Below are 113152 nucleotides of genomic sequence, written 5' to 3'. Positions count from 1 at the left end.
GGCTTGGCGGCGGTCGATGCGGCCGAGTTCGGGCATGAGGGCGATGAGAGCGGCCGCGGTTGTGGCGCCGATGCCCGGGATGGCGCGCAGGACGCGCTCGGCGCGCCTCAGATCAGTGGTGCCGGCCACGAGTTCGGCGATGGCGGCCTCGAGCGCCTGGATCTGGGCGACCAGACAGGCGCGCAGGGCGTCCAGGCAGGCGCGGACCGGCTCGGCGCCGGGGGCGGCCAGCCGGTTGGTGCAGGCGGTCCGCTGGGCGATGAGATCGGCGCGGGTGAGCACCAGGGTCTGCAGGCGCTCGCGTCGCGGGTCGGGGGCCTGCCAGCGGGCGAGGCGGGCGTGGCGCTCCTGTGCGTAGCGGGCCAGCGCCCGGGCATCGAGGCTGTCGCTTTTGCCCAGGGTCCCGAACGAGCGGATGAAGGCTTTGACCTTGCGCGCGTCGGCGCGGTGAGCGGGGCATCCGGCGGCCAGCAGGGCGGCCAGGAGCGCGTCCTCGAAGCCACCGGTGGCCTCGCAGACGACGAGGCAGGTGGTGTCCAGGCGGGCGGCGAAGCCGGCGAGGGCTTCGGGTGTGTTGGCCAGGGTGCGGGTGCTGCCGTCGCGGCTATCGCAGACGACGATGAGGGTTTTGCCGACATCGCAGCCGATGAAGCGGGTCGGGGTGGGCGGGGTGACGGGCTCGGCCATGGGGGCTATCCTGGTGCGGCTTGCGATTGTCTGCGGGCGTCATGCCGGCTGGCAGAGGGGCCCAGGCAACTCATCAAGCGTGGCAAGGGAAGCGCAGCGTCGACCAGGATGACGACGGGCGTATCAGCCCTATTCCGGGACGGCCGGCGCCGCGCGCCTGGTCCGGGCGGCCACCCGGACCAGGCATCCCGCTCGCGCGGAACAGCCCCACACTAGCACCCGTGCAACAGACAATTCCGGGGCGCCGCAGGCGAGCCCGGACCCGCAGGGGCACGCCGGAGGCGGGCAATCCAGACACGCCGACGCGCCCAGATCTTGCTTCGACAGCGGATCTGGATTCCGGGCTCCGCTGCGCAGCCCCGGAATGACTTTGGGGGATCGGCCGCGCGCGCCTGTCATACCCGAAGCTCTCACGGGAGAGGGGACTTGCGCCTCATCCCGGACGATGCGCGGCTGTCGCGTGCCGACGCGACGCGCCTCAGGCGGCCCCGGCGGTGAGCTGCGCGAAGGTCGCGAGATCGACGTTGCCGCCGCTGATCACCACCCCGACCCGCTTGCCCCGGACATCCACCAGCCCGTTGAGCACCGCCGCCGCCGCGAGGCAGCCGGTCGGCTCGACCACGATCTTCATCCGGCTCGCGAAGAACCGCATCGTCTCGACGAGCTGGGCGTCCGAGACCGTGACGATGTCGGCGACGTGCCGGCGGATGATCGCGAAGGTGAGGTCGCCCAGCGCCGTCGACTGCGCGCCGTCGGCGATGGTGCGGGGCACCGGGATCGTCACCACCTGTCCCTCCCGGAACGAGCGCTGCCCGTCGTTGCCGGCCTCCGGCTCGACGCCGATCACCCGGCAGCCCGGGGACAGGTCCGCGGCGGCGAGGGCGCAGCCCGCGAGCTGGCCGCCGCCGCCGAGGCAGGCCACCAGCACGTCGAGCTCGCCCACGGTCTCGATCAGCTCCTGTGCCAGGGTCCCCTGCCCGGCGATGACGTCGGGGTGGTTGAAGGGCGGGATCAGCGTCAGGCCGCGGGGCCCCGCGATCGACCGGCCGAGCGCCTCGCGGTCCTGGCTGTAGCGGTCGTACAGGATCACCTCGGCGCCGTAGCCGCGGGTGCCATCGATCTTCGCCGCCGGCGCATCCTCCGGCATGATGATCGTGGCCGGGGCGCCGAGCAGGCGGCAGGCCAGGGCGACCGCCTGGGCGTGGTTGCCCGACGAGAAGGTGATCACCCCGCGGGCGCGCTCCGCCTCCGGCAGCGCGCTGATGGCGTTGTAGGCCCCGCGGAACTTGAAGGCCCCGGCCCGCTGCAGGTTCTCGGCCTTGAAGAACAGCTTTGCGCCGGTCATCGCGTCGGCGGTGCGGGAGGTGAGCACCGGCGTGCGATGCGCGGCCCCCGCGATGCGCTCGGCCGCGCGCGCCACGTCGGCATAGGTGGGCAGGCCGGTGGCCGCCGCGCCGTGTTCGCCCTGCATCGGATCCCGCCTCGTTCCCGCTGTGCGTGAGCGCGACTCATACGGGCGATTGGGCCCGCGCGCATCCCAGGCTCATGCACAGCCGGAAGCGGAGCCATTCGCCGGCTCACGGCTTATCTCGGCAGGGCCAGCTTGGCCGGAACGCTGGGGGGCGTCACCATGTCGACGGAAGTCGGGGACAGGATTTCGTTTGGCCCGTCAGCCTGCGAGAGAGTCTCGTGAGCGCCTGGGCCCGCGAGCGGCCTTCGGACGACGGGGCAACCGCAGTCACGTTCCGGGGCCGCGGGCTGGCACTGAGGTCTGGTACGCGGCTGATCCTGCTCGTCTGCCCGCTCTGCTCGCAGCGCAATGCGCAGCGAGGCGCCGAGCAGGGCATCTGCGAATGGTGTGCCTACGTGCCGTCACCGGAGCAGGCGGAGCCGGTAGAAGCTGTCGCTGGCTGAGGACGGCGCTGCGGCCGGGTACGGCCGCAGACGCACAGATCCCGACTACGTATGGATCACCTTCCCATACGCATCCAACACGCTCTCGTGCATCATCTCGCTGAGGGTCGGGTGCGGGAACACCGTGTGCATCAGCTCTTCCTCGGTGCTCTCCAGGTTCATCGCCACCACGTAGCCCTGGATCAGCTCGGTCACCTCGGCGCCGACCATGTGGGCGCCGAGCAGCTGGCCGGTCTTGGCGTCGAACACGGTCTTGATCAGCCCGTCCGGCTCGCCCAGCGCGATCGCCTTGCCGTTGCCCGCGAAGGGGAAGCGGCCGACCTTCACGGCAAAGCCCTGCTCCTTGGCTTTCGCCTCGGTCAGCCCGACGCTGGCGATCTGCGGCTGGCAGTAGGTGCAGCCCGGGATCTTGGCCTTGTCCATCGGGTGGGTGTGCAGGCCCTTGATGGTCTCGATGCAGATGACGCCCTCGTGCTCGGCCTTGTGGGCGAGCATTGGCGGGCCGGCGACGTCGCCGATCGCGTAGAGGCCGGGCACGTTGGTGCGGCCGAGCCCGTCGGTCACCACGATGCCGCGGTCGATCTTCACCCCGAGCTTCTCCAGCCCGATATTCTCGATGTTGCCGACGACGCCCACCGCCGAGATCAGCTTCTCGGCCGTGATCTGCTGGGTCTTGCCGTCGCCGCCCTCGATGGTCGCCGTGATGGAGTTCGCGCCCTTCTCGACCTTCGTGACCTTGGCGCCGGTGAGGATCTTGATGCCCTGCTTCTCGAAGCGCTTGCGGGCGAGGCCTGCGATCTCGGCATCCTCCACGGGCAGGATCTGCGGCAGCAGCTCCACCACGGTCACCTCGGCGCCCATGGTGCGGTAGAACGAGGCGAACTCGATGCCGATGGCGCCCGAGCCCATCACCAGCAGGCTCTTGGGCATCGTCTCGGGGACCATGGCCTCGTAGTAGGTCCAGATCAGCTTCTTGTCGGGCTCGATCCCGGGGATCGCCCGGGGGCGCGCGCCGGTCGCCACGATGATGTGCTTGGCCTGGTAGGTGCCCGCGCCCTTGGCGCCCTTCGGCGGCTCGGCGCGCTTGGACTCCTTCACGGTGACCTGGCCGGGCTGGTTGCCCTTCGCGACGCTGTCGACCGCGGCCTCGCCCCAGATCACGTCGACCTTGTTCTTCTTGAGCAGCATGCCGACGCCGCCGTTGAGCCGGGCCGAGACGCCGCGGGAGCGCTTCACGATGGCGGCCGTGTCGAACCCGACCTTGTCGGCCGTCAGCCCGTAATCGCCGGGGTGCTGGAAGTAGTGGAAGATCTCGGCGGAGCGGAGCAGCGCCTTGGTGGGGATGCAGCCCCAGTTCAGGCAGATGCCGCCCAGGTGCTCGCGGTCGACCACGGCGGTCTTGAACCCGAGCTGCGCCGCGCGGATCGCCGTGACGTAGCCGCCGGGCCCGGCGCCGATGATGAGGACGTCGTAGGTGTCGGACATTTACCGCTCCGCGAACGCCCCTCTCCCTTGCGGGGAGGGAGCTGGGGGTGGGGGTGGCTCCGCCTGGCCGGCTGAATCCGGAAGAGGCGCTTCGGATGCGGCGAGCGCCGCGTGGATCGTGTCGAGGACGGTGTCGATCTCCCGCAGGACCATGCGGTTCGGGAAACGCAGGACGCGGAAGCCTTCGGAGCCAAGATAGGTATCCCGGCGGGCATCGTAGGCCGTGCTGGCCTCGAAGCCGTGCTGCTCACCGTCGACCTCGACGATGAGCCGGGCCGTCAGGCAGCAGAAATCCGCCACGTAGGGGCCGAGGGCGACCTGCCTCCGGAAATGCGAGCCGTCCACCGGCAGGTGGTGACGCAGGTGCCACCAGAGCCGCTTCTCTGCCTCGGTGTGCGAGCGCCGCAGCGTCTTCGCGTTCGCGGCCGCTCTGGGCGAGGCTGCTCTCCGGGGCTGCTGGTTCCAGGGCATCGGGCGGCAGGTCAAGCGAACGTGGCTGATGGGCGCATGCTCATCGTGAGCATGGAGTACGGCTCATCGCAGGAGGATTGCGTGTTCTGACCGATGCCTGCCACCTTCCCCACCTCGACATTCCAGAACGCGCTCTCCCCTCCCCCTTGTGGCGAGGGGTCATGGGTGGGGGTGGTGCAGAAGGCACCGCACCGCTCGATCCTGAACCACCCCCACCTCCAACTCCTCCCCACAAGGGGGAGGAGCGTGCCCGCCTCACACCAGCATGCCCATCGGGTTCTCGATCAGCCCCTTGAAGGCCGAGATCAGCTCCGCGCCGAGCGCCCCGTCGAGCACCCGGTGGTCGCACGAGAGGGTGCAGGTCATCACCTGGACCACGGCCGGCGCTCCGTCCTTCACGACGACGCGCTTCTCGCCCGCGCCCACCGCCAGGATGCTCGATTGCGGCGGGTTGATCACCGCGGTGAAATGCTTGATCCCGAACATGCCGAGGTTCGACACCGAGGTGACGCCGCCCTGATACTCCTCAGGCTTCAGCTTCTTGGCACGCGCCCGGGCGGCGAAGTCCTTCATCTCGTTGGAGATCGTCGAGAGCGTCTTCTCGTCCGCCCGGCGGATCACCGGGGTGAACAGACCGCCGTCGATCGCCACCGCGACGCCGACCTCGGCGTGCTTGAAGCGCAGGATCCGGTCCTCGGCCCAGACCGCATTGGCGGCCGGCACGCGGGTCAGCGCGAGGCCCATCGCCTTGATGACGAAGTCGTTCACCGAGAGCTTGAAGGCGGGCTTGCCGTCCTTGTCCTTGCCGGCGGAGCCGTTGAGCGTCTCGCGCAGCTTCATCAGCGCGTCGAGCTCGCAATCCACCGTCAGGTAGAAGTGCGGGGCGACCTGCATCGCCTCGGTGAGGCGCTTGGCGATGGTCTTGCGCATGCCGTCGAGGGGAGCTTCCTCGTAGGCATCCTTGGCGAAGAAGCCCTTGACCTGATCGGTCGTGAGCCCGGCCGGCGCGCCGCCCGCGGGGGCGGCCTTCGGGGCGGGGGGCGCCGCCTTCGGCGCCTCGGCGGCTTGCTGCGCGGCGGCGGGCGCCTTGGTGGCGCCGGAGGTTTTCGCGGCCTGGACGTCGCGGGCGATGATGCGGCCATGCGGCCCGCTGCCCTGGACGGCGCCGAGATCCACGCCCTCCTGCTTGGCGATCCGCCGGGCGAGCGGCGAAGCGAAGACCCGGCCGCCGGAGCCGGCCTGCGCGCCACCCTGCGGAGTCCCGCTCGGCTGCGCGCCCTCCGGCGCGGCGTTCACCCGCTCGTACGACATGTGGCCGCCGCCGGGCGTGGTGTTCTGGTCGGCCGCCGAAGCCCCGGCCGCGGGTTCGGGCTTGGATTCGGCCTTGGCCTCGCCGTTCGAGGCCGCCTTCGGCGCGCCGCCGGCCTGCACACTCGACGGGTCCTCGCCCTCGGCGGCGATGATGGCGATCAGGTCGTTGACCGGCACGTCCGCGGTGCCCTCGGGCACCAGGATCTTGGCGAGGACGCCCTCGTCGATGGCCTCCACCTCCATGGTGGCCTTGTCGGTCTCGATCTCCGCCAGCACGTCGCCGGACTTGATCGCGTCGCCCTCCTTCTTGAGCCACTTGGCGAGGTTGCCCTTCTCCATGGTCGGGGAGAGCGCGGGCATCAGCACGTTGATCGGCATGGCATCAGGTCTCGGGCAAGGCCGGGGCGGCCGGATCGTCGAAGGGGAAGAGGTCGTTGGAGGGGAACGGGACGGCGTCGAAGGGCGGCAGCGCCACGGTCTCGCCGCGCTGGATCGTGGCGGGGAGCACCCAGCGCCCGTCTGCGAGGGCGAAGCCTTCGAGTACGCCGGCCGCCGGGTCGAGCAGCCAGAGGTGGTCAACGCCGGACCCGGCATAGATCCGGCGCTTCGGCCCGCGATCGAGGCGGGTCGTTGACGGCGAGAGGATCTCGCAGACCCAATCCGGAGCCGTCTCTATGAAGGCATCCTCGGGTTCGGTCGGCATCCGCTCGCGGCGCCAGCCCGCAAGATCGGGTACGACCACCTGGGATCCAAGGTGAAGCTCAGGCTCGATGATGAAGACCCATCCGCCGGGACCACCACGGCCGCGTGCGAACGGCCGATCCAGCTCTCCCGACAGCCGGGCCGCGGCAATGCCGTGCCGGGGCCGCGGCCGGGGATGCGTCTCCAGCACGCCGTCGATGATCTCGGCGACGAAATGCTCCGGAACCGCCTCCAGATCCGCGTAGGTCGCCTGCCGGACAGCCGCCTCAGCCATGGTTGGCCGCCATCGTCAGTTGAGGCCGCCGGGGTCGAGCCCCTCGGCCTCCCAGCCGGCGCGGATGCGCTCCAGGGCCTCCTCCTCCGACATGTCGGTCTCCAGCGCGTAGGCGCGGGCCGCCTGCCGGGCGAGGTCGATCAGGAGCCGGCCCCAGGTCGCCGGATCGTCGAAGGAGCGGCGCAGCGCGACGCTGACCGCGCCATCCACCACGGCGGCGCGCAGCACCTCGATGCCGCCCTGTTCGAGGGCGTCGGGCGGGATGGCGAGTTCGGCGAAGTCGTTGCTCATGGCGCGCCGGCTTGTCCTTGACCCCTGCCGGGACGAGGGCGGAGCCTGTGTCCCGCCCGCGCGCCCGTCACTTGTAGCAGACGCTCTTGGCGGCCTCGACGACCTCCGCCACCGTCGGCAGCGCCAGCTTCTCGAGGTTGGCCGCGTAGGGCATCGGCACGTCCTTGCCGGTGATGCGCAGGACCGGGGCGTCCAGGAAGTCGAAGGCGTCGACCATCAGGCGGGCCACGATCTCGGCGCCGACGCCGGATTGCGGGAACCCCTCCTCCACGGTGATGCAGCGGCCGGTCTTCTTGACGGATTCCACCACCGTCTCGGTGTCCATCGGGCGGATCGTGCGCAGGTCGATCACCTCGGCCTCGATGCCCTGCTCGGCGAGCGCCTGCGCGGCCTTGAGGGCGTAGGTCATGCCGATCGCGAAGGACACGATCGTCACGTCGCTGCCGGTGCGGTGGATCTTGGCCTTGCCGATCGGCAGCACGAAGTCGTCGAGCTTCGGCACCGGGAAGGACTGCCCGTACAGGATCTCGTTCTCGAGGAAGATGATCGGGTTCGGGTCGCGAATCGCGGCCTTGAGCAGGCCCTTGGCGTCGGAGGCCGTGTAGGGCGCGATCACCTTGAGGCCCGGCACGTTGGAGTACCACGCGGAATAATCGTGGCTGTGCTGGGCGGCGACGCGGGCGGCGGCGCCGTTGGGTCCGCGGAACACGATCGGGCAGCCGAGCTGGCCGCCGGACATGTACAGGGTCTTTGCCGCCGAGTTGATGATGTGGTCGATCGCCTGCATGGCGAAGTTGAAGGTCATGAACTCGACGATCGGCTTCAGGCCGGCGAGCGCCGCGCCGACGCCGATGCCCGCGAAGCCGTGCTCGGTGATCGGGGTGTCGACCACGCGCTTCGGCCCGAATTCCTGCAGCAGGTTCTGGGTGACCTTGTAGGCGCCCTGATACTCGGCGACCTCCTCGCCCATGACGAAGACGTCGCCGTCGCGGCGCATCTCCTCCGCCATGGCGTCCCGCAGGGCCTCGCGGACGGTCTGGGTGACCATCGGCGTGTCGGCCGGGAACTCCTCCATCACCGGCTCTTGCGCCTTGTTGGTGATGACCGCTGGCCCGGCTGGCGCCTTGGGGGCGTCGTCGCCGGTCTTCGCGGCGGGGGCTGCCTTGTCGGCCATGCCCTCGGCCTGCATGTCGGGGGTCGGGGCCGGATGGCCGCCGGCGCCGTTGGGCTTGGCGCCGCCGCCCGACTGGACGCTCGACGGATCCTCGCCTTCGCCGGCGATCACGGCGATCGGCGTGTTGACCGCGACGCCCTCGGTGCCCTCCGCGATCAGGATCTTGGCGAGGACGCCCTCGTCGATCGCCTCCACCTCCATGGTGGCCTTGTCGGTCTCGATCTCCGCCAGCACGTCGCCGGACTTGATCGGATCGCCCTCCTTCTTCAGCCACTTGGCGAGCTTGCCCTCCTCCATGGTGGGCGAGAGGGCGGGCATCAGGATGTCGGTCGCCATGCTCAGCTCTGCGGTCGTCTTTTCGTTAGGGGGCGGCCAGCTTTGTCGTCCGCGCTCAGGCGTGCGCGTCCAGGAGGATGTCGGTCCAGAGCTCGGAGGGATCCGGCTCGGGATCGTTGGTGGCGAACTCGGCCGAGGCGTTGACCGTCTCGCGGACCTTGGCGTCGGTGGCCTTCAGATCGGCCTCCGGCACGCCGTGCAGCTCGAGCAGGCGCTTGCGCACCATCTCGATCGGGTCGTGCTCGTCGCGCATCTTGGAGACCTCGTCCTTGGTCCGGTACTTGGCCGGATCGGACATGGAGTGGCCGCGATAGCGGTAGGTCTGCATCTCCAGGATGTACGGACCCTGGCCGGTTCGGGCGTGCTCGATCGCCCGGGTCGCGGCCTCGCGGACGGTGCGGACGTCCATGCCGTCGACCTGCTCGCCCGGGATGCCGAAGGAGAGGCCGCGCTTCGAGAAGTCGGTCTGCGCCGAGGCCCGGGCCACCGAGGTGCCCATGGCGTAGCGGTTGTTCTCGATCACGTAGACGACCGGCAGCTTCCAGAGCGCGGCCATGTTGAAGCTCTCGTAGACCTGGCCCTGGTTGGCGGCGCCGTCGCCCATGTAGGTCAGGCTGACCTTGCCGTTCTCCCGGTAATGGTCGGCGAAGGCGAGGCCGGTGCCGAGCGAGACCTGCGCGCCGACGATGCCGTGGCCGCCGAAGAACTGCTTCTCGCGGCTGAACATGTGCATCGAGCCGCCCTTGCCGCGGCTGTAGCCGCCGCGGCGGCCGGTCAGCTCGGCCATGACGCCCTTCGGGTCCATGCCGCAGGCGAGCATGTGGCCGTGGTCGCGGTAGCCGGTGATGACCTGGTCGCCCTCGACCGAGGCCATCTGCATGCCGATCACCACGGCCTCCTGGCCGATATAGAGGTGGCAGAAGCCGCCGATCAGGCCCATGCCGTAGAGCTGGCCGGCCTTCTCCTCGAAGCGCCGGATCAGCAGCATCTCGTGATAGGCGTGGAGATCTTCGTCCCGCGTGAATTGCGGCATGTTCGGTGCCGGCTTGTGCGCCTCGGCGGCCTGAGGATTACCGGCCTGAGGGCTCGCGGCCTGCGAAGCCGAGGACGCGGCGTCCTTGGCGGGCTCCTTGGCGGCATCCATCGGCGCACTCCCCATGATTCCACGCGACTTCGTGGGGGTGTAGGACAGCGACGGTTGGAAAGCGAGGGCTGCCGCTCTGACAGGACGCCGCTCTTGTCAGAGACACTTTGGGACTAAGGAAATACTGCGCGGCGACGCTCAGGGCGTGATGATGACCACGTCGTTGGCGTGGACCCGGCCGAGGACGATCCGGGCGCGCTCCTCGAGGAGGTCGCGGTCGATCTGATCGCTCTTCAGGAGCGAGACCCGGTGCTCCCAGATCGCGCGCTCGGCTTTCACGGCGGCGAGTTCCTGGGACAGGCCGTAGGCGCGGATCTTGAGCGCCTTCTTGGCTTCCAGGCCGCGGTTGCCACTCTCCGCCTGCCACACGAAATAGCCGACGACGAGGGCCGACAGGGTCCAGAGACCCAGCGGCAACACGACCATTCTGACTCGGCGGCGCACGACCATGGCACGACCCTCGCGCGGACAGGTTAATGGATCGTTGCGATCACGCGCCACGGCCGGCACGAGCAGAGGACGAGCCTGAGGGATGGACCTGACGCATCTGGGTCGCTGGATCGCCGCGCACGCCACGGCGTCCGACGATCACGACATCCTGCTGACCGGCTTCTGCGAGGCCCTGGTCGAGGCCGATATCCCCGTCTGGCGAGTCAGCGTCATGGCCCCGGCCCTCGACCCGACGCTCCGCGGCGTCAGCCTGAACTGGCATGCGGGCGAGGGTATCTCCTTCGTGGCCAATGCTCATGGCGCCGACGAGGAGAGCGACTGGCTCCTGAGCCCCGTCTACGCGCTGGTTGAGAGCGGCGAGAGCTTCGGCCGCTGGCGCCTCGATGCGCCCGGGCTGGCGGTCGACTTCCCGGTTCTGAAGGCCCTCGGGGCCCAGGGCGGCAGCGACTACGTGCTCCACATCGTCCCGTTCGCCCCTGGTACCGCCCTGCGCGGCATCGCGGTCTCGTTCTGCACCCGCGCGGCCGCCGGCTTCACCGACGCGCATCTGTCCGCCATCGCCGGCGTCCTGCCGTTCCTGACCCTGGCGATCGCCAAGATGGGGCTGGCCCACACGTTCCGCGAAGTCTCGGCGACCTATCTCGGCCGCTCCACCGCCGAGCGCGTCCTCGACGGCCAGATCCGGCGGGGCGAGGGACGGGCTGTACCGGCAGCCATCCTGCTGACGGATCTGCGCGGCTTCACGGCTCTGGCCGACCGGGTTGACCCGGCCGACATGGTCGCATGGCTCAACGAGCATTTCGACGCCCTCGGCGACCCGGTGGCGCGGCACGGCGGCGAGATCCTGAAATTCCTCGGGGACGGGTTCCTGGCGATCTTCCCGATTCCCGAGGCCGACGCCCTCCCCTGCTCGATCTGCGGCGATGCCCTGGAGGCCGCAACCGAAGGGCTCGCCGCCAACGCGGCGCTCAATGCTCGCCGCCGCGCGGAGGGTCTGCCCGAACTCGCGGCCGAATGCGTCGTGCATTTCGGGACGGTGATCTACGGCAATGTCGGGACTGAGCGGCGGCTCGACTTCACCATTATCGGGCGGGCGGTGAACGAGGCGAGCCGGATCGAGAGCCAGTGCGCGGTGCTCGGCCACGAACTGCTGGTCTCGGAGGCCTTCGCCAAGCGTTGCGCGCGGCCGCTGGAGCCGGTCGGGACGATCGAGTTGCGCGGCCTGTCGCGACCGATGCGGGTCTGGACCGTTCCCGGGGAGCCGTCCGGTGCGGCGAGGACCTGAGGCGCGTCGTCATTCCAGGGCCGTGCAGCGGAGCCCGGAATGACGGGGCAAAGCGCCGCCACCCTCAGAACAGCGCGCAGCTCCGCTGCAGCACCAGTCCGACCGCGCCCTGCGCGAAGCGGCGCCGATAGGCCTCCTGGATCTCACGCAGGGCCGCCACGGCCTCGGGCGTCGGTGCTGTGATGATCAGGACGATCCGGGCGGCCGCGTGGACGATCCGTCCGCTCGGTCCGCGCCACTGGCCCCGGCCGGCGAAGACCGTCAGCCCGTCCGGGAAGCTGGGGGTGATCCGCTCGGCCAGGAACCGGTCGAAGGCCCTCTCCGAGACGCGGCCGCCATCCGGCCGCGATAGGCCGAACAGCAGCTGCGCGCTGAGCGTCGGACGGGCGCCGTCGCAGAGCGGGTCCGCGCGGACGGGGCCGGCCGCTCCGACACCGAGCAGGCCGGCCAGCAGGATCCGCCGGATCAGCGGCGGGCGAGCTGCTTGAGCGCCGACGGGCCGGCGTAGAGCGCCTGCGGGCCCAGGCCCTCCTCGATGCGGATCAGCTGGTTGTACTTGGCCAGTCTGTCCGAGCGGGCGAGCGAGCCGGTCTTGATCTGCCCGCAATTGGTGGCGACCGCGAGATCCGCGATGGTCGAGTCCTCGGTCTCACCCGAGCGGTGCGACATCACAGCGGTGTATCCGGCGCGCTGGGCCATATCGACCGCCGCCAGGGTCTCGGTGAGCGAGCCGATCTGGTTGACCTTGATCAGGATCGAGTTGGCCGTGCCCTCCGCGATGCCGCGGGACAGGCGCTCGACGTTGGTGACGAACAGGTCGTCGCCGACGAGCTGGCAGCGGTCGCCGATCTTGTCGGTCAGGAGCTTCCAGCCGGCCCAGTCATCCTCCGACATGCCGTCCTCGATGGAGACGATCGGGTAGGTGGCGACGAGCTGCGCGAGGTAGTCGACCTGCGCCTCGATGGTGCGGGTCTTCCCCTCGCCCTCGTACGCGTAGGCGCCGTCCTTGAAGAACTCGGTGGCGGCGCAGTCGAGGGCGAGCGCCATGTCCTGGCCCGGTTTGAAGCCGGCGGCGCTGATCGCGTCCATCACGAAATCGAGGGCGGCCTCGGCCGACGGCAGGTTCGGGGCGAAGCCGCCCTCGTCGCCGACATTGGTGTTGTGGCCGGCCTTCTTGAGCTTGCTCTTGAGGGTGTGGAACACCTCGGAGCCCATGCGCACGGCCTCGGCGATCGAGTCGGCGCCCACCGGCATGATCATGAATTCCTGGAAGTCGATCGGGTTGTCGGCATGGGCGCCGCCGTTGATGATGTTCATCATCGGCACCGGCAGCACCCGGCCCTGCACGCCGCCGACATAGCGGTAGAGCGGCAGGCCGGAGGCCTCGGCCGCGGCCTTGGCCACCGCCAGCGATACGCCCAGGATCGCGTTGGCGCCGAGCCGCGCCTTGTTGGGCGTGCCGTCGAGCTCGATCATCGCCTCGTCGACCCCGACCTGATCCTCGGCCTCCATGCCGCCGATCGCGTCGAGGATCTCGGTCTGGGCCGCCTCGACCGCCTTCAGGACGCCCTTGCCGAGGAAGCGGTTCTTGTCGCCGTCGCGCAGCTCCACCGCCTCGTGGGCGCCCGTGGACGCGCCCGAGGGGACCGCGGCGCGGCCGAAGGAGCCGTCCTCCAGGATGACGTCGACCTCGACCGTGGGGTTGCCGCGGCTGTCGAGGATCTCGCGGGCGCTGATATTGGTGATCGCGGTCATGGAACGTCCTCTCGCGGGGGCCGCGGGTCGGCGGCCGCACCCAAATCAGAGGGTGCGGCGCATCGCGGCGGCTTATCCGTCAAGCCGCGGCCGGCGGCAAGCGCCGGGGCGCCCCGCGCGGCGACCGATCCGCCGGAGAAAGCGCCGCGGATCAGACGGATGCGCGCGGCCGCGACGCGCTTTATATGCGCCTCATGACGACCTCCAGCGATCTCCAGCTCGGCCAGCCGACGCCCTTCCCGACCTCTCCCGAGGAGGCGCGGCTCGACCGGGTCCCGAACCCGCACGCGGATACCGACTACGTCGCCCGCTTCACCGCGCCCGAATTCACCTCGATCTGCCCGGTCACCGGCCAGCCGGATTTCGCGATCCTGGTGATCGACTACGTGCCGGGTGACTGGCTCGTGGAATCGAAGTCGCTGAAGCTCTACCTCGGGTCGTTCCGCAACCACGGCGCGTTCCACGAGGATTGCACGGTGGCGATCGGCAAGCGGCTCCGCGACCTCCTGGAGCCGCGCTACCTGCGGATCGGCGGGTTCTGGTACCCCCGCGGCGGCATCCCGATCGACGTGTTCTGGCAGACGGGCGAGTTGCCGAAGAACGCCTGGCTGTCGGATCCGGGCGTCCCGCCTTATCGCGGGCGGTAAACGACCCCTGGCTCGTTCAGGCCGGATGCACCGTCATCCGATCCTGGCGCGCTGCGACAGGATGGTTGCGGAGCGGCCACGAAAAAGGGCGACCGGCTCGCGCCGGTCGCCCCTGATCCGTCCGGATCTCAGATCTTAGTAGCCGTAGCCGTAGTAGCCGTAGCCCGGGGCCGCGTAGCCGTAGCCGCCGCCGTAGACCGGGGCGTAGCCGTAGCCGTAGGACGGGGCGTAGCCGTACCCACCGCCGTAGTAGCTGTCGCGCGCAGCGCCAGCGGCGATCGCACCAGCCGCAAGGCCAGCGATACCGAGGCCGATCGCGGCGCCGGTGCCGATGCCGCGACGGCCGCGGTAGTAGCCACCGTGATAGCCGCCATACCCGCCGTGGTAGCCGTAGGGACGCGCCTCGGCGCCCGTGGTGGCGGCGACGCTGCCGATGGCGAGGGCGGCAGCAGTGGCGATGATACCGATCTTGCGCATAATGTTCCTTCTCGATCCTCGATCGAACATGCCCAATAACGTGGCCGCACCGGGACAGTTCCAAGTTTCGGCAGGTCTTGCCGTGCGCGCGCACACACATGTCGGATTATGAACAGTGGTTCATTATCCTGGCCGAGACGGCCCTTTGGGTAGAGCTTGACCGTTCGGCCTCTTGGACGGCTGGAAAGCTTGTGGCCCCTTTTTCCTATTCCGGCTGCATCATCCCGGCCGTCAGGGCACCAGTCCTGCCTCGGGACGTCCAGCCGGTCCTGGGCGTCGAAATCTCCGGCCGCCCTACTGTGGCTATGCTACGCCTGATCGGAAGGAGCGACCGATGGATGCCTTGAGTCTGATCCGGGACACACTCGCGCCGCTGCTGGGCAAGCGCATCCTCGATATCGGGTGCGGCGCGGGAACCTTGGCGAAGCGGCTGGCCGAGGATGGGGGGGCGGTCACCGGGATCGACCCCGGCGAGGCGGCGCTCGCCAAGGCCCGGGCCGCCGTGCCGGCCGCGCGGTTTGAGGCGGCCTCGGGCGAGGCCCTGCCGTTTCCGGACGGAAGCTTCGACGGGGCCGTGATGTTCAACGCCCTGCATCATGTCCCGAACCCCGCCGGCGCGCTGTCCGAAGCCGCGCGCGTGCTGGTGCCGGGCGGCGTCCTCGTGGTGGTGGAACCGCTGGCGGAGGGCAGCTTCTACGAGGCTCTGCGGCCGATCGAGGACGAGAGTGCCGTCCGCGCGGGCGCTCAGGCCGCGATCGCACGTGCCTTGAGCCAAAACACCTTCGCGTGCCGCCGCGAGGTGACCGTCGCACGCCGGGAGAGCTTCGCGTCTTTCGACGCCTTCCTGGCCCGGGTCAGCACGGTGGATCCCGCCCGCGAGGCGACGATCCGGGCGCGGCGCGCTATCGTGGAGGACGCGTTCCTGCAGGCGGCCGAGCGCGGGGCCGACGGGTCCTACGGCCTCGTCCAGCCCCTGCGCATCCACGTTCTGGAGCCCGTCGGCGCCTGACCCGTCACCCTGCCCGGCGCTTGGCGATCCGGTCGAAGGCGAGAAGGTCCTCGAGCAGGGCCGGCATGTCCTTCAGGGCGACCATGTTCGGGCCGTCGGAGGGCGCCCGGTCCGGGTCGGGGTGGGTCTCGATGAAGACGCCCGCGACGCCGACGGCCACGGCGGCCCGGGCCAGGACGGACACGAATTCCCGCTGGCCGCCGGAACTCGCCCCCTGCCCGCCGGGCTGCTGCACGGAGTGGGTGGCGTCGAACACCACCGGTGCGCCCCGCGTCACCTGCGCCATGATCGGCAGGCTGCGCATGTCCGAGACCAGGGTGTTGTAGCCGAAGGAGGCCCCCCGCTCGGTTACGATGACGTTGGGGTTGCCCGCCTCTGTCACCTTGGCGGCGACGTGCTTCATGTCCCAGGGCGCCAGGAACTGGCCCTTCTTGATATTGACCGCCCGGCCGGTGGCGGCCGCGGCCAGGAGCAGGTCGGTCTGGCGGCACAGGAAGGCCGGGATCTGGAGCACGTCCACGGCCTCGGCGGCGCGGGCGCATTGCTCGGCGGCGTGCACGTCGGTCAGCACCGGCAGACCCAGGCTCTCGCGGATCTCCGCGAAGACTGGCAGCGCCTCGTCGAGGCCGACGCCTCTGGCCGCGCTGCCGGAGGTGCGGTTGGCCTTGTCGAACGAGGCCTTGAACACGAGGCCGAGCCCCAGACCTGCGGCCATCTCCTTGAGGGCGGCAGCGATCTCCAGGGCGTGGCTCCGCCCTTCGAGCTGGCAGGGGCCGGCGATCAACGCCAGCGGCAGATGGTTGGCGAAGCGCGTGCCGCCGACCTGGACGACGGCGCCGTGTGTCTCGAGATTCGACATGCGCGCGGTCTAGCCCGCGCGGCGGATCCGCGAAAGCCCGGCGCGGGGCGCAATCCGGCAGACCGTGAGATCCTCCCGGAGCGCGTCGGTGCGCGGGCCGGTCTCGCACAGCATCAGAGCGCGGCCGGTGCCGCCGCGCTGCGGCGCGCTCGCGAGCAGGCTGGCCTGGTGGAGGTTGAGCGCCAGCACCTCGGCGACGGCGGGATCCGCCCCGGCGAGCGCCCGGGCCGCGCGGCCGATCAGCACGAAGTAGGCGGGCGGCGGCTCCCGGTCGAGGGAGGCCACGGTGATCCGCGCCGGGGCGCGGCAATCGAGGCTCATCCGCTCGGCGTCCTGCGCCCGGAACACCGCGACCGGCCCGGCCCGTCCGGCCAGCGACGCCCCGGTGGTGCGGATCACCCGCGCGGTGAGCGCGTCGCAGGCATCGGCTGCGTGGGCCTGAGCCGGACTGAGGACGAGGGCGCCGGCAAGGACGGTCAAGACGGAGTGGCGCAGCATCGGGACATCCGCGGCAGGACAGGTCGGGAGGCCCGAGATAGCGCGGGCGCGCCGAACCGCGAAGCCGCACCGCGGCGGATGCCGGCTTCGCATGGTGGTGGCACATGGCGGTGGCGCATGGACAGGGCGACCCGGATGCCCGATCTGGGCAGGCGGCGCGGCACTGCGCGCCGCGCGCAGAACAGGCTCCGATGAAGCCCATGCTCCGAACCGCCCTCCCCGCCCTCCTGCTGGCGCTGGCCCTGACCGGCCCCGGCGCGGCCGAGCCGCTGCCGCAGCCGGCCTACGGGCCGGAACTCGAAGGCTTCGCCTATCCGTTCCCGGTGGAGCGCTACACCTTCACGTCGCAGCGCCAGCCACTGCAGATGGCCTATCTCGACGTGCCGGCCGCGACGCCGAACGGGCGCACCGCGGTGCTGCTTCACGGCAAGAACTTCTGCGCCGCGACTTGGGAGAGCCAGATCCGCGCGCTCAGCGCGGCCGGATACCGGGTGATCGCGCCGGACCAGATCGGCTTCTGCAAGTCGAGCAAGCCGGCCGCCTACCAGTTCAGCTTCCGGCAGCTCGCCGAGAACACCCACGCGCTCCTCGGCAAGCTCGGGATCGAGCGCCCAGTCCTGGTCGGCCATTCCACGGGCGGCATGCTCGCCGCGCACTACGCCCTGCTCTACCCGAAGGCGGTCGAGCAGCTCGTGCTGGTCAATCCGGTCGGTCTGGAGGACTGGAGCGCCAAGGGCCTGCCGCCGATCTCCCTGGCGCAATGGTACCAGCGCGAGCTGAAGACCTCGGCCGAATCGATCCGCGCCTACGAGACCGCGACCTACTACGCGGGCCGATGGGAGCCTCGCTACGAGCCTTGGGTGACGATGCTCGCTGGCCTCAACAACGGGCCCGGCAAGGAGGCGGTCGCCTGGGATTCGGCGCTCGTCTACGACATGATCGTCACCGAGCCGGTGGTCTACCGCTTCCCGCAGATCGCGGTGCCGACCCTGCTGCTGATCGGCCAGAAGGACAACACGGCGATCGGCAAGGATCTCGCCCCGGCGGAGCTGCGGCCGAAGCTCGGAAACTATCCCGAACTCGGCAAGGAAGCCGCCAAGGCGATCCCGGGGGCGCGGCTCGTGGAGTTCCCCGAACTCGGCCACGCGCCGCAGATGTCCGATCCGGACGGGTTCAACCGGGCGCTGATCGAGGGGATCGCGGCGCGCTGAGCGTCCCGTCCCGTCTGTCCGGGGTGCCGCAGGCGAGCCGGTCGCCGTTACCGCCGGCGGCGCACGGTCTCGCGCCACCGGTGCTTTTTGGATTCCGGGCTCCGCTCCGCGGCCCCGGAATGACGGTCGACTCCTAGAAGTACGACTTCAGCACGCCCCGGCGCCGCACGTCGAGGGTCGCGCAGTGGAACGAGCCGCCGAACGGGCCGTAGCTGAGGAACGGCGCCGGGATCGGGTCGAAGCCCCAGTCCTTGAGCGCCTTGATCAGCGTCGGCTGGCTCTGGTCGACGACGATCTTCTTCTCGGTGATCGCCAGGACGTTGATCGAGGTCCAGGGCGAGCACATCGAGATCTTGCTCATGAAGCCCTCGACCGGGTCGGGGCGCGGGGCGATCAGCACGTCCCACTTCTTGAGCACGGCCGGCAGCTTCTCGACGTCGACGTAGTCCGGGTTCACCAGCACCTTGCCGGGAGCCAGCGGCATGAACGACGAGTCGATGTGCATCGGTTGCGGGCAGCGGCTCTCGATCTCGTGGATGCGGAAGCCCGGGCCGAGGTGGCGGCGCAGCCACTCGATGCCCATCAGGTTGGTCACGTTGGAGCGGGTGACGAACAGGTCGCGGCCGCAGCGGACGAAGTCGGCGGCGTCGAAGACCGGCTCGAACTCGTTGACGGTGAACTGCATGGGCTCGCCGGCCTTCAGGTTCGGCACCCGGTAATCGTAGTTGTAGAGATCGTCGGTCAGCTGCGGACGCGGCGCCGAGGTCCAGCGGGCGCCGGCGCGGAAATATTCCTTGAACAGCGACCGGTAGGCATCGCCCTCGAAGTAGCGCGAGCGCCAGCACATCGGGCTCTCGATGATCTCGTCGCCGATGACGAGGTACGGGTCGCGCGGGCACGCGACGCAGAAGCCCCGGGAGGTCCAGCGCGGCGCCTTGAACTTCTTGGAGAAGTCCACCGCGTCGGGGCGGCGGACCTTCACGCCCTCGCCGGCCAGGATGGTGATGAAGTTGTCGAGCTCGGCCTGGGCGAGCTTCTTCATGAACGTCGGGTATTTCCAGCCGCTCGCCAGCCGGTAGAACGGCTGCGCGGCGCGCGGCAGGTTGAAGATCACCGTGAGATGGTGGGTCGGGATCGTGGCGCCGTCGAGCGAGCCCACGATCACCTCCTCCAGCGGATCCCACTCGTTCCAGGCCATCACCGGAGATTGCGGAGCCGGCACGCCCGGTCCTGTTCCACCCGGGAGGCCGCCGGCATGCGTGTCGTCGGTCACGGCCTCCAGGGCCGTGATCGGTGATTCGCGCTCCATGACGTGTGCCCCTTCTGCGACGAGCCGCGGCCTTCTGCGTAGGCTCCTCAGCCCCGCCGCCGCTTTGGCCCCCGGTGTGTCAAACGGGTGATAGACACCGCTAATCCGTGCTGCAACGTGACAGAAACGTTCCCGGCCCGGCGGACCTATTTCTGCCGCGACCGTGACCGATTTCCCGCATCAAGCCTTTTGCGAGCTTGAAAGACGACAATGAAGCGCCTGACGACCCTGGCCTCGATCGCCGGTCTCTGCACGGTCGTCGGCCTGTTCATGTCCTCCGGCCTTGAGGACGTGTCGGCCGCCGTCGTGAGTGCCGGCTGGGGCGCCGCCCTGGTGGTGGCGGCCCGCCTCGTGGCCGTCGCCTGGGCGGGCCTCGGCTGGTACGTGGTGTTTCCGGCCGGGGCGGCCAAGCTCGCCGACTGCGTCTCGCTCCGGTTCGTGCGCGAGGGCATCAACACCCTCCTGCCCGTCGCCACCGTCGGCGGCGACTTCGTGGGCGCGCGCCTCCTCGCCAAGCGCGGCGTCACCGGCGCGCTCGCCGGTGCAAGCATGTTCGTCGACCTGATGACGCAGGCCCTGACGCAGCTTCTGTTCACGGTCCTCGGCCTGGCCCTGCTGGTCATGATCTGCGGCGACGGGCCGATCGCCCGGACCGTCGAGGGCGGTCTGGCCCTGGCGGTGCCGGCGCTCGGCGCCTTCTACCTAATCCAGCGCCGGGCCGGGCACCGGCTCATCCAGGGCCTGCTCAGCCGCTTCGCCTCCGGGCGCGAGTGGCGGGCCTTCGGCGCCATCGACCAGCTCTACGACAGCCTGCGTCGGCTCTACGGCAATCGCGGCCGCTTCGCGTTCGCGCTGGCGGTTCACTTCGTCGGCTGGGTGATCGGAACTCTCGAAGTCTACGTCTGTCTGCGCTTCATGGGCTATCCCATCGATTTCGCCCAGGCGCTGATGATCGAGAGCCTCGCTCAGGCGGTGCGCGGCGCGGCCTTCGCGGTGCCCGGCGCCCTCGGCGCCCAGGAAGGCGGCCTGATCGCCCTATGCGGCCTGTTCGACATCCCGGCGGAAGCGGCGCTCGCCCTGTCGTTGGTCAAGCGCTTCGCCGATCTCGGCGTCGGGCTCCCGAGCCTGCTGCTCTGGCATCGGATCGAGGCCAGGATCCGGGCCGAGGCGCCGGACGAGGAGGATGCGCCGGAGGCGGAAGCCGGGCGCAAGGCCAAGAGAGTCGCGCAGCCGGTCACGCTTGGGCCGTTCTACAGCTACGCGCCGCCCCGGATGGGCGCGCGGCTCGGTGACGGCGAGGAGTTGAAGAAGTGCGCCTGACCCGTCGCCTCGCGGCCGCTCTCATCGCCGCGCCCCTGCTCGTCCCGGTCCCGTCATGGGCTGCGGACGATCCGGCCGTTCAGACTGTGCGCGACCTCTACGCTGCCTTCACGGCCGCGCTGAAGGACGGCCCCGGTCCCCTGCCCGCGCGGGTCGACGCGGTCGGGCCGGCCCTCGACAAGGCGTTCGACTTCCCCGCCATGACCCGCATCGCCGTGGGCGCGAAGTGGTCGAGCTTCACGCCGGAGCAGCAGGCGGCGGTCATCGAGGCGTTCAAGCGCAGCCTGACCGTGACCTACGCCAACCGGCTGGCCCGCGCGGCCGGCGGCAAGTTCGACGTGACCCCCAAGGTCGAGGAGCGCGGTGCCCAGCGCGTGGTCGCGACCCGTGTCACCGCGTCGGACGGCGACGATTCCGAGGTCGACTTCGTCGTCAACGCCAGCAACCGCATCCAGGACGTCCTGCTCAACGGTGACGTGAGCGAGGTCGCCGCCCAGCGCAACGCGCTCTCCGCGCCGCTGAAATCCGGCGGGGCCGACGGGGTCGTCAAGTTTCTCCGCCAGCGGGCCGACGGCATGCTGGCCGCCAAGCCAACGCCGTAACCAGCGCCGTCCAAGGTGCCGAACCAAGCCGGCCGTTCGCGGCCACCGCCGCCTGATGCGGCCGACGATCGCACGGACCCGACCGGATGGATCTCTCCTCGCTGGCGCTGAACGGGCTCTCGTGGCTGTCGCTGATCTGCCTGATCCTGGCGGCGGCCGGCTGCCTCTACAGTCTGGCCGCTGCCTTTTGCGCCGGCCGCTACGCGGCCCAGGCCGTGCCGCAACTCGCCCCCGGTGCGCCCCGGCCCTCGGTGACCGTGCTCAAGCCGCTCTGCGGCCTGGAGCCGTATCTCTACGAGAATCTCGAGACCGTGCTGCGCCAGGATTACGCCGGCCCGGTCCAGGTGATCTTCGGTGTCCAGAAGACCAACGATCCTGCGATCGGCGTGGTCGATCGGCTGCGGCAGGCCTATCCCGCCGCCCGCATCGACCTGGTGATCGACGGCCGCCAGCACGGCTCGAACCGCAAGGTCTCCAACCTGATCAACATGGCCGAGCGGATCGCGCACGACGTGGTGGTGCTGGCCGACAGCGACATGCTGGTCCGGCCCGACTACCTGGAGCGCCTCGTCGCGGAGCTGTCGCAGGACGGGGTCTCGGGCGTGACCTGCCTCTATCACGGCGTACCCGCCTATCGCGGCCTCTACGACCAGCTCTCGACGCTGGCGATCGACACCCACTTCCTGCCCAACGTCGTGATGGGCCTGAGCCTCGGTCTGGCGAAGCCCTGCTTCGGCTCCACCATCGCGTTCACCCGGGCGAGCCTCGACGCGGTGGGCGGCTTCCGCAGCTTCCGCGACGACCTGGCGGACGATTACGCGATCGGGGCGGCCCTGCGCGGGCTTGGCGGCCGGGTGGTGATCCCGAGCTTCTCCATCGGCCACACCAGCGTCGACACGGACCTGTCCGGCCTTTGGCAGCACGAGTTGCGCTGGAACCGCACGATCCGCAACGTCGATCCGGCCGGCTATGCCGGATCCATCGTCACGCACGCCTTCCCGCTGGCCCTGCTCGGGGCCGTGCTGCCGGGCGCCGGCTCGGGCGCGCTCTGGGTCGCCGCGGCGGCGCTGGCGAGCCGGATCCTGCTGTGCCGGCAGGTGGAGCGCGCCTTCAGCCTGGCCCCGCACCCCTACGGACTGTTGCCGATTCGCGACATCCTGTCCTTCCTGAACTTCGCCTGGGCCTTCATGTCGGGGGCGGTGACATGGAAAGGTCACGATTATCACGTGGTTGCGGATGGCACCCTGATCCCGGACGCCGAGCTCGGCCCTGACGCCGGCGCGCCGCTCCGCTGAACCCGGCTTCCACTTCCTCCGCCCTCCCCCGGCATTGCCCTGAGGCCTTGAACCCCATGCGCACGCTCTTCCTCCAGGCCCCCACCTTCGACGGTTTCGACGGCGGTGCCGGCTCCCGCTACCAGGCCAAGCGCGAGATCAAGTCGTTCTGGTACCCGACCTGGCTGGCCCAGCCGGCCGCCCTGGTGCCGAACTCGAAGCTGATCGACGCGCCGCCGCACAACATCAAGCTCCCCGAGATCGTGGCTCAGGCCAACGATTTCGACCTCGTCGTGCTCCACACCTCGGTGCCGTCGTTCAAGTCCGACGTGAAGACGATCGAGGCGCTGAAAGCCGCCAACCCGAAGCTCATCGCCGGCCTGATCGGCGCCAAGGTCGCGGTCGACGCCGCTGGCGCGATGGCCCAGGCCCCGGTGGTCGATTTCTGCGCCCGCAACGAGTTCGACTTCACCGTCAAGGAAGTCGCCGAAGGCGTCCCGATGTCCCAGATCAAGGGTCTGTCCTATCGCGACGCCAACGGTGTCGTGGTCCACAACGAGGACCGCGAGATCATGACCGACATGGACCAGCTGCCCTTCGTCACCAGCGTCTACAAGCGCGACCTGGAGATGGAGAAGTACTTCATCGGCTACCTGAAGCACCCCTACATCTCGTTCTACTCGGGCCGGGGCTGCAAGAGCCGCTGCACCTTCTGCCTCTGGCCGCAGACGGTCGGCGGTCACACCTACCGCACCCGCTCGGTCGCCCACGTGATCGAGGAGATCAAGTACTGCCTGAAGGAGTTCCCGCAGACCAAGGAGTTCTTCTTCGACGACGACACCTTCACCGATAACCTCCCGCGCGCGGAGGAGATCGCCCGCGAGCTCGGCAAGCTCGGCGTCACGTGGTCGTGCAACGCCAAGGCGAACGTGCCGCGCGAGACCCTGAAGGTGCTCAAGGAGAACGGCCTGCGCCTGCTGCTGGTCGGCTACGAGTCCGGCAACCAGACCATCCTGCACAACATCAAGAAGGGCATGCGGGTCGAGGTCGCCGAGAAGTTCACCAAGGATTGCCACGATCTCGGCATCGCCATCCACGGCACCTTCATCCTCGGCCTGCCGGGCGAGACCAAGGAGACGATCCAGGAGACGATCGCCTTCGCGAAGCGGATCAACCCGCACACGATCCAGGTCTCGCTGGCGGCGCCCTACCCGGGCACCTTCCTGTACAAGCAGGCGGTGGAGAACGGCTGGCTCGACATCGAGAACGCCGAGCTGGTCGACGAGAACGGCGTGCAGGTCGCGCCGCTGCACTACCCGCACCTCTCGCACACCGAGATCTTCACCTCGGTCGAGGAGTTCTACAAGAAGTTCTACTTCCGGGCGCCGAAGATCGCCTCGATCGTCAGCGAGATGGTGCGCTCGCCCGACATGATGAAGCGCCGCCTGCGCGAGGGCGTCGAGTTCTACCGCTTCCTCAAGGAGCGTCAGGGCACCGCCAAGGCGGCGTAAGTCAGGGGTCCGGGGCCCACGGCCCCGGCAAGGAGCGCGGGGCAGAGCCCCGCGCCTCTTCCAGGGCTCCGCCCTGGACCCGCGAGAGGGCACGCCCTCTCGACACCCGTTACGAGGTTACCGTGAAGCGTCTGGTCGTTACCGCGGATGATTTCGGGCTGAGCCCCGAGGTCAACGAGGCCGTCGAGCAGGCCCATCGCGACGGGATCCTCACGGCGGCGAGCCTGATGGTCTCGGCGCCGGCCGCCGCCGACGCCGTGGCGCGGGCTCGACGGATGCCGTCCCTTCGGGTCGGGCTTCACCTCGTCCTCGTGGAGGCGTGGCCCACCCTTCCCGCCGCGGACCTGCCCGACCTGACCGACGCGGCCGGCCTGATGCGCGCCGACATGGGTCGCCTGGGCCTCGACTTCGCCCGCAAGCCCGTCGCCCGCCGTCAGCTCGCCGCCGAGATCCGGGCGCAGTTCGAGGCCTACCGGGCGACCGGCCTGCAGCTGGACCACGTCAACGCCCACAAGCACTTCCACGTCCACCCGCTGATCGCCGGGGCCGTGCTGCGCATCGGCCGGGACTTCGGGATGCGCGCCCTGCGCGTGCCCCGGGAGCCGCGGGAGATCCTGCGCCGCGCCGAGCCCGGCACCCGCCCCCGACCCGCCCTCGACATTGCTCCTTGGGCGGCCTTGCTCGCGGTACGCGCGCGGCAGGCCGGGCTGCTGATCCCGGATCGCACCCTCGGCCTCGCCTGGTCCGGCGCCATGACGCCCGCCCGCGTGGCGGCGCTGCTGGCCGAACTTCCAGACGGGCTGACCGAACTCTACACCCACCCGGCCACCGCCGGCGGCTTTCCCGGCGAGGCGCCGGGCTACCGTTACGCCGACGAGCGGGACGCGCTGATCGCTTCCGCATCCCGGTCGGCTGCCGACGCGTCCGGCGCGGTCCGCGGCGGGTTCTCCGACTTCCTCGGTTGACCACAGCCGATATCTGACTTTAGTCAGATAAAATGACGTCTCCCGATATCGCCCGCGTCCGCCGGTTCGCGCGTGCCGTCACCGCCGAGGTCGGCGCGCTCGACAGCTCGTTCCTGGGCCGAGGCCGCCCGCTCGGGGTCGCGCGCGTCTTGAACGTCATCGGCGCCGGGCGGAGCGAGATCGGCGAGATCCGCGCCTATCTGGGCCTCGATTCCGGTCTGATGAGCCGCCTCCTGCGGAGCTTGGAGGTCGAGGGCTTGGTTGTGACGGCGCCGCATCCCACCGATGCCCGTCGCCGGATCGCGTCGCTGACGGCAGCGGGGGAGCGGGAATTCGAGGCCTACGAGGCTCTGTCGAACGCCCGCGCGGCCCTCCTGCTCGAGCGCACGCCGCACACCGACGAACTCCTGCGCGCCATGGATCGCGTCGCCCTCGCGCTTGGCCAGCACGCCATCACCGTTGCGGAAGCTGATCCGCGCGGTGCGGCGGCCGGCGCCTGCCTCGACGCCTACTATGCCGAACTGGGCCGTCGCTTCGCCGCGGGGTTCGACGTCGCCCTGTCCTGCGACCCGGAGGCGGCGGACATGGTCCGACCGCGCGGCACCTTCCTGCTCGCCGTCGCGGATGGCCTCCCGGTCGGGTGCGTCGGCCTCAAGGGCAGCGGCGGCCCGGTGGCGGAGATCAAGCGGCTCTGGATCGATCCCGCCGCGCGAGGCCTCGGCCTCGCCAAGCGACTGATGCACGACGTCGAGAACGCGGCCCGCGATCTCGGCATCCGGACGCTGCGGCTCGATACCAACAGCGCCCTTCCCGAGGCCTTGGCGCTCTACAGGCGGTCGGGCTGGGTGGAGATCGACCGCTTCAACGACGACCCCTACCCGGACCACTTCTTCGAGAAGGTCCTTTGACCGGCGCCTATTTGGCCGGCACCGGATCCTTCCGCGTCACGCTCTTCCGCAGGGCCGCGCCGGCGGCCTTCTCGGCCTCGGGACGGTCTTCGTCGGGCTGCACCGGCGGCTCGCCGAGCGTTGCCGGGACCACGAAGAATGCCGCCACCAGGGTGAAGAACAGCGAGAGCGCGAGCAGCTTGCCCATGCTCGCCGTGCCCGGATGGCTGGACAGGACCAGCGACCCGAAGGCGCTGCCGGTGGTGAGCGCCGAGAAGAAGATCGCGCGCGTCAGGCTGGAGGCGAGCATGTCGTTCACGCCCGCCCGCCACGCGATCACGTAGTAGATGTGGAACGCCACGCCGACCGCGAGCATCAGCGGCAGCGCGATGATGTTGGCGAAGTTGAGTGGCATGCCGACGATGCGCAGGGCCATCAGCGTCCAGAGGGTCGCGATCACCAGCGGGCCGAGCGTCATCGCCACGTCCCAGGGCTTGCGCAGGGCCACCGACAGGATGACGAAGATCAGCACGAAGGCCGTCACCGCCGCCTGCACGAAGGCGCCCAGGATCGTGTAGCTCGACTGCGTGGTCGCGACAGGCGCGCCGGTGGCATGGGGCGCAACCTTCAGGACCTCGTCCGAGAACGTCCGGAGCACCTGGTCGTCGTTCGAATCACCCTTCGGATGGACCTCGATCCGCGCTCGGCCGTCGGCGGCGACCCAGTCGGCCTTGAGCTGCGGCGGCAGGTTGTCCAGCGTGATCTTGTCGGGGTGCAGCAGGTCGCGCAGGCGTGCCAGCAGCGGACCCAGATCCTTCGTCAGGGCGAAGGACGCAGCCTCGCGCTGCGGGACCGGACCGGCGGCGAGCTTGTCCAGGGTGCCGGCGAGCTGCTTGGCCGCCTGGGCCCCTTTCGCGTCGCCCTTGGCATCGCTTGCGACGCCGTTGAGGGCGGTCGCCGTATCCTTCAGCGCCTTCACGTTGTCGGCGTCGGTCGGCGGCGGCGGCCGGCGGCCGGGGTTCAGGACCGGATCGAGCAGCTGGGCCGTGTCGGCAATCTGCGCGAGCTTCTTATCCTGGTCCCGCGGCACGAACGTATCGATGCTGTTGACCGAAGCCGTCACGGGCAGCGCCGCCAGAGTCTTCGTCAGCGCCGGGACCGCCTCGACGTTCGGGGCCAGCACGTCGATGAGGTTCGGGCTGGTCTCCGGATTCTTGATCAGGTCGAGATAGGTCGCGATCGATTGCGTCTTCGGGCTGCGCAGATGCATCGGGTTGGAGTCGAACGGCAGGTTCCAGAGCAGCGGCGCGCCCGCCAACGTCACGAGCCCGACGGCCATGAGGATCGGCTTGCGGTTGCGGATGATCCACGGATCGACGCCCACGAGCCACTCGGTCTGAACCGCCGCCTTCTCGCCCTCCGGCTTGAACACCGCGATCAGCGCCGGCAGCAGCGTCAGGGAGAACAGGAAGGCCACGACCATGCCGACGCCGGCGATCAGGCCGAGCTCGGACACGCCCCGGAAGGCGGTCGGCAGGAACGCGAAGAAGCCCGCCACCAGGGACACCGCGGCGAGGGTCAGCGACCAGCCGACCCCGCGGGCGGCGGCGCGGATCGCGCTCTCCAGGGTTGGCTGCTCGTAGCGGTCGGCCCGGTAGCGCACCGAGAACTGGATGCCGAAATCGATGCCGAGCCCGACGAACAGCGCCGCGAAGGCCACCGAGATCGGGTTCAGCTCCTTGACCATCACGAGGCCCAGCGCCGCCGTCACGATGAGGCCCGCGAAGGTCGTGATGATCACGGCGCCGACGAGCTTGCCCGATCGCAGGGCCAGCCACAGGAACAGGACGATCGCGCCGACGATGATGCTGTTGTTGAGGCCGGCATCCTCCGACAGGGTCGCGAATTCCTCGTCCGCCACCGCCACCGTGCCGGTCAGGCGCATCCGCAGGCCGTGCTGCGCGTCGATCTTCAGATCCTGGGCGACGTTGCGGATCAGCTTGGTCGCCTGATAGCCGGGCTCCAGCGCGTTGAAATCCAGCACCGGCTGGATGATCACGAACTTCATCTTGTCGGTGACGCTGGTCTGGCCGTTCGCCAGCAGTTCCTGCCACGACATCCGCGCCGGCTGGCCCGCCAGAACCTTCTGGAGCGTGCCGTCGATCTGCCCCATGGGCTTCTCGAGATCCTCGAGCTTGGCATCGCCGGTCTTCACGCCGCGGGCGCCCAGCGTCAGCACCCGCATGATGCCGCGCAGCGACGGATCGGCTGCCAGCGGCCCGAGCAGACCCTGCTGCTGCGTCAGTGCCTCCAGCGTCTTGTCGAGCTCGGCCTGGGACATCAGCAGCAGGCCGTTCTTGTCGAAGAACGGGCCGCCGTCGGGGCGATAGACGGTCTCGATCAGGTTCTTATGCGCGGTGAGCGCCTTCGCGAGGTTGGCGGCCGCCTCCTCGGTCTCTTCGGGCGTCTCGCCGTTGATGACCGCCACGATCGTGTTGCTTCGCTGCGGGAAAGCCTTCTCGAAATTGATCTCGTCCTGGCGCCAGGGCTCCTTCGGATCGATCAACCGCTCGACATCGGTATTGATTCGGAACAGGTGCGCCGCGATCCCGGCACTTGCGACCGTCACGAACGCCACCAGGGCGATGACGATCCACCGATACCGCACCGATAACGCAACGAGACTTTCGATCACGAGCACCCTGCCTGTTCGCCTCGGACCCGCACCCAGCGCGCCCGGCTCCTGCCATCCGGTTCATCGGAACCCCGGCGACCGGCCCAGAGGGGTTCAGTGCCCGGTGCCGACCGTCCGGCAATCCGTTCGGGCGCGCATCGTGTTCGAGGAACACCGCGCCGCCCAGTCCGGCCGTGCGAAACGCATGCGCAAGCCGATCGTGCCCGATATGGGCCGCAGCGCAGCCATTCGCCACGGGCCCGACCTTGCATCGCAGCCACGGGGCTCAGTAAAGAGAGCGATGCCAGATTGCAACGCGGCTGCCCCGGCGCAGCCCTTGCGGGATCGATGTGCGCTAGCGCACGGCACTTGCGGCGCGGGGACTAAACCTGGGCTTGCGGTCGTATTGCCGACGCAATGCACAGGCTGTCCTCGGCGACCGGGTTTCACCGCCAACACGTTCTGCCCGTTCGATCCATGTGGCGCGGTTGCGTCAGGCGCGAAATAAGGCGTCGCGGCGCGGCTGGAATGGGGTCGTTTGAGATCAGTTCCAAGCTAGATCGCTGGAATTCGAGATTTTTTCGCGTTAAGCACCCCGATCACCCCGGGGCCGACGAAGTGAAGGAGCCGCAATCTTGGGTATCCCCCTCCGGTACGTCGCGAAGATCGGCGGCTACATCCTGAAACAGCACCTCACGGGTCGCAAGCGCTACCCGCTCGTGATGATGATGGAGCCCCTGTTCCGCTGCAATCTCGCCTGCGCGGGCTGCGGCAAGATCGACTATCCGGACGAGATCCTGAACAAGCGGCTGCCGGTCGCCGACGCGCTCGAATCAGTGCGCGAGTGCGGCGCCCCCGTGGTGGTGATCGCCGGCGGCGAGCCGCTCCTGCACAAGGATCTGCCGCAGATCGTCGAGGGCATCATCGCCCAGAAGAAGTTCGCCATCGTCTGCACGAACGCGCTGCTCCTCGAGAAGAAGATCAAGGAGTACAAGCCGAGCCCGTACTTCACGTGGTCGATCCATCTGGACGGCGACAAGGAGATGCACGACCAGTCGGTGTGCCAGCGCGGCGTCTACGACAAGGCCGTGGCGGCGATCGCGAAGGCCAAGGAGATGGGCTTCCGCGTCACCATCAACTGCACCTTCTTCAACAATTCCCAGCCGGAGAAGATCGCCGACTTCTTCGACAGCGTGACCCGGATGGGCATCGACGGCATCACCGTCTCCCCCGGTTACGCCTACGAGCGCGCTCCCGACCAGAAGCACTTCCTGAACCGCAAGGCGACGAAGGATCTGTTCCGCGGCGTGTTCCGGCACGGCAAGGAGAAGGGCCGCGAGAAGTGGACCTTCCAGCAGTCGGGCCTGTTCCTCGACTTCCTGGCCGGCAACCAGACCTACCACTGTACCCCGTGGGGCAACCCGACCCGCACCGTGTTCGGCTGGCAGAAGCCCTGCTACCTGCTCGGCGAGGGCTACGCGGCGACCTTCAAGGAGCTGATGGAGACCACCGACTGGGACGCCTACGGCACCGGCAACTACGAGAAATGCGCCGACTGCATGGTCCACTCGGGCTACGAGGCCTCCTCGGTGGTCGATTCGGTCCGCAAGCCCTGGAAGCCGCTGGTTCACGCGATCCGCGGCATCAAGACCGACGGCGCGATGGCGCCCGAGGTCAGCCTGGAGAACCAGCGCCCGGCCGAGTTCGTGTTCTCGCGCAACGTCGCGCAGAAGCTGTCCGAGATCAAAGCGGCCGGCGTGGACACCAAGCAGGAAGCCCGCAAGCGCAGCGCCGCCTGACCGGCGCGCGACGCTGAAAACACAGACCCGCGGCCGCGAGGCCGCGGGTTTTTTCGTTTGCCGGGTTCGCGTGTCGTGTCAGCCGAGCAGCGGCACGTGCGAGGCGCAGTCCCGCGGCAGGGTCCCGTCAAGTCGCGGATCCGGTGCGATCTCGACATGGACGGCGAAGGGGTCGAAGCCCGAGCGCCGGTAGAAGGCGAGAGCGCCGGGATGGTCGAGGGTGCAGGTATGCACCCAGAACCGCGTGATCGGCCGCGCCCAGGCCCGGCTGATCGCCGTATTCATCAGCGTGCGGTCGATCCCGGTCCCGACCAGGGACCCAATCAATCCGAGGAAGGCGAGTTCGCAGGCGCCGAACTGTCGGAAATCTAGTTCCAGCATGCCGAGATTCCGCCCCTCCTGGCGCAGCGCGAAGATCTCGACATCCCGGTCGGCGAGGATCGTGGCGAGCGTGCCGTCCGCCAGGGTGAGCCGCGAGAACCAGAGCCAGTCGGCGCCGACTTCGCGGAACAGGGTCCGGTAGGTCTCCGGTTCGGGGCGGCCCAGGGGCTCGAGGCGGAGGCCGGGGGGAAACAGCCGTCCGGGACGCGGGGGCGGCGGGCGGAGCATCTCCAGGCTGGTGACGATGGTGGCGAGGTGGCCCGGCGGTACCGTGGCGTAGCCTGGGGCGAGCGTCGGAACCTCGGTCTCCGGCAGCATCATCACCTCCGCGGTCGCGTCGGCATGCCGCGATCACGCCGACCGGGGGCGCCGTCGCGCGAGCAGCCAGGGCAGCACGCAGGCGGCCGACGTCGCGATCGACACGGCATAGGCGGTCGCCGGATCGATCCGCCCGAGCAGCAGGTGCACGCAGACATAGAAGGCCAGCACGCCGAAGGCGCCCTGGGCGCTGCCGCGCACCACGTCGAGCGCGGCCCCGACCCCGTCCTGCGCCCGGGCGAAGGCGATGAGCGGCCAGGAGATGATCGGGACCGGCGCCAGGACGCCGCTCAGGCCGGGGCCGAGGCGCGGAGCGAGCGTCGAGACCAGCAGGACCAGGATCGTGGCGGCCGCGAGCCGCGCCGGCATGTCCCAGCGCGGTGGCTGGGACCGGCGGGCCGGCGACTCGGCGGTCGTCCGACACAGGGCGACCGCCAGCGCCATCGCCGGCAGGTCGATCGCCGTGGCCAGCCACAGGCCGGGCTGGATCACGCCGTGCAGCAGGGCACCCCCGAGGACGAAGGCCTCGAGGGCCAGAAGGATCGCCGCGACGATGCCCATCCGCGGCGCGCAGAAGGCGTAGGCGAGATAGCTGGCCGTGACCGCGCCCAGCCCCTCGACCGAGCCGACGGCGGCGTCCGCGGCGAAGCGCTCGCCCTGCTCGGCGGCGAGGTAGATCGAGATCGGCGCCGAGGTGAGCGGCAATCCCGAGAGCAGGCCGCCCACGAGGCTGCCCCACCGACGCGCGGCCGACGAGACGGCCCACATCAGCGTCGGCGTGACGATGATCTTGGCGGCGATCAGGCTCATGGCGATCCGGACGGTCAGGCCGCCTCGGGCGGCCCGTCATCCTCCGGCTCGGCGGGCGAGTTGAGGATATCCTCCAACTCGTCGACCAGCCTGTCGATCTGGTCCTCGGTGGCGAGCACCTTCAGGACCTCGCCCGATTCCGACTCGACGGCGAGTTCGATATGCGGCCCGACCCGGGCCGTGAGGATCCGGGCCAGGATCTTGATGGCGCTCATCCGACTGTCTCCTCCGCGGCGATGAGGCCGACCGCAACCGCCGGCCCACAGGTCGAGATTCCGTCGCGGGCGCCGGCGATCCGGTCCCCCAGCAGCGACACCAGCAGGCTGGACGGCCGCCCGAGCCGCTCCGCCAGGCGCGGGCCCAGGAAGGCGCCGGCCCCGCAGAGGACCAGGGGCGCCTCCGGCGGCAGGTCGGGTCGGGTGAGCAGAAGCGCGGCGGCGTCGTGCAGCAGACGCAGCTGCGCCTCGGCGAAATGCGCGGCCAGCGCCGGCCAGGCCGCGGCCTGGGCCTCCGCCCGGTCACGGCCGACGATGCGCGCCAGCCGGGTCTCGCTCTCCGCCACCGACTTGCCCTTCCGGTCGCCGCTCGTCTGCTGGTCGGCCCCCTCGGGCAGCAGGCCGAGGATGCGGTAGACGTCCGCCATGTGGGCGAAGGTCTCGGTCATCAGCCGGGTGCGTCGGCCCGCGAAGTGGGCGTGGTCGGAGAGCGCGATCACCGGCGTGCGCACGACCCCGGTGTAGACGAGTTCGCTGCTCTCCAGGCGCTCCGCGTCGCTGTACCCGGAGGCCACCGGGCGGCCGCCAACGATCGGGATCAGGTCGGCGGTGGTGGAGCCGATATCGATCAGGAGCGCGTCCGGGACGATTCGCCCGGTGAGCGCCGCGGTGGCGTGCCAATTGGCCGAGGCGATGTCGGCCGCCACCTCCGCGGCCGCCTCCGGGGCGACGAAGCCGGAGCGGCCGGCATAGATCCGCACGGCGCCGGTCAGGTGCGCCGCAGCCCAGCCAGAGAGCGCCGCGACGCCGTCCCGCCGGTCGGCGAAGCAATCCGTCAGCTCGCCGGTCATGGTGACCGCGTGCGCGGCCTCGCCGCGCGCCCAGTCCGGCAGGGCCGCGAGCGCCGGGTCGAGGGCCGGCACCCCCTGCCAGAGCGGGCATGGGACCTGCGCGGCAGCCAGGACCCGGCCGTCCTCGACCAGCGCGGCCTTGACGTGGACCCCGCCGAGGTCCCACCCGATCGTCTTTGGGAATGGTGAGCGCATATGAACGCGACGAGCGCCTCGACGGACCACAGGATCGGGCGCCCCGGCTTCGCGGTGATCCCGGTGCTCGATCTCCGGGGCGGCCGCGTGGTGCGGGCGCGCCGCGGCGAGCGCTCCTCCTATGCCCCGATCGAGACGCCCTTGGCAAAGGGATCCGCGCCCGACGCGGTGGCGCGCGGGCTCCTCGACGCCTGGCCCGGCGCCCTCCTCTACGTCGCCGATCTCGACGCCATCATCGACGGGGCCGCGCCCGATCTCCGGGCGCTTGAGGCCATCGCCCGCGCCTGCCCGGGCATCGGCCTGTGGGTGGATGCCGGCTTCGCCGCGGCTGCGGGGGTGGAGGCCTTCCTGGCCGCCGGCCTGGGCCGGCCGGTGATCGGCAGCGAGAGCCAGTCAGATCCCGGCCTGGTAACGCGGCTGGGTGACCGGGCGGTGTTCTCCCTCGACACGCGCGGCGCGGAGCGGCTCGGCCCGGCGGTGCTCCATGACGACCCGTCGCTCTGGCCGACGGAGGTGATCGCCATGACCCTCGCCCAGGTCGGGGCCGGGGCCGGACCGGACGTCGTGGCGCTCGGCGCTCTCCGGGCCCGGGCGCCGGATCGCCGCCTCTACGCGGCCGGCGGCGTGCGCGGCCCGGACGACCTGCGGGCTCTGCGCGATGCGGGGCTGGCGGGGGCGCTGGTCGCCTCCGCGCTCCACGACGGCACCCTGTCCCGGGCCGCGGCCCGGGACCTGGCGTGACGCTTCCGGCCGGCGCCGGCGGCTGCTAAACCGGCGCCACGAAGAGCCACCGTCACGGGCCGTCAAACGATGGAAAAGTTCACGATCCTGGAGGGCGTCGCGGCGCCCATGCGGACGATCAACGTCGACACCGACCGGATCATCCCGGCCAAGTACCTCAAGACGATCAAGCGGACGGGCCTCGGCAAGAGCCTGTTCGCCGAGATGCGCTACCGCGAGGACGGCTCGGAGAACCCGGATTTCGTGCTGAACCAGCCCGCCTACCGGAACGCCAAGATCCTGGTCGTCGGCGACAATTTCGGCTGCGGCTCGTCGCGGGAGCACGCCCCCTGGGCGCTCGCTGATTTCGGCATCCGCTGCGTGATCTCCACGAGCTTCGCCGACATCTTCTTCAACAACTGCGCCAAGAACGGCATCCTGGCGATCGTCGTGTCGCCCGAGGACCTGGAGAAGCTGTTCGAGGACGCCGAGCGCGGCGCGAACGCGACTTTGACGGTCGACCTGGAGTCCCAGACCATCAAGGGGCCGGACGGCGGCAAGCTGCATTTCGATATCGATGCCGGCCGACGGCACAACCTGCTGAACGGGCTTGACGAGATCGGCCTGACGCTGGAGCGCGCCTCGGCGATCGACGCCTACGAGCAGAAGCTCGCCCAGCGGGAATGGGCCTGATCGGCCCGAACTCTCCAGGACACCGGACGGCGGCCGCCGCGTGCCGAGGCGGCCGTCCATCAGCCCCCGGGGGGGCGTGGCGTTCAGCCGAGCCGCATCGACAGCTCGACATCCTCGGCGAACGGGACGGACAGGTAGCCGCTGGTCGGTGCGCGCACCCGGGCCAAGTAGTCGGGACTGTCATCTGCGTTGTCGGCGACGACGAGGCCGCCCGGCCGGAGACGGCACTCCACGAGACTGAGGATCTCGGGATAGAGCCCCTTGGCGCCGTCGAGCAGCAGCAGGTCGACCGTGTCCGGCAGGTCGAGGCTCAGCATCTGGAGGGCGTCGCCTTCACGAAACTCGACGAGATCCGCGAGACCGGCGGCGGTCAGGTTCGCCTGCGCCCGGACCACCTTGGACGGCTCGAATTCGCAGGTGATCAGCCGGCCTCCACCGTTATCCCGCAGGGCTGCGGCGAGGTGGAGCGTCGAGAGGCCGAAGGAGGTGCCGAACTCGACGATCGTGCGGGCGCGGCATCCGCGCGCCAGCAGGTAGAGCAGCCGCCCGGTCTCGCGGGAGACCGCGAGCGGCATGTCCTTGAGACGGCCGTAGAAGTCACGGTAGCCGGTCTTGCTGCCCATCAGCCGCGCCCGCTCGTCCGGGGAAAGATCGGCGATGGCCGTCAGCGGTAAGGATGCCTCGGCTTGCGCGAAGAGACTGTCCAACACCGTCGAGACAGGGGGTTCGGCGAGGGTTGAGATCTGACGTGACATGGTCTGTTGCTTTCCGCCTTGGCGTTCGTCTGAACAAGACGCAGAGTACCGGCGCGCCCTGACCCTCGCTATTCGCGTTCCGAGCCCCGCCCCATGGCTGACCGTCCAAGTCTCGGAATTTCCAGACGAAAACAGCCCCGGCAGGCCCGCTCCAGCGACCTCGTTTCGGCCATCCTGGAGGCGGCCGCTCAGGTTTTGGCGCAGGTCGGGACCCAGGGCTTCACCACCGCGCGCGTCGCCGAGCGCGCCGGGGTCAGCATCGGCTCGCTCTACCAGTACTTCCCCAACAAGGCGGCGATCCTGTTCCAGCTGCAGAGCGATGAATGGCGGGACACCTCTGCGCGGCTCGCCGCCATTCTGGAAACCCGCGACACGCCGCCGGGCGAGCGGCTGCGCGCCGCCGTGCACGCGTTCGTGCGCTCGGAATGTGAGGAGGCGGCCATGCGTCGGGCGCTCGACGATGCGGCGCCGGACTATCGGGACGCGCCGGAGGCCGCGGAGCCGCAGCTGGCCGGCTCGCGAGTCTTCCGGGATTTCCTGCGCGAGGCGCTCCCCGGCACGGCCGAGCCGGACCGGCTCCGGGCGGGTGAGATCATCGCCATGGCCCTGGGCGAGGTCGGCGAGCGCATCTCGGAGCAGGCCTCCACGGAAGCGGCCCCGCAGGACTATGCCGACGCGCTGGCCGATATGCTCTGCGCCTATCTGGAGCGGCTCCGACGCAACGATCCGGCCGCCGCTCCGGGCTGAGCGCGGTGCGCCGACCGCGCTCAGGGTCGCGGCGATGCAGCCGGGTCACACGCTTCGTTAACCCTCATGTCGCCTGAATCCGCGCCCAGACTCCGCCCCCATCGTGAGGATCGCCAGAATGCCGAAGCACCCGACGGGACCGAGATTGGCGCGCGCGCTCGGGCTGCTCGCCGGCATCGCGGCCCTGCCGCTGGCGAGCCTGCCGGCATGGGCGGATTTCGACAGCTGCCTCGCCGGCATCCAGTCCCAGGCGGCCGCGGCCGGCGTCTCGGCGCAGACGTTCCGGGCCGCCACGAGCGGCATCAGCTACGACGACAAGGTCATCGAGCTGTCCCAGGCGCAGCCCGAGTTCAAGACACCGATCTGGGACTACATGGCGGCGCTGGTCGACGACGAGCGGGTCGAGGACGGCCGCGCGGCCATGCGCCAGAACACGGCGGCTCTGGCCCAGGCCGAGTCGCGCTATGGGGTCGACCGCTACACGATCGCGGCGGTCTGGGGCGTCGAATCGAATTTCGGCAAGAATCTCGGCAAGATGCCGCTGGTGCAATCCCTGGCGACGCTGGCCTGCTCGAACAACCGTCGCCGGGACTTCTTCCGCGGCGAGCTGATCGCCACCCTCCGGATCATCGAGCGCGGCGACATCGCGCCGGAGCGGCTGACCGGCTCCTGGGCCGGCGCCTTCGGCCAGACCCAGTTCATGCCCACCACCTATCACCGCCTCGCCGTGGACGGTGACGGCGACGGCCGGCGCGACGTGGTCGATTCGGTCGCCGACGCCGTCGCCTCCACCGCCAATTTCCTGCACGTCGCCAAGTGGCAGCACGGCCAGGTCTGGGGCTACGAGGTGAAGCTGCCCCGCGGCTTCAACGTCGGCGCCGCCGGGCGCAAGAACAAGAAGCCGGTCGCCCATTGGGCGTCGCTGGGCGTCACCCGAGCGGATGGCCGCCCGCTCTCGGGCGACGGTCCCGCCGGGATCATCGCGCCCGCCGGAATCGACGGCCCGGCCTTCCTGGTGACGAAGAATTTCGACGCGATCTACTCGTACAACGCCGCCGAATCCTACGGCCTCGCCATCGCGGTCCTGTCCGACCGGCTGCGCGGCAAGGCCGGCGTCCAGGCGGCGTGGCCGACCGACGATCCGCCCCTGTCGCGGGCCGAGCGGCGCGATCTCCAGACCCGCTTGGCCGCCCGCGGCTACGATGTCGGCGAGCCGGACGGCAAGGTCGGCCAGAAGACCCGGGATGCCATCAAGGACGTGGAGCGTCGCCTCGGCATGACCCCGACCGGCCGGCCCGGCGGCAAGGTGCTGGAAGCCCTGCGCGGCGGATGAGCCGACGGCTGATCACGTCGGGCTCGCCGTTCGAGCGGGATTACGGTTACTCCCGGGCGGTCGTTGACGGCGATACCGTCTACCTGTCCGGGACGACCGGCTACGACTATGCCACGATGACGATGCCGGAGGGCGCCGCCGCGCAGGCCGAGGCCTGTTGGCGGACGATCCGGGACGTCTTGGCAGAGGCCGGATCCAGCCTCAGTGGTATCGTGCGCGCCACCTACTACGTCACCGACCGGAACGATGCCGAGGCGGTGCTGGCGGTCTGCGGCCGGGTGCTGGCCGATGTTCGACCGGCCGCCACGATCGTGATCGTGGCCGGATTGCTGCGCCCCGAGATGCGCGTCGAGATCGAGGTCACCGCGCGGATCGGGTAGCGGTGTCCGGATCCGGATCGCGCCGGCGGCGAAGCCCGGCGCGCCGTTCCGCTGGGCCGCAACGGCATCCGGCCAACCGGCCCGATCGTCCCCAGAGCCCACAGGCCGGCGCCGATCCCGCGTCGGAGGCCGGGCAAGGTCGAGCCGGTCCGCGGGGCCGTTCGCGTCCTCCGGGCGCGCGGAGATGAGGTGATCTCAGGTTCCGCTTCCAGGATGACGGCCCGTCATGGGGTCTGGCGGTTCCGCTGCGAAGAGAGCGATCACTTCGTTTCATCTTCAGATCTCATTGGCGCAACTTGTAGATCTAAATCCTGATCTGCAAAGCTTTCTTGACATGTCCGTCCAGATTTACCAGATCGCGCACCCGTATCGCTTACGTTGGCGATCTGCGGGGATGCATGATGTTCTTTAAATTATGGAAGAATAGTTTATCGCGCCGGATCATGGCGCAAATTGCAATCACCGGATTGATTGTTGCACTTATGGGGGCTGCCGGTCTGCGGCTGTATTACCAGGAGACGCTGTCCGAGCGGCTGCAATCGCTCCGCGCTATCACGGAGCTGTTCACCAGCTATGCGCAGAATCTCGAGACCCGAGTGAGGAACGGGGCCCTGAGCCGGGAGGCGGCCCTGGCGGAGCTTGCCGAGACCGCCATGGCCATGCGCTTCGACGACGGCACCAATTACGTCGCCATCTACGCGATGGACGGCACGGCCGTGGCGGTTCCCGATCGCAGACTTGTCGGCAGCAATCAGCTGGAGACCCGGGTCAACGGCGTGCGCGTGGCCGGGACGTTGATGGACCTGCAGAAGACGTCCGATACGGCCATGATGACGTATCAATACGCTCGGCCCGGACATGAGGGCCTGTACGCGAAGACCACGTTCGCTGTCAGGTACCAGCCCTGGAACATCGTGATCGCAGCCGGGACCTACACCGATGACATCCGGGCTGCCTTTTCCTCGCTCGCGTTCGCGGCGATCGGCCTCCTCCTCGGCGTCGGCGCCCTCGGGATTGCCGGCTCGGTCCTGATCGGGCGCAGCATCACGCGCCCCCTCGACCAACTCGGTCGCCGCATGCAGACTCTCGCCGGCGGGTATGTCGCCGGTCCGGTCTCCGGGCTCGACCGGGCGGCTGTGCGCGCGGCGGAGGCGGAGGCACGGCATGCTCGGATCCTCGGCGACCTGACTCAGGCGTTCGAGACCCGGGCCGGAATCCTGATGACGGATGTCGCGGCGGCGGCCACGGAGATGCAGGCGGCCGCCGAGGCGATGACGCGGACCGCGTCGCACACGAGCGCGCGGGCCGCGCGCGTGGCAGAGGCCGCGCAGGAGACGGCCGGAAGCGTTCAGAGCGTTGCCGCCGCCACCGAGGAGATGGCGGTCACCATCCAGGAGATTTCCGGGCAGATGGCGCAATCCTCGGCCCGGACGGCGCAGGAGGCGACCGAGGCCCAGCGCACGAACGCCCTCGTGGGTGACCTCGCCGACGGGGCCGAGCAGATCGGCGCGGTCGCCAGCCTGATCGCCGGCATCGCCCGTCAGACCAACCTGCTGGCGCTCAATGCCACCATCGAGGCGGCCCGGGCCGGGGCTTCGCGGTCGTGGCGACCGAAGTCAAGGCGCTGGCCGAGCAGACCGCGGCCGCCACCGAGGAAATTGCGGCGCGAATCGGCGCGGTTCAGGCCTCGACCCGGCAGGTCGTCGACGCGATCCAGGGGATTGGCCGGACCGTGGACGCAGTGAGCGGGCTCGCGACGACGGTCGCGGTCGCGATCGAGCAGCAGGGCGCGACCACCGAGGAGATCGTGCGCAGCGTCGCGCGGGCCGCGGAGGGCACCGAGGCGGTCATCGGCAAAATCGCCGACGTGTCGAAGGGGGCCGAGGAGACGGGCGGCGCGGCCGAGCAGGTGCTCGGCACCGCACGCGGCATGGCGCGCAAGTCCGAGCGGCTCTCCGCCGAGATCCAGCGGTTCCTCGATGGCATCCGGGCCGCCTGAGGGCCGCGTATCAGCGGACGAGCAGGACGATCGGCCATGAAAAAACCGGCCCGGCTGAGCCGGACCGGTCTGAAAACAGGGTCACCGCTTGTTGGAGCGGGCGCCCGGGCAGCTTACTCGGCGGCGGCGGGCGCCCCGGCCGGCGTGTCCTTGGCCTTGTAGCGATCGGTCCGCTCGACGATACGGGCCGACTTCCCGCGGCGGTCGCGCAGGTAGTACAGCTTGGCGCGGCGCACCTTGCCGCGGCGGGCCACCTTGATCGAATCGATCATCGGGGAATGCACCGGGAAGACGCGCTCGACGCCCTCACCGTAAGAGATCTTGCGGACCGTGAAGCTCTCGTTGAGGCCACCGCCCGAGCGGGCGATGCAGACGCCCTCGTAGGCCTGAACGCGGGTGCGCTCGCCTTCCTTGACGCGGACGTTGACGATGAGCGTGTCGCCCGGCTCGAAATCCGGGATGGTCTTGGCGAGGCGCGCGACTTCCTCGCGCTCCAGCTGCTCGATGATGTTCATGGCATAGCTCCGGCCGTCGCGCCGTTTCGCCCCTCATGGGCGATCGGCGCCAGGATTTCGGCGATCCTGTTGTGAGTTGGCCGGCTCTCTACAGGATCGTCGCCGGCTTGTCGATTGGGTCGCGGGCGCGATCGGCCGGCGGGGTCATGGTGATGATCCCGCTCCGTCATCAACTCAGTTGGCGGCTGAGTTTTGTGGGTGTGCGTAGGCGTCGCGCAGGCGTGCGTTTGCGATGACGATGAGGCGTCGCATGAGGGCTGTGATGGCGACGAGGGGCTTCTTTCCGGCGGCGCGCAGGCGCTGGTAGGCGTCCTTGAGGGCGGGATTGTAGCGGCTTGCGGTGAGGGCGGCCAGGAACAGGGTCCGCTTGACCTCGGGTCGTCCGCCGCGGGTGCGTCGGTAGGCGTCGGCGGCGCCGCTCTGGTTGGGATGGGGGGCGACGCCGGCCAGGGCTGCGGCTTGGCGGCGGTCGATGCGGCCGAGTTCGGGCATGAGGGCGATGAGAGCGGCCGCGGTTGTGGCGCCGATGCCCGGGATGGCGCGCAGGACGCGCTCGGCGCGCCTCAGATCAGTGGTGCCGGCCACGAGTTCGGCGATGGCGGCCTCGAGCGCCTGGATCTGGGCGACCAGACAGGCGCGCAGGGCGTCCAGGCAGGCGCGGACCGGCTCGGCGCCGGGGGCGGCCAGCCGGTTGGTGCAGGCGGTCCGCTGGGCGATGAGATCGGCGCGGGTGAGCACCAGGGTCTGCAGGCGCTCGCGTCGCGGGTCGGGGGCCTGCCAGCGGGCGAGGCGGGCGTGGCGCTCCTGTGCGTAGCGGGCCAGCGCCCGGGCATCGAGGCTGTCGCTTTTGCCCAGGGTCCCGAACGAGCGGATGAAGGCTTTGACCTTGCGCGCGTCGGCGCGGTGAGCGGGGCATCCGGCGGCCAGCAGGGCGGCCAGGAGCGCGTCCTCGAAGCCACCGGTGGCCTCGCAGACGACGAGGCAGGTGGTGTCCAGGCGGGCGGCGAAGCCGGCGAGGGCTTCGGGTGTGTTGGCCAGGGTGCGGGTGCTGCCGTCGCGGCTATCGCAGACGACGATGAGGGTTTTGCCGACATCGCAGCCGATGAAGCGGGTCGGGGTGGGCGGGGTGACGGGCTCGGCCATGGGGGCTATCCTGGTGCGGCTTGCGATTGTCTGCGGGCGTCATGCCGGCTGGCAGAGGGGCCCAGGCAACTCATCAAGCGTGGCAAGGGAAGCGCAGCGTCGACCAGGATGACGACGGGCGTATCAGCCCTATTCCGGGACGGCCGGCGCCGCGCGCCTGGTCCGGGCGGCCACCCGGACCAGGCATCCCGCTCGCGCGGAACAGCCCCACACTAGCACCCGTGCAACAGACAATTCCGGGGCGCCGAAGGCGAGCCCGGACCCGCAGGGGCACGACGGAGTTGGGCAAGCCAGATCCGCGGGCGGTGCAAGGTCTGAGCGCCCTGGCGGCTCTGGACTCCGGGCTCCGCTGCGCGGCCCCGGAATGACGGGGCATGACAGGGCGTATGCCCCGGCCCGGTGCGCCTGTGCCGGCGACCTGCCTTCAGCCGGGAGTGTCTCCCTGCGGGAGGGTGTCCTAGGCCGGCTTCACGCCGGCCTCGGGCAGCACACAGGCGGACAGGAAGGCCGCGAGGTCGTCGGTGATGTGGTCGATATGCGCGTCGCGAACCGCTTCCTGCTCGAACGCCTCGCGGTAGGGGTCGGCGATCTTCGGGACCACCAGCACGGTCGCCATGCCGAGGTCATGCGGCACGGCGAGGTTGCGGGCAATGTCCTCGAACAGGGCGGCGCGGGTCGGTTCGACCCCGTGGGTCCGGAGGAACCGCTCGTAGGTCGAGCGCTCCGGCTTCGGGACGAAATCGGCGGCGGCGATGTCGAACACGTCCTCGAAATGGTCGAGGATGCCGAGCTTGGACGCGACATTCTCGGCGTGCCGGCGCGACCCGTTGGTGAGGATCAGCTTGCGCCCCGGCAGCCGCTCGATCGCGTCACCGAGATCCGGGTCGAGCTTGATCGTCGAGTGATCGATGTCGTGGGCGAAGTCGAGGAACTCGTGGGGATCGACCCCGGCCTCGACCATCAGCGCCTTCAGGGTCGTGCCGTAGCGGTGATAGAAGTGCTTCTGCAGGGCGCGGGCCGAGATCCCGTCGAGCCCGTAGAGCTTCATGACGTAGAGCGTGATCCGCTCGTCGACCTGCGGCCAGACCCGGGCGTCGCTCGGATAGAGCGTGTTGTCGAGGTCGAACACCCAGGTGTCGACATCTGCGAAGCCGCGCGCCGCGGCGGTGGTGAACTGGGCCTTGTCGGGGTGGTGCACCGGATCCCTTTGGCTCGTGGTCCCCTGTGGACAAGTCTGGACCGAGACGGTCAAGCTCGCAAGGCCGGCCTGCACGAGGTCGGTCCGGGGCACGACAATGCGCCGGCAGGGCGGAAGTTGCCGCCCCGCCGATGGGACCGGTCCTGGTGCGGCGCTCAGCCCCGCCGGATCAGGGTGCCGGCGCCGTAATCGGTGAACAGCTCCAGCAGCACCGCGTGGTTGACCTTGCCGTCGAGGATGACGACCGCCTCCACGCCCCGCTCAATCGCGTACATGCAGGTCTCGATCTTCGGGATCATCCCGCCGGTGATGGTGCCGTCGGCGATCAGGCGGCGGCAATCCTCCACGGTCAGCTCGGGAATCAGCTTCTTGTCCTTGTCGAGGACACCCGGAACGTCGGTGAGCAGCAGCAGGCGCTTGGCCCGGAGCGCCCCCGCGATGGCGCCCGCGAAGGTGTCGGCGTTGACGTTGTAGGTCTGCCCGTCCGCCCCGTAGGCGACGGGCGCCAAGACCGGGATCAGCTCGGCCTTCAGGACGGCGTCGAGGACGCCGCGCTCCACGTGATCCGGCTCGCCGACGAGGCCCAGATCGACGGTCTGCTCCACGTGGCTCTCGGGATCGACGACGGTCTTCATCGCCCGCTTGGCCCGGACCATGTTGCCGTCCTTGCCGCACAGGCCGACCGCCCGGCCACCCTCGGCGGAGATCCAGCCGACGATCTGCTTGTTGATCAGGCCGGCCAGGACCATCTCGACCACCTCGACGGTGGCCTCGTCGGTGACGCGCAGGCCGCCGCGGAACTCCGACTGGATGCCGAGCCGGTCGAGCATCTTGCCGATCTGCGGTCCGCCGCCGTGCACGACGATCGGCTTCAGACCGGATTGCTCCAGCAGGACGATGTCCTCGGCGAAATCCTCGGCGGCGGCCCGGTCGCCCATGGCGTGGCCGCCATACTTGATCACCACGATCTCCTGGTCGTAGCGCTGCATGTGGGGCAGCGCCTGAGCCAGGACCTCGGCGCGCACGTGCACGTTCGGCAATTCGGTCATCGCAGTCCTTCGCCGATCCTCGGGTCGGGTCTCGGGGGCGGGGCGCTTCTACAGGAAGCCGCCCGCGCTGCGAAGCGGCATCGGAGCGGTGCGCACGCCAAGCGGGCGCGGGGCGTGCGCCGTCAATAAACGGTCATCCACCAGGTTGTTGCATCCGGGCGCCAGGCCGGAGGAGATCCAAACGAGGTCGGGTTGCATCGTCGCGGCACCCGGACCATGCTGCGTTGCAGCAAGCCGCTGGGCGGGCTGCCGGGAGGGCCGGATGCGGAGTGAGATCATCGAGGCCGGCTCTGTCGGCGCGATCCCGGAGGCAGGCTCGGCCGATTCCGGCGGTCCCCGGCGCGCCGCGAACCGGGCATCCACATGTTGCTGCATCGGGCGAAGGGAAGAGCGCCGGGCGGAGGCCGTGTCTTGATCATCGCCGCCGCGCTCCGGGTGCCGGCATCCTCAGGTCCGGATCTCGCCGGCCCGGAGAAGATGTCTTCGGCAAAGCGGCGCGCCGCACGTAGACGGGGTCCGGCCGGCGCGGCGCAACTGTGGCTTTCTGATGATCGTTCCAGCGTTACGACAGGCGGTCGAGTCATCCAATCTTGGCATTGTGGCCACGGGAATTGGATAAGCTGCTGATGAATACATGTCACAGCCTCCGGCAATTTCGCCGCGAAGGGATGACCTCGCGTTGGGGCTGGTTGGACACCGCAATGGTGCCACAGTAAGGGGTGAGAGGGTACTCACTCGTCGAGAGCCGAGCCGACTTCCGATAACGAGCGTGTGCGAACCGAACGTGACACAACGTACAGACATTGCGATCGTCGGACGCGCATGCCGACTGCCCGGGGCCCCCAGCGTCGATGGGCTGTGGTCACTCCTGTCCGAAGGACGCTGCGCCGTCAGCAAGGTGCCGGCCGACCGGTTCTCCCTGGAGCGGTTCGCCCACCCGCGCGCCCATGAGCGCGGCAAGAGCTACACCTGGGCGGCGGGCGTCATCGACGACGTGTGGTCGTTCGATCCGGCGGTGTTCGGCATCTCGCCCCGCGAGGCCGAGCAGATGGATCCGCAGCAACGGATGCTGCTGGAGCTGACCTGGGAAGCCCTTGAGGATGCGGGCCTGCGCCCGTCGAGCGTGGCCGGCAGCAATATCGGCGTGTTCGTCGGCGCTTCGTCGCTCGATTATGGCAACCTGCGCATCCTCGATGCGCCGTCGGGCGACGCCTACGCGGCGACCGGCAACACGCTCTCGATCATCTCGAACCGCATCTCGTACATCTTCGACCTGAAGGGCCCGAGCTTCACCGTCGATACGGCGTGCTCGTCCTCGCTCGTCGCCTTCGACAACGCCGTCCAGGCGATCCGCTCCGGCCGCGTGGACACCGCCGTCGTCGCCGGCGTCAACGTGCTGGCGAGCCCGTTCAACTTCATCTGCTTCTCGACCGCGCAGATGCTCTCGCGCACCGGCCTGTGCCAGGCGTTCTCCAAGAACGCCGACGGCTACGTGCGCTCGGAGGGCGGCGTGGTGTTCGTGCTGCAATCGGCCGAGGCCGCGCGGCGCAACGGCGCCACGGTCCGCGCCGTGGTGGCGGCCTCGGGGATCAACTCCGACGGGCGCACCACCGGCATCTCCCTCCCCTCGGGCTACGCTCAGGGCGCCCTGCTGGAGAAGGTTTATCGCGAGGCCGAGATCCGGCTCGACGACCTCGCCTTCATGGAGGCGCACGGCACCGGCACGCCGGTGGGCGACCCGATCGAGGCCTCGGCCATCGGCTCGAAGCTCGGCCGCGGCCGCCAAGCGCCGCTGCCGATCGGCTCGATCAAGACCAATATCGGCCACACCGAGCCGGTCTCGGGCCTTGCCGGCCTGATGAAGGCGACGCTGGCGCTGGAGCACGACCTCGTGCCGCCGTCGCTGCACGCGGCCGAGCTGAATCCCGAGATCCCGTTCGACGAGCTCAACCTGCACGTGGTGCGGGAGGCTATGCCGATCGGCCGTGGTTCGCGCGAGCGCTTCGCGGGCGTGAATTCCTTCGGCTTCGGCGGCACCAACGCCCACGTCGTCATCACCGACGCCCCCGCCTGGGCGAAGCCGGCCGAATCGGCTCCCAAATCGTCCGCACAGGTGCTGCTGCTCTCGGCCCAGAGCCGGGCCGCGCTGAACGAGCTCGCCCTCGACTACGCCGAGCGCCTCGAGGCCGAGCCCGCGCAGGCCGCCGCCATGGCGGCCGCCGTGGCGCATCGCCGCGAGCGCATGCCGGCCCGCCTCGCCGTCGCGCTGGACGGCAAGGCCGACGTGGCCGCGGCCCTGCGCGCCGTCGGCGAGGGCGAGGATACCCAGGACGCCTTCACCGGCACCGCGGTCGACCGGGTCGCCGAGGTCGCCTTCGTCTACTCGGGCAACGGCAGCCAGTGGGCCGGCATGGGCCGCGAGGCCTATGAGGAGAACGCGGCCTTCCGCGCGGCGTTCGACCGGATCGACACCCTGTTCCAGGGCTATTCGGACTGGTCGCTGAAGGACGCGCTCTACGCCGACGATCTCGACGAGCGCTTAGTCCTGACCAGCGTCTCGCAGCCGCTGATCTTCGCCATCGAGAGCGCCTCCACGGCCGCCCTCAAGGCCAAGGGCCTGATCCCGTCCTACGTCCTCGGCCACAGCGTCGGCGAGATCGCGGCCGCCGAGGCCGCCGGCATCCTGAGCCTGGAGGACGCGGTCCGGGTCATCTACTACCGCAGCCACCACCAGGAGACGACGCACGGCCAGGGCACCATGGCGGTGCTGCTGATGCCGTCCGAGGAGGTCGAGACCTTCCTCAAGGATTACCCGACCCTCGACATCGCCGCCTACAACAGCCCGAAGGCCGTTACGGTCGCGGGCCCGGTGGCCGATATCGACGCCGCCCTCAAGGCCCTGTCGCGCAAGCGCCGCCGCGGGCGCAAGCTCGACCTCGCCTACGCCTTCCACGGAAGGCTGATGGACCCGACCGAGAAGCCGCTGCTGCGCGACCTCGCCGGGCTCAAGGCCCAGGCCGGCACCACCGCGATGGTCTCAACCGTCACCGGCTCGGTTCTGGACGGCAGCCATTTCGGCGCCGGCTACTGGTGGCGCAACATCCGCGAGCCGGTGCGCTTCTCCGAGGCCGTGCAGGACGCCACCCGCCGCGGCGCCCGCGTCTTCGTCGAGGTCGGCCCGCGCGCGACCCTGATGTCCCATGTCGGCGATGCGGTCGAGCCACTCGGCATCGAGACCGCAACGGTCGGCGTGATGCACCGCAAGGCCTCCGGCGGCGATCCGATCGCCAAGGCGGTCAGCGCCGCCCTGGTCCAGGGCGCGCAGGTCGACGAGACCCTGCTGTTCGGCGACGCGCCGAAGGGCGACGTGCGCCTGCCGACCTATCCGTGGCAGCGCCGGCCGTTCCGCCTTGCCGACACCACCGAGGGCGTCGGCGCGATGAGCCCCCGCCCCTACCACCCGCTGATCGGGTCGCGCACCACCTTCGACGGCCTGGAGTGGAACGGCTTCGTCGATCCGGCGACCGTGCCCGAGCTGGAAGACCACAAGGTCGACGGCCAGGTGATCATGCCCGGCGCCGGCTTCGTCGAGATGGCGCTGTCCTGCGTCCGCGAGGCGCTGCGCGACGACGAGGTCGTGCTGGCCGACTTCGAGATCGTCGCGCCGATGGTGTTCGCCGAGGACGCCCTGCGCGAGGTCGCGGTGCGTCTGTCGGGCTCCGGCAACGGCATCCAGGTGCTGAGCCGTCCGCGCCTGACCCAGACGCCCTGGCAGCTCCATGCCCAGGCCAAGATCGTCGAGGGCACCTTCTCGGCCCCGAAGACTCCGGACCTCGACGGCTTCAGCTTCGAGACCGCGGGTGAGCACGTGCTCTCCGGCGATGCGCTCTACGCCAAGGCCCTCGCCTCAGGGCTCGCCTTCGGGCCGAGCTTCCAGCAGGTCGCCATGAGCGCCCGGCTGGACGACGCCACCATCGTGTCCGACCTGCTGCCGGCCGAGCCCGACAGCCGCTACGCCCTGGTGCCGAACCGGCTCGACGCCTGCTTCCACGGGCTGATCCTGCTGTTCGCCGACCTGCTCGGGGAGAACGGCGGTAAGGCCTACATCCCGGTGCGCTTCGGCGAGGTCCGGCTGCTGCGCCCCGGCGCGGTGATCGCCCGCTCGATCATCCGCACCCGCCGCTGCAACGAGCGCTCGATCCTGGCCGACTTCACGCTCCTCGACGCCGAGGGCGCCGTGGTCGCCACGATCCGCGAGGGCCGGTTCCAGGCCCTGCGCGCCAAGAACGGCGGCGACCTCGCGGCCTTCGCGATCTCGCAGGTCCCGGAACTCGCCACCGAGCCGACCGCGATCCCGATGGAGCGCCGGCCGAGCGTGGCCGCGCGGCTGCGTCCACTCGCCGCCGAAGCGAAGGGGCCGTCCGACGCCGCCCTGTCGCCGGGTCACCTCCTGCTGGAGGGCTGGGCCACGTCGCTCGCCTACCGCCTCGCCTCCGGGCTTGCGCAGGGCGAGACCGTCTCGGTCACCGACAGCCGCGTGCCGGAGGCTCTGCGCCCCTGGCTTCTGAACGCCCTTTACGCCCTCGAGAGCAGCGGCCTCGCCGAGCGCGCCGGCCAGAATTGGACGCTGGGCGACGGCTCCGCCCTGCCGGCGCCCGACGAGATCATGCGCTGGATCGCGGGTGACCACCCGGATCTCTCGGCCGAGCTGGTGCTGATCGCCGACGTCGGAGCCCTGGTCGACCGGCTGCTCGCTGGGAAGCTGACCGACGCGCCGGCCCTGCCGCAGGGGGCGATCGACGCCTTCGTGCTGCGCTCCGCCACCGCGCGCCACGGCGCCGACGTGGTCGCCAGCCTGATCGAGCGGAGCCATGCCCAGCTTCCGAAGGAGCGGGCGCTTCGAGTTCTGCAGGTCGGGTTCGGCCCGCTCTCGGCGCAGACCGCGAGTTTCGCGGCCGCCGCCGAGGCCCGGCTCACCGTCTTCGAGACCGACCGCAGGCTCGCCGAGCGCGCCCGCCTGTCCCTCGGCCGCGCCGCGGCCGTGGTCGAGACCGCCGAGGAGCTTACTCCGGCGAGCTTCGACCTGATCCTGGCGTCCGGCAGCCTGCACCGCGGCGACCGCGCCCTGCCGGGCCAGCTCGCCGGGGCGCTCGCCACCGGCGGCCTGCTGGTGGCCGTGGAGCCGGGGGCTTCCCTGTTCCGCGACCTTGTGTTCGGCCTCACGGCCGGCTGGTTCGAGGAGGCCGCAGGCGGCCTGCCCGTGGGCCGGCTCGAGGATATCGAGGGCTGGCAGCGGACGCTCAGCGCCCACGGCCTGGTCAAGGTCGAGGTCGAGCGTGCGGCCTCAGCCAACGGCGACGATCTGCTGCTGACCGCCGAGGCGCCGGTGCGTCCGGGCCCGGCCCCGGCGCAGAGCTTCGCCTTCGTCATCGGTTCGGACGACGAGTTCGCGGCCGAGACCGCCTCCTCCCTGGCGACCCTGCTGGTCGCGGGTGGCGTGCACGTCTCGATCATCCTCGACTCCGAGACCTCGCTGATGGAGCTGGAGAAGGAGACCCCCGACACGGTGGTGTTCCTGGCCGGCGCCTTCACCCGCGGCGGCGAGGCGGCCGAGCGGCTGCGCGACCGCTGCCTCAGCCTCAAGCGCTGCTCCGAGCATCTCGGCACCCGTCAGACCCGCCTCTGGGTCGTGGCGCCGGGGGCGACCCGCGATCGTGGCGGCCAGACCACCAATATCGAGGCCGGTGTGTGGGCCTTCTCCCGCACGCTTGCCAACGAGGCCCCGAACCTCGACGTCCGGCGCATCGACCTCTCCCCCGAGATGTCGTCGAAGCGCGCCTCCGAGCGCCTGCGCGACCTCATCCTCTCCGGTACCCCGGAGACCGAGATCGTGCTGGACGACGAGCGGACGCAGGTCGTGCGCTTCCACGCCGGTCGGCCGCAGCACCGGGATCCGGCGGATCTGGTCCCGGCCGAGGCCGCGCGGCTCGAGCGCAGCAACACCGGCGGCCTGAGCGAGATGGTCTGGGGTCCGGCCGAGCGCCGCGCCCCCGGCAAGGGCGAGATGGAGATCGCGGTGGAGGCCACCGGCCTCAACTTCCGCGACGTGCTCTGGGCGCTCTCGATGCTCCCCGAGGAGATCCTGGAGGACGGCTTCGCCGGTCCGCGCCTCGGACTTGAGTGTGCCGGCCGCGTCACGGCCGTCGGCTCGGGCGTGAAGGGCTTCAAGGTCGGCGACCCGGTCGTCGCCTTCGCCCAGTCGGGCTTCGCGACCCACATCGTGGTGCCGGACCTCGTCGTCGCGCCGATGCCGCAGGGCCTCGACCCGATGGCGGCCGCCACCGTGCCGGTGGCCTTCCTCACCGCCTATTACGGCCTCGTCTCCTGCGCCCGGATGCGGCGCGGCGAGTGGGTGCTGGTCCATGGTGGCGCGGGCGGCGTCGGCCTCGCGGCCCTGCAGATCGCCAAGCTCAAGGGTGCGCGGGTCATCGCCACCGCGGGCTCGCGCGAGAAGCGGGCGCTCGTGAAGGCGCTGGGCGCCGAGCACGTGCTCGACTCCCGCTCCCTCGCCTTCGTGGACGAGGTCCGGGCGATCACCGGCGACGGCGTCGACATCGTGCTGAACAGCCTGTTCGGCGAGGCGATGGAGCGCTCGCTCAACGCGCTCCGGCCGTTCGGCCGCTTCGTCGAGCTGGGCAAGCGCGACTACGTCGCCAACACCCATATCGGCCTGCGCCCGTTCCGCCGGAACCTCAGCTACTTCGGCGTCGACCTCGATCAGGTGATCCAGCACCAGGGCGACGACGGCGCGCGGATGTTCCGCGAGGTCATGGCGCTGTTCAACGACGGCGGCTTGAAGCCCCTGCCGTACCAGCCCTTCACGGCGGCCGAGACCTCGGACGCGTTCCGGCTGATGCAGCAGTCCGGCCACATCGGGAAGATCGTGATCAGCCCGCCCAAGGCCGGCACGATCATGAAGGACACGGCCCGGCCGTTCAAGGTCTCGGCGGAGGGTGTCCACCTGCTGACCGGCGGCCTCGGCGGCTTCGGCCTGGAAGCGGCGCGGTGGCTGATCGACCGGGGTGCCAAGCACCTCGTGCTCGCCGGCCGCAAGGGCGCGGCCACCGACGAGGCCAAGGCGATCGTCGCGGAGCTCACCGCGCGGGGCGTGACCGTCGAGGCCAAGGCCGTCGACATCACCAGCCGCGCCTCCGTTGACCGGCTCATCGCCGGGATCGAGCAGGGCGGCAAGAAGCTGGCCGGCGTGCTCCACGCGGCGGCGGTGCTGCAGGACGGCCTGATCTCCAACATCGACGCCGCGGCGCTCGACGCGGTGATCGGCCCGAAGGTGGTCGGCGCGCAGCACCTCGATGCCGCGACCCGCGACCGGAGCCTGGACTACTTCGTCCTGTTCTCCTCGGCGACGACCTTCATCGGCAATCCGGGCCAGGGCTCCTATGTGGCCGCCAACGGCTTCATGGAGGGGCTGGCGCGGCAGCGTCGCCGCCGTGGCCTGCCCGCTCTGGCGGTAGCCTGGGGTGCCATCGGTGATGTCGGCATGCTCGCCCGCAACAAGGCGGTCATGGAGGGCCTCGCCGGCCGCGTCGGCGTCACGCCGATGGAGGCCCGCCGCTGCCTCGATCTGATGGCCGAGGCTCTGGGCAGCCAGGGCGCGTCCCCCGACGAGGCGGTCATCGCCATCGCGGCGATGCACTGGGGGAAGGCGCGCGAGCGTCTCGCCACCATGCGCTCGCCGAGCTACGCCGAACTCGGGTCGGACCAGCAGGCCGAGGCCGGCGGTGTTCAGGCGATCAACATCGCGGCGCTCCTCAAGGGCGGCGACCTCGACGTGGTCCGCAAGACCGTGTCGGACGCGATCGTCGAGGACATCGCCCGCATCCTGCGCCTGCCGAAGGACGATATCAGCCGCGTGCGCCAGCTCTCGGAGATCGGCCTCGACTCGCTGATGGGCGTCGAACTCGGCGCCAGTCTGCAGGAGCGCTTCGCCCTCGACGCGCCGCCCGCGGGCCTGTCCTCGGGCATGACCGTCAACGAGCTGTCGGAGTCCTTAATTCAGGCGGTTTCCGCGCCCATGGACGAGGCGGCCGGCGTCGCGATGAGCCTTGTCTCGAAGCATGTCGGCGGTGAGGTCGATGCGCAGATGATCGCGCCGCTCAAGGAACTCATCGAGCAGACGTCCAGCGGAATCAAAGAGACCAACTCATGACCGATACGGCACGGCCGGACGGCGGGCGCGCGGCGCTCGCCGGCTTCGTGACCAACCGGCTCGGGCGCGCCACGCCGCGCCCAGCCCCCGTCAAGGCGGCCTCCCCGGCCGGCAAGTCGGCGGCGCAGAACTTCGAGAATCTGCCGGGCTACCGTGAGCTGAAGCTCCAGCGCCAGGCGGCCGATCTGATCGGCCTGGGCAACCCGTTCTTCCGCGTCCACGACGCCAAGGCCGGGGCCACGACGCGGATCGACCAGAAGAGCTTCACCAACTTCTCATCCTACGATTACCTCGGCCTGAACGGCCACCCGCGGGTGAGCAACGCCGCCCGGGAGGCGATCGAGGCCTACGGTACCTCCGCGTCGGCGAGCCGCGTGGTCGCGGGCGAGCGGCCCGGGCACATCAGCCTCGAGCAGGCGCTGGCCAAGCACTACCACTCCGAGGGCTGTGTGGTGATGGTGAGCGGGCACGCCACCAACGTCACGACGATCGGCGCCCTCCTGGAAGCGGGCGACGTGATCTTCCACGACGCGCTGTCTCACAACAGCATCGTCACCGGCGCCCAGCTCTCGGGCGCGCAACGGCGCTCCTTCGCGCACAACGATCTCGACGCCCTGGAGACCCTACTCCAGTCGACCCGCCACGAGCACCGCCGGGCGCTGATCGTGGTCGAGGGCCTCTACAGCATGGACGGCGACGCGCCGGACCTCGCCGGGCTCGTCGCCCTCAAGAGGCGCTACGACGCGTGGCTGATGGTCGACGAGGCGCACGGACTCGGCGTCACCGGCCGGACCGGTGCGGGCCTGTTCGAGCATTGTGGTGTCGACCCCAAGGAGGTCGACATCTGGATGGGCACGCTGTCGAAGACGCTCTCGACCTGCGGCGGCTACATCTGCGGCCCGATCGCGCTGATCGAGTACCTGAAGCACTCGGCCGGTGGCTTCGTCTACAGCGTTGGCATGTCACCGCCGCTCGCTGCGGCCGCCGAGGCGGCGCTCGCCGTGATGCATGCCGAGCCGGAGCGGGTCGAGCGCCTGCGCCAGAACGGCACGCTGTTCCTGGCGACCGCCAAGAAGCTCGGGCTCGACACCGGCTTCAGCCTGGGTCTCGCGGTGGTGCCGATCATCGTCGGCGACTCGCTGAAGGCCGTCACCCTGTCGGACCGGCTGTTCCGCCGGGGCATCAACGTCCAGCCGATCATCCACCCGGCGGTGCCGGAGCGGGCCTCGCGGCTGCGCTTCTTCCTGACCTCCGAGCATACCCCCGACCAGATCCGCGACACCGTGAACGCGGTCGCCGAGGAGTTGGCGGCGATCGACAAGGGCGGTTCGCTGATCGAGCAGCTGCTCGCCAAGCGGGTGTGACAAGCGATCGGGATCCAGAGCACGGGATCCCGGATCGGACATTGCGATGCGAAACGGGGCGCGGATGTCATCCGCGCCCCGTTTCGCATTCAGGCAAGGAGCAGTTGCAAGTCAGATCAGCGCAGCCTCTCCGTCATCACGAGCAGAGCGATGTGAACCATGACAGCGCCACATCGGGAGATGTGGCGCCTCTGGGCTGCTTGGCTCCGCTCGAAAGGCCGGCGATGCCACAGGACCATCGCGGGATTGACGCTCCGATGGTCGCCGGTCCGCAGGCCGGCGCCGCACCTTACTTCGCGTAGTAGTAAGCGGTCGCGACCGAGGAGAGGGGCCCGGTGGCGCTGCTGAAGGCGGAGAGCACCTTGGAGACCTCGGTGAACGGCGCGTTCGAGACGTAGATGAGGTCGCGGTTGCGCATCCGGAACGCCTGGGAGACGAACAGGCTGTTGGGGTCGCGCATGTCGATCCGGTAGACCACCGGCACGAGGGGCGTGCCGAGCAGCCGTGAGCCCGGGCTGAGCCGGCGCACGACGCTGGCGGGTTCGAAGCGGAAGATGAACGTGCCGGCCGGGTCGGCGGCGAAGTCCGACAGGCCGCGCGCCTTGGCGAGCGCCTGCGCCAGGGTGATGCCGTCGGCCTGGAACGGCAGCTCGGTGCTGTTGCCGAGCGCGCCGACCGCGATGAAGGTCTGCGGATCGCGCACCAGCGTGAGCACGTCGTTGGGCCGCAGGTAGATGTTCTCCTTGGGGTTGGACACCACCGTGGTCAGCGGCACCGTGGCGGTGACCGGCCCGCGCGACAGCCGCACGAAGGTCTCGTTGACCGGCGCGCGGTTGCCGCCGGCGGCGGCGATGACGTCGAGGATGCGGTCGCCGTGGCCCGAGAGCGGCAGGCGGGCGCCGGCCGCGCCCTCGCCGGTGACGGTCACGGCCTGGCTGATCGGCCGGGTGACCGAGACCAGCACCTGCGGCTGGATGGCTTTGCCGGCGAGTTCGGTCTCGATCAGCGCCTGCACGTCCTGGGTGCGGCGGCCGGCGACCTTGATGCGGCCGGCATAGGGCACCGAGATGGCGCCGTCGCGCCCGACCGGCTGCTCGGGGATCAGGGCGGACTTGGAGCCGGCCGAGAACCGGTCGGCGACCAGCGGCCCGGAGAACAGGCCGCCGGAGCCGGCTTCCCAGACTGAGACCGAGACCATGTCGCCGATGCCGATGACCGGCTCGGTCGAGGGGCGGTGATCGCCGAACGAGGCGAGCAGGCTGTCCAGCGGCCGGCCGCGCAGGGCCTCGACCACGCTGGGCGTGACGTCGATGATCTCGTAGCGCGCCAGCAGCCCGCCGTCGGCGGTCGCCACCTCCGCTCCCGCCTGGATCGCGCTCGCCGTCGGACCCGCCGCGGGCAGGTACGTGCAGCCGCCGATCGATCCCGCCGCCAGTGCGGCCACGAAGGCGGTGCGCGTCGTCTTACGCAGCATCACAGAGACTTCTCCTCGCCGAACCTCCTGCCATCGCTGGCATGGGCCGGGACATCCAGTTTGACCGCCAAACGCTGCGATCGCTTTAACGGCCGCGCCGAACCTGCGGCCGTCTCGCGGACGGTCGCGCTATCGGTCGGCAATGCGTCACCAGCGTGGCACGGCCACGCTTATGGCGTGCAAGCTTAACCTTATCATGTCCGAACGGACATGTCCGCAGGCGCGGCGGCGAGGGCGCCGCGCAGTGCCCGCCCCAAGGCATCGGCGGGGATATCGACCCGGCGCGGCGTGTCCGACGCGCGGCCGAAGCGGAACAGGGCGTACTCGGTGGTCCGGCCGCCGAAGCCCGGCTTGCAAGTCGGCAGAGAGGGCGCGTGGTCGCCGAACACGCAGAGCGTCATCGTCTGGCGACGCTCGCGGGCCAGGGCATCAAGTCCCGCCACGAGGGCCTCGACCATCCGCCCGCTATTGGCGACGTGGTGGAGATACTGCGCCTGCGGGTCGTCGAGCCCGGGCAGCCGACCGGGCTTCCAGGGACCGTGATTTTCCATGGTGACGCAGAACAGGAACAGCGGCGTCGATCGGGCCCGCACCTCGGCCAGCAGGCGCTGGCCCAGGGCGACGTCACCGACATACGGACCGACCCGCGGCGCCTCCGCGAAGGCCTCACCCATCACGAGGTCGGCGAAGCCGAACGCCTCCATGATCTTCGCCCGGCGGAAGAAGTCCCGGTGGAAGGGGTGAAGGAACAGGGTCGCGTAGCCCCGGGCCCGAGCGAGACGGGCGAGGCTCGTCGGCTCGTCGCCGCTCCGGGACGTGTAGGGATCGTACCGGCCGAAGCCGAGGCTTTCGGAGGGCCGGCCGGTGAGCACCGCGTGCTCGCTGCGCATCGTGTAGGCGCCGTGCGCCGGGACCTGAAGGCGGCCGTACTGCGCGGCCCGCGTCCGGAACAGCTCCATCGCCGGCAGCGCCGCACCGCCGAGCCGCTCCGGGTCGATGAAGGATTCGAGCTGGACCACCACCACGACGTCTTCGCCCGGCCCGGGGGGCAGCGTCGGCGCTTCGGGCACCGGCTCGCCCCCGGCCAGCGCCCGGGCGGTGTAGCCGAGCAGGCTCGCCGGAAGGCCGACCCGGGCCACGTCCGCTTCCAGGTCGGGGCTCGGGAACCAGCGGGCGATCAGCCTGGAAAGCGGCGGGCGCGGCGCGGCCTTGAACATCAGCCAGAGCAGCAGCGGCAGGCCGAGCAGGGCGAGGATGCGCGGCAGGGTGGAATCGGGCAGCACGCTCGGCTCGGTCCGGTACCACAGCACGGTGGCGGCCAGGGTGAGCAGAACGGGCACGGAGATGCGCGGATCCCACAGCGGCGGGATGTAGTAGAGCTGCGGGTGGCGCGGCACCTGCGGCAGCAGGGCGAAATCGCTGAACAGCAGCGGCTCGCCGATCACCGAGCGCTTGGCGCGGCTGACGACGATGAGGATCGCCACGGTGATCACGCAGGTCAGCCCGGCGAGCCAGGGCCGCCAGGAGAATTCGAACCAGAACAGCAGGATCAGCAGGTAGCCGGTGAGCCGCAGGCCGAGGTCGCGCGGCGCGAGGCTCGCCCGGGTGATCGCGTCGCCGACGAGCACCTCCAGGGCTAGGCAGACGGCGAGCGCGAGGCCGGTGGCAATGAGGAAGGTCGTCAAGACTCGGGCACTCGGCTGGAGACGGGCCTGCTCGCCGCCGGGCTAAGGTCCGGCGGGAAACAGCGCGTCGGAGCAAGGGTTTGCGAGTCGCTCCTGATCCGGATTGATCGGGGGCGGCCCGGGGCGTGCTGCTGAATCTCGACCTTAGCAGCGCGCGCTATCGCTTTGGTGTCACAGCAAGGTCTCGGAATTCCGGTGTCTCGGCCCGGGATCCGTCTCACCGCGGGCCGCCTCCGGTCTCGCGGCCGACGCCGCGCCGGCTGCGCAGCGCCCTCACGATCGGATTGAGGAGCCCGTATCGAGCCCGCATCATCAGGTGGGCCGCCCGGCCGATGGACAGGGCGCTGCGCGGCGCCGCGTCCCGGGCCGCGCTGAGCCGGTCGAGGAGCTGCTCCGGGGTGCACGGCTTCATCGCCACGGGATCGAGGTAGCGCGGATAGAGGATCATCGCCCCCGCCACCAGCGCGTCGAGGCTCAGCCGGCGGCCCCGGTCGGCCCCCGGCGCTAGATCCTCCGACAGGCCCCAGCCCGCGTAGAAAGGCCGGCCGTGCGTCGCCACGGTGAGGCCGCGGATCAACGCCTCGAAGCCGGCGAGCGACGTCATGGTCTCGACGTGGTGGACCCGGTCGAGCAGGTCGACGATGCTGATGCCGGCGACGATCCGGTCGGCCAGGGTCAGCGCCTCCGCCTCCGGGATGATCCCCGGGCGGAAGCCGGCCTCCACGTCGGGATGCGGCTTGTAGAGCAGGAACGCGTCCGGGTTGCGTCGTCGGGCCGCCTCCAGGAGCGCCCGGTTCGAGCGGACCAGCGGCGAGCCGTGCCGCACCGAGGCATCGTCCTCCACCTGGCCGGGGACCAGAACGATCCGCCGTCCGGCCGGCCAGTCGAGCGACGCAGCGTCCAGGCCGACATTGTACTTGCTGAGCCGGCGCGCCACGACCTCCTCGCGCAGGTGGCGTGCCCGGGCAACGAGATCCGGGGTGAAGTCCGCCTCGGCGAGCAGCCGCTGGAGGCGGCTCTCCCGGCGCGGATCGTAGTAGATGCCGAGATCGTCGACCACGATGGAGGCGCCGGGCTGCAGGCTGGCGCCGAGCCCGACGGAGCGCAGGAACCCGTCCTCCACCCGGGCCAACGGCAGCCCGGCCTGCGCGCAGGCCGCCTCCAGCTGTCCCGGCGCCCGGGTCGCCCAGGCGAGGACGCGCCCGCGATGGCGCCGACCGGCCTTGATGGCGGCCTCGGTGGTCATGGTGTGGATCGGGCGCCCGGCGGGCCCGGCCCCGAGCACGTCGAGGGCTGGCCGCTTCCAGCGCGACATCCCGACATAGATGACCCGCCGGTCGTTCTCGGAAAAGCGCGCGGCGAGCCACGCCACCCGCTCGGCGCAGGCTGCGCGCTCGATCGGCGCCCGGGTCCAGGGATCGAGGTAGTGGACGCCGCCTTCCCCGCCGAGCGGCACGCCGTCGAGGCTGATTCTCAGGGAGGCGAAACCGGTCTCCGGCGCATCGTACGGGCTGAGGAGCGGCCCGGGGGCGACTACGAGGCGCCGGCGGCCCGCCAGGGCCAGCAGGCGCCCGGCCGGACTTCCGGCGCCCCAGACCGCGCCGACTGCTCGGGAGTGCGCCGGCGCGAAGGCGAGGCCCGTCGCGGCCTCGATCTCCGCCCGCAGGCGGCGGATCGTGCGGCCGGTCGCGTAGAGCGACGGGGTGGGTTCAGGGGCCATGGTCGGCGCGTCCGGCTCCGGTCGGGCGAGGTGGTGGGCCGCCTGTAGCGCATTTTCGTCGGCGTGGGATGGCCGTGCAACGCGGGGACAACCGCGGCCGACGTCACCGCCGCCACGACCTGGAAAGGATTTGGACATATCGTCGCCGCGATTGCCGGCCTAATCCGAACCTCGAACCGCGGACGCGCCACCGTTGCAGACGGGCCACGCCGACGCGGAAAAACCGTGCTGCGGCACGGCTTTGGATTGCCGGGCCGTCAGGCTCCGTGCCACCTGATTGTCTCTCATCGGCCCGGCACGTCCGGGCCAGGGTCAAGGATAGAAGCGCCGCGGAATGCAACAGCCCGCCCCCGACGCCCTCCGTGACCGCCCTGCGACCTTCCTCTTCCTCCAGGGCATCGCCACGCCGTTCTTCTCCGATCTCGGAAAGGCGCTGCGCGCGCGGGGGCATCAGGTCCGGCGCATCAATCTCTGCCCCGGCGACTGGCTGTTCTGGAGCGGCGAGGCGGATAATTATCGGGGCCGCCGGGAGGCCTGGGGCGCGTATCTCGAATCCTATCTCGACCGCGAGAGTGTCACTGATATCGTGCTGTTCGGGGATTGCCGGCCATTCCACAAGGCCGCCCGGATGATTGCCGAGTATCGCGGCCTGCGGGTGCACGTGTTCGAGGAGGGCTACATCCGCCCGAACTGGATCACCTGCGAACTGGGCGGCGTGAACGGCTTCTCGTCACTGCCGCGGACGGCCGACGAGGTCCGCGCCCTAGCGCGGCGCCTGCCGCAGCCCGGCCGGGCGATGCCCTCCACGGGCGACATGGCCCGCCGCAGCGTCTGGGACGTCGGCTACAACCTCGCCAACATCCTGTTCCCCTATCTCTTTCCGCATTTCCGCAGCCACCGGCCGACCCATATCGCGGCCGAATATGCGGGCTGGATCAAGAAGTTCACCCGCCGGGCCCATACCCGTCGCGAGGCCGCGCGCTGCGACGAGATCTACCGTGCCGTCGGCTGCGACTACTTCCTGCTGCCGCTCCAGCTCGACAGCGACTACCAGATCCGGGTCCACTCGCCGTTCCTCGGCGTCGAGGGCTTCATGGACCGGGTGATCAAGTCCTTCGCGGACGCCTCCGCGGCGCCGACGCGTCTGCTGGTGAAGCTGCATCCGCTCGACAGCGGCCTGATCAATTGGCGCAAGTTCGCCCGCGCCTCGGCCCGCCGCCACGGCGTCAGCGACCGGCTCGACTTCATCGACGGCGGCGACCTTCCGGCCCTGATCAAGGGCGCGCGCGGCGTGGTCATCGTCAACTCGACGGTGGGCATGCTGTCGCTGGAGATGGGCTGCCCCACCCACGCGGTCGGCAGCGCGATCTACAACATGGCCGGCCTGACCCATCAGGGCGACCTCGACGGCTTCTGGAAGAGCCCGACGGCGCCCGATATGGGCCTGATGGCCGATTTCCGCCGCGTCGTGCTGCATCGGACCCAGGTCAACGGCGGTTTCTTCTCCAAGGAGGCCATCGACCGGGCCGTGGCCGGCTCGGTGCCACGGATGGAGGCGGCGCTGCCCGATTCGATGCTGACGGCGGCCCGGGCGATCCGCGAAGCGGCCGAGCGGGACGGCGAACTCGCCCCGGTTTACTGACCGAAAACCGCGCCGGCGGAGGGATCCGGGGGCCTTTGACACGGCTTTCACCGTCGGTGAGCCCGTCCCGACCTTGATCTTTCCACGCCCGGCGGCGTAACCCGCCCCATGCCCCGCATTCTGATCACCGGCGCGTCGAGCGGCATCGGCGCTGCGCTGGCGCGCCACTACGCGCAACCCGGCGTCAGCCTCATCCTCGTCGGCCGCAACGCCGAGCGCCTGGAGATTGTGGCCCGCGACTGTCGCGTCAGTGGCGCCACGGTCGACGCCGCCCGCCTGGACACCCGCGACCGGGCCGCTGCTGTGGCGCTCGTGCGCCGGTCGGACGCGGAGGCGCCCCTCGACCTCGTCATCGCCAACGCCGCAGTGAACGGCGGCAACCAGGAGGGGCAGGTCGAGGCCGAGGACGTGGCCTTCGAGACCGCCGACATCAACTACACCGGCTCGCTCAACGTCGTGCTGCCCAGCCTGACGCTGATGCTCGAGCGTGGGCGTGGCCAGATCGTCCTGCTGTCGTCGCTGGCTGCCTATGCGCCGCTGCAGGACGCGCCGGCCTATAGCGGCGCCAAGGCGGCCCTCGTTGCCCACGGTCTGGCGCTTCGGCAAAAGGTCGGGCCCCGGGGCGTGAAGGTCAACGTCGTGACGCCGGGCTACGTGAAGACCCCGATGGGCGGTGAGCTGAAGGGCTGGCGGCCACTGGAGATCAGCGCCGAGGAGGCCGCCGTGCGCATCGCCAAGGGCATCGCGGCCAACCGTGACGTGATCGCGTTCCCATTCATCCTCGCGGCCCTCGCCCGCACCGTGCTGCTCCTGCCGGAGAATGTCCGCAAGGCCGGGCTCTACGCCTTCCGGTTCCAGCGGCGGAAGCGCCGCTGATGGCGCGGCCCCGGATCGCGCTGTTCGTCCTGGAGGCGCTGCCGAACGCCCGTGTGGTCCGCCGGCTCGTCGCCGATTACCGGGCCGACATCGCCTTCGTGGGCCTCTCCAACGCCGAACGGCCGTCGAGCGGCGGCCTGACGGGCCAGATCCGGCGGCACCTCGCGCGTTCGGGCGCCGGCATCCTGCCTTACTTGGCGGTCAATTTCGGTCTGCCGGACCTGCTGCGGCCCCTGGCGCCACTGACCCAGGCGGTGGCCGGAAGCGGCGACGCGCCGGAAGCGACACCCCTCAAGACCCTGTGCCGACGCCTCGGCATCCCGGCTCTGTCGATCGACGACGTCAACGGCCCCGAGGTCGCGCAACGGCTGCGCGAGGCGGCGCCGGACCTGATCCTGACCTACCATTTCGACCAGATCCTGAAGCCAGAGACGATCGGGCTGGCGCGGCTCGGGGGCATCAACGGCCATCCCGGCCTGCTGCCTCGTCACCGCGGCCCGGTGCCGACGATCCACGCCCTGGCCGAGGGTCCCGGCAGCTTCGGCATGACGCTGCACCGGCTGGCCGCCACGATCGACACCGGGGCGATCCTCGCCCAGGAAGCCGTGCCCCTGCCCCCCGGCACCACCGCAACCCGGGCCGCCGTGGCGCTGCACGCTCACGGGCGCGGCCTGCTGGACACGCTGCTCGACACGATTGCCCGGACCGGCGCGATGCCCGAGAGCCAGACCACCGCGGTGCTGCCCTACTGCCCGTTCCCGGACCGGGCGATGCTGGCATCCCTGCGCCGCCGGGGCCTACGGCTGACCGACGGTCAGGATCTCCGGGAGGCGTTGAGCCTCTCCGGGACGGTGAGGTGAGCATCAGATTCTGAGTTCGCGCGGCTCGGTGTCTCCGCGCGCGCCGTCATTCCGGGGCGCCGCAAGCGAGCCCGGACCCGAGGGGCACGCCGAAGGCGGGCGATCGAGATGCACCGGCGATGCGAAACCTTGTCGCGTCGGCGGTTCTGGATCCCGGGCTCCGCTCCGCTGCCCCGGGTGACGGAAACGGTTTTCGGAACTGCTAGTTTTTGCTTGCAGATCGGGATCGGGATTTTGCTGCGTCTCTGCCAACCACGTCTCGCGAAGCGGCCAGAGGTTGAGCCCAAGAGCTCGCCGGTCGTGGTCTTAACCGGTCGTTAAGCCTATCACGCCGAGGATCGTGCACCGTCCTTCCGCCGCTCAGGCCCGCGCATGCCGGATACCAGCGCCCTCCACTCGGCCTCTGACGCACTGGCGGCTGGCCGGCAGGTGCAGACCGGACGGATCCGCACGATCTCCGAGAACATCGCCAACGCCGATTCCTCTCCCACCGAACCGGGCGGGGCGCCCTATGCCCGCAAGATCGCGGTGTTCGCGCCCGTCGTAGCCGACAGCCCGCGCAGCCCGGTCGGCCGCATCGTGCGCGACAGCAGCGACTTCCGCCGGCGCTATGACCCGTCGAACGGCGCCGCCGACCTCAGGGGATATGTTCGCCTGCCCAACGTGAACGCGGCCGCGGAATCGGCCGACCTGCAGCAGGTGGTCCGGAACTACGAGGCCAATCTCAACGCCTCGGCCACGATCGATAGGCTGACCCAGGCGACGATCAATCTGATCAGCTGAGCCGGGCGCGCCGCCGGCCGTAGCCGGCATAGATCGCGAGGCCCAGCACCAGCCAGAGCGCGAGGCGGATCCAGGTCTCGGCCGGGAGCGAGGCCATCAGCGTCAGGCACGATAGGATGCCGAGCCCGGCCGTGAGCGTCGCCGCCGGCACCCGGAAGGGGCGCGGCCGGTCCGGCTCCGTCCGGCGTAGGATCAGCACCGTGGCGCAGACGAGGCAGAACGCCAGGAGCGTGCCGATGCTGACGATCTCGCCCAGGATGCCGATCGGCACGAGGCCTGCCACCGCGGCCGTGAACAGGCCGATCACCAGCTGACTCGCCACGGGCGCCCGCGTCACCGGATGGACCCGGCAGAAGGCCTCCGGGAGGAAGCCGTCGCGCGCCATGGCGAAGAAGATTCGGCCCTGCCCGTAGAGCGCGGTCAGCGCCGAGGTGGTCAGGCCGATCAGGGCGCCGGCCTTGATCACCATTGCGAAGCGCGACAGCCCGATCGTGTCGACCGCCCTGGCCACCGGGTCGGCGACGTCGAGGTCGCGGTACGGGACGAGGCCGGTGAGCACGGCCGCCATCGCCACGTACAGCACCGTGGTGATGAGGAGCGACCCGATCAGCCCGACCGGCGCGTCCCGCTGCGGCGCCCGGCACTCGCCCGCGGCCGTCGCCACGGTCTCGAAGCCCACGAAGGCGAAGAACACCACCGCGGCGCCGCGGAACACGCCGCTCCAGCCATAGGCGCCGAAGCTCCCCGCATTGTCCGGCACGAACGGCTGCCAGAGTTCCGGCTTGAGATGGGCCGTGCCGACGCCCACGAAGGCCAGGATGATCGCCACCTTGCAGGCGACTAGGAGACCGTTCACCAAAGAGGCCTCCCGGGTGGCGCGCATCAGGAGCGCGGTCAGCAGCAGGACGATGCCGACGGCCGGCAGGTTTATGAGGCCGCCATCCCCGGGCGCTGCGGCGAGCGAGGTCGGCAGCCGCAGGCCGAAATCCGCCGCGAGCGACTGCGCGTAGCCCGACCAGCCCACCGCCACCGTAGCCGCCGCCACGGCGAATTCGAGGACGAGGTCCCAGCCGACCACCCAGGCCGGAAACCGCCCCAGGCTCGCCCGGGTGTAGGTGTAGGTGGAGCCCGGCTCCGGGATCATGGCCGCCAATTCGGCGTAGCACAGGCCGACGAAGCCACACGCGATCCCGCCAATGACGAAGGAGAGGCTGAGCGCCGGGCCGGCATATTGCGCCGCCGCGGTCCCGGTGAGCACGAAGATGCCGGCGCCGATCGTGGCGCCGAGCCCGATGGCGACGAGGCCGGGGGCCGTGAGGCTCCGGGCGAGTGCGCGGCTCTGCCCGGGCTCGGCACGGACGCCTGTCGTCACCGCAGATTCGGCCATTCCGTTCCCCCTTCGCGCTTGATCGCGCCTCGAACGCCGAGGAGCAAGCGGCGCGCCCGAACGTGTCCCGAGCCCGGTCACGCGTCGAAGCATCGCGCAGCGTGGCCGCAAACGGAATGGTTCACTGGACCCTCCCGGGGCCGCGTAGCCGAGCCCAGGACTCCGAATCGCCGGTGCCGCCAGGCTGAGCCAACCACGCGGATCTGGATTCCGGGCCCTGCTTCGTGGTCCCGGCATGACGCCGCGGGATGCGATCGTCTTGTGTGGGGTTGATCGGACACGGCGGCCCGCAGGCTCGGGGCTGGCATATCCGACGGTTTCGTGTCATGGAACGCGAGCCTCGACCCGGGTTACCGGGCGGGGCTTGAGCCGCTTGGCGCTGTGACCGTGCTGGACGACATCCCGGCACCGGCCGAACGCCGAGCCCGCGCGCGCCCGAACGGGGCGCCGCATCCGACCAGCACAACCCGAAAGGCACGCGATGTCGATCACGGCAGAGCGCAAGACCGCGCTCATCAAGGAACACCGCAAGGACGCCAAGGACACCGGGTCCCCCGAGGTCCAGGTGGCGATCCTGACCGAGCGGATCACCAACCTCACCGGCCACTTCAAGACCCACGCCAAGGACAACCATTCCCGGCGCGGCCTCCTGAAGCTGGTCTCGCAGCGCCGCTCGCTGCTCGACTACGTCAAGCGCAAGGACGAGGCCCGCTACCGCGCCCTCATCGAGCGTCTCGGCATCCGCCGCTAAGGCGTCTATCGCGCGGTTCCGGGCACGGCCCGGGACCGCGTTTCACCATCGCGGGATGCCGGAATGGGTCCGGCCTCCCGTCAAGCGGGCCGCTTCGAGGCGCCGGCATCGGGGCAGGATCGCGAGACACTCACGCCGTGGAGTGTCTCGCCGTCTTGCCCCCGGGCGGCGCCGGGCTTGGGCCCGCCGCAGGCAAGGAAGAGACGAAAGAATGTTCGACGTTCAACGCGAAGAGCTGATGTGGGGCGACCGCAAGCTCGTCCTCGAGACTGGCAAGGTTGCCCGCCAGGCCGACGGCGCCGTGGTCGCCACCTACGGCGAGACTTCTGTGCTCGCCACCGTGGTCGCCACGAAGGAGCCGAAGCCCGGCATCGACTTCATGCCGCTCACCGTGAACTACCAGGAGCGCGCCTACGCGGCCGGCCGCATCCCGGGCGGCTACTTCAAGCGCGAGGGCCGTCCCTCCGAGAAGGAGACCCTGGTCTCCCGCCTGATCGACCGCCCGATCCGCCCGCTCTTCGTCGAGGGCTGGCGCAACGACACCCAGGTCGTCGTCACCGTCCTGACCCACGACCTTGAGAACGATCCCGACATCGTCGCCATGGTCGCGGCCTCCGCCGCCCTGACCCTGTCGGGCGTGCCGTTCATGGGCCCGATCGGCGGCGCCCGCGTCGGCTACATCAACGGCAGCTACCGGCTGAACCCGCTGGTCACCGAGACCAAGGAGGAGTCCAGCCTCGACCTCGTCGTCGCCGGCACGCAGGACGCGGTGCTGATGGTCGAGTCGGAGGCCAAGGAGCTGTCCGAGGACGTGATGCTCGGCGCCGTGATGTTCGGCCACAAGCATTTCCAGCCCGTGATCGAGGCGATCATCCGCCTCGCCGAGAAGGCCGCCAAGGAGCCGCGCGACTTCAAGGCTCCCGAGAACGCCGACGTCGAGAAGGCCGTCCTCGAGGTCTGCGAGACCGAGCTGCGCGCCGCCTACACCAAGACGGTCAAGCAGGAGCGCTACGCCGCCGTCGACGCCGTCAAGGCGAAGGTGATGGCCGCTCTCTGCCCGGAGGGTGCCGAGAAGTACCCGGCCGAGAAGGTCAAGGCCGCCTTCAAGGAGGCCCAGTCGAAGGTCGTGCGCTGGAACGTGCTCGACACCGGCGCCCGCATCGACGGCCGCGACCTGAAGACGGTCCGCCCGATCGTCTCCGAGGTCGGCGTCCTGCCGCGGGCCCACGGTTCGTCGCTGTTCACCCGCGGCGAGACCCAGGCCCTCGTGGTCGCCACCCTCGGCACCGGTGAGGACGAGCAGTTCATCGACTCGCTGGAAGGCACCTACAAGGAGCGCTTCCTGCTCCACTACAACTTCCCTCCCTACAGCGTCGGTGAGACCGGCCGGATGGGCTCCCCGGGCCGTCGCGAGATCGGCCACGGCAAGCTCGCCTGGCGGGCGATCCGTCCGGTCCTGCCGCCGGCCCACGAATTCCCCTACACGATCCGCGTCGTGTCGGAGATCACCGAGTCGAACGGCTCGTCCTCGATGGCCTCGGTCTGCGGCGGCTCGCTGTCGCTGATGGATGCCGGCGTGCCCCTGCGCCGTCCGGTGGCCGGCATCGCCATGGGCCTCATCCTCGAAGGTGAGCGCTTCGCGGTCCTGTCCGACATCCTGGGCGACGAGGATCACCTCGGCGACATGGACTTCAAGGTGGCCGGCACGGACGAGGGCGTGACCTCGCTCCAGATGGACATCAAGATCGCCGGCATCACCGAGGAGATCATGCGGGTCGCCCTCGACCAGGCGAAGGACGGGCGCGCCCACATCCTCGCCGAGATGGCCAAGGCCCTGACCGCTGCCCGGCCGGAGCTCGGCGAGTACGCGCCGCGCATCGAGACGATGCAGATCCCGACCGACAAGATCCGCGACGTGATCGGCACCGGCGGCAAGGTGATCCGCGAGATCGTCGAGAAGACCGGCGCCAAGATCAACATCGAGGATACCGGCATCGTCAAGATCGCCTCGGCCGACGGCAAGGCGATCAAGGCGGCCTACAACTGGATCCGCTCGATCGTGGCGGAGCCGGAAGTCGGCGTGATCTACGACGGCACGATCGTGAAGTGCATGGAGTTCGGCGCCTTCGTGAACTTCTTCGGCGCCAAGGACGGTCTCGTCCACATCTCGGAGCTCGCTGCCCAGCGGGTCGCCAAGGTTCAGGACGTCGTCAAGGAAGGCGACAAGGTCAAGGTGAAGTTCCTCGGTCAGGACGACCGCGGCAAGATCCGCCTGTCCATGAAGGTCGTCGACCAGCAGACGGGCGAGGACATCACCGAGAAGGTGAAGGCTCAGCGCGACGCCGACCGGGCCGAGCGCGGCGACGAGCCGCGCGAGCCCCGCGAGGGCGGCCGCCATCGCGGCGAGCGCCGACGCGAGGCCGGCGAGTAAGCCGCGGGACGCGCGCACCGGCTCCGGCCGGTGCTGGATGTCTCAGACGGGCGCGGTCCTCAGGGGCCGCGCCCTTTTCTTTTCGTCGCACGGGGGTCGGCCGTCAGCCGGGAACGGGGCGCCGGATGCCGCGTTCCCCCGCGACTTCCGAACCGGAGACCCTCATGGCCAACGACATGATGCACGACATCTTCAGCGGGCAGCCGAACCTGTCGACCACGGAGCGCGCCGTCTCGGTGGCGCTCGGCCTCGGCATCGCCGCGGCCGCCGCGCAGCCCCGCCCCAATAAGCTCCTGAGCCTGCTGGCGCTCGTCGTCGGCGTCGGCCTCGCGGTGCGCGGCGCAACCGGTCATTGCGCCGTGAAGGCCGCGTCCGAGCACTTTTAAGCCCCCGACGTTCTCGGGCTACGGCGTCACCGCCTTTGCGAGCGAAGCAATCCAGTCCGTGCACCGTCCGACATCGTCGGGTTGCCCTGGGTCCCTTCGCTGCGCCCGAGCTGACGGAAGGCGCTGTGGCGAGGCCCCGACCGGATGCGGCGGCCAGACAACAAAAGGGGCGCCCCGCGGGGCGCCCCTCGTCGTTCCGGGGCCTACCGGACGGTTCAGTAGGTGGTGGTGCGGCGGCCAGCGATCAGGCCGTAGATGAACAGCACGACCACGGCGCCCACGATCGCACCGATGAAGCCCGCCCCCTGGTTCGGTCCGTACCAGCCGATGGCCTGTCCCAGGAACGTCGCCACGAAGGCGCCGACGATGCCGAGGATCGTGGTCAGGATGAAGCCGGCGGGCTCGTTCGGGCCCGGCATGAGGAACTTGGCGATGACCCCGGCGATGAACCCGATGATGATGGTCCAGAGGATACCCATAACAAACCCCAAGGCGTGACTGTCGATGCCGGCAGAACGCGCCGCGGACCGCGACGGTTGCCCGCACCCCGCCGCCGGATGACGATTTTCCTCGGGTTCCAGTGGCGGCCGGACGCGCAGCCCTTTACGGCCGGGCCGCCGCCGCGGCAGATACGCCGGTTCCTGAGGTGTGGAGACGGGCATGGACATTCAGCGGATCGAGCCGGGCAAGCGGATGTCGCAGGCCGTGACCTTCGGCGACATGGTCTACCTCGCCGGCCAAGTCGCATCCGACACGGTCGGCACCGGGGTGACGATCCAGACGCAGCAGATCCTCTCGGAGATCGACCGGCTGCTGGCCGCGGCGGGCAGCGACAAGGAGCGGATCCTCTCGGCCACCGTCTACCTCGCCGACATCGCGACCTTCGCGGAGATGAACGCGGCCTGGGATGCCTGGGTCTCCCCGGAGAACCCGCCGGCCCGCGCCACCGTCGAGGCCAAGCTCGCCGCGCCCGAGTATCTCGTCGAGATCGTGGTCGTGGCCGCGAGGAGCCGGTGAGCGGCCTGCGTCGCATCGTTCTGGCGGCCGTCCTTCTCGCCGCCCTCCCCCTCGCGCAGCCGGTCCCGGCCGCCGAGGAGCGGGTCCTCAACATCTACAACTGGTCGGACTATATCGACCCGAAGGTGCTCGAGGCCTTCACCCGCGAGACCGGCATCAAGGTCGTCTACGACACCTACGACAACAACGAGATCCTCGAGACCAAGCTGCTGGCCGGCCGCTCGGGCTACGACATCGTCGTGCCGTCAGGGCCCTACCTGCAGCGGCTGATCCGGGCCGGCGCCTTCCTGCCGCTCGACAAGTCCAAGCTGAAGAACCTCGGCAATCTCTGGCCCGAGGTCACGAGCCGGCTGGCGGCCTACGATCCCGGCAACACCTACGCCGTCGACTACATGTGGGGCACCACCGGCATCGGCTACAACGTCGCTGCCGTGCGCGAGCGCCTGGGCGCCAACGCGGCGGTGAATTCCTGGAACCTCGTCCTCAATCCCGCTTCCGCCAACAAGCTGAAGGAGTGCGGGATCATGATGCTCGACAGCCCCGAGGATCTGATCCCGAGCATGCTGCCGGCCTTCGGGGCCAAGGCCGATTCCAAGCGCTGGGACGACATGACCCTGGTGACCGACGCCCTCTACAAGGTGCGCGGCTCCGTGCGGAAGTTCCACTCGTCGGAGTACATCCAGGCGCTGGCCAACGGCGATATCTGCGTGGCGGTGGGCTATTCGGGCGACGTGATGCAGGCCAAGCGCCGCGCCGACGAGGCCAAGAACGGGACCGAGATCGCCTACGTGGTGCCGAAGGAAGGCGCGCTGATGTGGTTCGACACCTTCGCGATCCCGAAGGATGCCGCCCACCCGGCCGAGGCGCTGGCCTTCATCGACTACATGATGCGGCCCGACGTGGCCGCGGCGAACACCAACTTCGTGGCCTATGCCAGCGGCAATCTCGCGGCGAAGAAGTTCGTGAAGCCCGAGATCTTGAGCAATCCCGGCATCTACCCGGACGAGGCGACGATGCAGCGCCTCTCGATCAACACCGCCTGGGACGACCGCACCCAGCGCTTCGTCACCCGTCTGTGGACCCGGGTCCGGACCGGGCGCTGAGCGGGCCTCAAGGCGCACGACTCCAGAGGCGTCATCCCGGGGCCGCGCAGCGGAGCCCGGGATCCAGACACGCCGAGGACCCCAGGAATAAGCACCCACAGAGCCTCTGCTTTCCGGGCTCGCCTCCGGCGCCCCGGAAGGACGAGGCGATAGCCGCCGGCAAACCTTCGGATAGGGAGCCCGGCGTTCCATGTCGCCGGGCCCTCGCCGTCAGGAGGGACGCTGGTGCCGCCGCCTAGTGCTTCAGGTCATCCGGCACCTTGCCGCCGTTCTCGGCGAGCTTCTGCATGACCTGCTTGTGCAGCCAGATGTTCATCGAGGCCGAGTCGTCCTTGTCGCCGGTGTAGTGCAACTCGTCGGCGAGCTGCTTGCGCGAGGCGAGGCCGGAATCGAGGCCGAGCAGCTTCATCAGGTCCACGATCGAGTGGCGCCAGTCGAGCGTCTGCGGGTTCTTCTCGGCGAGGCTGGTGAGCACGGCCGCGACATCCACGGGCTCGCTGCCGCCGGCGCTGCCGGGGGCGGACGGGGTGGAGGGCGTGCTGGAGGTGGCCGGACCACCCGAGCCGGCCGTGGCCGAGGGCGCGGCCTCCGCGGTTCCACCGCCGAACGGGTGGAGGATCTTGCCGACGATGCTGCCGAGGAGGCTCATGGGTCCGCTCCGATTCTCGTAACCCAGCATCCGCGCCGGGCGGCCTGACAACAGGTTATGCGGCTCGACGTTCCGTAGCCGAGACGGGACGCGCGTCCCGGTCGCCTGCTAAGCTCGGCGGCTGCCGTCCGCGGAGAACCGATTCGACCCGGGCCTGCACCCGGCAGATCGGATGTCGTCGCACCCGCCTGGACCAGCCGAGGATCGTGTCGTGAGATCAGCTGTCAGTCTGTCCGAGCGGTCCTTCACCCTCATCCTATGGCTGGTGGCCGTCGCCTTCGCGGTTTTCCTGATCGGCCTCGGTTCCCTGGTGGTCGGCGACCTGCCGGAGGTCGAGCACCGCTATACACTCGAGCAATTCCTCGACCCCGGGAAGTCGCAGACCACCGCGGCCGCCCTGAAGGAGGTCCGCCGTGAGCGCGGCGACAACCAGCAGCAGACGGATCAGGCCCAGCTCGCCCTCGATGCGGCGCGCTCGGCCTCCGCGGCTGCCCGCGAGACCTTCGCCAACTGGCTGAAGACTCGGGATACGACACAGCGTGTCGACCAGGATCCCGATCTGGTTGCCCGGACGCAGCAACTCGACGCCCTGAAGGCCGCCGAGCGGACGGTCGAGGAACGGCTGGAAGCCCTGGCTCAGGCGGATCTCGACCTCGCACAGAAACAATCGGCGCTGATGGCCGAGGACAGCGAGGAGCGCGCGGCCGCTCAGCAGAAGCTCCAGGCCGCCGAGGGCACGCAGGAGCTGCGCGTTTTCGGCTACCGGCTCGCCGTGACCCTCCCGCTGCTGGTTCTGGCCGGATGGCTGCTCCTGAAACGGCGGAACACGCGCAATTGGCCGTTCGTGTGGGGGTTTGCGCTGGCAGCGGCCTTCGCGTTCTTCGTCGAGCTGGTGCCGTATCTGCCGAGCTACGGCGGCTACGTCCATTACGGCGTCGGGGTGGTAGTCACCCTCGTGGCCGGACGCGCGGCGATCAACGCCCTCCACGCCTATCGGGAGCGCCAGCGGATCGCGGAAGCGCGACCCGACGAGGAGCGACGGACCGAGATCGCCACCGATCAGGCCCTGCTCCGCCTCGCCAAAAAGGTCTGCCCGGGCTGCGAGCGGCCCGTCGACGTCGCGAGCCCGAATGCGAATTTCTGCCCGCATTGCGGGATCGGCCTGTTCGAGCGGTGCCCCGCCTGCGACCATCGCAAGAGCACGTTCGAACGGTTCTGCTCCGCCTGCGGCAGCCGCGGCGGTAATGCCGCCCAGGGGCAGGCCTGACCGGCCCGTGGGGCGAATGGCCGGCATGTACTCCAGCGCGCGGCTTGCCACGCCTAAGGCTCTGCCGAGACACCGTAGACACCGCTAAGCTCAGCCGATCGGCCATCCTGCCGACACGCCTGCCACTGTGGCGCCTCCCTGTGCGTGATCCGGCGCGCCGGGAAAGGTGTCAGGGAGCCTACGTGCGGGCGCCGTGCAGCGCCGCTCCGAGCAGGCACAGGCCGAGCACGAGGCAGATCCCGCTCCAGCGCTCAAAGACGGCCGCGCGCCCCGGATACCGCAATGAAAGACCCGCGAAACTCACGCCGCAGATTAGACACGCCAAGCTCATCACGGCGATCAGCACGTTTCTCTGCTTCCGAACTTGATGCGCGTAGCCATAATCAGATTTCGCCGGCAGGCGAGCGAAAAAACAGCGTCATCCATAGCGAATTCGGAATTGTGTAGTTTCCGCCAGGGCCACCCAGCTTGACCTGAGAACACTAAATCTGAGGTTGTATCCGGTTGATAATCCAAATATGACTGATTTGTCCGGTCTCGGTATTAGACCGAACTTGAAAATCGACATTTGTTACAAACCGCGATCGACAAATCCTCCACCCAAAAGCGGGTGCGTCCCCACCGTGACCAGGAACGGCGGGGCGGCGGATTCCGATCCGTTGCGAAAGGATGAATTAAGCCGGGTTCGACAGGGCCGTGATGATGGCGGTCCGCTCCTCCGCCGGGGTGCCGCGTGGTCCCGGGCGGCCGGCGCGCCCGTACCAGTATCGCGCGTTGCCTGCGTCGCCCTCGAGCCTATGGAGATGGGCGTGCACCCAGGCGGCATCGGGCCCGGACGCGTCCTGAACCAGGGCATGCGCCCGCTCCCAGGCAGCCGGGTCCGAGCCGGACGGATCCTTGGCCAGCCACCAGAGAGCGGCGAGCGTCGCCGGCCAGGACGCTGGGGGCGCGGTCTCGGTCAGGGCCGCGGCGAAGGCGGCGGTCAGGCTCTCGGTCATGGCGCTTCTCCCCTCCGTCGCGTCGATCCCGCACCGCGGCTCAGCGGCCGGCGGCGCGCTCCGGCTGCCAACGTCCGCGGCGCTGCCGGGCGGACCAAGCGTAGCGGGCATCGCCGTCGAGGCGGTCGAGATGGTCGGAGAGGCGGTTGCGTTCAAGCCAGGCGAGCGCTGCCTCCAGCTCCGGCAGAGTCATGGTCGCGCGGCCCTTGCCGAGGACGCGCTTCAGCACGGCGTTGTAGCGATGCGCGAGGTTGCCGCCGCGGGGCACCCGCAGCGAGGCCTCGTCCTCCACCGCCTGCGCTGCCACCGCGACGGCGAGCCTCTGGCGCAGGGTCCGCTCGGTGATGGAGGGCGGCTCGGGGGTCGGTGCCATCGGCGTCGGCTCGGCGAGGCGCGGGCGCAGGAGGGCATAACGTAGGCCGATCGCGTTACTCTCCAGGGGCGTGATCCCGGCGGGCTCGTCGTCACGCCAGCGGGTCCGCTCGGGCACGACGGCGCTGGCCGGGCGCTCGCGCCGGGGCCGGACGCTGCTGCCCTGCTCGGTCTCCAGCTCAAGGCGGAAGCGGGCGAAGAGCGGGTCGTCGGGGTGGAAGATCAGGGCCTGCTGCGCGTCGTAGGCGCCGGCATGCGGATCGACCCGGGTCGCCCGGGCGAGCATCTGCTCCAGCCAGGGGCGCGACCGGATATGGGTGAGGGCCGCAACCACGGCGACCTCCGGCGCGTCGAGGCCCTCGTAGGCCATCGCCACCGTTACGAGCACCGCCGGTTCCGGGGTGAGGCGGAAGGCGGCCAGGGCGGCATGGGCGTCGCCCTGGCCGGAGGTCGCCAGGCGCACGTCGCGCTCCCCCTGCCCGGCCGGCATCCAGCTTCGCAGGGTCGCCAGATAGGCCCGCGCGCTCGCCTGATCCGGCGCCACCACCAGAAGCTTGCCGAGCCCCCTCACGGCCTCCCCGGGCGGAAGCTGCCGCTCCGCTCGGCGCCGGGCGCGCAGGCGCTTCGTGGCGTGGAACGCCTCGCTCAGGAGATCGCGGGCGAAACCGGTGCGCAGGGCCGTGAACAGGGCCGGCCGTGTGGTGACCCGCACCGAGCCGGCGCCCAGCCGGTGTGGTCCGACCCGCGGGCTGTCACCGGCGATCCGGCCGCCCTCGAGCCAGCTCGCCTCGCCGTCGATCGCCCCGAAGGTCACCGGCAGCACGGCCCGTTCGGCGAGGGCCTGGGCGCGCGAATAGCCGATCACCGCGAGGCCCGGCGCGTCGAGGTCGAGTTCCGGCCCGCGGCCCGGGGCTGCGGGCTGGTAGGGCAGGCCGAGGATGCGCCGGCCGTCCGCCCGCTCAAGCGTGCCCGACAGGTAGAGTCGGAAAGCGGCCGCCTCCATCACGGGCAGCATCGCCCGGGACCATGCGCCGGCCTCCGCGTCCTCGGCAGCGGCCTCCTCCGCCCCCGGCCTGCCGGGAACTGGCAGATGATGGACCTCGTCGACGACCAGAAGGGTCCGGTGCGCCCGCGCTTCCGCCAGATGAAGGGCCGGCGCGGCGGCGACCGCCTGGTAAGTGGTGATGTAGCCGGCCAGGCCCCGGGCCGGATCACGCTCGTTGTCGGCGGCGCGCACGGAGAGGGCATGCCCGAAGGCTGCGCGCCAGAGCGGGTCGGCGAAGGCCTCCTCGGCCTGCAGCCGCAGCGAATCCCGCGGCACCACCCAGACCACGCGCTCGACGAGACCGGCCTCGATGAGTCCATGCGCGGCGATCACCGGCAGCAGCGACTTGCCGCCGCCAGGTGTCACCGCAGCCAAGATCTTGCGGACATGGCCCGCCTCCCCGCGCGCCATGGCCGCGACCAGGGCCATCAGCGTGCGCTGGTGGGACCGCAGGGACGGGGCGGGACGGGTCAAGGGCCGACGAAGCAGGGCGACATGCGCGCACCGTGGCCGATCCGGATTCCTTTGTGAATCCCCCGGAGTCGCGGAACGTTCGCGTTTTCGTCTCGGCAACGTCGGCGGAATGCAGCCCCAGACCCGGCTCAGGCGCTCCCGCCCGTGCGGCTTCAGCGCCGGAAACCGATATCCCTTCACGGCCGCCGCACATGTGAGATTGGATCCGGGCATCACAAGCGTTGACACCCGGCCCACCCCTCACCATAAGGGCGCCGCGGGCGAAAAACCCGCCTTGGGGGAATGTCCCGAGCGGCAAAGGGGGCGGACTGTAAATCCGCTGCGTAAGCTTCGTAGGTTCGAGTCCTACTTCCCCCACCAAGTCCTTCCCGATCCCGTCAGCTCTGTTTCGCCAACGCGGCCTCGATGCGCGCGGCGGCGGCGGCGGAGAAGCCCTTCCCTTCGAGCCCCTGCCCCGCAGCCGCCTGGCCCGTGAGCGTGCGGCGCTTGCCCGCCGGCAGGTGCGCCTTGCGCAGCGCGTGCGAGTCCCGGTGGCTGGCATGGGTGATGGCGATGGCCAGCGCGTCGGCGGCGTCGGCGATGCGGAACTCGGCCTTCGGCAGCAGGAAGCGCACCATCGCCTGGATCTGCACCTTCTCGGCATGGCCCGAGCCCGCCACCGTCTTCTTGATCAGGTTGGCGGCGTACTCGAACACCGGCAGCCCGGCGAGCGCCGGCACCACCAGCGCCATGGCCCGGGCATGGCCCAGCTTGAGGGTCGCCTGCGCGTCCTTGTTGACGAAGGTTTCCTCCACGGCGACCTCGTCGGGCTTCACGCTCTCGACGATGCGACCGATCCCCTCGAACAGCTCGCGCAGGCGCAGGGCCAGCGGCAGCTCGCCGTCCGAGGTCACGACGCCGCAATCGCCGTAGGTGAGCTTGGTGCCCTGCGCGGTGATGAGGCCCCAGCCGGTGCGGCGGAGCCCGGGATCGATCCCGAGGATGCGGACGGGGCTGGTCATGATGCTCCACGGCTCGACGAACGGCCCGAGGCTGCCGTACGTATCGTGAACGCCGGGTTTCACCAAGACACGGCTTCTGGAGGATGACCATGAGCGCCGACGCCCCGATCAGCCGCTTCCCGGTGCCGAAGCTCTCCGAGACGCCGGAGGATCTGCGCGCCCGGATCGCCCTTGTGCAGGAGAAGGCCGGCTTCGTGCCCAACATCTTCCTGGCGCTGGCGCATCGCCCGGACGAGTTCCGCGCCTTCATGGCCTATCACGACGCACTGATGGACCGGCCGGGCGGCCTGACCAAGGCCGAGCGCGAGATGATCGTGGTGGCGACCAGCGCGGCCAATGACTGCCTCTACTGTGTCATCGCCCACGGCGCGATCCTGCGGGTGCGGGCCAAGAACCCGCTGATCGCCGACCAGATCGCCGTCAACTACGACAAGGCCGACATCACCCCGCGCCAGCGCGCCATGCTGGCCTTCGCGGTCAAGGTCGCGACCGATTCCCGGAGCGTCGGCGCGGAGGATCACGCGGCCCTCTCCGAGCACGGGTTCAGCTCGGACGACATCTGGGACATCGCGGCGATCACCGCGCTCTTCGCCCTGTCGAACCGGATCGCCAGCGTCGCAGAACTGCGCCCGAACGATGAATTCTACGCGATGGGTCGGTGAGGCCGGCTCAGCCGCGGCGCCCGAGCAGGATGATCGCCGTCCCGGCGAGGCAGATCGCGCTGCCCGCGAGATCCCAGCGGTCGGGTCGGTGGCCCTCGGCGAGCCAGAGCCACAGGACCGACGCGGCGACGTAGACCCCGCCATAGGCCGCGAAGGTGCGCCCCGCGGCCGGGCTGTCCACCAGGGTCAGCAGCCCGGCGAAGGCCGCCAGCGAGGCCAGGCCCGGCACGATCCACCAGACGGAGCGGCCGAGCCGGAGCCAGGACCAGAACGCGAAGCATCCGGCGATCTCCGCAAGAGCGGCACCGACATAGGCGAGGAGTGACATGGACGCAGCTTGGCACGGCGTCGTGCGCCAAGCGACCGTCGTGAGGGCGAGCGCGGGCGCACGTTAAGTCCGCAGCAAGGATGATCCGGTCGATAGGTCCCATGAGCGCACGTGAGCCTGACCACGATCTGCTACTTCCGGGCGACGCCCCCCTGCGCGAGGCCGTCCAGGCCTGGATCGACGGGCTCGCGCGTGAGCGGCGGATGGCGCCCAACACCGTCGAGGCCTACGGGCGCGACCTGCGCCAGTTCCTCCACCACCTCGTCACGCGCCACGGCACCCCGACGATCCCGATGCTCGTGGCCCTGAAGGTGCGCGACATCCGCGCCTTCATGGCCGCGCGGCGGGCCGACGAAGTCTCCGGGCGCTCGCTGATGCGCATGCTCGCGGGCTTGCGCTCCTTCGCGCGCTATCTGGAGCGTGAGGGTTACGGGACCGTCTCGGCGCTCGGCGGCGTGCGCTCGCCCAAGGTGCCGCGACGGCTGCCGCGCCCCCTCCCCGTCTCTGCCGCGGTGGCGCTGACCGGCACGGGCATTCGCGCCGGCGAGGAGCGCGAGCCCTGGGTGCTCGCCCGGGACGCCGCCGTTCTGGCGCTGCTCTACGGGGCCGGCCTGCGCATCTCCGAGGCGCTGGGTCTCGCACGGCGCGACGCGCCGTTGCCGGGCATCGATCAGGTCACCGTCCTCGGCAAGGGCGGCAAGCAGCGGATGGTGCCGATCCTGCCGGTCGTCGCCCAGACCGTCGCCGATTATCTCGCCACCTGCCCGCTGCCGCTGCCGCCGGAGGGGCCGCTGTTTGTCGGGGCCCGCGGCGGCCCGCTCTCGCCGCGTATCATCCAGTACACGGTCGCCCGTGCTCGGGGCGCCCTCGGCCTGCCCGACACCGCGACGCCGCACGCCCTGCGCCACTCCTTCGCGACGCATCTCCTTGCCCGGCAGGGGGAACTCCGCGCCATCCAGGAACTCCTCGGCCACGCTTCCCTGTCGACCACCCAGCTTTACACGCAGGTCGATGCGGCCCGGCTGATGAGCGCCTACGCGGCCGCCCATCCCCGAGCCGGACGCTGATCTAAACTGCTAGAGCGGGCAATTTTGACGCAGTATGTTACTGGACTCTGCAGAATATCGACTGCCCCGAGTTAGCAGTCGTTTTCTTTAAGAGCTTCGTCATGATCTTTGGCCACTCTAGCTGACGAGACACGGATCGGCTGGGCGGGCGTCATGGAGCTTGAGGGGGGAATGACGCCGGCACGGGTTGTGATCGCGGATTGCGACACGGGCCGTCGCACAGCCCTCAGGGAGGTCGTTCAGCGCTTCGATGCCCGGGCCATCATCGATGAGGCGACCTCCGGTCAGGCGCTCTGCGACATCCTGCTTCGGCACCGTCCGACCCTGGCCTTCGTCGGCCTTCAACTCGAGGATCTGAGCGGACCCGAAGCCGTCGCGGTGGCGCGTCGGGCCGGCGCGGAACCGCCTTGCCTGGTTCTGGTCGCCACCCGCGTGCTGGCACACTGGCAGGACATCGCCACAAGTCTCGGCGCCTACGAAGTTCTGAAAACACCCCTCGACCCGAGCCATATCGAGCAGCTTCTGCACGCCGATGCCCGCCGCCGCGCGCCGACCCGGGCGCTGCTCGCCTGCTCGACGCCGGCGGGACGGTCCGCGATCAGCCGGGTGGTGGCGCGCAGCGGCTTCGCGATCGAGCTCGACGAGACGGATGACGGCCGCCACGCGCTGAAGCAGCTCAAGCTCGCGTCCTACGATTTCGCCTTCATCGACGTGAAGCTCGCCGGCATCGACGGGCTCGAACTCGCCTGCCAGATCCAGCCCCTCGGCCTCGGCACCCGAATCACCCTGCTGACTACGGCCGAGCTGGAGCCGGTCGCCCAAGCGGGCCGCTATTTCGGCGTCGATGCGGTGCTGCGGATGCCGTTCTACGCCCGCGACATCGACCTCGCCCTGCACAACGCCCTCGGCCTGCGCAGACCGTACCTGCTGAACGCCCTCACGGCTCCGCCCGCGCCGAGCGCGCTCCTGCGGATCGCCGATCTGCCGAATTCGCGGCGCAAGATCGCCTGATCGTCCTGCAAGTCTGAGAAACGACCGGCCGCTTGGGCGTGTCGTCTTTCCGGGGCCGCGCAGCGGAGCCCGGAACCCACAGCCGCCGACGCACTCAGGTCCTGCACGGCGTGCGGTTCTGGATTCCGGGCTCGCCATCGGCGACCCGGAATGACGGCGGATCGGCCTCGAAGGCGCTTCGTCACGGCCCGCACGTCAGGATGAGGAAGCGGGTGGGATCCCACCCGCCCGTCGCTCAGACGTGGATGGCGCGCTTGTTCACCGCGAGCGCCGCTTCCTTCACCGCCTCGGTCAGCGTCGGGTGCGCGTGGCAGGTGCGGGCGATGTCCTCGGATGAGGCACCGAACTCCATCGCCACCGCCACCTCGGCGATCAGGTTGCCGGCATCGGCGCCGACGATGTGCACGCCGAGCACGCGGTCGGTCTGGGCATCGGCCAGAACCTTCACGAAGCCGTCCGTGGTGCCGTTGGCCTTGGCGCGGCCGTTGGCCGTGAACGGGAATTTGCCGGCATTGTAGGCGATGCCGTCCTTCTTGAGCTCTTCCTCGGTCTTGCCGACCGAGGCGACTTCCGGGAACGTGTAGACCACGTTGGGGATCACGCCGTAATTGACGTGGCCGGATTGCCCGGCCAGCATCTCGGCGATGGCGACGCCCTCGTCCTCGGCCTTGTGGGCCAGCATGGGGCCGGCGATCACGTCGCCGATGGCGTAGATGCCGGTGACGTTGGTGGCGTAGTGCGCATCCGTCAGGATCCGGCCCTTGTCGTCCCGCTGGACGCCGACCGTGTCGAGACCCAGGCCTTCGGTGTAGGGCACCCGGCCGATCGCCACCAGGACCACGTCGGCCTGCAGCGTCTCCGCCGCGCCACCTGCGGCCGGCTCGACCGTGACGCTCGCGCCGCCCTTCTTGCCGACCTCGACGCCTGTCACCTTGGTGGACAGCTTGAAGGCGATACCTTGCTTGGTCAGGATCCGCTGGAACTGCTTGCCGACCTCGCCATCCATGCCGGGCAGCACCCGGTCGAGATACTCGACCACGGTCACCTCGGCGCCGAGCCGGCGCCAGACGGAGCCCAGCTCCAGCCCGATCACGCCGGCGCCGATGACGAGGAGCTTCTTCGGCACCCGGTCGAGTTCGAGAGCGCCCGTCGACGACACCACCACCGTCTCGTCGATGGTCACGCCCGGCAGGCGCGTCACGTCGGAGCCAGTGGCGATGACGATGCTCTTGGTCTCGAGCATCTGGTTGCCGCCATCCTCGGACACGACCTCGACGCGGCCCGCGCCGGCGATCCGGCCTGTGCCGTGGAAGGTCTCGACCTTGTTCTTCTTGAGCAGGAACTCGACACCCTTCGTGTTGCCGGCCACGCCCTCGTCCTTGAAGGCCATCATCTTCTTCAGGTCGAGCTTCGGCGTGCCGACGTCGATCCCAAGATCGGCGAAGTGCTTGTTGGCTTCCTCGAACGCCTCGGAGGCGTGGAGCAAGGCCTTCGACGGGATGCAGCCGACGTTGAGGCAGGTGCCCCCATGGGTCGCGCGCTTCTCGACGACCGCGGTCCGCAGGCCGAGCTGCGCCGCGCGGATCGCGCAGACATAGCCGCCAGGGCCAGTGCCGATGACGACGAGATCGTAAGACATGTGCGTTTGCTTCCGGTCGGTCGTGCCGCGTAAAAGACGGGCAAAGACTATGAGGTTGGACTCAGCGGCCGCCGCCGATGTCGAGGATGGCGCCCGTGGTGTAGGAGGCCTCCTCCGAGAGGAGCCACACGATCGGCGCGGCGACCTCCTCGGCGGTGCCGGCCCGCCCCATCGGGACGCCGGGGCCGAGGCGTTCCACCCGGTCGGGCTCGCCGCCGCTGGCGTGGATCTCGGTGGCAATGATCCCGGGCGCCACCGCGTTGACGCGGATGCCCTCGCCGGCGACTTCGCGGGCGAGCCCGATCGTCAGAGAGTCGATCGCACCCTTGGAGGCGGCGTAGTCGACGAATTGGCCGGGTCCGCCGAGCCGCGCCGCCACCGAGGACAGGTTGACGATCGATCCGCCGACGCCGCCGCGCTTCGTCGACATGCGCCGCACCGCCTCGCGGGCGCAGAGGAAGCTGCCGACGACGTTGGTGGTCATCATCCGCTGGAGCCGGGCCGCGCTCATGTCGGCCACGTCGGACTTCACGTCGACCACGCCGGCATTGTTGACGAGCGCCGCGAGCCGGCCGAGCCCGTCGGCCGCCTGGAACAGGGCGATCACGTCGGCCTCGCTGCCGACATCGCCCTTCACGGCGAGCGCCGTCCCGCCCTTGGCGGTGATCGCATCCACCACGCCCTGCGCCGCGGCGGCATCCGACACGTAGCTCAGGCAGACCGCGTAGCCGCGCTCGGCCAGGAGCAGCGCCACCGCGCGGCCGATGCCGCGGCTGCCGCCGGTGACGATCGCGACCCTGTTCTCAGCGCCCGTCATGACAGCCTCAGAGGTCCAGCACGAGGCGCGCCGGATCCTCCAGCGCCTCCTTGACCCGCACCAGGAAGGTCACGGCCTCCTTACCGTCGACGATGCGATGATCGTACGACAGGGCGAGGTACATCATCGGCCGCGCCTCGATCTTACCGGCGCGGACCACCGGGCGCTCTTCGATGCGGTGCATGCCGAGGATGCCGGATTGCGGCGCGTTGAGGATCGGCGTCGACATCAGCGAGCCGTAGATGCCGCCGTTGGTGATCGTGAAGGTGCCGCCCTGCATCTCCTCGATGGAGAGCTTGCCGTCGCGGGCCTTCTTGCCGAAGCCGGCAATCTTCTTCTCGATCCCGGCGATCGACAGGTCGTCGGCGTCGCGCACCACCGGGACGACGAGGCCTTTATCGGTGCCGACTGCGATGCCGATGTGGTAGTAGTTCTTGTAGACGAGGTCCTGGCCGTCGATCTCGGCATTGACCGCCGGCACGTCCTTGAGGGCGCCGATCACCGCCTTGGTGAAGAAGCCCATGAAGCCGAGCTTCGTGCCGTGCTTCTTCTCGAAGATGTCCTTGTACTGGCTGCGCATCGCCATCACGGCCGACATGTCGACGTCGTTGAACGTCGTCAGCATCGCCGCCGTGTCCTGCGCGTCCTTGAGGCGGCGCGCGATGGTCTGACGCAGCTTCGTCATGCGCACGCGCTCCTCGCGCGCGGCGTCGTCCGGCGCCGAGGGGGCGCGCGGCAGGGTCGGGCGGGCCTCCTTGGCGGGCGCCGACGGGGCCGGGCCCTTGGCGATGGCGCCGAGCATGTCGCCCTTGGTGACGCGGCCGTCCTTGCCCGAGCCGTTCACGCTCGACGGATCGACACCGGATTCGCGGGCGATCTTGGCAACCGCCGGACCATTGTCGCCGACCGGGCGCTGCTGAGCCGCAGGCGCGGCGGCATCACCGTGATTGCCGTAACCAGCCGAGGATTCCTGAGCCGGCGCCTCGGCCTTCGCGGGCGCAGCGGCCTTCGGAGCCTCGCTGCGGGTCTCGGCCTTGGTCTCGGCGGCCTCCTTCGGGGCCTCCTTCGGCGCGGCCTTCTTGGCCGTTCCGCCGCCGGCACCGGCCTCGACGATCGAGCCGAGCAGGGCGCCGGGCTCGACGGTCTCGCCGTCCTTGACCAGGATCTCGCCGAGCTGCCCGGCCGCCGGGGCGTTCACCTCCAGCGTGACCTTGTCGGTCTCGAGCTCGACGATCGGCTCGTCGGCCGCGACCGTGTCGCCGGGCTTCTTGAACCAGCGGCCGATCGTGGCCTCGCTCACGGATTCGCCGAGGGTCGGGACGAGGATGTCGGTTGCCATGCTCTTCTGCCCCGCGGGGGGCCTCCTCTGGATGTCGGGCCGCGACGTCAGCGCCGCAGGATCAGGGATGGAACGGGCGAGACGGTGTACCGGAAGCCTGCCTGCGCCATCAGGACGGGATCTGCTTCGCCGAGCGCCTGGGCCTGCGCCGCATCGGCTGCCTCGACCAGGGCCAGGCCCCAGGTGCCGCCGGACTCGAAGACGGGTCCGACCGCGATGGCGGCCCCGGCGTCCGCCTGCTCCATCCAGTAGCCTGAATGCGCCGAGAACAGCGCCTTCTCGGCCTCCGTCGCGTCGAACGGGAAGCTCGGGCGGGGCGGTTCCAGACGGAGCAGGAAATAGGCCATGGCCGGACGATCAGACCGCCAGGGCCTCGTTGAGGAAGGCCTGGAGCTGCGCCTGGTGCTTCGACATCTGGCCGACCGCCGTGGAGGCGGAGGCCGGACGGCCGACGTAGCGGGCGCGCTTCACCGCGGAGCCGGCCTGGCCGAGCACCCATTCGAGGTAGGGCTCGACGAAGGACCAGGCGCCCATGTTCTTGGGCTCCTCCTGGCACCAGATCACGTCGGCGTTGCGGAAGCGGGCCATCTCGTTGGCCAACGCCTTCAAGGGGAACGGGTAAAGCTGCTCGACGCGCATCAGGTAGATGTCGTTGAGGCCGCGCTTCTCCCGCTCCTCCAAGAGGTCGTAGTAGACCTTGCCCGAACAAAGCACGACGCGGCGGATCTTGTCGTCGCGCACCAGCTTGTTCTGCGCGCCCTCCTCCTCGGCGTCGTCCCAGAGGACGCGGTGGAAGGTCGAGCCCTCGGCGAGCGCGTCGAGATTCGAGACGGCGCGCTTGTGGCGCAGCAGCGACTTCGGCGTCATCAGCACCAGCGGCTTGCGAAAGTCGCGCTTCAGCTGCCGGCGCAGGATGTGGAAGTAGTTCGCCGGGGTCGTGACGTTGGCGACCTGCATGTTGTCCTCGGCGCAGGCCTGGAGGTAGCGCTCCAGGCGGGCTGAGGAGTGCTCGGGGCCCTGCCCCTCGTAGCCGTGCGGCAGCAGCAGCACGAGGCCGGACATGCGCAGCCACTTGCGCTCACCGGATGCGATGAACTGGTCGATCACCACCTGGGCGCCGTTGGCGAAGTCGCCGAACTGCGCCTCCCACAGAACCAGGGCGTTCGGCTCGGCCAGCGAGTAGCCGTACTCGAAGCCGAGCACCGCCTCCTCGGAGAGCATCGAGTTGATGATCTCGATGGAGGCCTGCCCCTCGCGGATCGCGTTGAGCGGCGTGAAGCGCTGCTCGTTCTCCTGATCGATCACCACCGCGTGGCGCTGCGAGAAGGTGCCGCGCTCGACATCCTGGCCCGAGAGGCGGACCCGGTTGCCGTCGAGCAGCGTCGCCCCGAAGGCCAGGGCCTCGGCGGTCGCCCAGTCGACGCCGACCCCCGTCTCCACCGCCTTGGCGCGGTTGTCCATGAAGCGCTGGATCGTGCGGTGCAGGTGGAAGCCGGGCGGCACCTGCGTGATCTTTCGCCCGATCTCCTGGAGGGTCTCGGCCGGCACGGCGGTGCGGCCGCGCCGCGGGTCGTCCACGTCCTCGTGCACGGCCTTCACGCCGGACCAGCGGCCGTCCAGCCAGTCGGCCTTGTTGGCCTTATAGTTGTTGGCGACGTCGAGCTCGGTGTCGAGCAACCCGCGGAACTCGGCCTTGCGGGCGTCGAGCGCCTCCTGGGTGACGGAGCCGTTCTCGACGAGCTTGCGGCCGTAATTCTCCAGCACCGACGGATGCTTGCGGATCCGCTGGTACATTTTCGGCTGGGTGAAGGCCGGCTCGTCGCCCTCGTTGTGGCCGAAGCGGCGGTAGCAGAGCATGTCAATCACGACCGGTTTGCCGAACTTCTGCCGGTACTCGACCGCGACCTTCGCCGCGAAGGTGACGGCCTCGGGGTCGTCGCCGTTGCAGTGGAAGATCGGCGCCTCGACCATCTTGGCCACGTCCGACGGGTACGGCGACGAGCGCGAGAAGCGCGGATCGGTCGTGAAGCCGATCTGGTTGTTGATGATGAAGTGGACCGAGCCGCCGGTGCGGTGGCCCTTCAGACCCGACAGGCCGAAGCACTCCGCCACCACGCCCTGACCCGCGAAGGCGGCGTCGCCGTGGATCAGGAGCGGCAGCACCGTGCGGCGCTCGATGTTGGGCTTGGCCCACTGGTCCTGCTTGGCGCGGACCTTCCCCAGCACCACCGGGTCGACGATCTCGAGGTGGGACGGGTTGGCGGTGAGCGACAGGTGGACGTTGTTGCCGTCGAAGGCGCGGTCCGAGGACGCGCCCAGGTGGTACTTCACGTCGCCCGAGCCCTCGACCTCGGCCGGGGAGGCCGAGCCGCCCTTGAACTCGTGGAACACCGCCCGGAAGGGCTTGGCCATGACGTTCGTGAGCACGTTGAGCCGGCCGCGATGGGCCATGCCGAGCACGATCTCACGGACGCCGAGCGCGCCGCCGCGCTTGATGATCTGCTCCAGCGCCGGGATCATCGCCTCGCTGCCGTCGAGGCCGAAGCGCTTGGTGCCGGTGTACTTGAGGTCGAGGAACTTCTCGAAGCCCTCGGCCTCGATCAGCTTGTTGAGGATGGCCCGGCGGCCCTCGGGCGTGAAGGAAATCTCCTTGTCCTTGCCCTCGATGCGCTCCTGGATCCACGCCTTCTCAGCGGGGTCGGAGATGTGCATGAACTCGACGCCGAGCGTCTGGCAGTAGGTCCGCTCCAGGATATCGACGATCTCGCGGATCGTGCCGAACTGGAGGCCGAGCACGTTGTCGAGGAAGATCGGGCGGTCCCAGTCGCTCTCTTGGAAGCCGTAATGCTGCGGGTGCAACTCCTCGTGGTCGCCGCGCGGGGCGAGACCCAGCGGGTCGAGCTTGGCGTGCAGGTGGCCGCGCATGCGGTAGGAGCGGATCAGCATGATCGCCCGCACCGAATCCTTCGTGGCCTGCTCCACCGAAACGCCGGTGGTCGCGGTGACACTGTCCTGCGGCTTGCCGGGCTTGGCGTCCTTGGCCTCGCGGGCGACGATCTTGTCCCCGATCGCCTTCTCCAGGGCGCCCCAGTTGCCGTCGAGCGCCGAGACCAGCTCGCCGTTCAGCGGCACCGGCCAGTTCGGCCGCTCCCAGGACGCGCCGGCAGCGTTCTTCTCGACCAGGGTCTCGTCCTCGCCGAGCCCCTTGAAGAAGGCCTGCCACTCCGGATCCACCGAGGACGGGTTGCGGGCGTAGGCCGCCTGCAATTCCTCGATGTAAGCGGCGTTGGCGCCGTAGAGGAACGAGGTTTCGAGGAGCGCTTCGTTCACGTCCTGGCGTGCCATGGTGCGTCCATCCTGTCGCGCGGGCAGGCTCCCCTGCCCTTCGGGCTCCCCGTCCACGCGGCGGATCGCCCTCAAACCGAAACGGGGCGGGTGACCGCCCCGCTGAAATCATCTGCACACCCGATATGGGCGTTGCGGCCCTGCGATAGCCGCAACGCAGGCGCGCTTGCCTCAGCCCTTCAGGACCTCGACCAGCGTCGAGCCCAGCCGGGCCGGCGACGGCGACACGCGAATGCCCGCCGCCTCCATGGCGGCGATCTTGTCCTCGGCGCCGCCCTTGCCGCCCGAGATGATCGCGCCGGCATGGCCCATGCGGCGGCCCGGAGGCGCCGTGCGGCCGGCGATGAAGCCGACCATCGGCTTCTTGCGCCCGCGCTTGGCCTCGTCCTTGAGGAACTGCGCCGCCTCCTCCTCGGCCGAGCCGCCGATCTCGCCGATCATCACGATCGACTCGGTCTTCGGATCGGCCAGGAACAGCTCCAGCACGTCGATGAACTCGGTGCCCTTCACCGGGTCGCCGCCAATGCCCACAGCGGTGGTCTGGCCGAGGCCGGCATTGGAGGTCTGGAACACCGCCTCGTAGGTCAGTGTGCCCGAGCGGGACACGATGCCGACGGAGCCAGGCCGGAAGATGTTGGCCGGCATGATACCGATCTTCGACTCGCCGGCCGTGACGATGCCGGGGCAGTTCGGCCCGACGAGGCGCGACTTCGAGCCGGTCAGCGCCCGCTTGACCCGCACCATGTCGAGCACCGGGATGCCCTCTGTGATGCAGACGATCAGCGGCACCTCGGCGGCGATCGCCTCGCAGATCGCGTCCGCCGCGCCCGGCGGCGGCACGTAGACCACCGAGGCCTCGGCGCCCGTGGCCTCGCGGGCCTCGGCGACCGTGTCGAAGACCGGCAGGCCGAGATGCCGCGAACCGCCCTTACCGGGGCTGGTGCCGCCGACCATCTTGGTGCCGTACGCAATGGCCTGCTCGGAGTGGAAGGTCCCGTTCTTGCCGGTGAAGCCCTGGCAGATGACCTTGGTATTGGCGTCGATCATCACCGACATGATCAGGCTCCCTTCACGGCGGCGACGATCTTCTGGGCGGCGTCGTCGAGGTCGTCCGCCGGGATGACGTTGAGGCCCGAGTTGCGGATGATGGCCTTGCCCTGCTCGACGTTGGTGCCCTCGAGGCGCACCACCAGCGGCACCTGCAGGCCCACCGCCTTCACGGCGGCGATCACGCCGTTGGCGATCACGTCGCACTTCATGATCCCGCCGAAGATGTTGACGAGGATCCCCTTCACGTTCGGGTCGGCGGTGATGATCTTGAACGCCGCCGTGACCTTCTCCTCGGAGGCGCCACCACCGACATCGAGGAAGTTCGCCGGCTCCTCGCCGTAGAGCTTGATGATGTCGAGGGTCGCCATGGCGAGGCCGGCGCCGTTGACCATGCAGCCGATCGTGCCGTCCAGCGCGATGTAGGCGAGGTCGTATTTCGACGCCTCGATCTCCTTGGCGTCCTCCTCGGTCTCGTCGCGCAGCGCGACGATGTCCGGGTGCCGGTAGAGGGCATTCGAATCGAAGGCCATCTTGGCATCGAGGCACTTGAGGTGCCCGTCGGCGGTCAGCACCAGCGGGTTGATCTCGAGGAGGCTCATGTCCTTGGCCACGAAGGCCGCGTAGAGCTTCTCGGTCAGCGCGGCCGCTTCCTTGGCCTGTGTGCCGGAAAGCCCGAGAGCCTTGGCGACGGCGCGGCCGTGATGGGGCATGACACCCGTCGCCGGATCGACCGCGATCGTGTGGATCTTCTCGGGCGTGTCGTGGGCCACCGCCTCGATGTCCATGCCGCCCTCGGTGGAGACCACGAAGGCGACGCCGCCGGTGGCGCGGTCGACCAGCATCGAGAGATAGAATTCCTCGGCGATCTGGGCGCCTTCCTCGATGTAGAGGCGGTTGACCTGCTTGCCGGCCGGGCCGGTCTGGATCGTCACCAGCGTCTGGCCGAGCATCTCGCCGGCATATTGCTTCACCTCGTCGATCGACTTGGTGACGCGCACGCCGCCCTTGGCGCCCTCGGGCGCGCCCTTGAAGGTGCCCTTGCCGCGTCCGCCGGCGTGGATCTGGCTCTTCACGACCCAGACGGGGCCGCCGAGCTCCTTGGCGGCGGCTTCGGCCTCCGACGGGTTGAAGATGGCCACGCCGCGGGAGACGGGCAGGCCGAACTCCTTCAGCACGGCCTTGGCCTGATATTCATGGATATTCATCGGAGCCTCGTAGGGAGGAGCGAATAGGTGGCAGCGGGCAGCGCGTGGCGATCGGGATGCGAATCCCCGAACGCCGCGCGCGGCCCGGTATCCGCTTACCGGTCAGGCGAGGTTGCTGTCGACGCCCTTGCAGGCCTCGATCAGGCCCGTCACCGAGGCGACCGACTTGTCGAACATCGCCTTCTCGGCGGCGTCGAAGGTCACTTCCAGCACGCGCTCGACGCCGTTGGCGCCGATCACGATCGGCACGCCGATGAACATGCCCTTCACGCCGTACTGGCCGTCGAGGTAGGCGGCGCAGGGCAGGACCCGCTTCTTGTCGCGCAGGTAGCTCTCGGCCATGGCGATGGCGGAGGCGGCGGGCGCGTAGAAGGCCGAGCCGGTCTTGAGCAGATTGACGATCTCGCCGCCGCCCTTGCGGGTGCGGTCGACCATGGCGTCGAGCTTCTCCTGGGTGGTCCAGCCGAGCTTGACGAGGTCGGTCAGCGGCACGCCCGCGACCGTGGAGTAGCGGGTCAGCGGGACCATGTCGTCACCGTGGCCGCCGAGCACGAAGGCGGTGACGTCCTCCACCGAGACCTTGAATTCCTCGGCCAGGAAATGGCGGAAGCGCGCCGAGTCGAGCACGCCGGCCATGCCGACGATCTTGTTGGTGGGGAGCCCCGAAAACTTCTGCAGCGCCCACACCATCGCGTCGAGCGGGTTGGTGATGCAGATCACGAAGGCGTCCGGCGCGTAGGTCTTGATGCCCTCGCCCACCGCCTGCATGACCTTGAGGTTGATGCCGATCAGGTCGTCGCGGCTCATGCCAGGCTTGCGCGGCACGCCGGCGGTGACGATCACGACGTCGGCGCCCTTGATAGCGCTGTAGTCGCTGGCGCCCGCATAGGTCGCGTCGAAGCCCTCGACCGGGGCGGCCTCAGCGATGTCGAGGGCCTTGCCCTGGGGCACGCCGTCGACGATGTCGAACAGCACCACGTCCCCGAGGTCCTTCAGGCCGGCCAGAAGGGCCAGGGTCCCGCCGATCTGGCCGGCACCGATGAGCGCGATCTTGTTGCGAGCCATGTCGGATTCGTCTCCGCTGCGTTCGACGTTCAGGATGTTCCGCGCGAGGCCGGGACCGTTCGTCCGCTTGCGTCCGAGGCCGGATTCGCCGCTCTGAAATCTGCGCGGCTGTGTGGCCGAAAAGCACCGCCGCTTCAACCCGATGCGCGACCAGCGGGGGCCCCCTCCTTCGGGTTAGGCGTCGCGGAGGGCGTCAGACGTGGATGGAGAAATGCCAGCGTCGCGAATGTTTTAGGTGCGGTGCACGCGGCCTCGTCGGTGCTGCAAAGCTCGGATGACAGATCCGAAAAGCTGTCATTTCGGGTCTCGGCCGGCTTCATCTTCCGGTCCGGAAACGCAGAAGGCCCGGACGCGGGGTCCGGGCCTGCCAAGAGAGCTGGGCGTCAGAGAGCGAGGCGTTTGTGTCGGCCTCAGAGGATTCCGGAGCGCAGAACCCGCTGGATCGCGTGGATGACAGCCCCGAACCGGGCCTCAATCAGGTCGCGCGGCACTTCGGCATCGTGCTGGATCGCCAGTGGATGCGTGAACCGGTAGCTCGCGTCGAAGATGTAGGCGATCGCCCGCTCCCGGTCGCGCGCCGAGAAGATGCCGGAAGTGATCCCCTCCTCGACCACGCGCTCGACCAAGCTGCGCAGTCGCACGCGGTGCCGCCGGGCGATCGGCCGGGCCGACACGGTTGCGTCGAGATGGACCGCGAACAGGTTCGGCTCATCGAACAGGGCGTCCCGCTGGACCGTCGCGAGGGCGGTCAGGAGCCGCTCGATCTTGTCGTCGGCGGGGTCGGGCGCGTCGGCGATGCCGGCGAGCCGGGCTTCGACCTCGCGCAGCCAGCGTCCCGCCACCGCGTCGAGGAGCGCGTCCTTCGACGGGAAGTAGCGGTATACGTTGGCGTGCGTCATGCCCGCCTCGGCGGCGACGGCTACGACCGTCACGCGCTTGGGCCCGAGCCGCGAGAGATGTTCGGTTGCGATACCGAGCAGGCGCACATCGGCCGCAACCGGTGCTCGGGGCCGCGTTGCGCCGGCCGTATTGCCACCATCGCGGGGCGTGCCGGTCTCGGCATCGGCGAGGGTGAGCTTGGCCTTGGCGGTGAGCGCCTCTTCCTTGGACCCGTCAGATTCTGGCTTGAGGAAAGGAAGCGGAAGGCGGGAAGTGGACAGGTGGTAGGGCGAGACGGACCCCCATCATACCGGCTGAAGCGTCCCGGCGCTTCGCGTTGACGTTGCGGCTTCCCCCCGGGAGCCCGGTTACCTGAGCGGATTAGGACCGCTTAAATAACCCTATGTGTCAGTTCGCCTTGAGAAGGCAACAAATTTTTCTCGTTACCCCCTGCGTCAGAAGCGGTTCTTCCACGCTCGCAGAGCGACGAACACTGCCTCTGGATCACTTTCCGGTGGCAGGTCGACCGATTTGGCGAGCGCCGGCTCGGCGCTGCGCAGGAAAGGGTTGGTCGCCCGTTCCGCGGCCAGGGTTGACGGGATCAGGAACCGGCCCTGCGCCTTCGCCTGCTCGGCCTCGGCGAAACGGGCCTTGAGATCCGGGTTGTCCGGATCCGCCGCCATTGCGAAGCGGGCGTTGCTGAGGACATAGTCGTGACCGCTGAACACCTGCGTGGCGTCGGGCAGGTCGTCGAAGCGCCGGAGGGATCGGTAGAGCGTCTCGGGCGGGCTCTCCATCACCCGCCCGCAGCCCAGGGTGAACAGCGTGTCCCCGGCGCAGACGAGGCCGGCCTCAGCAAACCAGTACGTGACATGATCGGCGCAATGGCCCGGCGTTTCCCAGACCTGAGCCTTCAGGTTGCCGACCCGCACCGTGTCGCCCTCGCGCACGGTCACGTCCACCTGCGGGACGGCGTCCCCGGCCTTCGCGGGTGCCGTGACGCGCGCGCCCGTCGCCTGCTTCACCGCCGGGATGCCCTCGACATGGTCCGCGTGCCGGTGGGTGACGAGGATGTCGGTGAGCTGCCAGCCGGTCTCCTCGAGGGCCCTCAGCACGGGCTCGGCCTCGGGTACGTCGATCGCCGCGCAGGCACCGGTGGCCGGGTCGCGGATCAGGACGCCGATATTGTCGCTGCGGCACAGGAACGTGCGGATCTCGGTCTCGGCGGCCATCGGACGGCATCTCCTCGGGGCACGAAAGCTGCTGCCGTGAACAGGCTGCGGTCCGGCCGGGTTCCGTCGGAGCTTGCCGCAGGCGGTCCGGCTCACCATTGAGTACGGCAACCGTTCCAGTTCCTAATTCCTGCTCCTCCATGCGTCTCGACGTCAACGGCTTGCGCGCCTTCTACGCCAGTCCCCTGGGCCGCACGACGCACCGCGTCGTCGGGCGCGCGCTGCACGAGTTCCTGGGCTCGGTCTCGGGGCTGCGGGTCCTCGGGATCGGCTACGCGACCCCCTATCTCGGCCCGATCCACTGCATCGCGGAGCGCACCCTCGCCTTCATGCCGGCTACGCAGGGCGTGGTGAACTGGCCGGACACGGGTCGCTCCTGCGCGGCCCTGGCCGATCCCACCATGATGCCGCTTCCGGAGGCCGCGATCGACCGGGTCATCCTGGTCCATGCCCTCGAATCGGTGGAGAGCCCGACCGAGCTGCTGCAGGAGGTCTGGCGCACGCTCACGCCCGGCGGCCGGATGATCCTGGTGGTCCCCAACCGGCGGGGCGTCTGGGCCCGCCGCGAGGCGACGCCGTTCGGCCACGGCCAGCCCTACAGCCGCTCGCAGCTCGGCCGGCTGATGCGCGACACGCTGTTCTCGCCGGTGAACTGGTCCGAGACCCTGTACATGCCGCCGGTGCGTTCGCGCCTGATGCTTCGCACCGCTCCGGCCTGGGAGCGGCTCGGCACCAGCCTGTCGTTGCCCTTCGCGGGCCTGCACGTGGTCGATGCCACGAAGCAGCTCTATCGGCCTGTCGCCGTGCAGCAGGTGCGGCGCGCCCGTCGCCTCGCGCCCGCCCGGGTGCTGGTGCCGGCACCGTCGCCGGGCTGATCCGGGCGGGCGACACGTTTGTTAAAAGGCCCTGCGACTAGGATCGGCCGCGACACGGGTCTGCCAGATGAGCATCGATTTCACCGTCCAGCAGTTCCTGCTCGCCCTCTCAGGCCTCATCTCGATCGTGAACCCGATCGGCGGCGCCTTCATCTTCGCCCAGGTCACCGGCGCCTACAGCCATGCCGAGCGCGTGCTGCTGTCCCGGCGGATCGGTATCTACGCAGCGCTGGTGATGCTCGGCGCCCTCTGGGCCGGCACGCCGATCCTCAACTTCTTCGGCGTCACCCTGGCCGCGCTGCGCATCGCCGGCGGTCTCGTGGTGATGTCCTCGGCCTGGACCCAGCTCAATCGGCCGGAGGCGCGCGAGGCGCGCAAGCAGGCCGAGGCCTCGGGCTCGGCGAATCGCGGGACGGTTCCCACGGAACCGCAGGCGGATCAGGCACCGGGCCCGCTGTCCGAAATCGCCTTCTTTCCCCTCACCCTGCCCTTCACCACCGGGCCCGGCACGATCGCGGTCGCCATAACCCTGGGCGCGAACCGGCCCGAGGTCTACGCGGAGCGGCTCGGCTTCTATCTCGGCATCACGCTGGCGGCCCTGGTGGTCGCCGCAACGGTCGCGCTGATCTACGCCTCGGCCGACCGGGTGGTGGCGCTCATTGGCCCGGCCCGCGCCCGGGTGGTGGGGCGCCTGTTCGCCTTTCTGCTGCTCTGCGTCGGCACGCAGATCCTGATCAACGGCCTCACCGACGTGTTCGCGCCGCATCTCGCCGCGCGATGAGTCCGGACGCCGAGCAAGCCGTTGTTAGATGACCGGCAGCTCGCTCAAGCCCCCGAACAGGGCAGCGTGGCCCACGTAGTAGAGGAACAGGAAGGCCGCGAGCGCCGCCCCATAGTAAGCCGGTGCCAGCAGCGCCTGCCGGACCCGCACCGGCACCCGGACATCGTCGGCGGCGATCGCCAGAAGCACCACGATGATCCCGGAATGGCCGATCGCGTCCACCTTGCCGAACTCGACGATCGCTGAGACGAAGATCGCCGCCAGGATGATCGCCGAGGTGCGGCGGACGAGAGGCGTCCAGATCAGCGCGAAGGCCAGGGTGAATTCGATGACGCCGGCAGCCTGCATGAAAAGCTCGGGCGTCGCGCCCATCGTCATCTGCGGCTTGGCGGCGATGAGCGGGGCCGTCCAGTCGGGATAAGCCCACTTCTCGATGGAGGCCCACATCAGCGTGATGGCGGCTGTCCAGCGCACGAGGTCGAGCGGCCGGATGTCGAAGGGCCGAAAGCCGAGACCCTGGGCGATCAGATAGGCGGCAATGCCGAGGAAGATCGGATAATCGGCGAGGTGGAACAGGCCGTACTGCGCCGTCGCGAAGCTGAACAGGAAGACGAGGCCGAGGCCGGTGATCGGCATGGTCCGGCGCCAGATCAGGCAGGCCGCCATCGCGAGCTGAAGCCACGGGATCCAGGCGACATCGGTCTTCAGCTCGGGCGTGAGGATGATGCCGCCGAGCTCCCAGAGCGAGACCAGGAAGAAGCCCAGCGTGGCGCGCACCAGCAGCTCGGTATCGGTGCGGATCCGCGCGGTCACGCGGTCAAGCGCGTTGAGCAACGCGCCGCCCAGCGGCGTGCCCTCGGCGAGGCAGCCGAACATCAGGCAGGCCAGGGCGAGGCCGGTCAGCCACTCGAAGTCCAGGCACAGCACCTGCTCAAGGCCCTGGGGCTGCCCGGCGACATCGTAGGCGCAGAACCACTTCACGTGAGCTTGGGCCGCGCTCGGGGCCGCGAGAGTGAACAGGCCTGACAGGCCGAGAGCGCCGACTACCGATAACCGCTTATTCTTGGATCTTGGCATCGGACCCTCGTCGCTGCACAGCGACACCGTGGTTACTCAGCTATTTAGATAGCTTCGGTCAATTTTAGCCAATGGTTTGTTAACGAATATGAGTAAAAGGTTAACGCTGTGGATTCTGCGTAGGCCGTTCACGCGGTTCGCTTTTCCGCGCTGCCCACAGGCGTGCAGGATCCCTGAGGTTGTTGCGTGTCGCGGCGCATCGGGCGTGGTCCCTCCGGTGTCTGCGCCCGGCGACAATCCGTCTTGCGCGCAGATCTGCGCGGATGCCGCTCGGCTTTCATCCCGTCGAACGCGAAGCCGATTCGTTCGCTGCCGCACAGGCGCCAATTCCTGCCGGCGCGATCATTCGAATGTCGGTAATGGCTGGTTTTTGACTATAGATAAGCATACAAAGATATCTTAGTATAATAAATAGCAATATATTATCGAGTATTAGTCAGTTTTTACGATGGGTATGCCGGATAAGCCGGCAGCATTTTGTTCACCGAAATTTGGGATGTGACGGAGGACAGCGCGAAACTGTCTTCACCTGAAGGCTTGCATCTTGATTGAACATGCGCAGAGTCTTGATCGTGCTCTGTCTGGGTGGGATGAGATCTGCTGAAACCGTTCACCGGAGGCACGGGCCAGGAATGGGATGCGGGTTGTGCGGCAGAACGGCATTCTCAGCTCAGGCACGCGACTTCTCGGACCGGCACAGCGCCTCACAGGGCTGTGCGGTGCCGGACCAGCGTTACGCCTGATCTCGCTTCTGCTCCGCCCGCACGCGGGCCGCCAGCGCCGTCGGCCCTCCCCGCCCGGCGCATGATCGGATCGGCCGCTTGAGACTGTCCGGCCTTCGAGTGCGCGACCGCTGCGGTGGGATCGGGTCTCCGCTCCGAACGCCGCGGCGTCCCGTGCGCCGCATCGATGCCGGTATCCGGTCGACCCGGAGCGCCGGCGCCACGCATCAACCCTGACAGCCCCGCAGGTCCGGGCCGGGCGGCGCAGAGGCGCGCGCCGGACGCCTGCATCCACCACGCAGCAAGGAGACATCCATGACCGACGCGACGCAGATCAAGGTTCCGGCTTGGTACAGCCCGGACGAGATCCAGGACATCCAGCGCGACCTTCTGGGCCCGGCAGCGAAGGTTCTGATCCTATGCCTCGGCGGCAAGGGCGGCGTCGGCAAGACCACCATTGCCCTGCAGATCGCCGATCTCTGTGCCGAGGTCGGGCCGGTGCTGGCGATCGACACCGACCCGGCCAATCGTCATTTCCACACGGCTCTCATGACCGAGACCAGCCCCGGCAGCGACAACTTCGTGCCGCGCCGGCCCGGCGTGTCCTGCTTCCGGCAGCGGCTGCGCGCCGAAGACAGCGTGGGCCGCGTCGATCCGACCCTGTGCCAGGACATGATCGAGCGCGTGGTGGACGCGCCCGAGCGTTTCGTGGTGGTCGACTTTCCGGCCGGCGATACGGAGACGACGCGGCGCTGCACCGAGATCATCGTCGAGAGCTGCCGGGAGGCCAATGTCCGCCTCTGTGTGGTCGTCGCGGCCGGCGCTGTCGATCCCACCGCCCTCGAGGTCCTCAAGGAACTCCGGCCGATGCTGATTGAATGCGATCGGGCGATCCTCGCGAAGAACACCGCGCAGGCGACCAATTTCGACTATCTCGAATCGTCCGATCTCGTGCGTGCGCTGCGCAAGCAGCCGAACTTCCGCGTCATCGAGATCGAGCGGATCGGCGAGCGCCTGATCGAGGCGCTGCGGGTCCAGCACATGACGTGGCAGACGCTCGCGACCGGCGCACCGATGCGGCTGCGCGTCGAAGGGCGCCGCCTCCGGCGCAACTTCCACACGGCCTGGCGGGATGCGCTCCGGCCGTGACCAACCTCGAGCGGTTCTACCGGTCGGTTCACGGCCGCGATCTCCAGCCCTGGGAGCGCCAGCTCGCCGTGCGGATCGCGGCCGCCCTGAACACCACGACGGACGACGACTTCGTCGTCCATCTGCTGCTGGTGTACATGTCCACCAACGCCATCACCAACATGTACAATGAGCTGGTGGCCGCGCGAAACAGTCTTGCCGAGGACAGCCGCGATCTGGTGCGGACGATCAAGTCCGATCTGCGCCGTAGCAGGCTACTGACCTATGCGATACTCGGTATTGCCGTGGTAAGCCTTCTCGGAAGTGTCTGGATCCTCGCCACGGTTCTCAACCTCTCGCACGATGTGACGGTCGGCGAAGCCCGGCTGGCCGCCGCGCTGCAGGGCATTGAACGACGGAGTCTGAGCGGATCGCAGCGCGGGCCCGCGCTCGACCGCTGATGGGGCGCAGTTCGCCGGTCGCCCGTCAGGCCGGCCTGGGGCCCGATGAGAGCCAGTCCGTCAGGGGGCCGGGGCTTTGGCGGCGAACGAGATCGTGACGAGGTCGCGGCCCGCGCTGGTCGAGAGCGTCGCCAGGAAGGCCAGGAGATCCGCCCGCTCCGCCGCGGTGAGCTGAAGCGGCTTGATCGACCGGGAGCGGCTTGGACGGTCAATCCCGCCGCGGTTGTAGAGATCGATCACGGCGCTGAGGGTCGGCACGGACCCGTCGTGCATGTAGGGGCCGCGCAGCCCGATCTCCCGCAGGGTCGGCGTCTTGAAGGCGTATTGAAGGGCGAGCGACGTAGGCTTGTACCGGCCGCGGCCGACATCCGAGCCCACCCCGACCCCGATATCGTGGAACGAGTTGTCGGTGAACGACCAGCCGGAATGGCAGCTCGCGCAGCCGGCCCGGCCGTTGAACAGGTCGAAGCCCCGCTTGGCCGGCTCCCCGATCGCGTCTTCCTGGCCGGCGATCCAGCGATCAAAGGGCGTCGTTCCGGTCACGATCAGGCGCTGGAAGGTCGCCAGTACAGCCTCAAGCCGTTCCCGGGTGATCGCGGGATCGGCGAAGGCGTCGGCGAAGGCCGCCGTGTAACTCGGGTCGGACGAGAGCCGCGCCAGGGCGTCGGGCATCGGCAGATTCATGTTGCCCGGCGCCGCCATGGGCATCGCCGCGACCGATTCGAGCGTGCGGAACTTCCCGTCCCAGCCGAGCGGCCCATCCTGCCAGGCGATGTTGAGGAGCGTCGGCGTGCGCAGATCCATGTCGCCCTGCTGGCGCGTGGCCGCGCGGGCGCGTCCGTCGCCCCAGGCGAGATCCGGGATGTGGCACGTGGCGCAAGCCCGGGTCCCGTCGCCGGACAGGATCGGATCGAAGAACAGGCGACGGCCCAGTTCGGCCTTGGCAGCCGTGTACGGGTTCTCGGCGGGAAACGGGATTTCGGTCGGTGCGCGGTAGGCGTCGCGCCAGCCCGCGCGGCGTGGATCGGGGCCGCCGCCGACACCCCCGCTGACCCCGACAAACCCGAGAAGCACCGCCACCGCGGCGCCGACCTTCCACGCCATCACCAACCTCACGGGTCACGACTAGACCCATATTCGTTGATGACCGATGAATCTCCGCATGGAAGTTTTCCGGCTCGGACTGTACTTCTGTATTCAAAATCGCAGCACGGCCAAGCTTCGCCGGCAAGAACGATGATGTCGCGCTATTCAAGCCGGATGGAAACGCTGTCGCTCGCGCCCGTAGAATCCAGAACCGAGATCCGTGCGAAGCCGGCACCTGTCGGGGACCATGCGGCGCGGCGCCGCGGTGTTTGCACGACGGGCTGACCGTCGATCAGCCAAGTGAGCGGCGGCACCCCGCCCAAAGCTTTTAGGGCGAGCGCCGGACCATCGGCCGTGCCCTCCCCTTCGTGCCCGGCGGCGGCGAGGCCGAGGTCGATCCGGGCGCCGTCCGGGGGATAGGCGATCCGCAGCGCCGGCCCCGGCGCGCCGGGCGCCTCACGGCGCAGATGGCGGAGCGGCGGCGGCAGGCCGCCGAGCCCGGCCGCCAGAACGTCTCGGGGTTGCGGCACCGGCTCCGGCTCGAGGCCGAGGCGCGCGAAGGCGTCGAACAGCGTCGGTGCCGCGAACGTTCGACCGACGAGACCCGGAACGGCGGCGCCGTCGGGCCGGCCGACCCAGACCACCACCGTCACGTGCCGGTCGAAGCCCGCCGCCCAGGCGTCCCGGTAGCCGTAGGAGGTGCCGGTCTTGTAGGCGATGCGGTTCGGCAGCGCGTTCTCCGGCGGCGGCGTGCCGCGCAGGATGTCGGCGACGTACCAGGCGGCCACGGGTTCCGCGACCCGACCCTCGGCACCGGCCGGGGCCGCCTCGGCTCGGCGGAGGAGACCGGGCACCGTGCCGCCGCGGGCGATTCCGGCATAGAGGCGCGCGAGGTCGGTGAGCGTGATGCCGAGACCGCCCAGCGCCACCGGCAGCCCCGGCGCCGCCTCGCGCGGCAACTGGATCGCGGCGCCCGCCGCACGCAGCCGCGCGATGAAGCGCGCGGGCCCGACCGCGTCCATGAGTTCGACCGCGGGCACATTGAGCGAGAGCTGCAGGGCCCGTCGAGCCGTAACCGTGCCCTGGAAGGTCAGGTCGAAATTCTCCGGCGCGTAGTTCGCCGAGAAGCGCGCGGGCCGGTCTTCCAGCAGCGTCTCGGGATGTGCCAGCCCGTCCGCGAAAGCCATGGCGTAGACGAAGGGCTTCAGCGCGGAGCCGGGGGAGCGCACCGCGAGGGTCATGTCGATGGCGCCATTCCGGCTCGAATCCAGGTAGCCGGCGCTGCCCACCTGGGCGAGCACGCGCCCGTCGCGGTTGTCGAGGACGAGAATCGCGGCCGAGAGGCCGGGACCGGCCGCGGCGGCCCGCTCGGACGCAAGAACCTCCAGCCGCTCCTGCAAGCGCGCATCGATGGCGAGGCGGATCACCGGCGCGGTGGTGTCGGTCGCCACCGCCTCCTCGGCTGCGTGCGCCGCGAGCATCGGGAAGGGACGCCGCGCTGTCGGCACCGGCTCGGCCTTGGCGGCCTCGGCCTCGCCGGCGGTGAGGATGCCGCGGGCGCTGGCGATGTCGAGCACCCGGTTGCGGGCGGCCCGGGCGCGCTCCGGGAAGCGATCCGGCCGGCGGGTCTCGGGCGATTGCGGCAGGGCGACGAGGAGCGCGGCCTGTGCCGCCGTCAGGCGCACCGGCTCCCGTCCGAAATAGGCGAGGCTCGCCGCGCGAACGCCCTCGAGCGGGCCACCGTAGGGGGCGAGGGCGAAATAGAGGTCGAGGAGGCCGGACTTCCCGAGGCGCCGCTCCAGCAGGAGCGCCCGCGCCATCTGGCGGAGCTTGGCGCCGAGCGTGCGCTCGCGCCGCGGCTCGACGAGGCGCGCCACCTGCATCGACAGGGTCGACCCGCCCGAGACGATGCGCCCGTTCCTCAGCCACTGGATCGCGGCGCGCAGAACCGCCACGGGATCGATCCCGGGATGATTCGCGAAGCGGCGATCCTCAAAGGCGACGAGCATCGCCCGGTAGCGTGGGTCGATCGTGTCGGCGGTGACAGGCAGGCGCCAGCGCCCGTCCGCGGTCGCGAACGGCCGCAGGAGCGTGCCGGACCGGTCGAGCACCACCGTCGAACGCGTCGAAGCGGCGGCGAGATCGAGCGGTGGCAACGCCTCCGCGTAGCGCCACAGCGCACCAACCCCGATAAGCCCCAGCGCCAGCGCGACCGGAAGGGCCAGGCGTGCCACAGCGCGGCGGCCCCGGGCCGGTGCTCCGCTCGGATCAGACCCGTCCCGCGGCACGCATCCTCCAGGTCCCCGATCCGCCGGTCTCAGGCGCAGGATTCCGCGATCCCGCGCGGCGGACAAGCCCTGGACGGCTCCGGAGTCTCGGCGGCGTTCCGGTGGCTAGGCCGTGCCGACCCCGCGCAGATCCTCGAAGGCCGGGCGCTCCGGCCGGTTCGGGCGTATCGGGAACAGCACCACGTTGGACGGCATCGGCGCGGGACCGGCCTCGGGCGCCGTCTTGCGAGCCTTGCCGACCTTCGCCCAACGCTCGATCCGCTTGAAATACGACCGTCTTGCCAGCCAAGTCGGAATTCGCCTGCTCTTCAGCATGATCTGCCCCTCGTCGATGCGACTCGCGACGCGAAATCCAGTCCGCCGATCCGATCTCGCCGGCTAGACCGCCGTCGATCGAATCGGAGCTGTATTCGTGATACGAGCGGATCCGCCAAAGCGTTGCATCCCCCGTTTGGATGACGCGCCGCATGGGCCGATATGCGAGCCAGCCTGTGGGGCCTCAGGCGGCGGCCGATTCCTTTGCCCGCTCCTGGGCCAGCTTGACGACGGCCACTTGGTCGATCTTGCCGGTGCCGAGCATCGGGATCGCGTCCAGCACCACCACCTCGGCGGGGATCGCGACGTCCGAGGCGCCGCGGCCCTTGGCGAAGGTCTGGTAGGCGGCCCGGGTGGCGCCCTTCTCCTGCGTGAACAGGATCAGGCGCTCGCCCTTGCGCGAATCCGGCACGGCCGCCACCGCGCTCGGCCGATCCGGCCAGAGGTCGGCGGCCAGCGCCTCAATGCCGGCGAGCGACACCATCTCGCCCGCGATCTTGGCGAAGCGCTTGGCCCGCCCCTTGATCGTCACGAAACCCATCGGGTCGATCGCCACGATGTCGCCGGTGTCGTGCCAGCCCCCCGGCGGCGGCTCCAGGATTCCGGGATGCTCGGCGCGCAGGTAGCCCAACATGATGTTGGGGCCGCGCAACGACAGGCGGCCGCCCTCGTCGATTCCCGGCACGGGCTCCAGGCGGGTTTCGATCCCGGGCAGGATCCGCCCGACCGTGCCGAAGCGGTTGAACATCGGCGTGTTGAGCGCCACCACCGGCCCGCACTCAGTGACGCCGTAGCCTTCGAGGATGCGCAGGCCGAACTTCTCCGCCCAGGTCTTGCGGGTCGTCTCCTTCACGGCCTCGGCGCCGGCCACGACGTAGCGCAGCGAGCGCAGGTCGTAGGAATGGGCCGCGCGGGCGTAGCCGGTCAGGAACGTGTCGGTCCCGAACAGCACCGTGCTGTTCGAGCCGTAGATCAGCTCCGGCACGATCCGGTAATGCAGCGGTGACGGGTAGAGGTAGACCGGCACGCCCGAGACCAGCGGCAGGACCAGCCCGGCCGTCAGGCCGAAGGCGTGGAACACCGGCAGGACGTTGAAAACCTTGTCCATCGGCCCGAAGTCGATCCGGGCCGCCACCTGCGCCACGTTGGCGAGCATGCAGCGGTTGGCGAGCACCACACCCTTGGGCGTGCCTTCGCTACCGGACGTGAACAGCACCGCGCCCGGATCCTCCCCGGCGCGCGCCACCAGGGGGCGGCGCGGTGCGAGGAACCCCCGGATCTTGTCCCCGGTCGTGACGGTGGCGCGCACGTCTTCCAGGTAGATCAGCTCGACCGAGCCGCGGATCGCCTCGACGAGCGGCCCGAGCCGCCCCTTCTCGATGAAGGCCCGGGACGTCAGGATCCGGTTCACCTCGGCCGCTTTGCAGGCGGAGAGGACGTTGGCGGGACCGGCCGAGAAATTGATCATCGCCGGCACCCGGCCGGCGGAGGCGAGGGCGAACAGCGTCACCGCGGCGCCGTTGGCGTTCGGCAGCATGAGCCCGATCCGGCCGCCCTCCGGCGCCAGCGGCATGAGCTTGCGGCCCAGGATGTTGGCGCCCATCACCAGGCGGCCGTAGCTGAGCCGACCGCCGACCGGGTCCTCGATAGCGTTGCGGCGCCAGCCGTGAAGCTCGCCCGCCTCGATCAGTGCCGCCATCAGTCCGCGGTCCGTATCGGCGGTGCGGAACAGGAGGTCCGACATGATCCCGTACAGGGCCGCGCCCGCCGCCTGCCGCCGGGCCTTGCCCTTGAGCGCGGGATCCACCGTCAGGCGCACCGGCGGCATCACCGTCACGGTCACTTTGGGCCACCAGCGGCGGCGCACCTGCCCGCGTGACAGGCGCGAGAAGACGGTGCGCTCGAGGCCGTCGAGCTTCACCGGCACGACCATCGCGCCCGACTTGTCGGCGATCAGCCCGGCGCCGTCATAGACCTTCATCAGACTGCCGGTGACGGTCAGCCGGCCCTCGGGGAAGATGATCAGGGTCTCGCCGCTCTTGACCGCGTTGATCAGCGTCCGGGTGGCGAGGGGGCGCGTCGGGTCGAGGGGCATCGCCTTGGTGACCCGCAGGAACGGCTTCACCCACCAGCGCTGGGCGATGCCGCTGTCGATGGCGAAGACCGGCTCCTGCTCCAGAAGGGACAGGGCCAGCGGCGCGTCGAGGAACGACACGTGATTGAGGGCCACGATGGCGTTCGGCCCGGCCGCCGTGAGGTTGTCAAAGCCGCGCACCTCCAGCCGGTAGAAGGCCCGGAACAGGATCGACAGGGCGTCGCGGAACGGGCTGGTCGGCAGGGTCGCGAATACGACCGCGCCGACGATCAGGTTCAGCACCGCCATGACGGCGAGCAGGCTCGCGATCGTCAGGCCCGCGCCCTGCAGCGCCGCCAGCGCCAGGGTGCCGGCGACCATGAAGGCCGCCGTCATGACGTTGACGGCGCCGATGATCCGCGCGCGCATCGCCTTCTCGGCCCAGGCCTGCACAGCTGCGAAGGACGGGACGATGTAGAGGCCGCCGGAAATCGCGAGCCCGAGGAAGTCGATCCCGGTGCGCAGACCGTGACCGGTCCGGAGGAAGTCGAGCGGGCCGATCGCCTCCGCGGGCGGTGCCGGCAGGTGGCCGATCGTCCAGGCGAGGTCGAGACCGAACAAGCCCATCAGCACCGCGCCGACCGGCGTCGGCAGCAGCACGATCCGGCCGCTGGCGAGCCACGAAGCGAGGCCGGAGCCGACCGCGATGCCGATCGAGAACAGGGCCAGCAGCAGGGTGATCACGGTCTCGGTGCCGTTGAAGGCGCCGCGCACCAGCACGGGCAGCAGCGACAGCACCACCACGCCGACCAGCCAGAACCAGCTCACCGTCAGCGAGCCGCGCCACAGGCGCGTGTCGGCCCAGAGGTCACGCAGCAGGGCGTAGGTCGAGCGGGCGACGTTCGGGTCGACGCGCAGGTCCGGGGCCCCCTCGCCGGTCGCCGGGATCATCCGGGCCGAGAGCCAGCACAGGACGGCGAAGCCCATCACCAGGGCGCCGAACAGCAGGCCCGAGCCGCCCATCGCCGAGGCCGCGCCGGCCGCGATCGTGCCGAGCAGGATCGCCAGGAAGGTCGCGGCCTCGACCAGGGCGTTGCCGGCGGGCAGTTCCTCGCGCTTCAGGTGGTCCGGCAGGATGCCGTACTTGATCGGACCGAACAGGGCCGCGATCGTCCCGAACAGGCCCAGCGCCACGAACAGCACCGGCACGGAATGGAGCAGGAAGCCCAGCACGGCGGTGCCGGCCGCGAAGATCTCGGCGAATTTCAGCCGCCGGGCCATCAGCGCCTTGTCGTACCGGTCGGCCCACTGGCCGCCGAGACCCGACAGGATGAAGAACGGCCCGATGAAGACGGCGCTCGCGAGGGTGACCAGGACGCCCGCATTGGCGTCCGCCTGGCCGCCGATCCCGAACAGGATCAGGAAGGCGAGCGCGTTCTTGAGGAAATTGTCGTTGAACGCGGAGAAGAACTGGCACCAGAACAGCGGCGCGAAGCGCCGCGCAGTCATCAGGGTACGGAACATGGCGATCTCTCGGTTCCGAACCTGACTGGCCTACCAGATACGGTCAGGTCAAATCGGCCCGTTGAGAACGCACAGCAATCACGGTCGCGCCGAATGCTCGCCGTGCGAGCCGGCACCTCTGCAGATCAGGCCCGCCGCGCGGCCGTCCTCACGCCTTCCAGACGATGCGGTCCTTCCGGCTGGAGCGGAAGCCGAGGCGTCGCTCGATCAGGGCGCGCAGGGACGCGCCGAGATCGTAAGACCGGTCGACATGGGCCACCAGCGCGGCAGTCACGAGGAGGACAACACCGGCCGCGCAGGCCGGTACGAGCAGCAGGAACGTCAGGACCATCCCGACCGCCGTTCGCTCCCCGAGGGAAGCCTGCGGCCAGGGATCGATCGGCAGGGAGAAGCGTCGTCCATAATGCATGGCATCGACCCTCGATGTCCGCACGAGGCGGTACAGGCAATCAACAGCGGTCTTCGGCGGTCGTTGCGTCGTCGATCCCAAAATCAGCGCCGCCGTGACGATTCGGCGTAGGGAAGCGACGCAACTGCGGCGTTCGATCCGTGTTGCCGGATCGAACTTTCGTCGTTGCATGAGGTGGATATGGCACGGGTGGCGGTCGTTACCGGGGGCACCGCCGGGATCGGTCTCGCAACGGCCCATCGGCTCGCCGCGAGCGGATGGTCGGTTGCGATCATCGCGCGCGACCCGGGTCGGCTCGCCGCGGCGGAACGGGCGCTTGCCGCCTACGGTCAGCCGATCCTGGCGCTCAGCGCCGATGTCGCCGATCCAAAGGCCGTCGACGCCGCCGCCGAGCGCGTGGAACGGGAACTCGGCCCGATCCGCGCCTGGGTCAACAACGCCATGTCGACCATCGTGAACCCGGCCGACCAGATCACGCCGGACGAGTACCGGCGGGTCACCGAGACCACCTATCTCAGCCAGGTTTACGGGACGCTCGCCGCCCTGCGCTTCATGAAGCGGCGCAACCGCGGCGCGATCATCCAGGTCTCGTCCGGCCTCGCAATTCGGGCGGCGCCGCTGCAGGCGCCCTACTGCGCGGCGAAATTCGCGGTCTCGGGCTTCACCGATGCCCTGCGCTGCGAGCTGCTTCACGACCGGGTCGATGTCAGCCTCAGCGTCGTCTACCTGCCGGCGGTCAACACGCCCCAGTTCAATTGGGCGCGCAACCGCACCGGGCATCGCCAGTATGCACCTGATCCGGTCTTCGACCCGCGGCTCTGTGCCGAAGCGATCCTGTACGCCGTCGAGCATCCGCGCCGGGAAGTCTGGGTCGGGCGCTCGTCGATGATGATGGCCGCCGCCCAGGCCCTGGCGCCGGCGCTCGCCGACCGCAAGGCCGCCTCCATGTGGTCGGCGCAGCTCTCCGACGAGACGATCCCGGAAATGGACGGCAACCTCTACGAAGCCGTGCCCGGCCCGGTCGGGATCGATGGGCGGTTTTCCGGGCGGACAAAGGCGAGCCGTGGCGAGTTCGTCACGAGCCGCACCCGGGATCTCGTGGTCGGCGGTCTCGCCGGATTGGCGCTGATCGGGCTCGCCGGCACCGTCCACGCCGCCCGCTCGGCGCGCCGGCTGCCGGGGCGGACGTGACGGCTGCGCCTGTACGCGCCGCCTGTTACATCCATTCCGGTTGAAAGGGCTGCCGCCGTCCTCGCGAGCGGAGCGGAGCAATCCAGTTGCGCTGCGCTGAACGAGGTCGCGCTGCCGTGGGTCGCTTCGCTCCGCGCGCGATGACGGAGAAGGCGACGTCAACCGGGGCCGTATGACGCTCACCGCCCTGAGGAAGGTCCGAGACGATGCCAGGCTACCTGCCCTTCGCGGGCGCTCTGAAGCTGCCCGCCTACACCTGCGACAATTGCGGGTTCTGGCAGCGCCACTTCGAAACGCCCGCCGCCTGTCCGCTATGCCTCGATGCCCGTCACGTGGTGCCGCAGGACGGCTGGCGGTTCCGCACCGCGCGGGAGGCGCAGGACGCCTTCCCGTGTCACTGGCAGGAGCTGGAGCCGGGCGTGTGGCGGTTCTGGAACGAGCCGGTCTCGGGCATTGGCCCCTCCGCCTATCTGATCCAGACCGAGCACGGGAATATGGGCTTCGAGGGGTGCCCGGTCTTCAGCGAGGCCGCCCTCAACCAGATCGCCCGGCTCGGCGGCATGGCGGTGCTCTCGGCCTCGCACCCGCATTCCTACGGGGCGCTGCCGCAACTCCAGGACCGGTTCGATCCGGAACTGTGCCTGCCGGCGGCCGACTTCACCTGGAGCGCGGCCCTGCAGGTGAGCTGGCCCTACGACGACTTCCTCGAGCCGCTTCCAGGCCTGGAGCTGCACCGCACCGCCGGTCACTTCGACGGCCACGCCGTCCTCTACGACCGGTCACGTAAGATCTGCTTCTGCGGCGACGCGCTCAAGTTCGAGCTCGACCCGGCGGATTTCCGGCGGGCGACTACGATCTCGGCCCACAAGGCCTTCGTGCGTGGCGTGCCGCTCACCCCGAGCGAGCTGCGCCGCTACCGGGACGTGTTCGAGCGCCTCGACTTCGTCCAGACTTGGACGCCGTTCGAGCCGGCGCGCAATTGCGGCCGGCCGGAGGTGCTGGCGCTCCTCGACCAGCTGATGAGCGGCCGGTCGCACGCTGCCCCCGTGCCGCTCGATGGGCTGCAGGTTTAGGGGACAGGACCGGGTTCGCGGAACGGCGGCCCGGCCCATTCGTTCCGTTGTTCCGGGTCGCCGCAGGCGAGCCCGGAACCCAGAGCCGCCGACGTGTCAGGATCTTGCACCGACAGCGGTTCTGGAGTCCGAGCTCCGCTGCGCGGCCCCGGAATGACAGGGTGGCGTGCCGGAGGTCCGTTGGTTCGCGCCGGCCTCCGTCGGTGGGGCGAGCACGGATCGGAGGCTTGCACGGCCACGTGAACCTCAGCGTGGCCGATGGAGCGGATCGTTCTCCAGGCGGATCGGCTGGCCGTGGGGCGTCGCCGCGGCGGCGCGCAGGAACGCCTCGGTGCGCGCGGCGACGCTCTCCGATCCGGCCACGCCGCGCTCGGCCAGGATCGTCTCCAGCGTCGCCAGCCACGCGCCGTAATCGGCCGCGCGCTCAGGGCCATCCGCGGGTCGGATCTCCCGGCCGATCCAGTCCGCCCATTCCGACCACGTGAACAGCCCGGACTCCTGCAGGGAGACCACCAGGGCGAAGACCTGCGCCTCCCAGGGCGCCGCGAAGTTGCTCGGGGACGGTTCGGTCACGCGGGGTCCAGGTAGGGTTCGAAGGCCGCCACGGTGACGACGCCGTCCGGGTCGCCGCTCTCGCCCCAAAGGTCCTGCGCGGTGAAGGCGACCGTGTAGAGCCAGGTCGGGTTCTCGCCCGCCCAATAGGCGTTGGTGTCGGGGAAAACGAAGACCCCGTCGACACGCACGATCCGGCCGCGCTTGCCGCGCACGTAGCGCGGCAGCCGCGTATGGCCGGTCGGGTGGATGTTGCGTGCCAGGACCGTGTCGCCGACCGCGTAGCGGGCGGGGGCATCGGCGGCGCGGCTGCTCGGGAAGCCGGCCCGGAAGCGTTCCTCCAGGCCCTCGCGGGCCAGGATGCGGGCTACGGGCTTGGCCGGCTCCGCGGATCGGCCGGTCTCGATCTCGGCCCGCGTCGCAAGGCCGGTGTCGGCGACCTGCTTCTCCAGGGCTTTCAGCCAGATCTCGTAGTAGCTCGACGCGAGGTATTCGGCCGGCGGCAGGGACTCGCGGTTGGCGCGGCTGCCGTCGAGGTTCCAGGCGCCGGTGTAGCCCATGGCCATCGCCAGCGCGAAAACGCGCCGCTCCCACGCGGCATGGAAGACCGGCTCGTCCGGCGCCGGCACCACCGGCCCGAAACCGTGCGCGCCGCCGAGGTCCTGGGCGCCGTTCATACCGTCATCTCCACGGGCGCGGCCGGGATGGCCGTGGGCAGGCCGGTCCCGATCATGGAATCGCGCGTGACGAGGGCGGCCAGCGCCTCTTCGGAGAAGCCCTCGGTCTGCGCGGGTCGCATCGGCAGGACCATGTAGCGGGTCTCGGCGGTCGAATCCCAGACGGTGATCCGGGTGGTCTCCGGCAGCGTCACCCCGAACTCGGCCAGCACACCGCGGGGATCGATCACCGCCCGGGCCCGGTAGGGTGGCGCCTTGTACCAGACCGGCGGCAGGCCGAGCACCGGCCAGGGGTAGCAGGAGCACAGCGTGCAGACGACGAGGTTGTGGGTCTCGGGCGTATTCTCGACCACCACCATGTGCTCGCCGCCACGACCGCCGATGTCGAGTTCGGCGATGGCCGGCGTGGCGTCGGCCAGAAGGCGCGCCCGGTAATCGGGATCCACCCAGGCTCGGGCGACCACGCGGGCGCCCGCATGCGGGCCGACCTTGGTCTCGTAGAGCTCGACCAGGGCATCGAGGGCCGCCGGGTCGATATAGCCCTTCTCGGTGAGCAGGGATTCGAGCGCCCGCACCCGGGCCTCCACGGGGCTCAAATCGCTACCGTGATCGTGATCATGATCGTGGTCGTGATGCGCGTGATCGTGGCTCATCCCGCTCTCTTCCCCGCACGCTCCAAGGTGCGCGTCGTGCCGCCGTCCTGCGCGCCACGATATATCAATCGTCGGTCCCCCGAACACCTTGCCCAAACAACCCGATGCCGCCGGGAGCGTTTGGCATCGGTTCAGAATTATGCAGGTACCGACGTTAGATCGATTCCAGTATACCAACTGGAGAGGATTTAGGGTACGGCCATGATGGATGACGCCGCGAAGCCGGCAGCCGAGCCGGGGGACGACCGGAGCGCGGGCGCTTACGCGGCGGTCCTCGGCCAGCATCTCGCCCTGCCGATCCGAGACTATTTCAAGATCGTCGAGCAGGAGCCTCTGCCCGCGCAGCTCGCCACGCTGGTGGCGCGCTTCGAGGCGGCCATCGCGGCGCACGGTCAGAGCGTGGCGTTCGATTTCCGCACCGACATCATCAAGGCGCTTCCGGCCCTGCGCACCTTCGCGCTGTCGCTGGTCGGGGATGTGAGCCGCGCCGACGATCTCGTGCAGGAAACCTTCGTCAAGGCTTGGGCCAACCAAGCGCGGTTCAGGCCCGGCACGAATTTCACCGCGTGGCTGTTCACCATCCTGCGCAACCAGTTCTACTCGGAGCTGCGCAAGCACCGGCGCGAGGTCGAGGACGTGGACGGGACCCATGCCGGCCAGATGACCAGCCCGTCCGACCAGGAGGATGCCAGCACGCTCAAGGTGGTCTGGGAGCGCCTCGGCGGCCTGCCGGCAGCGCAACGACAGGCGCTGCTGCTGGTCGGCGCAGAAGGGCACACCTACGAGGAGGCCGCGACCCTGCTCGGCTGCCAGGTGGGCACCGTGAAGAGCCGGGTCAGCCGGGCGCGATCGTCGCTGCTCGATACCCTCGGCGTCGTGGTGGCCGGGCAGGTGCCGTCGGCGTGACGGCCACCTGCCGCCGCATCGGATGAGCCGATGCGTGGAGTCCGAGGGGGCACCCGGCGTGGTGTCGCTTGGCGCATGACACACGCTGCGGTGGAGTTATTCCGCTGCGTCCCGGTTTAATTACGCCTTAAGGTTGAGATCCCAAAAGCGCACCATCAGCTGCGATGGGACCGTACTGATATTCGCGCCTGTTCCCTCTTGCTCGGCGGATGAATACCCTCAAGAATCTCAAGCTCATCAGCAAGCTGGCAATCCCGGTCGCGATCCTGATCGCGGTCTCTCTCGGGATGGTCCTGCTGGCGCGATCAAACCTGAACACGCTGGACGCGATCACCCGCGACACCGTCGAAGTCAGCGCCGGACGCGTCATCCGCGTCCAGCAACTCGCCTTCGCCATCGACGAGACGACGATCCGCGACAAGAACGCGATCATCGAGACGGATCCGAGCGTGCTCGCCCGGCAGGCCAAGCAGTTCGAGGCGGACAAGAGCCGCGCCCTGACGCTGGCCGACGAACTGATCGCGCTCTCCAGCTCGCCGGAGCGCCGCGGCGTGAACGCGGCGATCAAGTCTCAGCTCGTGACCTATCTCGCCTCCGTCGAGAAGGGCATGGGCTACGGCTTGGCGGGCGATAAGCAGATGGCCGCCAAGATTTCCGGGAGCGCGAGCCGCGACGTCCGGCTGAAGCTGATCGATGAGCTCAACGGCCGCATCACCGAGAACCAGCGTGATCTGAAGGCCGCGCAGGAGCGCGCCGCCGAGATCGCCGCCTCGGCCGCGACGACGCTGACGATCCTGGCGGCTGTCGGCCTGCTGGCCGCGACCGGCCTGCTCGCCGCGATCGCGGTCTTCGGGGTGGCGCGCCCGCTGAACGCGATGGCGGCCGACATGGGCCGCCTGGCAGCCGGTGACCTGGACGTGTCGGTCGTCGGGACCGAGCGCCGGGACGAGGTCGGCTCTCTAGCCCGCTCGCTGCAGGTGTTCAAGGAGAACGCCGTGGAGGCGCGTGCTCTGGCAGCCGCCCAGGAGGCGGAGAACCAGGCCAAGATGCGCCGCGCCAACGTGCTCGACGACCTGACCCGGAGCTTCGAGCGCAGCGTCTCCGTGCTGACCCAGAGCCTGGCTGGGGCGGCCACCGAGATGGAGGCCACCGCGCGGGCGATGACCGCCACCGCCGACGAGACCACGGACCAGAGTGTCTCGGCGGCCGGCGCCGCCCAGCAGACTTCCGCCAATGTGCAGACGGTGGCGGCGGCCAGCGAGGAGATGTCGGCCTCCGTCGCCGAGATTGTCCATCAGGTGAGCCACTCGTCGCGGATCGCCGACGAGGCCGTCGAGACGGCGCGCCGGACCGACGCGACCGTGCAGAGGCTGACCGGCACGGCCGAGCGCATCAGCACGGCGGTCTCGCTGATCACCGACATCGCCAGCCAGACCAACCTGCTGGCGCTCAATGCCACAATCGAGGCGGCGCGGGCCGGCGAGGCGGGGCGCGGCTTCGCGGTGGTCGCCTCCGAGGTGAAGGAACTGGCCGGTCAGACCGGTCGGGCCACCGGTGAGATCGGCGAGCGCATCGCGGAGATCCAGTCCGCCACGCGGGAGGCCGTCGCCGACATCCAGCAGATCGCCCGCGTGATCGGCGACATGTCCGCCTACACGGCGAGCATCGCCGCCGCCATGGAGGAGCAGGGCGCGGCGACGCAGGAGATCACCCGCAACGTCCAGGAGGCCGCCCGCGGTACCGAGCAGGTCACTCACAATATCGGTGCGGTGCGGACGGGGGCCGGCCAGACGAGCGCGGCCGCCACGCAGGTCCTCAGCTCGGCGCAGGAGCTGGCCCGGCATTCAGAGAGCCTCACGCACGAGGTCTCGGCTTTTCTGGCCGGCGTGAAAGCGGCCTGATCCAGCCTTTCGCCCATTCGAGGCCCGCCCGGCATCCGCCGCGGCGGGCTTCGTCGTTGCCGGGGCCGTGTTCCCGTCGTCGGTCCGGGACGCGTGCCGATCCGGCGCCGGGCTGAGCCGGAGGCCAGCCTGTGCCGTTACATAACGTTACGTCCCGGGCCGGACTGCAGAACTGGAGCAACGCCTCGACGCGATGGTCCTGCAGTGGCGCCGCAGAAGCCGCCCGCTCGAACGCGGGCTCGCAGACGGTCGTCCCGGAGGAGATGTCCGATGAAGAAACCCCTGCTCGCGGTGATCGGACTGATCGCGTTCTCGGTCACCCTGGGCTCAGCTACGGCACCCGCCTCCGCGCTGGGCGCCTGCGGTCCGAACGGCCACCGCAATGCCTGGGGCCGCTGCGTGTGGGGCGGGCAGAACCAGGCATGGTGCCTGCGCCATCGCGGCCGCGTCGCGGGCTACGGTCCCTACGGAACGCGGTGGTGCCGCTGATCCGGGATTCGGTCTCGCGAGCGAAACCACCCGCGGTCGCGCCATCAAGTGGGCTTTGAGAAAGCCGGATGCGGACGGATTCAGCCATCCACATCCGGTCGTCCGAGGACAGCGAGGCAAGCCGGCGGCGCTTCGCCTGCGGATCGCCCAACGAAGCGCGTCGCCGGGCTGTCCGCGATCACAGCCGAAACCCGGGGGGCCTCACTCGGTCAGCGGCCGGGCCTCCTCCGGCAGCATGATCGGGATGCCGTCGCGGATCGGGTAGGCGAGCTTTGCCGACCGGCTGATCAGCTCCTGCCGGGCCGAGTCGTATTCCAGTGTGCCCTTGGTCAGCGGGCAGACCAGAATCTCCAGGAGTTTCGGGTCGACGCGGGTCGCCTCGACGGGGGCGGTGAGGTCGTTGGACATCGGTGCTGCAACCTATTGCATCGGCGATTCGGGTCCCGAACCGCGAACCAGTTCCATCTGCGTGACCGCGATCAGGATCTCGGCCCGGGTCTTCAGGTCGGGAGCCTCCAGCATCGCCTGCTTCTCCCGCACGCCGAACGGGCTCATCATGCACAGGGCGTTGACCAGCGCCTCGTCGGGCGCCTCGTCGATCCCGGCCCAGTCCACCTTGAGATCGTTCGATTCCACGAAGTCGCGCAGCGCCTTGAGGACACCCTCGCGGTCGACATGCTCCTCGCCCGCCCGCGGCTCGAAGTCCACCGCGAAGGCGTCGTAGGAGACGTGGCAGCGCCGGTAGGGACCGACCGAGGCGATCTCGCTCTCGACCCGGAACCGGCTGATGCCGGTCAGCGAGATCAGGTAGCGGCCGTCGCCGGTCTCGGCATATTGCGTCACGCGCCCCGCGCAGCCTACGCGGTAGAGCTTCGGGTTCGCCGCCGCACCCGGGCTCTCGGGATCGGGCTGGATCATGCCGATGATCCGGTCCGTGCGCATGGCGTCGTCGACCATCGCCAGGTAGCGCGGCTCGAAGATGTTCAGCGGCATCTGCCCGCGGGGAAGCAGGAGCGCCCCCGACAGGGGGAAGACCGGGATCACGGCCGGGCAGTCCGCGGGGCCCTTGTAGCTCGCATGGGTGCTCATGGCGCCTCCCAGAGGGACCGATGGGTGGGCCGGCGCGCGAGCCGGCGCCTCACGAGAACAGAAGCGCCGAGAGCTTGCGCCGGCCGCGGATCGTGTCGGGGTCCATCACGCCCCAGGCCTCGAAGAACTGCAGCAGCTGCTTGCGCGCCCCGTCCTCGTTCCAGTCCTTGTCGCGCTTGCGCAGCTCGATCAGCTGATCGACGGCCTGGCCGCGCTCGCCGCGCGCCGCGAGGCCGAGCGCGAGATCGAACCGGGCCTGATGGGCATCCGGGTTGGCCTCCACCTCCCGTTGCAGCCCCGCGAGATCGCCGAGGGAGGCGGCCTGCTCGGCGAGCTCGAGGGCGGCGCGGACGCCGGCGAGCGCCGGATCGCCGGCCTTCGCCTCCGGAACCATCGCCAGCACGCGCTTGGCGTTCTCGATCTCGCCCGCGTCCAGCTGCATCTTGGCGAGGCCCGCCAGTGCCGTGACATTGTCGGGCTGCTGCTCAAGCACGGCGGCGTAGATCTCGGCGGCGCCCGCGAGGTCGCCTTCTTCGATCAGGCTGGCCGCGTCGGCGAGCGCCGCCTCGACCGGATCCTGCACCGGGCCGGCGACGCGCCCAATCAGCTCCTTGATCTGGCTCTCAGGCACCGCGCCCATGAAGCCGTCGACCGGCTGGCCCTTCTGGAAGACGATCACCGCCGGGATCGACTGGATGCCGAGCTGTCCCGCGATCGAGGGATGCTCGTCGATGTTCATCTTGACCAGGGCAACGGCGCCGGCGGCCTCCCGGACGACCTTCTCCAGCACCGGGGTCAGCTGCTTGCACGGCCCGCACCAGGGCGCCCAGAAGTCGACCAGCACCGGCCGGTGCATCGACTCGGCGATCACGTCCTGGCGGAAGCCCGCTGTCGTGGTGTCCTTGATCAGGGAGCCGGTATCGCCGGCCGGGACGCCGCTCCCGGCGAGGGTGTCATTGAGCATTGGTCTCGCTTCGGAACCTTTTTCGAGAAGGGCCTTAAATGGGGCTTCCGAGGTCGTCTGACCAGCCCGAATGCCGTCGGCTCAGCGGGCCGGTGCGGCGCCAGGCGCCCCGGCCGCCGCCTTGGCCGCCGTCACGAACGTTC

The 113152-nt window shown here is 69.8% G+C and carries 100 protein-coding genes, 1 tRNA gene and 1 pseudogene (2 of these 102 only partly in view); 42 read left to right on the top strand and 60 right to left on the bottom strand.

The window, feature by feature from the left end:
* The 10 genes from AC3WSN_RS04230 to AC3WSN_RS04185 form a co-directional block, all read right to left on the bottom strand.
* Positions 1-687: the 5' portion of an IS110 family RNA-guided transposase gene (locus tag AC3WSN_RS04230; protein WP_492536452.1), read on the bottom strand. Its footprint begins 282 nt before the window's first position; only the first 687 of its 969 coding nucleotides appear in the window; it begins with the start codon at positions 685-687; its stop codon lies beyond the left edge, outside the window.
* A gap of 478 nt (positions 688-1165) precedes the next feature.
* Positions 1166-2158 (bottom strand): threo-3-hydroxy-L-aspartate ammonia-lyase, encoded by a 993-nt coding sequence (locus AC3WSN_RS04225; RefSeq protein ID WP_492536488.1) that lies wholly within the window; start codon positions 2156-2158, stop codon positions 1166-1168.
* A gap of 488 nt (positions 2159-2646) precedes the next feature.
* Positions 2647-4086: a dihydrolipoyl dehydrogenase gene (gene lpdA / locus AC3WSN_RS04220; RefSeq protein ID WP_192711010.1), complete on the bottom strand. Its 1440-nt coding sequence runs from the start codon at positions 4084-4086 to the stop codon at positions 2647-2649.
* A complete protein-coding gene (locus AC3WSN_RS04215) occupies positions 4087-4557 on the bottom strand; it encodes an endonuclease domain-containing protein (RefSeq protein ID WP_492536486.1) in 471 nt (156 codons plus the stop codon).
* A 255-nt stretch (positions 4558-4812) separates the two neighbouring features.
* Positions 4813-6246 carry a pyruvate dehydrogenase complex dihydrolipoamide acetyltransferase gene (locus AC3WSN_RS04210; protein ID WP_492536484.1) on the bottom strand — a complete coding sequence of 478 codons (1434 nt, stop codon included), beginning with the start codon at positions 6244-6246 and terminating at the stop codon, positions 4813-4815.
* 4 nt (positions 6247-6250) lie between these two features.
* Complete coding sequence (locus tag AC3WSN_RS04205; protein WP_492536483.1) at positions 6251-6844, bottom strand: Uma2 family endonuclease; 594 nt, start codon at positions 6842-6844, stop codon at positions 6251-6253.
* A gap of 15 nt (positions 6845-6859) precedes the next feature.
* Positions 6860-7135 (bottom strand): DUF5076 domain-containing protein, encoded by a 276-nt coding sequence (locus tag AC3WSN_RS04200; protein WP_192711006.1) that lies wholly within the window; start codon positions 7133-7135, stop codon positions 6860-6862.
* 67 nt (positions 7136-7202) lie between these two features.
* The gene (locus AC3WSN_RS04195) at positions 7203-8645 is read right to left on the bottom strand and encodes a pyruvate dehydrogenase complex E1 component subunit beta (protein WP_492536482.1); all 1443 of its coding nucleotides are present in this window, start codon (positions 8643-8645) and stop codon (positions 7203-7205) included.
* 55 nt (positions 8646-8700) lie between these two features.
* Complete coding sequence (gene pdhA / locus AC3WSN_RS04190; protein ID WP_192711004.1) at positions 8701-9789, bottom strand: pyruvate dehydrogenase (acetyl-transferring) E1 component subunit alpha; 1089 nt, start codon at positions 9787-9789, stop codon at positions 8701-8703.
* A 138-nt stretch (positions 9790-9927) separates the two neighbouring features.
* Positions 9928-10239: an FtsB family cell division protein gene (locus AC3WSN_RS04185; RefSeq protein ID WP_192711003.1), complete on the bottom strand. Its 312-nt coding sequence runs from the start codon at positions 10237-10239 to the stop codon at positions 9928-9930.
* An 82-nt stretch (positions 10240-10321) separates the two neighbouring features.
* Here AC3WSN_RS04185 and AC3WSN_RS04180 point away from each other — a divergent pair, with 82 nt between their 5' ends.
* Positions 10322-11524 (top strand): adenylate/guanylate cyclase domain-containing protein, encoded by a 1203-nt coding sequence (locus AC3WSN_RS04180; protein ID WP_492536480.1) that lies wholly within the window; start codon positions 10322-10324, stop codon positions 11522-11524.
* Positions 11525-11588: 64 nt separating this feature from the next.
* Here the strand turns inward: AC3WSN_RS04180 and AC3WSN_RS04175 are convergent, their stop codons facing one another.
* The gene (locus AC3WSN_RS04175; protein ID WP_492543009.1) at positions 11589-11885 is read right to left on the bottom strand and encodes a DUF3574 domain-containing protein; all 297 of its coding nucleotides are present in this window, start codon (positions 11883-11885) and stop codon (positions 11589-11591) included.
* 104 nt (positions 11886-11989) lie between these two features.
* The gene (gene eno, locus AC3WSN_RS04170; protein ID WP_192711001.1) at positions 11990-13279 is read right to left on the bottom strand and encodes a phosphopyruvate hydratase; all 1290 of its coding nucleotides are present in this window, start codon (positions 13277-13279) and stop codon (positions 11990-11992) included.
* 194 nt (positions 13280-13473) lie between these two features.
* Between eno and queF the strand changes: the two genes are divergently transcribed.
* Positions 13474-13926 (top strand): preQ(1) synthase, encoded by a 453-nt coding sequence (queF, locus tag AC3WSN_RS04165; RefSeq protein ID WP_492543006.1) that lies wholly within the window; start codon positions 13474-13476, stop codon positions 13924-13926.
* Between the two features lie 135 nt (positions 13927-14061).
* Here queF and AC3WSN_RS04160 read toward each other — a convergent pair whose 3' ends face one another.
* Positions 14062-14403 (bottom strand): hypothetical protein, encoded by a 342-nt coding sequence (locus tag AC3WSN_RS04160; RefSeq protein WP_192710999.1) that lies wholly within the window; start codon positions 14401-14403, stop codon positions 14062-14064.
* A gap of 334 nt (positions 14404-14737) precedes the next feature.
* Here AC3WSN_RS04160 and AC3WSN_RS04155 point away from each other — a divergent pair, with 334 nt between their 5' ends.
* The gene (locus AC3WSN_RS04155) at positions 14738-15412 is read left to right on the top strand and encodes a class I SAM-dependent methyltransferase (protein WP_492536478.1); all 675 of its coding nucleotides are present in this window, start codon (positions 14738-14740) and stop codon (positions 15410-15412) included.
* A 4-nt stretch (positions 15413-15416) separates the two neighbouring features.
* Here AC3WSN_RS04155 and kdsA read toward each other — a convergent pair whose 3' ends face one another.
* Positions 15417-16271: a 3-deoxy-8-phosphooctulonate synthase gene (gene kdsA, locus AC3WSN_RS04150; RefSeq protein ID WP_192710997.1), complete on the bottom strand. Its 855-nt coding sequence runs from the start codon at positions 16269-16271 to the stop codon at positions 15417-15419.
* Positions 16272-16280: 9 nt separating this feature from the next.
* On the bottom strand, positions 16281-16769 hold the full coding sequence (locus AC3WSN_RS04145; RefSeq protein ID WP_492536476.1) for a hypothetical protein: 489 nt from the start codon (positions 16767-16769) through the stop codon (positions 16281-16283).
* 200 nt (positions 16770-16969) lie between these two features.
* On the opposite strand from AC3WSN_RS04145, the gene AC3WSN_RS04140 reads away from it, so the two are divergent.
* On the top strand, positions 16970-17980 hold the full coding sequence (locus AC3WSN_RS04140; RefSeq protein WP_492536474.1) for an alpha/beta fold hydrolase: 1011 nt from the start codon (positions 16970-16972) through the stop codon (positions 17978-17980).
* A gap of 133 nt (positions 17981-18113) precedes the next feature.
* Here AC3WSN_RS04140 and AC3WSN_RS04135 read toward each other — a convergent pair whose 3' ends face one another.
* Positions 18114-19289, bottom strand: a complete 1176-nt coding sequence (locus AC3WSN_RS04135) for an amidinotransferase (RefSeq protein ID WP_492536472.1) — start codon at positions 19287-19289, stop codon at positions 18114-18116.
* 210 nt (positions 19290-19499) lie between these two features.
* Between AC3WSN_RS04135 and AC3WSN_RS04130 the strand changes: the two genes are divergently transcribed.
* The 6 genes from AC3WSN_RS04130 to AC3WSN_RS04105 all read left to right on the top strand — a co-directional run bounded on the left by AC3WSN_RS04130 (position 19500) and on the right by AC3WSN_RS04105 (position 25869).
* Positions 19500-20609, top strand: coding sequence for a flippase-like domain-containing protein (locus tag AC3WSN_RS04130; RefSeq protein ID WP_238198920.1), 1110 nt, complete (start codon positions 19500-19502; stop codon positions 20607-20609).
* A complete protein-coding gene (locus tag AC3WSN_RS04125; RefSeq protein WP_192710992.1) occupies positions 20600-21211 on the top strand; it encodes an MlaC/ttg2D family ABC transporter substrate-binding protein in 612 nt (203 codons plus the stop codon). Before AC3WSN_RS04130 ends, AC3WSN_RS04125 begins: the two co-directional genes overlap by 10 nt.
* Positions 21212-21297: 86 nt before the next feature.
* Positions 21298-22506, top strand: a complete 1209-nt coding sequence (gene hpnI, locus AC3WSN_RS04120; protein WP_492536470.1) for a bacteriohopanetetrol glucosamine biosynthesis glycosyltransferase HpnI — start codon at positions 21298-21300, stop codon at positions 22504-22506.
* 56 nt (positions 22507-22562) lie between these two features.
* Complete coding sequence (gene hpnJ / locus AC3WSN_RS04115; protein ID WP_091786244.1) at positions 22563-23996, top strand: hopanoid biosynthesis associated radical SAM protein HpnJ; 1434 nt, start codon at positions 22563-22565, stop codon at positions 23994-23996.
* A gap of 122 nt (positions 23997-24118) precedes the next feature.
* Positions 24119-24961 (top strand): hopanoid biosynthesis-associated protein HpnK, encoded by an 843-nt coding sequence (gene hpnK, locus AC3WSN_RS04110; RefSeq protein ID WP_492536469.1) that lies wholly within the window; start codon positions 24119-24121, stop codon positions 24959-24961.
* A 32-nt stretch (positions 24962-24993) separates the two neighbouring features.
* Positions 24994-25869, top strand: coding sequence for a bifunctional helix-turn-helix transcriptional regulator/GNAT family N-acetyltransferase (locus tag AC3WSN_RS04105; RefSeq protein WP_492536467.1), 876 nt, complete (start codon positions 24994-24996; stop codon positions 25867-25869).
* Positions 25870-25876: 7 nt separating this feature from the next.
* Here the strand turns inward: AC3WSN_RS04105 and AC3WSN_RS04100 are convergent, their stop codons facing one another.
* Positions 25877-28543 (bottom strand): MMPL family transporter, encoded by a 2667-nt coding sequence (locus tag AC3WSN_RS04100; protein WP_192711043.1) that lies wholly within the window; start codon positions 28541-28543, stop codon positions 25877-25879.
* 614 nt (positions 28544-29157) lie between these two features.
* Here AC3WSN_RS04100 and hpnH point away from each other — a divergent pair.
* Positions 29158-30321 (top strand): adenosyl-hopene transferase HpnH, encoded by a 1164-nt coding sequence (hpnH, locus tag AC3WSN_RS04095; protein WP_492536465.1) that lies wholly within the window; start codon positions 29158-29160, stop codon positions 30319-30321.
* A gap of 78 nt (positions 30322-30399) precedes the next feature.
* Here the strand turns inward: hpnH and AC3WSN_RS04090 are convergent, their stop codons facing one another.
* The 4 genes from AC3WSN_RS04090 to AC3WSN_RS04075 are packed head-to-tail and all read right to left on the bottom strand — an operon-like array spanning position 30400 to position 33091.
* On the bottom strand, positions 30400-31020 hold the full coding sequence (locus AC3WSN_RS04090; RefSeq protein WP_492536464.1) for a GNAT family N-acetyltransferase: 621 nt from the start codon (positions 31018-31020) through the stop codon (positions 30400-30402).
* Positions 31021-31053: 33 nt separating this feature from the next.
* A complete protein-coding gene (locus AC3WSN_RS04085) occupies positions 31054-31830 on the bottom strand; it encodes a hypothetical protein (RefSeq protein WP_492536462.1) in 777 nt (258 codons plus the stop codon).
* 14 nt (positions 31831-31844) lie between these two features.
* A complete protein-coding gene (locus AC3WSN_RS04080; protein ID WP_192710985.1) occupies positions 31845-32045 on the bottom strand; it encodes a hypothetical protein in 201 nt (66 codons plus the stop codon).
* A complete protein-coding gene (locus AC3WSN_RS04075) occupies positions 32042-33091 on the bottom strand; it encodes a hydantoinase/oxoprolinase family protein (protein WP_492536460.1) in 1050 nt (349 codons plus the stop codon). The genes AC3WSN_RS04080 and AC3WSN_RS04075 overlap by 4 nt, the downstream gene beginning before the upstream one ends.
* Here AC3WSN_RS04075 and AC3WSN_RS04070 point away from each other — a divergent pair, their 5' ends adjacent.
* Together AC3WSN_RS04070 and leuD are read left to right on the top strand one after the other, a co-directional pair.
* Positions 33092-33832, top strand: coding sequence for a HisA/HisF-related TIM barrel protein (locus tag AC3WSN_RS04070; protein WP_492536459.1), 741 nt, complete (start codon positions 33092-33094; stop codon positions 33830-33832).
* Between the two features lie 69 nt (positions 33833-33901).
* Positions 33902-34504 (top strand): 3-isopropylmalate dehydratase small subunit, encoded by a 603-nt coding sequence (gene leuD, locus AC3WSN_RS04065; protein WP_192710982.1) that lies wholly within the window; start codon positions 33902-33904, stop codon positions 34502-34504.
* A gap of 83 nt (positions 34505-34587) precedes the next feature.
* Here the strand turns inward: leuD and AC3WSN_RS04060 are convergent, their stop codons facing one another.
* Positions 34588-35259: an O-methyltransferase gene (locus AC3WSN_RS04060; protein ID WP_492536457.1), complete on the bottom strand. Its 672-nt coding sequence runs from the start codon at positions 35257-35259 to the stop codon at positions 34588-34590.
* A gap of 93 nt (positions 35260-35352) precedes the next feature.
* Here AC3WSN_RS04060 and AC3WSN_RS04055 point away from each other — a divergent pair, with 93 nt between their 5' ends.
* From AC3WSN_RS04055 to AC3WSN_RS04040, 4 genes and pseudogenes are all read left to right on the top strand, one after another.
* Positions 35353-36006, top strand: coding sequence for a TetR/AcrR family transcriptional regulator (locus AC3WSN_RS04055; protein ID WP_192710980.1), 654 nt, complete (start codon positions 35353-35355; stop codon positions 36004-36006).
* A gap of 118 nt (positions 36007-36124) precedes the next feature.
* Positions 36125-37339: a lytic murein transglycosylase gene (locus AC3WSN_RS04050; protein WP_492536454.1), complete on the top strand. Its 1215-nt coding sequence runs from the start codon at positions 36125-36127 to the stop codon at positions 37337-37339.
* Positions 37336-37719 (top strand): RidA family protein, encoded by a 384-nt coding sequence (locus AC3WSN_RS04045; protein ID WP_192710978.1) that lies wholly within the window; start codon positions 37336-37338, stop codon positions 37717-37719. The genes AC3WSN_RS04050 and AC3WSN_RS04045 overlap by 4 nt, the downstream gene beginning before the upstream one ends.
* 398 nt (positions 37720-38117) lie before the next feature.
* Positions 38118-39718 (top strand): annotated as a pseudogene (locus AC3WSN_RS04040) (methyl-accepting chemotaxis protein).
* A gap of 113 nt (positions 39719-39831) precedes the next feature.
* Here the strand turns inward: AC3WSN_RS04040 and rplS are convergent.
* The 4 genes from rplS to argB all read right to left on the bottom strand — a co-directional run bounded on the left by rplS (position 39832) and on the right by argB (position 43623).
* Entirely contained in the window at positions 39832-40233 is a 402-nt protein-coding gene (rplS, locus tag AC3WSN_RS04035) for a 50S ribosomal protein L19 (protein WP_192710976.1), read from the bottom strand.
* A gap of 174 nt (positions 40234-40407) precedes the next feature.
* A complete protein-coding gene (locus AC3WSN_RS04030) occupies positions 40408-41376 on the bottom strand; it encodes an IS110 family RNA-guided transposase (protein ID WP_492536452.1) in 969 nt (322 codons plus the stop codon).
* Positions 41377-41833: 457 nt separating this feature from the next.
* Positions 41834-42574, bottom strand: a complete 741-nt coding sequence (locus AC3WSN_RS04025) for a pyrimidine 5'-nucleotidase (protein ID WP_192711042.1) — start codon at positions 42572-42574, stop codon at positions 41834-41836.
* Between the two features lie 155 nt (positions 42575-42729).
* On the bottom strand, positions 42730-43623 hold the full coding sequence (gene argB / locus AC3WSN_RS04020) for an acetylglutamate kinase (protein WP_012317957.1): 894 nt from the start codon (positions 43621-43623) through the stop codon (positions 42730-42732).
* A 784-nt stretch (positions 43624-44407) separates the two neighbouring features.
* Here argB and AC3WSN_RS04015 point away from each other — a divergent pair.
* Together AC3WSN_RS04015 and AC3WSN_RS04010 are read left to right on the top strand one after the other, a co-directional pair.
* Positions 44408-51850, top strand: a complete 7443-nt coding sequence (locus AC3WSN_RS04015; protein WP_492536450.1) for an SDR family NAD(P)-dependent oxidoreductase — start codon at positions 44408-44410, stop codon at positions 51848-51850.
* The gene (locus AC3WSN_RS04010; protein WP_492536448.1) at positions 51847-53214 is read left to right on the top strand and encodes an aminotransferase class I/II-fold pyridoxal phosphate-dependent enzyme; all 1368 of its coding nucleotides are present in this window, start codon (positions 51847-51849) and stop codon (positions 53212-53214) included. The genes AC3WSN_RS04015 and AC3WSN_RS04010 overlap by 4 nt, the downstream gene beginning before the upstream one ends.
* 289 nt (positions 53215-53503) lie before the next feature.
* On the opposite strand, the gene AC3WSN_RS04005 is transcribed toward AC3WSN_RS04010, so the two are convergent.
* From AC3WSN_RS04005 to AC3WSN_RS03995, 3 genes are all read right to left on the bottom strand, one after another.
* The gene (locus AC3WSN_RS04005) at positions 53504-54688 is read right to left on the bottom strand and encodes a polysaccharide biosynthesis/export family protein (RefSeq protein WP_492536446.1); all 1185 of its coding nucleotides are present in this window, start codon (positions 54686-54688) and stop codon (positions 53504-53506) included.
* Between the two features lie 194 nt (positions 54689-54882).
* On the bottom strand, positions 54883-56373 hold the full coding sequence (locus AC3WSN_RS04000) for an LTA synthase family protein (protein ID WP_492536444.1): 1491 nt from the start codon (positions 56371-56373) through the stop codon (positions 54883-54885).
* A 217-nt stretch (positions 56374-56590) separates the two neighbouring features.
* Positions 56591-58093 carry a capsular polysaccharide export protein, LipB/KpsS family gene (locus AC3WSN_RS03995; protein WP_492536443.1) on the bottom strand — a complete coding sequence of 501 codons (1503 nt, stop codon included), beginning with the start codon at positions 58091-58093 and terminating at the stop codon, positions 56591-56593.
* Positions 58094-58427: 334 nt separating this feature from the next.
* On the opposite strand from AC3WSN_RS03995, the gene AC3WSN_RS03990 reads away from it, so the two are divergent.
* The 4 genes from AC3WSN_RS03990 to AC3WSN_RS03975 all read left to right on the top strand — a co-directional run bounded on the left by AC3WSN_RS03990 (position 58428) and on the right by AC3WSN_RS03975 (position 62254).
* A complete protein-coding gene (locus AC3WSN_RS03990; protein WP_492536441.1) occupies positions 58428-59735 on the top strand; it encodes a capsule polysaccharide biogenesis protein in 1308 nt (435 codons plus the stop codon).
* Between the two features lie 108 nt (positions 59736-59843).
* Entirely contained in the window at positions 59844-60611 is a 768-nt protein-coding gene (locus tag AC3WSN_RS03985; RefSeq protein WP_492536439.1) for an SDR family NAD(P)-dependent oxidoreductase, read from the top strand.
* Complete coding sequence (locus tag AC3WSN_RS03980) at positions 60611-61471, top strand: formyltransferase family protein (protein WP_492536437.1); 861 nt, start codon at positions 60611-60613, stop codon at positions 61469-61471. The genes AC3WSN_RS03985 and AC3WSN_RS03980 overlap by 1 nt, the downstream gene beginning before the upstream one ends.
* A gap of 372 nt (positions 61472-61843) precedes the next feature.
* Positions 61844-62254, top strand: a complete 411-nt coding sequence (locus tag AC3WSN_RS03975; protein ID WP_492536435.1) for a flagellar basal body rod C-terminal domain-containing protein — start codon at positions 61844-61846, stop codon at positions 62252-62254.
* On the opposite strand, the gene AC3WSN_RS03970 is transcribed toward AC3WSN_RS03975, so the two are convergent.
* Positions 62247-63641, bottom strand: a complete 1395-nt coding sequence (locus tag AC3WSN_RS03970; RefSeq protein ID WP_492536433.1) for an amino acid permease — start codon at positions 63639-63641, stop codon at positions 62247-62249. The two genes, AC3WSN_RS03975 and AC3WSN_RS03970, sit on opposite strands and share 8 nt — an antisense overlap.
* 481 nt (positions 63642-64122) lie before the next feature.
* Here AC3WSN_RS03970 and rpsO point away from each other — a divergent pair, with 481 nt between their 5' ends.
* The 3 genes from rpsO (at position 64123) to AC3WSN_RS03955 (ending at position 67209) form a co-directional block, all read left to right on the top strand.
* Positions 64123-64392 carry a 30S ribosomal protein S15 gene (rpsO, locus tag AC3WSN_RS03965; RefSeq protein WP_010685305.1) on the top strand — a complete coding sequence of 90 codons (270 nt, stop codon included), beginning with the start codon at positions 64123-64125 and terminating at the stop codon, positions 64390-64392.
* 211 nt (positions 64393-64603) lie between these two features.
* The gene (gene pnp / locus AC3WSN_RS03960; RefSeq protein WP_192708774.1) at positions 64604-66823 is read left to right on the top strand and encodes a polyribonucleotide nucleotidyltransferase; all 2220 of its coding nucleotides are present in this window, start codon (positions 64604-64606) and stop codon (positions 66821-66823) included.
* Between the two features lie 164 nt (positions 66824-66987).
* A complete protein-coding gene (locus AC3WSN_RS03955) occupies positions 66988-67209 on the top strand; it encodes a YgaP-like transmembrane domain (protein WP_012317941.1) in 222 nt (73 codons plus the stop codon).
* Between the two features lie 215 nt (positions 67210-67424).
* Here AC3WSN_RS03955 and AC3WSN_RS03950 read toward each other — a convergent pair whose 3' ends face one another.
* The gene (locus AC3WSN_RS03950) at positions 67425-67688 is read right to left on the bottom strand and encodes a GlsB/YeaQ/YmgE family stress response membrane protein (protein ID WP_192708806.1); all 264 of its coding nucleotides are present in this window, start codon (positions 67686-67688) and stop codon (positions 67425-67427) included.
* A gap of 181 nt (positions 67689-67869) precedes the next feature.
* Here AC3WSN_RS03950 and AC3WSN_RS03945 point away from each other — a divergent pair, with 181 nt between their 5' ends.
* A complete protein-coding gene (locus tag AC3WSN_RS03945) occupies positions 67870-68226 on the top strand; it encodes a RidA family protein (RefSeq protein WP_192708773.1) in 357 nt (118 codons plus the stop codon).
* 14 nt (positions 68227-68240) lie between these two features.
* Positions 68241-69329 carry a polyamine ABC transporter substrate-binding protein gene (locus AC3WSN_RS03940; protein ID WP_492543004.1) on the top strand — a complete coding sequence of 363 codons (1089 nt, stop codon included), beginning with the start codon at positions 68241-68243 and terminating at the stop codon, positions 69327-69329.
* Positions 69330-69564: 235 nt separating this feature from the next.
* Here AC3WSN_RS03940 and AC3WSN_RS03935 read toward each other — a convergent pair whose 3' ends face one another.
* The gene (locus AC3WSN_RS03935) at positions 69565-69978 is read right to left on the bottom strand and encodes a DUF3597 domain-containing protein (RefSeq protein WP_192708772.1); all 414 of its coding nucleotides are present in this window, start codon (positions 69976-69978) and stop codon (positions 69565-69567) included.
* Positions 69979-70189: 211 nt separating this feature from the next.
* Here AC3WSN_RS03935 and AC3WSN_RS03930 point away from each other — a divergent pair, with 211 nt between their 5' ends.
* Positions 70190-71245, top strand: a complete 1056-nt coding sequence (locus tag AC3WSN_RS03930) for a double zinc ribbon domain-containing protein (RefSeq protein ID WP_492536429.1) — start codon at positions 70190-70192, stop codon at positions 71243-71245.
* A gap of 178 nt (positions 71246-71423) precedes the next feature.
* Here the strand turns inward: AC3WSN_RS03930 and AC3WSN_RS03925 are convergent, their stop codons facing one another.
* From AC3WSN_RS03925 to AC3WSN_RS03915, 3 genes are all read right to left on the bottom strand, one after another.
* Positions 71424-71591: a hypothetical protein gene (locus AC3WSN_RS03925; RefSeq protein ID WP_492536427.1), complete on the bottom strand. Its 168-nt coding sequence runs from the start codon at positions 71589-71591 to the stop codon at positions 71424-71426.
* 328 nt (positions 71592-71919) lie between these two features.
* Complete coding sequence (locus AC3WSN_RS03920; protein WP_492536426.1) at positions 71920-72243, bottom strand: hypothetical protein; 324 nt, start codon at positions 72241-72243, stop codon at positions 71920-71922.
* A gap of 40 nt (positions 72244-72283) precedes the next feature.
* Complete coding sequence (locus tag AC3WSN_RS03915; protein ID WP_492536424.1) at positions 72284-74134, bottom strand: DEAD/DEAH box helicase; 1851 nt, start codon at positions 74132-74134, stop codon at positions 72284-72286.
* A 276-nt stretch (positions 74135-74410) separates the two neighbouring features.
* On the opposite strand from AC3WSN_RS03915, the gene AC3WSN_RS03910 reads away from it, so the two are divergent.
* A tRNA-Tyr gene (locus AC3WSN_RS03910) sits at positions 74411-74494 on the top strand.
* Positions 74495-74511: 17 nt separating this feature from the next.
* Here AC3WSN_RS03910 and ruvC read toward each other — a convergent pair.
* On the bottom strand, positions 74512-75135 hold the full coding sequence (gene ruvC, locus AC3WSN_RS03905; protein WP_192708767.1) for a crossover junction endodeoxyribonuclease RuvC: 624 nt from the start codon (positions 75133-75135) through the stop codon (positions 74512-74514).
* Positions 75136-75224: 89 nt separating this feature from the next.
* Here ruvC and AC3WSN_RS03900 point away from each other — a divergent pair, with 89 nt between their 5' ends.
* Positions 75225-75797, top strand: a complete 573-nt coding sequence (locus tag AC3WSN_RS03900) for a peroxidase-related enzyme (protein ID WP_492536422.1) — start codon at positions 75225-75227, stop codon at positions 75795-75797.
* A gap of 7 nt (positions 75798-75804) precedes the next feature.
* Here the strand turns inward: AC3WSN_RS03900 and AC3WSN_RS03895 are convergent, their stop codons facing one another.
* Positions 75805-76125, bottom strand: coding sequence for a YnfA family protein (locus tag AC3WSN_RS03895; protein ID WP_492536420.1), 321 nt, complete (start codon positions 76123-76125; stop codon positions 75805-75807).
* A 101-nt stretch (positions 76126-76226) separates the two neighbouring features.
* Between AC3WSN_RS03895 and AC3WSN_RS03890 the strand changes: the two genes are divergently transcribed.
* The gene (locus tag AC3WSN_RS03890; protein ID WP_492536419.1) at positions 76227-77192 is read left to right on the top strand and encodes a tyrosine recombinase XerC; all 966 of its coding nucleotides are present in this window, start codon (positions 76227-76229) and stop codon (positions 77190-77192) included.
* A gap of 171 nt (positions 77193-77363) precedes the next feature.
* Entirely contained in the window at positions 77364-78203 is an 840-nt protein-coding gene (locus AC3WSN_RS03885; protein WP_238199587.1) for a response regulator, read from the top strand.
* 235 nt (positions 78204-78438) lie between these two features.
* On the opposite strand, the gene lpdA (AC3WSN_RS03880) is transcribed toward AC3WSN_RS03885, so the two are convergent.
* The 10 genes from lpdA (AC3WSN_RS03880) to gloB form a co-directional block, all read right to left on the bottom strand.
* Positions 78439-79842, bottom strand: a complete 1404-nt coding sequence (gene lpdA, locus AC3WSN_RS03880) for a dihydrolipoyl dehydrogenase (RefSeq protein ID WP_492536418.1) — start codon at positions 79840-79842, stop codon at positions 78439-78441.
* 61 nt (positions 79843-79903) lie between these two features.
* The gene (locus tag AC3WSN_RS03875) at positions 79904-80659 is read right to left on the bottom strand and encodes an SDR family oxidoreductase (RefSeq protein WP_492536416.1); all 756 of its coding nucleotides are present in this window, start codon (positions 80657-80659) and stop codon (positions 79904-79906) included.
* Positions 80660-80666: 7 nt separating this feature from the next.
* Positions 80667-81998 carry a 2-oxoglutarate dehydrogenase complex dihydrolipoyllysine-residue succinyltransferase gene (gene odhB / locus AC3WSN_RS03870; RefSeq protein ID WP_192708761.1) on the bottom strand — a complete coding sequence of 444 codons (1332 nt, stop codon included), beginning with the start codon at positions 81996-81998 and terminating at the stop codon, positions 80667-80669.
* 47 nt (positions 81999-82045) lie between these two features.
* Entirely contained in the window at positions 82046-82345 is a 300-nt protein-coding gene (locus tag AC3WSN_RS03865) for a YciI family protein (RefSeq protein ID WP_492536414.1), read from the bottom strand.
* 10 nt (positions 82346-82355) lie between these two features.
* Positions 82356-85343 carry a 2-oxoglutarate dehydrogenase E1 component gene (locus tag AC3WSN_RS03860; RefSeq protein ID WP_238199592.1) on the bottom strand — a complete coding sequence of 996 codons (2988 nt, stop codon included), beginning with the start codon at positions 85341-85343 and terminating at the stop codon, positions 82356-82358.
* Positions 85344-85514: 171 nt separating this feature from the next.
* Positions 85515-86399 (bottom strand): succinate--CoA ligase subunit alpha, encoded by an 885-nt coding sequence (sucD, locus tag AC3WSN_RS03855; protein WP_238199594.1) that lies wholly within the window; start codon positions 86397-86399, stop codon positions 85515-85517.
* Positions 86400-86401: 2 nt separating this feature from the next.
* The gene (gene sucC, locus AC3WSN_RS03850) at positions 86402-87598 is read right to left on the bottom strand and encodes an ADP-forming succinate--CoA ligase subunit beta (RefSeq protein WP_192708757.1); all 1197 of its coding nucleotides are present in this window, start codon (positions 87596-87598) and stop codon (positions 86402-86404) included.
* A gap of 102 nt (positions 87599-87700) precedes the next feature.
* A complete protein-coding gene (gene mdh / locus AC3WSN_RS03845; RefSeq protein WP_192708756.1) occupies positions 87701-88663 on the bottom strand; it encodes a malate dehydrogenase in 963 nt (320 codons plus the stop codon).
* A 410-nt stretch (positions 88664-89073) separates the two neighbouring features.
* Complete coding sequence (locus AC3WSN_RS03840; RefSeq protein WP_012317921.1) at positions 89074-89649, bottom strand: TetR family transcriptional regulator; 576 nt, start codon at positions 89647-89649, stop codon at positions 89074-89076.
* A gap of 348 nt (positions 89650-89997) precedes the next feature.
* Complete coding sequence (gloB, locus tag AC3WSN_RS03835) at positions 89998-90774, bottom strand: hydroxyacylglutathione hydrolase (protein ID WP_492536412.1); 777 nt, start codon at positions 90772-90774, stop codon at positions 89998-90000.
* Between the two features lie 140 nt (positions 90775-90914).
* Between gloB and AC3WSN_RS03830 the strand changes: the two genes are divergently transcribed.
* Both AC3WSN_RS03830 and AC3WSN_RS03825 read left to right on the top strand, forming a co-directional pair.
* Complete coding sequence (locus AC3WSN_RS03830) at positions 90915-91649, top strand: class I SAM-dependent methyltransferase (RefSeq protein ID WP_492536410.1); 735 nt, start codon at positions 90915-90917, stop codon at positions 91647-91649.
* Positions 91650-91716: 67 nt separating this feature from the next.
* Positions 91717-92430, top strand: coding sequence for a MarC family protein (locus AC3WSN_RS03825; RefSeq protein ID WP_492536408.1), 714 nt, complete (start codon positions 91717-91719; stop codon positions 92428-92430).
* A 24-nt stretch (positions 92431-92454) separates the two neighbouring features.
* Here AC3WSN_RS03825 and AC3WSN_RS03820 read toward each other — a convergent pair whose 3' ends face one another.
* Positions 92455-93507, bottom strand: a complete 1053-nt coding sequence (locus tag AC3WSN_RS03820; protein WP_373622370.1) for a hypothetical protein — start codon at positions 93505-93507, stop codon at positions 92455-92457.
* A 1037-nt stretch (positions 93508-94544) separates the two neighbouring features.
* On the opposite strand from AC3WSN_RS03820, the gene AC3WSN_RS03815 reads away from it, so the two are divergent.
* The gene (locus AC3WSN_RS03815; RefSeq protein ID WP_192708752.1) at positions 94545-95378 is read left to right on the top strand and encodes a nucleotide-binding protein; all 834 of its coding nucleotides are present in this window, start codon (positions 94545-94547) and stop codon (positions 95376-95378) included.
* Positions 95375-95818 (top strand): hypothetical protein, encoded by a 444-nt coding sequence (locus AC3WSN_RS03810; RefSeq protein ID WP_492536405.1) that lies wholly within the window; start codon positions 95375-95377, stop codon positions 95816-95818. The genes AC3WSN_RS03815 and AC3WSN_RS03810 overlap by 4 nt, the downstream gene beginning before the upstream one ends.
* A 60-nt stretch (positions 95819-95878) precedes the next feature.
* Here AC3WSN_RS03810 and AC3WSN_RS03805 read toward each other — a convergent pair whose 3' ends face one another.
* The 5 genes from AC3WSN_RS03805 to AC3WSN_RS03785 all read right to left on the bottom strand — a co-directional run bounded on the left by AC3WSN_RS03805 (position 95879) and on the right by AC3WSN_RS03785 (position 103514).
* Positions 95879-96922 carry a cytochrome-c peroxidase gene (locus AC3WSN_RS03805; RefSeq protein WP_492536404.1) on the bottom strand — a complete coding sequence of 348 codons (1044 nt, stop codon included), beginning with the start codon at positions 96920-96922 and terminating at the stop codon, positions 95879-95881.
* 143 nt (positions 96923-97065) lie between these two features.
* Complete coding sequence (gene pbpC, locus AC3WSN_RS03800; RefSeq protein WP_492536403.1) at positions 97066-99192, bottom strand: penicillin-binding protein 1C; 2127 nt, start codon at positions 99190-99192, stop codon at positions 97066-97068.
* A gap of 105 nt (positions 99193-99297) precedes the next feature.
* Complete coding sequence (locus tag AC3WSN_RS03795; RefSeq protein WP_192708748.1) at positions 99298-99507, bottom strand: hypothetical protein; 210 nt, start codon at positions 99505-99507, stop codon at positions 99298-99300.
* A gap of 184 nt (positions 99508-99691) precedes the next feature.
* Positions 99692-103105: an acyl-[ACP]--phospholipid O-acyltransferase gene (locus AC3WSN_RS03790; RefSeq protein WP_492536401.1), complete on the bottom strand. Its 3414-nt coding sequence runs from the start codon at positions 103103-103105 to the stop codon at positions 99692-99694.
* Between the two features lie 148 nt (positions 103106-103253).
* The gene (locus AC3WSN_RS03785) at positions 103254-103514 is read right to left on the bottom strand and encodes a hypothetical protein (protein ID WP_492536399.1); all 261 of its coding nucleotides are present in this window, start codon (positions 103512-103514) and stop codon (positions 103254-103256) included.
* A 180-nt stretch (positions 103515-103694) separates the two neighbouring features.
* On the opposite strand from AC3WSN_RS03785, the gene AC3WSN_RS03780 reads away from it, so the two are divergent.
* A complete protein-coding gene (locus AC3WSN_RS03780) occupies positions 103695-104705 on the top strand; it encodes an SDR family oxidoreductase (RefSeq protein WP_492536397.1) in 1011 nt (336 codons plus the stop codon).
* 206 nt (positions 104706-104911) lie between these two features.
* Complete coding sequence (locus AC3WSN_RS03775) at positions 104912-105778, top strand: MBL fold metallo-hydrolase (protein WP_492536396.1); 867 nt, start codon at positions 104912-104914, stop codon at positions 105776-105778.
* 246 nt (positions 105779-106024) lie between these two features.
* On the opposite strand, the gene AC3WSN_RS03770 is transcribed toward AC3WSN_RS03775, so the two are convergent.
* Genes AC3WSN_RS03770 through nthA form a run of 3 tightly spaced genes read right to left on the bottom strand, consistent with a single transcriptional unit; the run spans position 106025 to position 107660 of the window.
* A complete protein-coding gene (locus AC3WSN_RS03770) occupies positions 106025-106351 on the bottom strand; it encodes a nitrile hydratase accessory protein (protein WP_492536394.1) in 327 nt (108 codons plus the stop codon).
* Positions 106348-107007, bottom strand: a complete 660-nt coding sequence (nthB, locus tag AC3WSN_RS03765) for a nitrile hydratase subunit beta (protein ID WP_492536392.1) — start codon at positions 107005-107007, stop codon at positions 106348-106350. The genes AC3WSN_RS03770 and nthB overlap by 4 nt, the downstream gene beginning before the upstream one ends.
* A complete protein-coding gene (gene nthA / locus AC3WSN_RS03760) occupies positions 107004-107660 on the bottom strand; it encodes a nitrile hydratase subunit alpha (RefSeq protein WP_192708742.1) in 657 nt (218 codons plus the stop codon). The genes nthB and nthA overlap by 4 nt, the downstream gene beginning before the upstream one ends.
* Before the next feature lie 201 nt (positions 107661-107861).
* Here nthA and AC3WSN_RS03755 point away from each other — a divergent pair, with 201 nt between their 5' ends.
* From AC3WSN_RS03755 to AC3WSN_RS03745, 3 genes are all read left to right on the top strand, one after another.
* A complete protein-coding gene (locus tag AC3WSN_RS03755; protein ID WP_492536390.1) occupies positions 107862-108566 on the top strand; it encodes a sigma-70 family RNA polymerase sigma factor in 705 nt (234 codons plus the stop codon).
* Positions 108567-108775: 209 nt separating this feature from the next.
* A complete protein-coding gene (locus tag AC3WSN_RS03750) occupies positions 108776-110467 on the top strand; it encodes a methyl-accepting chemotaxis protein (protein ID WP_492536388.1) in 1692 nt (563 codons plus the stop codon).
* Between the two features lie 270 nt (positions 110468-110737).
* Entirely contained in the window at positions 110738-110956 is a 219-nt protein-coding gene (locus AC3WSN_RS03745) for a GCG_CRPN prefix-to-repeats domain-containing protein (RefSeq protein WP_492536386.1), read from the top strand.
* Between the two features lie 201 nt (positions 110957-111157).
* On the opposite strand, the gene AC3WSN_RS03740 is transcribed toward AC3WSN_RS03745, so the two are convergent.
* The 4 genes from AC3WSN_RS03740 to AC3WSN_RS03725 form a co-directional block, all read right to left on the bottom strand.
* Complete coding sequence (locus tag AC3WSN_RS03740) at positions 111158-111364, bottom strand: Trm112 family protein (RefSeq protein WP_192708738.1); 207 nt, start codon at positions 111362-111364, stop codon at positions 111158-111160.
* A 12-nt stretch (positions 111365-111376) separates the two neighbouring features.
* Positions 111377-112045, bottom strand: coding sequence for an LON peptidase substrate-binding domain-containing protein (locus tag AC3WSN_RS03735; protein WP_192708737.1), 669 nt, complete (start codon positions 112043-112045; stop codon positions 111377-111379).
* A 49-nt stretch (positions 112046-112094) separates the two neighbouring features.
* Entirely contained in the window at positions 112095-113009 is a 915-nt protein-coding gene (gene trxA, locus AC3WSN_RS03730; protein ID WP_492536384.1) for a thioredoxin, read from the bottom strand.
* Between the two features lie 81 nt (positions 113010-113090).
* Positions 113091-113152, bottom strand: the 3' portion of a protein-coding gene (locus tag AC3WSN_RS03725) for a hypothetical protein (RefSeq protein ID WP_192708735.1). It continues 406 nt past the right edge of the window; the window shows 62 of its 468 coding nt (coding positions 407-468); the start codon falls outside the window, past its right edge; the stop codon is at positions 113091-113093.

It is taken from the genome of Methylobacterium sp. FW102-HT35C08 (genome assembly GCF_058790235.1).
The sequence above is the reverse complement of the archived record's forward strand: the minus strand, read 5'-3'. Positions and strand labels throughout refer to the sequence as shown.

Coding starts and splice junctions, on each gene's coding strand:
- AC3WSN_RS04225 (WP_492536488.1), bottom strand. CDS start 2,158: ATGCAGGGCGAACACGGCGCGGCGGCCACCGGCCTGCCCACCTATGCC.
- lpdA (WP_192711010.1), bottom strand. CDS start 4,086: ATGTCCGACACCTACGACGTCCTCATCATCGGCGCCGGGCCCGGCGGC.
- AC3WSN_RS04215 (WP_492536486.1), bottom strand. CDS start 4,557: ATGCCCTGGAACCAGCAGCCCCGGAGAGCAGCCTCGCCCAGAGCGGCC.
- AC3WSN_RS04210 (WP_492536484.1), bottom strand. CDS start 6,246: ATGCCGATCAACGTGCTGATGCCCGCGCTCTCCCCGACCATGGAGAAG.
- AC3WSN_RS04205 (WP_492536483.1), bottom strand. CDS start 6,844: ATGGCTGAGGCGGCTGTCCGGCAGGCGACCTACGCGGATCTGGAGGCG.
- AC3WSN_RS04200 (WP_192711006.1), bottom strand. CDS start 7,135: ATGAGCAACGACTTCGCCGAACTCGCCATCCCGCCCGACGCCCTCGAA.
- AC3WSN_RS04195 (WP_492536482.1), bottom strand. CDS start 8,645: ATGGCGACCGACATCCTGATGCCCGCCCTCTCGCCCACCATGGAGGAG.
- pdhA (WP_192711004.1), bottom strand. CDS start 9,789: ATGGATGCCGCCAAGGAGCCCGCCAAGGACGCCGCGTCCTCGGCTTCG.
- AC3WSN_RS04185 (WP_192711003.1), bottom strand. CDS start 10,239: ATGGTCGTGCGCCGCCGAGTCAGAATGGTCGTGTTGCCGCTGGGTCTC.
- AC3WSN_RS04180 (WP_492536480.1), top strand. CDS start 10,322: ATGGACCTGACGCATCTGGGTCGCTGGATCGCCGCGCACGCCACGGCG.
- eno (WP_192711001.1), bottom strand. CDS start 13,279: ATGACCGCGATCACCAATATCAGCGCCCGCGAGATCCTCGACAGCCGC.
- queF (WP_492543006.1), top strand. CDS start 13,474: ATGACGACCTCCAGCGATCTCCAGCTCGGCCAGCCGACGCCCTTCCCG.
- AC3WSN_RS04160 (WP_192710999.1), bottom strand. CDS start 14,403: ATGCGCAAGATCGGTATCATCGCCACTGCTGCCGCCCTCGCCATCGGC.
- AC3WSN_RS04155 (WP_492536478.1), top strand. CDS start 14,738: ATGGATGCCTTGAGTCTGATCCGGGACACACTCGCGCCGCTGCTGGGC.
- kdsA (WP_192710997.1), bottom strand. CDS start 16,271: ATGTCGAATCTCGAGACACACGGCGCCGTCGTCCAGGTCGGCGGCACG.
- AC3WSN_RS04145 (WP_492536476.1), bottom strand. CDS start 16,769: ATGCTGCGCCACTCCGTCTTGACCGTCCTTGCCGGCGCCCTCGTCCTC.
- AC3WSN_RS04140 (WP_492536474.1), top strand. CDS start 16,970: ATGCTCCGAACCGCCCTCCCCGCCCTCCTGCTGGCGCTGGCCCTGACC.
- AC3WSN_RS04135 (WP_492536472.1), bottom strand. CDS start 19,289: ATGGAGCGCGAATCACCGATCACGGCCCTGGAGGCCGTGACCGACGAC.
- AC3WSN_RS04130 (WP_238198920.1), top strand. CDS start 19,500: ATGAAGCGCCTGACGACCCTGGCCTCGATCGCCGGTCTCTGCACGGTC.
- hpnI (WP_492536470.1), top strand. CDS start 21,298: ATGGATCTCTCCTCGCTGGCGCTGAACGGGCTCTCGTGGCTGTCGCTG.
- hpnJ (WP_091786244.1), top strand. CDS start 22,563: ATGCGCACGCTCTTCCTCCAGGCCCCCACCTTCGACGGTTTCGACGGC.
- AC3WSN_RS04105 (WP_492536467.1), top strand. CDS start 24,994: ATGACGTCTCCCGATATCGCCCGCGTCCGCCGGTTCGCGCGTGCCGTC.
- AC3WSN_RS04090 (WP_492536464.1), bottom strand. CDS start 31,020: ATGCTGCCGGAGACCGAGGTTCCGACGCTCGCCCCAGGCTACGCCACG.
- AC3WSN_RS04085 (WP_492536462.1), bottom strand. CDS start 31,830: ATGAGCCTGATCGCCGCCAAGATCATCGTCACGCCGACGCTGATGTGG.
- AC3WSN_RS04080 (WP_192710985.1), bottom strand. CDS start 32,045: ATGAGCGCCATCAAGATCCTGGCCCGGATCCTCACGGCCCGGGTCGGG.
- AC3WSN_RS04075 (WP_492536460.1), bottom strand. CDS start 33,091: ATGCGCTCACCATTCCCAAAGACGATCGGGTGGGACCTCGGCGGGGTC.
- AC3WSN_RS04070 (WP_492536459.1), top strand. CDS start 33,092: ATGAACGCGACGAGCGCCTCGACGGACCACAGGATCGGGCGCCCCGGC.
- leuD (WP_192710982.1), top strand. CDS start 33,902: ATGGAAAAGTTCACGATCCTGGAGGGCGTCGCGGCGCCCATGCGGACG.
- AC3WSN_RS04060 (WP_492536457.1), bottom strand. CDS start 35,259: ATGTCACGTCAGATCTCAACCCTCGCCGAACCCCCTGTCTCGACGGTG.
- AC3WSN_RS04055 (WP_192710980.1), top strand. CDS start 35,353: ATGGCTGACCGTCCAAGTCTCGGAATTTCCAGACGAAAACAGCCCCGG.
- AC3WSN_RS04050 (WP_492536454.1), top strand. CDS start 36,125: ATGCCGAAGCACCCGACGGGACCGAGATTGGCGCGCGCGCTCGGGCTG.
- AC3WSN_RS04045 (WP_192710978.1), top strand. CDS start 37,336: ATGAGCCGACGGCTGATCACGTCGGGCTCGCCGTTCGAGCGGGATTAC.
- rplS (WP_192710976.1), bottom strand. CDS start 40,233: ATGAACATCATCGAGCAGCTGGAGCGCGAGGAAGTCGCGCGCCTCGCC.
- AC3WSN_RS04030 (WP_492536452.1), bottom strand. CDS start 41,376: ATGGCCGAGCCCGTCACCCCGCCCACCCCGACCCGCTTCATCGGCTGC.
- argB (WP_012317957.1), bottom strand. CDS start 43,623: ATGACCGAATTGCCGAACGTGCACGTGCGCGCCGAGGTCCTGGCTCAG.
- AC3WSN_RS04010 (WP_492536448.1), top strand. CDS start 51,847: ATGACCGATACGGCACGGCCGGACGGCGGGCGCGCGGCGCTCGCCGGC.
- AC3WSN_RS04005 (WP_492536446.1), bottom strand. CDS start 54,688: ATGCTGCGTAAGACGACGCGCACCGCCTTCGTGGCCGCACTGGCGGCG.
- AC3WSN_RS03995 (WP_492536443.1), bottom strand. CDS start 58,093: ATGGCCCCTGAACCCACCCCGTCGCTCTACGCGACCGGCCGCACGATC.
- AC3WSN_RS03990 (WP_492536441.1), top strand. CDS start 58,428: ATGCAACAGCCCGCCCCCGACGCCCTCCGTGACCGCCCTGCGACCTTC.
- AC3WSN_RS03985 (WP_492536439.1), top strand. CDS start 59,844: ATGCCCCGCATTCTGATCACCGGCGCGTCGAGCGGCATCGGCGCTGCG.
- AC3WSN_RS03980 (WP_492536437.1), top strand. CDS start 60,611: ATGGCGCGGCCCCGGATCGCGCTGTTCGTCCTGGAGGCGCTGCCGAAC.
- AC3WSN_RS03975 (WP_492536435.1), top strand. CDS start 61,844: ATGCCGGATACCAGCGCCCTCCACTCGGCCTCTGACGCACTGGCGGCT.
- AC3WSN_RS03970 (WP_492536433.1), bottom strand. CDS start 63,641: ATGGCCGAATCTGCGGTGACGACAGGCGTCCGTGCCGAGCCCGGGCAG.
- rpsO (WP_010685305.1), top strand. CDS start 64,123: ATGTCGATCACGGCAGAGCGCAAGACCGCGCTCATCAAGGAACACCGC.
- pnp (WP_192708774.1), top strand. CDS start 64,604: ATGTTCGACGTTCAACGCGAAGAGCTGATGTGGGGCGACCGCAAGCTC.
- AC3WSN_RS03955 (WP_012317941.1), top strand. CDS start 66,988: ATGGCCAACGACATGATGCACGACATCTTCAGCGGGCAGCCGAACCTG.
- AC3WSN_RS03950 (WP_192708806.1), bottom strand. CDS start 67,688: ATGGGTATCCTCTGGACCATCATCATCGGGTTCATCGCCGGGGTCATC.
- AC3WSN_RS03945 (WP_192708773.1), top strand. CDS start 67,870: ATGGACATTCAGCGGATCGAGCCGGGCAAGCGGATGTCGCAGGCCGTG.
- AC3WSN_RS03935 (WP_192708772.1), bottom strand. CDS start 69,978: ATGAGCCTCCTCGGCAGCATCGTCGGCAAGATCCTCCACCCGTTCGGC.
- AC3WSN_RS03920 (WP_492536426.1), bottom strand. CDS start 72,243: ATGACCGAGAGCCTGACCGCCGCCTTCGCCGCGGCCCTGACCGAGACC.
- ruvC (WP_192708767.1), bottom strand. CDS start 75,135: ATGACCAGCCCCGTCCGCATCCTCGGGATCGATCCCGGGCTCCGCCGC.
- AC3WSN_RS03900 (WP_492536422.1), top strand. CDS start 75,225: ATGAGCGCCGACGCCCCGATCAGCCGCTTCCCGGTGCCGAAGCTCTCC.
- AC3WSN_RS03895 (WP_492536420.1), bottom strand. CDS start 76,125: ATGTCACTCCTCGCCTATGTCGGTGCCGCTCTTGCGGAGATCGCCGGA.
- AC3WSN_RS03890 (WP_492536419.1), top strand. CDS start 76,227: ATGAGCGCACGTGAGCCTGACCACGATCTGCTACTTCCGGGCGACGCC.
- AC3WSN_RS03885 (WP_238199587.1), top strand. CDS start 77,364: ATGACGCCGGCACGGGTTGTGATCGCGGATTGCGACACGGGCCGTCGC.
- lpdA (WP_492536418.1), bottom strand. CDS start 79,842: ATGTCTTACGATCTCGTCGTCATCGGCACTGGCCCTGGCGGCTATGTC.
- AC3WSN_RS03875 (WP_492536416.1), bottom strand. CDS start 80,659: ATGACGGGCGCTGAGAACAGGGTCGCGATCGTCACCGGCGGCAGCCGC.
- odhB (WP_192708761.1), bottom strand. CDS start 81,998: ATGGCAACCGACATCCTCGTCCCGACCCTCGGCGAATCCGTGAGCGAG.
- AC3WSN_RS03865 (WP_492536414.1), bottom strand. CDS start 82,345: ATGGCCTATTTCCTGCTCCGTCTGGAACCGCCCCGCCCGAGCTTCCCG.
- AC3WSN_RS03860 (WP_238199592.1), bottom strand. CDS start 85,343: ATGGCACGCCAGGACGTGAACGAAGCGCTCCTCGAAACCTCGTTCCTC.
- sucD (WP_238199594.1), bottom strand. CDS start 86,399: ATGTCGGTGATGATCGACGCCAATACCAAGGTCATCTGCCAGGGCTTC.
- sucC (WP_192708757.1), bottom strand. CDS start 87,598: ATGAATATCCATGAATATCAGGCCAAGGCCGTGCTGAAGGAGTTCGGC.
- mdh (WP_192708756.1), bottom strand. CDS start 88,663: ATGGCTCGCAACAAGATCGCGCTCATCGGTGCCGGCCAGATCGGCGGG.
- gloB (WP_492536412.1), bottom strand. CDS start 90,774: ATGGCCGCCGAGACCGAGATCCGCACGTTCCTGTGCCGCAGCGACAAT.
- AC3WSN_RS03830 (WP_492536410.1), top strand. CDS start 90,915: ATGCGTCTCGACGTCAACGGCTTGCGCGCCTTCTACGCCAGTCCCCTG.
- AC3WSN_RS03825 (WP_492536408.1), top strand. CDS start 91,717: ATGAGCATCGATTTCACCGTCCAGCAGTTCCTGCTCGCCCTCTCAGGC.
- AC3WSN_RS03820 (WP_373622370.1), bottom strand. CDS start 93,507: ATGCCAAGATCCAAGAATAAGCGGTTATCGGTAGTCGGCGCTCTCGGC.
- AC3WSN_RS03815 (WP_192708752.1), top strand. CDS start 94,545: ATGACCGACGCGACGCAGATCAAGGTTCCGGCTTGGTACAGCCCGGAC.
- AC3WSN_RS03805 (WP_492536404.1), bottom strand. CDS start 96,922: ATGGCGTGGAAGGTCGGCGCCGCGGTGGCGGTGCTTCTCGGGTTTGTC.
- AC3WSN_RS03795 (WP_192708748.1), bottom strand. CDS start 99,507: ATGCTGAAGAGCAGGCGAATTCCGACTTGGCTGGCAAGACGGTCGTAT.
- AC3WSN_RS03790 (WP_492536401.1), bottom strand. CDS start 103,105: ATGTTCCGTACCCTGATGACTGCGCGGCGCTTCGCGCCGCTGTTCTGG.
- AC3WSN_RS03785 (WP_492536399.1), bottom strand. CDS start 103,514: ATGCATTATGGACGACGCTTCTCCCTGCCGATCGATCCCTGGCCGCAG.
- AC3WSN_RS03780 (WP_492536397.1), top strand. CDS start 103,695: ATGGCACGGGTGGCGGTCGTTACCGGGGGCACCGCCGGGATCGGTCTC.
- AC3WSN_RS03775 (WP_492536396.1), top strand. CDS start 104,912: ATGCCAGGCTACCTGCCCTTCGCGGGCGCTCTGAAGCTGCCCGCCTAC.
- nthB (WP_492536392.1), bottom strand. CDS start 107,007: ATGAACGGCGCCCAGGACCTCGGCGGCGCGCACGGTTTCGGGCCGGTG.
- nthA (WP_192708742.1), bottom strand. CDS start 107,660: ATGAGCCACGATCACGCGCATCACGACCACGATCATGATCACGATCAC.
- AC3WSN_RS03755 (WP_492536390.1), top strand. CDS start 107,862: ATGATGGATGACGCCGCGAAGCCGGCAGCCGAGCCGGGGGACGACCGG.
- AC3WSN_RS03750 (WP_492536388.1), top strand. CDS start 108,776: ATGAATACCCTCAAGAATCTCAAGCTCATCAGCAAGCTGGCAATCCCG.
- AC3WSN_RS03745 (WP_492536386.1), top strand. CDS start 110,738: ATGAAGAAACCCCTGCTCGCGGTGATCGGACTGATCGCGTTCTCGGTC.
- AC3WSN_RS03740 (WP_192708738.1), bottom strand. CDS start 111,364: ATGTCCAACGACCTCACCGCCCCCGTCGAGGCGACCCGCGTCGACCCG.
- AC3WSN_RS03735 (WP_192708737.1), bottom strand. CDS start 112,045: ATGAGCACCCATGCGAGCTACAAGGGCCCCGCGGACTGCCCGGCCGTG.
- trxA (WP_492536384.1), bottom strand. CDS start 113,009: ATGCTCAATGACACCCTCGCCGGGAGCGGCGTCCCGGCCGGCGATACC.